Below are 115,343 nucleotides of genomic sequence, written 5' to 3'. Positions count from 1 at the left end.
CGCAGCCATAGACCGGTCTGTCGCACGGGCCGATGTGACCGCAGATTTTGTCGTTCTGTCCGACACCCGCGATGATGGGCTTGCGGGTAAAGAACAATTCGCCTTTGCCCGATTGCTGCGGGAAACGGATGGTGCGGGGCGCATTTTCTACCGCAGGCGGCGCGACAATTCGGGCCGCAAGGCTGGCAATATCGAAGAGTTCATCCGCACTTCGGGCGGGGCCTATGAACTTGCCGTGATCCTTGATGCAGACAGTCTGATGGAGGGCGACACAGTCCGGGCGATGATTGCCCGTATGCAGTCCGATCCGCAGCTTGGCTTGTTACAGACCCTTCCCAAAATCATCGGCGCGCGGTCCTTTTTTGGCCGCGCTCTGCAGTTTGCCTCATGGTTTCATGGCCCGATCTTCACCCGTGGCCTCGCGCGCATGCAGGGGCCGACGGGGCCGTTCTGGGGCCATAACGCAATTATTCGGGTACAGGCTTTCGCGGAAAGTTGCGCCCTCCCTGAGCTTTCCGGCCCGCCCCCATTGGGCGGCCATATCCTAAGTCATGACTATGTAGAGGCCGCGCTTCTCGCCCGTGCAGGCTGGAAGGTTGAGGTTGATGAAACCTTAGGCGGCTCATTCGAGGAAGGTCCGGAAAACGTGCTTTCTTTCGCCAGAAGAGAGCGTCGCTGGTGCCAAGGTAACCTGCAACATTCCCGGTTGATCTTTGCCCCCGGACTTGCGGGTTGGAGCCGGTTTGTGTTCCTCCAGAATGTGACCGCCTATGTTGTCTCTCTCCTCTGGGCGGCGTTTTTGGTCACCTCGGCCATCAGCACGCTTTACGCGCCGCCGCCGGAGTATTTCCCCGGGCCGTACCAACTCTTCCCCGTATTCCCTGACACCAGCACACGCGAAATCACGTTGCTGGCCTTGGGCGTTCTGGGCCTGCTGGTGGTGCCAAAAATGCTGATCCTTCTGCATGCCATCTTGCTTGATCGCGCACGAGATTTTGGCCGCAGCCTGCGCATGGCGCTTTCCGTGCTGACCGAGATCATTCTGACCACGCTTTTAGCCCCGTTGATGCTGCTTTATCATAGCCGTGCCGTGGTGCAGGTTCTATCGGGGCAAGACGGCGGCTGGCCTGCCAATCAGCGCAACGAAGGGCAACTCAGCCTATGTGACGGTTGGGCGGCTGGGTATTGGATCGTTTTGGTCGGTGCGGCGATCATCGCTGCGGTGCAGTGGCTGGCACCTGACCTGACAATCTGGCTGCTGCCAGTGGCTGTCCCGATGCTGTTTGCCCCCTTTCTCATCGCCTGGACCTCCCTTCCGCTGAACCGTGTCCTGTTCGCTGTGCCTGAAGATGCGGCCCCCCTAGATGTTGTGACAGAGTACGATAGCATCTGCGATGTCTGGCGCCTGACATGGAATGATGAACACTTGATGCCCAAAGCCACTTCGCCGGACCTGACACATGCAACAGCATAATCCCGGCCTACCCCCTGCGGCCGCGGCCGTCGGGACCGTGCGCGTGGGCAAAGCCCCCCGCGATCCGCGCATTGATGTGTTTCGCGGCATCGCGCTGGTAATGATTTTTATCAATCACGTGCCAGGGAACCCCTATGAGTATTTGACCATCCGCAACCTTGGCTTTGCCGATGCTGCAGAGGCGTTTTTCCTCATGTCCGGTATCGCCGCAGGTCTGGCCTATACGCCTAGGTTTATCGAAAAAGACCGCATGAGCCATGGTCTTTGGCGTGCAATTGCGCCGTTGTGGAAACGCGCGTGGTCGCTCTACGTCGTGCAGATCGCGCTTTCTGCCGTGGCATTGGGCATCTTTGCGGCAGCGTTTCAGATCACCACGCAGGCTGAGTTCCTGACCAAGATCAACATGCGACAGGTATTTCAAAACCCGACCCAAGCTCTGATCGGCATCCCGCTTTTGACGCATCAGTTCGGCTATGTGAACATTTTGCCCGCCTATTCGGTTCTGCTCGTTTGCGCCCCGGCGGCGATCATGCTTGGGCTACGTCGGCCCCGGCTGCTGTTGGCCCTGTCGCTTACCCTATGGCTCGTGACCGGAATTTACCGCCTGAACCTTCCAAACTATCCCAATCCGGGCGGCTGGTTTTTCAATCCCTTCGCATGGCAGGCGATTTTTATCTGCGGGCTGCTCGTGGGGCTCAGCCAACGCCAAGGCTATCGGTTCTTTCCCCAGTCCAGGGCGCTGTTCTGGCTGTCAGTCACAGTGCTGCTGGGGATACTTGCATGGAAATACGTGCCAGGATTGGGTCAGTTCTTGAACCTTCAGATGCATCATTTGCGAGAGGCTGGCGTGCCTTTCAACTTAACGTCGCATGACAAAACCTATCTCTCGGCCCCTCGGTTCATTCATATTCTGGCTTTGGGGTATTTCTTGTCGCAACTTCCCACAGTGACCCGCATGGCAGCGCATCGGATGGCCAGCCCCTTCCGCCTGATTGGGCAGCATGGGCTTCTTATCTTTGCAAGTGGGACCGTTCTGGCACTGTTTTGTCAGACTTTGATGCTCGCCAAACCGGAAGCCGTGTGGATGGTTTGGGTTCTACCCGTACTCGGAACAGGCGCGCTTTTGGGCATCGCGTGGATTGCCGAAGCATCACGGCGGGTGCTGTCTGCCCCACCGACAGCAGCGGAACGACAGCCCGCCTTAACCGGAACAGGCTTTGAAAAACCGCTTACAGTGCAATCAAAACTTTGACTTGAAGGGGCGATGCTAATCCCGGCGCCCCCATTTGCGCCATGCCATCCAAGCAACACCCAAGCCGCCCGCAATCAACGCCAAATGGCGCGGGCGGATACCGCGCCCGGTCGAGGTATCCTCTCCGGGATGATAGCGCGGGTCGAGCAGGCGGGTATTGGCAAGAAAGCCTCCCATCACTGTCTCTGTGTCTCGAAAGACGGCGCGAAGCCCTCGGCCTTTCTTGCCGTTGAGAGTCTCAATCATTCCGATCATTGATCCAGTTCGGGCCATTACCTCGGCCACGCGCTCTGGCGTTTGGCCCAGATGTTCACCGATCAGGCGGTTCCTAAACCCTTCGATCACCTGCGCGGGCTGCTCAATCGCGACATCGCATTCCGTGTCAAACCCCATTGAGCGGTTATTGAGGTTGCTCGACCCCAATCGCAAAAGGTGGTCGTCGATAATCATAATCTTCGCATGTACATAGATCGGCTCCCCTGCTTCGGTGACAGGGAAACAAATGCGGAAACGGTTTTGATGGTCGGCGCGCTTAAGCTCTTCGACCAACCGTTCCCGCAGGACATGCATGGCGTCATCTTCCAACTGCGATTCCGCATCGCGCGGGTTGATGATAACAATCTCCGGGCCGTCCTTTTCAGCCAACCGGGCCTTCAACGCCTCGCAAACCGTTTCTGCGGCCAGATACTGAGATTCAATATAGATATATTCGCGCGCAGACTTGATTCCTGAGAGGTAGAGTTGCTCAATCTCGTTGACCAAGGGGGCGTCATCGAATGGCGGCTCGGTCCGTGCGATCCCCACATCAATGCCTTCGGCATCAACGGGCAGGCGGTCGGGCCATTCTGACTGCGACATATCGCTGGGCTGTTCAATCTCATCCCCCGTGGCCCGCAGCCATCGACGACGAGAGAGTTCACCGAACGCCGCGGCGGCAGGGCCAGACATGGCCGAAGTTGCGTCATGCCATGGGTCGGATGGTGTGCCATCTTTACGAATTCGGCGCGGATCGTTCGGCAGGTGCTCAGGCGTATCCCAGCGATCTTCGGTCGCGTCGATCCCGCCGCAAAAGGCCAGCGCATCATCGGCCACGACGATCTTTTGATGGTGGCAGGCGCCAAAGGGGTGGTGTCCGTCCAACGCGAAATGAATCCGATCACCCCCGAATAGGCTCAGCGCAAGCGACGGTACCAGACGCCCCGGCGCGGCCAACACCGCCCCATTCCATTTCAGCAGATAGACATTCAGTTCCGGCGTATGCTCAACCACCGCTTCGACAAAGGCCCCAAGTTGATTGGGAAAGCCATCCGGCGCATTGCCGTTTTCGTCGCTTTCGCCCGGCAGCATCTCAAGCTCAAAATCAAAATCCCAGCCGATCAACATCAACTGCTGCCGCGCCCCAAAGAAAATCTCACGCAAAACCCGGAAGTAATCCGCCGCATCCACGATGAGACCAAAACGGTCAGCCCGCGCGACGCGCCATGTGGTGCTGTCGTTGAAAAGGCTTTGGCTGCTTGCCGCATCAGTCGGACGCCCTTGGCCCGCCTGTGCCAAACTCAAATCGCCGCGCACAGTTATGTCCCTCTCGGTTCGGTCCTACATGGCTAAACGCCTACCGCAGGGGGAAGTTGCATGTGTCACAAAATATCACCCGAAAGGCCCGTTCAGACAGGCTGTGCTTCAGACAGTTCGCGTTGCAGCCGGGCTTCTTCAGCGGCTTTTGGCGTGGTGAACCGCGCCAGTAGGAAGTAGGCGATCGGCGTGAGATATAGGGTGGAAAGCGTGGCCATGCCCAAACCACCGACGATCACCCAACCCAATGCCTCGCGCGCCTCGGCCCCCGCGCCCGAAGACAAGATCAGCGGCACGCCCCCCAGCACGGTCGAGGTCATCGTCATCATGACCGGGCGCAGCCGGATCGTCGAGGCGCCAAAAATTGCCTCATGAATATCGGCACCCTGATCGCGTAACTGATTGGCAAATTCAACGATCAAAATCCCATTTTTTGCCATAATCCCGATCAGCATCACCAAACCAATCTGGCTATAGACGTTCAAGCTTTGCCCCGTCATCAGCAGTGCAAAGATCGCACAGGCCAACCCCAATGGCACTGTCGCCATCACCACAACAGCCGAGATGAAGCTTTCAAACTGTGCGGCAAGCACGAGGAAAACCACAAGGATCGCAAAGCCGAATGTCACAAAAAGCCCCGAGCTGGTCTGATCCAATGCGGCCGCCTCGGCCAAGGGCACGATGAGGTTTTCATCGGCGAGCACTTCATCGCCGATTGCCCGCACTTGCACCAACGCATCACCCAACGACAGGCCCGGTGTCAGCCCGGCAGAGATCTCGACTGAGCGGTTCTGATCTTCGCGGTCCAACTCGGGTGCCACGGCGCGTTCCTCTAGCGTGACGAAACTGGCCAGCGAAATCATCTGCCCGGTGCCGGATTGCACAAAGACATTTTCAAGGTCACGCGGGTCGTTCACGGGGTCTGAGGTCGACAGCATCTGCACCCCATAGCTGGTATCATCGATAAACACCGACGCGACCTCTCGCCCGTCGAGCATGGCCTGCAAAGCCTGACCCAAACCGGTGATATCAACGCCTAAATCGGCGGCCAATGTCCGGTCAATCTGCACGAACAACTGCGGCTGTGTGCGCTCATACTCCAACCGAACCTGCCCCATAGCGGGGTCTGTGCTCAGTCGGTCAACCATCGCCTGTGCAACCTCGGACAGTTGCTCATAGTTGTTCCCAGTGATCGCAAAAGACAGCCCGCGCCCTGCACCGCGAATACCAAGAGAGTTGGGCTGGATCGCAAAAGCCCGCACCCCGACGATGCCGCGCAGCTTGCCGTTCATTTCGCCCACGATCTCATCCTGCGCGCGTTCGCGGTCTGCCCAACCGGCAAGGGTGAACACCATGAACCCCCGATTATCCGCGCCAAATCCGGTGATGGAGAAGATGTTCGTTACCTCTCCGGTTTGCTGTAGCGGAGTGATAAGGTCTTCGATCTCGCGCATTTTACCTTGGGTATACTCAAGCGAGACACCCTGCGGGGCCGTGACGCTGAGCAAAGCAACGGCCCGGTCTTCACGCGGTGTCAGCTCTTGGCGAATTTCGCCTGAGACCAACGCCGCCGTCAGCGCCACGAAAGCGGCGATCAGCACCACAACATAGGGCATTGCCAGCGCCCAGCGAAGCGTCGCGGCGTAAAGTCGATAAAGCCCGTTGCCAAGCGCCACCACCGGCCCACGCGGATTTTCGACCGCAGGTCGGGTCAACAGTCGACTGGCCAACACCGGACAAAGGCTGAGCGCCACGACGGATGACAGCATTACCGCGATGGCCAGCGTAAAGCCGAATTCACGGAACAACCCACCCGCTTGGCCCGGCAGGAAAGACAGCGGAATGAAAACCGCCGCCAGCGTCGCCGTAGTTGTGACCACGGCAAAGAACACTTGTGATGTGCCCAAAACCGCTGCCGCCCGTGGCCCCATGCCTGCCGAACGCTGGCGCACGATGTTTTCCAACACCACAATCGCATCATCCACCACCATGCCCGTGGCCAGAACCAAGGCGAGAAGTGTCAGGATATTGATCGAAAAACCAACAAGGTAGATCGCCGCCAACGTGCCGATCAAGGCGACAGGAAGGGTAAGTGCCGGGATTAACGTGGCGCGGAAATCGCGCAAAAAGATGAAAATCACCGCGACTACGATGCCGACGGCAAAGGCCAGCGTGGACAGCACTTCGCGGATCGAACCCGAGATAAAGGTCGCGTCATCAGAGGTTACAAAGATCCGCACATCATCGGGCAAGGTGTCGTTCAATTCCGCAACCACGGCGCGCACGTCGTTTGAGATTTCTAACGTGTTCGAGGTTGCCTGCCGAATAATTCCGATGCCCAACCCCAATTGCCCGTTCGCGCGTAAGATCGTCTCTCCCTCGGCGGGACCGAGTGTCACCTGAGCAACATCGCCAAGCCGGACATTCTCCTTGATTTCCATCGCCTCGAACGCCTGCGTGGTCGCGACGCTGGCTGTTGTCCGCACGTTGATCGACTGGCGGTCCCCCGCCAGATCGCCCGCAGGTGCGTCATAAGCGACATCCGCCAAAGCGCCTTGGATATCACCCAAGGTTAAGCCTCGGCTGGCCAGCTCCAACTGATCAATATCGACGCGAAAAAACGGTTCTCGGTCGCCGTAAACTTGCAAATCCGCAACCCCGTTGACCGAGATTAGGCGGTCTTCGACCCTTTCCTGCACCAGTTTGGTCAGTTCCTCGGGCGAACGGCCCGTTGACGTCACAGCGATCCGCATTACCGGTTGCGCATTTGCGTCAGCCTTGACGATCTGCGGCTGTTCGGCTCCATCAGGGAGTTGGTTCACGATCCGCGCGACAGCGTCACGCACATCGGTGGCGGCCACGTCGATATCGGTGCTGTCGTTGAACTCCAGCGTGACCCGACTGCGTCCGAAGCGTGAGTTCGATGATATTGCCCGCACACCGGAAACACGGCCCACCGCGCCTTCAATCCGCCCCGTCAGCTCTTGATCCACAGATTCAGGCGACGCGCCTGAGAATGTCGTGGTGACGGTTACGACGGGCCTGTCGACATTGGGCAATTCGCGAATTTCCGCTCCAAAAAGCGCGGCAATGCCCGCCAGCACGATCAGCGCATTCAACACAAAAGCAAGGATTGGGCGCCGGACAAACAGCGCGGTGCCAGCGCCGGTAGAAGGCGGTGGCGCGCCTTCGCCAGATGCCTCGGCGCTCATAGGGTTTTCTTTTCTGCGGGGGCTGCGTCTGACTGCACGCTGCCAGATCGATTGACCTCTCGGACATCGCCGCCTTCGCGCAGGGTTTGCACGCCCTCGGTTACAACGACATCAGCCGCGGTCAGCCCCTCCGACAGGACCAACACGGAGTCGCTGTTGCGCTGCGCGATTTCAACCGTGACTTGGTGTGTCTTGCCCTCTCGAACCGTCCAAACAAACGGCCCATCAGAAGACCACTGCACCGCCAACGGTGGGATCGCCAAAAGCGCCTCTCCGACAAATGTGAGGCTAACGGAAAAAGCCATACCTGCACGCAGCTGGTCATCTTCGTTGGGCACCCGGCCCTGCACCAAAAGGGTACGGCTGGCGCGGTCGATCACGCTGTCGATCGCGCTGACTTCGCCCTTAAGCGTTAGATCCCGCATACCAAGAGGGGTAACCGTAATCTCTTTGCCCAAGGCCAATTTGCTGACCACCCGTTCCGGCACGCGAAAATCAATCAGAATTTCGCTGCGGTCGGTGATTGTGGCAAGCTCGTCTTGGGCATTGACGCGGTCACCTTCCTCAATGTCGGTGATCCCAACCCAGCCCGAGATCGGCGCGAGGATCCGGCGTTGGGACAGATCAAACTGCGCTTGGCTCAGAGCGAGTTCGGCGCTCTCCAAGGCCAGCTCAGTCTCGCGCAGGCGCACTTCGCTGACCGCGCCGGTGTTTTGCAACCGCTCAACGCGCACTTGTTCGGTGCGGGCATTCTCTAGTTGCAACTCGGCCTGTTTCTGCGCAATCCGCTCGGCTTCATTCTCCAACAGAGCGATCACCGTGCCCGCCTCAATCAATTGCCCGGCGGGCAGATTGAGTTCGGTGATGACCCCCACAGCGTTGGACCGCACGGTCACTGACCGGCGTGCACGCCCGTCGCCGATTGCGGTGATGCGGTCGGCCAATGTCTCTTCACCCACCTCTGCGGTTACCACCAGAGACGGCCCGCCGCCGCCCCAGCCAGCACCGCCACCGTCCGCTTCCTCCGGTGCGGGATCAATTCCCAAGAGTTCAAGCAAACCGGTATCGGCCACAAAGGGGCGCGACGCGGGCACATAGGTTAACATCACATAGAGCCCAGCCACGAGAACCAGCAAAAATACGATAAATTGGCGCAAAGATTTCACAAGAGTGCGCTTTCAAATGGCGTTACAAGGCGCATAATTGAGCATTCCCCCAAAAAAGGCACGTCAAATCTGCTTGATCGATGGCCAAGCATTCCACGAAGGAGCCGCAGGCTGATACGACTATGACGCGCAACCAAGTCTGGTGGAAGAGCGTCAGGGTTGAATACTAGAAATTACAGATCAGCCGCACATATTTTGGGATCACCGGGCCAAGATGGCCTATGCCGAGGCCGTATTTAAGACCAAGGGGACATTATGCGCGCTACCGTTATGCCACTGGTGACATTGCTATTGGGCTTTTCGCTTTTACAGATGAGCAATGGGTTGCAAGGTACGCTTTTGGCCATCCGAGCGGGGCTTGAAGGCTTTGGCGGGGTCACCACGGGCCTAATCATGTCGGGCTTTTTCGCCGGGCTAAGCGTCGGCTCATTCGTCGCTCCGCGCCTAATCAGCGGCGTGGGCCATATCCGCACCTTTGCCGCGCTCGCCTCTGTTGCCTCGGCGGCGGCGCTGATGCATCTGGCCTTTATCGATCCGTGGGTCTGGATCGCGGTGCGCTGCCTGACGGGCTTTGCCTTTGCCGGGTTGATCATCGTGACGGAAAGCTGGCTTAACGCGTCGGTCAGTTCGGCACAGCGCGGCAAGTTGTTGGCGGTTTACGGGATGGTCGGCATGGCATCGGGCGCTGCGGGGCAGTTTCTGCTCAACCTCGGGGATCCAGCTGAATTTATCCTCTTCGTGCTTGTCTCGATCGTGATGTCGCTGTCGCTCGTGCCGATCTCGCTCACCCGTGTCGAAGGGCCGCGTGCCGAAGGCGCGCAAGAGCCCCCCTCCCTGCGCCGCCTTTGGGGCCTGTCGCCCTATGGCGCGGTGGCCGCCGGACTGGTCGGGGCCTCCATCGGGACATTCTACGGGCTGGCACCGCTCTTTGCTCAGGAAATGGGATACACGCAGTCCCGCATCGCCCTACTGATCGCGGCCTTTACCATCGGCGGCTTGGTGCTTCAGTTTCCGCTGGGCTGGATGTCCGACCGGATGAGCCGTCGCGGTCTTGGCGTGGGGCTGGCCGCCGCAGGCAGCGCGCTAATGTTGCTGACCCTGCCGATCCCGGCGCCGACGGGGACGATGCTGCTGGTTCTGGGGTTCGCCATCGGCGGACTAGTCCTACCCGCCCAGTCCATCGTCATCGCCCATGTGAACGACCGCGCGCCGGGGTCGGCGGTGATCGCCGTCTCGGGCGGCTTGGTGCTGATGCAAGGCATCGGCGCGGCAATCGGACCGCTGCTGGCCGGTGTGTTGCTCGATACGCTAGGGCCGCGGGGCCTGCCGCTGGCCCTTGGGGCGTTTCAACTTGCGATTGTCGCATGGGGCCTACTGCGCATGACCCTGCGCAGTGATCCTGAAACCCAAGAGCGTCACGCCGCGCCGCCGCTAACCCCGAACTTTGTCGAAGGCGAGTTGAGCCGCGAGGAATAGCGCGGCTTAGCCTTTCGGCCAGCTTTCCGGCACGTTGCTGCGCAACTCCTCCAACCACGGGGTTGCCACACTATCCGAAGGCGCGCGCCAGTCACCGCGCGGCGACAACGCGCCCCCGGCGCTGACCTTGGGCCCATTCGGCAAGGCCGAGCGTTTGAACTGGCTGGTGGCAAAGAACCGGTGCAGGAATTTCTCGAGCCAATGGCGGATGGTTTCGAGGTCATAGGCATTGCGTTTGGCCTGCGGGAAACCATCCGGCCAGCGCCCCTGTTCGGTATCATGCCAAGCGTGCCACGCCAGAAAGGCCACCTTTGATGGCGTGAGCCCGTAGCGCATCGTGTGAAAGAGGAAGAAGTCATTTAACTCATAGGGGCCGATCATCGCCTCGGTGCTTTGAATCTCCTCACCCTCTCCGGCCGGGACCAGTTCGGGGGAGATTTCGGTCTCCAGAATGGCGTCGAGCACTTTATCGGTCTCAGCGTCGAACTGCCCCGAACGGGTGGCCCAACGGATGAGATATTGGATCAATGTCTTCGGCACGCCGGTGTTCACGGCATAATGGCTCATCTGATCGCCAACGCCGTAGGTGCACCAGCCAAGGGCCAGCTCACTCAGATCGCCCGTGCCGATGACGAAGCCCTGCCGCTGGTTGGCCAGCCGGAAGAGGTAATCCGTGCGCAGCCCGGCCTGCACGTTTTCAAAGGTGATGTCGTAAACCGGCTCCCCGTCTGAGAAGGGGTGATCCATATCCTCCAGCATCTGCCGTGCGGCGGGGCGGATGTCGATCTCATCAGCGCTGATGCCCATGGCGCGCATCAGCTTCCATGCGTTCGACTTCGTGCCCTCAGACGTGGCAAAGCCGGGCATTGTGAACCCCAAAATACGGTCGCGCGGGATGCCCATCCGGTCACAGGCTTTGGCCGCCACGATCAACGCATGGGTGGAATCGAGCCCGCCAGAAATGCCGATAACCATGGTCTTGCTCTTGGTCGCCTCGAACCGGCGGCGCAGGCCTTCGACCTGAATGTTGAACGCTTCATAGCAATCTTGATCCAGATGGCTTTCGCGGTTCGGCACATAGGGGAAACGGCGCACCGGACGTACGAGGCCTGCGTTATCATAATGCGGCTGATGGGTGAACGTCACGCGGCGGAATGACGATGCACGGTGCCGGGCGGCGTCATGGAAACTGCCCGTCCGCATCCGCTCTGATTGAATCCGCCCGCAGTCCACATCGGCGATGGTTAGTTCCGGCTCCAACGGAAAGCGGGTGGATTCCGCCAGCAGATCGCCCAGTTCGTGGATCATCCCCTGCCCGTCCCACGCGAGATCAGTCGTGCTCTCACCCGGACCGGCGGCGGAATAAACGTAAGCGGCAAAGGCCCGCATGGATTGCGACCGGCACAGAAGGTGGCGGTCAAAGGATTTGCCGATGACGATATTGGAGGCCGAAAGGTTGGCAAGGATCAACGCCCCCCCAAGTGCGGCATCCGACGAGGGCGGCGCGGGGGTCCAAAGGTCTTCGCAGATCTCGGCATGGAAGATAAGGCCGGGCAGATCCGTCGCTTCAAAAATCAGATCGTCGCCAAAGGGAACGCGACGCCCCGCCACGGTGATTTCACCGCTGGTGTCACGGCCGTGGGCAAACCAGCGCTTCTCATAGAACTCGCGGTAGTTTGGCAGGTAGGATTTCGGCACCACGCCCAACACCACCCCGCGCGAGATAGCGATGGCACAGTTGTAAAGCCGCCCCTCGCGGCGCAACGGCGCCCCAAGTAGGATCACCGGCGTCATCTCGGCGCTGGCCTCAATCAAAAAGCCAAGCGCCTCTTCAACAGCATTCAGCAGCGCGTCCTGCATATGCAGATCGTCAATTGCATAGGAGGAAAGCGACAGTTCCGGGCAAACCAATAGATCGACGCGCGCCGCATCTGCTCGGCGCATTTCCTCCAGCAGGCTATCACGGTTAAACGTCACATCGGCAGGCCGCACCCGCGGTGTGCAGGTGGCCACGCGGACAAAGCCATGACTGTGGTAGGCGGTAAAGGCGTCGGCTTGGCTCGTGCTCACGTCAGAGTTTCCTTCAATATCGTCATTTGGCAGCGTTCTGGGGTCATGGCGCGGCAGATTGACCCGATGAACCTTGTTACACCCTTCGCGTGCAAGCGCAAAATGCATGGGTTTCTCTTCGGCCTTCACGCCGGGCGTCTGATAGGACTGTACATTGACCCAACCTTGCCTGCCTGCTTAACATTGCAAGAAATCAATCCGCGCGCATCCATAGACAGGACCAAAAGCGATGATCGACCTTTATACATGGACCACCCCAAACGGCCGCAAGGTCTCAATCCTACTCGAAGAATTAGGGATCGACTACAACGTGCATGCCATAAATATTGGCAAAGATGAACAACACGCCCCCGAGTTTCTAAAGATCAGCCCCAACAACAAAATCCCCGCCATCGTCGATCATGAGGCCGGGATCAGCTTGATGGAATCCGGCGCGATCATGTGGTATCTGGCCGAGAAGCATGGCCGCTTCTTGCCCGAAGGTCAGGCGGAGCGAGCTGAGGTGATGCAATGGCTGATGTGGCAGATGGGCGGTTTCGGCCCCATGGCCGGGCAAGCGCATCATTTCTTGCATTTCAACCCCGGCAAAGCCGCCTATGCCGAAGAGCGGTTTGGCGCTGAGGTCAAACGCCTCTACTCCGTGCTCGACAAACAACTTGAAGGGCGCGACCATATCTGCGGCGAATATTCGATCGCCGATATGGCCTGCTGGCCTTGGGTTTCGCGCTATGAATGGCAGCAGATTGACCTTGCCGATTATCCTAATGTGCGTGCGTGGTACCAACGCCTGCGGGCGCGGGACGCGGTGCAAAAAGGCTACCATGTCCCCAAAGTGATGGGCGACATCCCCGAAGGATAAACGCGCCCACTCCGCGCGCCTTGCAAGACTGCAACGTGGGCGGGAACCATCTCATAAGTTGAACTGTTGCACTCGCATGGGAAGTGCTGCCGTTCGCGCAAGCTTCCCGTTCCATAAATAGGGAGTGAATTGTGACGCCTGATTTGATGGTTTTTCATATTGCCAGTTGTAGGGCCCTGCCATGAACAGTGCGCCGCGTTTCGATCCATTCCCGCCCGCATCCCAATTTAACGTTTTGAAAGATGCCGCCAGACATGCATTGCGCACGGCAGCACGGAAAGAAGAAACCGGCGAAAGGCCGATCGGCACATCCATCGACATTCTTCGCGACGCCGGACTGATGCTGGAGGACGGCGCGACCACGCCGCTACGCACCGTTCACGCGCTGATGCAGATTGGCGCGGCCAATCTTAGCGTCGGGCGGTTGTGGGAGGGCCATGTGAACGCGCTGCGGCTCATCCATCTGTACGGCAATACCGCGCAGGCAAGCCACGCAAAAGAACTGACCCGGCAAGGTGGCCTTTTGGGGGTATGGGGCGCAGATGGTCAAAACCCTGCTACGATTAGCGACGGTGCATTGCAGGGTGAAAAGGTTTTTGCCTCAGGCCTTGGCACTGTCACCCATGCACTCATTTCGGTGAATTCTGGCCCCAAAGTACAACTTGCGCTGATTGACGTGACCGACCCACAACGCGGCGATGCTTTGCAATGGGATATGTTGGGCATGCAGGCCACTGCCTCGGGCAAGTTCGATCTTTCCGGCATAGCCGTGACTAATGAAAACCTTATCGGCGTCCCCGGCGACTATCTGAAAGAGCCGCATTTCGTGGGTGGGGTCTGGCGGATCGCCGCACTTCAAGCCGGTGCGGCGGCAGGGCTGATCGATGCGGCGGCAACCGCTCTTCGCGACATGGACCGGTTAGAGGCTGACGCCCAATTGGCACGACTTATGCAGGTACTGATGCGTGTCTGGGCCGGGATGGCATTGGCGGAACGCGCGGCGCTTGCCAGTTTGGATAACGCCCCAGAAAAGACCATCGTTAGCACCTCAATCGCCGCACGGATTTATACCGAAGAAGTCGCCTTGGAGGCGATCAAAGCGGTGGAGCAAAGCCTCGGACTGCGACACTTCGCGGCGGCATCCGAAACTGGACGCATGGCGCGTGACTTGTCGGTCTACCTGCGCCAAGCCGCACGGGATGCGTTTTTGCAGCGCGCCGCACGCCATGCCCTTTCCAGTGAAGGAACAATCTGGGGGGTCTTTAAATGAGTGGAAACTCAGCCCTCCACCAAGCCCTCTCGGGCCACGAGAAGATTGTGATTCTGGCTCCTCATCCTGATGACGAAACCCTTGCATGTGGAGGCTTGCTCGCCCGCGCCTTCGCGGATGCAGGCGCACATGTGATCTGCCTGACCGACGGGAGCGCCAGCCACCCGTCCTCCGTTAACTGGCCGTCAGCGCGATTGGCCGCTGAACGCCACATCGAGTTGATCAAAGCAGTTGAAATCTTGGGCGGCACGGCTGACGACGTGACATGGCTCGGCTTGCCCGACAGCCGCCTGCATGTGGTCGCTGAAACCGAAGTTTTGGCAGCGCTCACCGAAGTGATCGACAGACACAAAGCAAAGCACGTCTTTGTGCCGGCCCGCGAAGACAAGCATTGCGACCATCAAACAACGGCGCAGCATGCCGAAACCCTGCGGGAAAAACGGCCCGACCTGCATTTCCACAGCTACCCGGTCTGGAGCCGTTGGGACGATCCAGGGTTTGCACAGAATACCGCGCGATATGACCCTGTCCGCCTTAATACCTCTGCGGTGCGCAAGACCAAAATCGCCGGGATCCGGGCGCATCGTAGCCAGCTTGGACAGATCGTGCAGGACGCCCCCGACGGCTTTGTCTTGCCCGAAGCCATGGTCGACCTCTTCGCCCTGAACGACGAAATTTTCTGGAGGATGCCGTGATGGGTGTGGGGTTGGATCACCTGCAAGGGCTTTATGCAGAAACCAGCGATCCTTGGGGGTTTGAAGATAGCGCGTATGAGCAAGCCAAATTTGCAGCAACCCGTGCGGCGCTGTCACAAAGCGGATACCGCTCGGCCTTTGAGTTGGGTTGCGGCAACGGGCAATTGGCGCGGCATCTAATCGACCTCTGCGCGCGCTACACCGGGATGGACGCGGTAGACACCGCCCTGCGCGCCGCACGGCAGGCGGTTCCCCAAGGCCGGTTCGTTCAGGGCTTCTACCCCGGCCCCTTGCCAGAGGGCGATTTCGATCTGCTGATCCTGTCGGAGGTGCTGTATTTCCTTGATCGTGCGGGACTGGAACAACTGGCAATCGACATTCAGGCCCGATGGCCGCAGGCCGAGATTATCTGTGTGACATGGCTTGGCCCCACCGGAAATCCGCTTCAAGGAGAGGAAGCGTTGAAAGGATTTGCACAGGCACTTGCAGCCCGTGATTTCGCCCGACTGACCCAAACCGACGATTACCGCATCGACCGGGCACTGCCGGGGAGCGGCGAATGAGTTTCGAGCGCTGTAAGGATACCGCGATTATCATCCCCGCCCGCAATGAGGCGGAGCGGATTGGCGATTGCCTCATCGCGCTGGCGCCACAGTGCAACGACCGTGTCCGTGTGATTCTTGTGGTGAACAACACCGACGATGACACCGGCGCAGTAGCACAGGCCATTGCCTTGCAGCAAAGTCTTGATCTGACCGTTCTTGACCTCACCTTCGCCCCCGGCATGGGGGTTGGTGCTGCTAGACAGCGCGGCTGCGCCTTGGCGTTAGAACAGATGCCCCACCTGCGCCACATCCTGACAACCGACGCTGATTGCCGTGTCAGCCCCGATTGGGTCGCGCAGAGCCTTCACCATCTGCAACGGTTTGATGCCATCTGCGGCAAAGTCACGTTGAACCCCAAAGAGGCCGTCTGCTTGGCCGGATTAGACCCGAATTTACACCACTATGAAGTTGCTTACCGCCAATTGGTAATTGAGTTCTACGCCCGCAATGCCCCCAATTGTGCCGATTTGCGCGGCAGCCACGGCGGGGCCCCCGGTGCCAGCCTTTGCTTCACTCGGGACGCTTATCAAGCCGTTGGCGGCTTTGCCCCAATCCCCTGCGGTGAAGACCGTCAAATAATCCGCGCCTTGAGGGCATCGGGCAAATCGGTACTTCATGCGGATGATATTTGGGTCGAAGCCTCATGCCGCCTTGTCGGGCGGGCCGAAGGCGGCATGGCCGATACATTACGCGACAGGCTGGCCGGAGTGGATTATCTGGCCGACGACTGCCTGCCCAATGCGGCACTGCTGCTTGACCAGCTACGCCAAGGTGCGCTGGAATTCTGGCCCCCGCAGGTACCGCCATCTCAGCGTGTGCGCGTAAGGGATCTACCTACACATATCGCGGTTTTGTCGTCGTTTCTGCATGGGCAGGCAGATCAGTTTACACCCACCGATTATCCGGACCCAGACCATTTTCGGCCCAGCAAAAATTTTCGCAATCCGACGGCAAATGTGTCGGAACACTTGGCTCTCGGGGAGGTTGAACTCTCGTAGGGGCAGGCAATTGCTCCCCGTTCTTAAGCGGCCCTTTCGGCCCGCCACATATTAGCAAGAAATCCTCCCGACCATATCCCGGGGGCCCTGTGGAGTAAGATCATGACAGACAAAGAACTTGGCAAAGGCGGCGAGCCCCGTCAGCAAACCACGGACCGCGAAAAGACGATGACAACCGCGCAGGGCGGGCCCATCGCGGATGATCAGAACTCGCTCAAAGCAGGTCCGCGTGGGCCGGTCTTGATGGAAGACCATGTATTCCGCGAAAAGATGTTTCACTTCGATCACGAGCGCATCCCAGAGCGTGTCGTTCACGCCCGCGGCTACGGGGTGCATGGGCACTTCGAACTCAAAGAAGCGATCCCCGAACTCTCTGCCGCCGATATTTTCCAGCGCGTCGGCGAAAAGACCCCGACCTTCACCCGTTTCTCCACAGTGGCAGGCAACAAGGGCTCTTTCGATCTGGCACGCGACGTGCGCGGCTTTGCGACGAAGTTCTACACCAAAGAGGGTAACTGGGATCTGGTTGGCAACAACATCCCCGTGTTCTTTATCCAAGACGCGATCAAATTTCCAGATCTCGTCCACTCCGTCAAAGCCGCCCCCGACCGCGGCTTCCCACAGGCGCAATCGGCCCATGACAACTTCTGGGATTTCGTCTCGCTCTCGCCCGAGGCGATCCATATGACGCTGTGGCAGATGTCCGACCGGGCGATCCCACGTTCCTTCCGCTTCATGGAAGGCTTTGGCGTGCACACCTTCCGGCTGGTCAATGCCGAGGGGAAATCCCATTACGTCAAGTTCCACTGGAAGCCCAAGCAGGGCGTGCAATCGGTGGTCTGGAACGAAGCGCTCAAGATCAACGGCGCGGACCCGGATTTCCACCGCCGCGACATGTGGGATGCCATCGACGCGGGCGACTACCCGCAATGGGATCTGGGCATTCAGGTCTTTGACGACGAATTCGCCGACAACTTTGAGTTCGACATCCTCGACGCGACCAAGCTGATCCCCGAAGAACAGGTGCCGGTGCGCATCATCGGCACGCTGACGCTTGACGCCAATGTCGACAACTTCTTTGCCGAGACCGAGCAAGTGGCCTTTTGCACCCAGAACATCGTGTGCGGGATCGACCACACGAACGACCCGCTGCTTCAGGGCCGGAACTTTTCCTACCTCGACACGCAGATCAAACGCCTCGGCGGGCCGAACTTCACTCATATTCCGATCAACGCGCCGAAATGCCCGTTCCACCATTTCCAGCAAGACGGCCATATGGCGATACACAATCCCAAAGGCCGCGCGAACTATGAGCCGAACAGCTGGGGCGACGATGGCGGCCCGCGTGAAAACCCCGAGATTGGGTTCAAAAGCTACCCCGAAGAGGTCAGCGGCACCAAGCAGCGCGTGCGCTCTGAGACGTTCGCCGACCACTACAGCCAAGCGCGGCAGTTCTACATCAGCCAGACCAAGATAGAACAGCAGCATATCGCGGCGGCCTATACGTTCGAACTGTCGAAATGTCAGGAAGAGCGCATTCGCCTGCGGATGCTGTCGCATCTGATGAACGTGCATGACGATCTGGCGAAACAGGTGGCCGAAGGGCTCGGCGTGACCGAGATGCCGGAACCGGCCAAACCCGCGCGGGAACCGATCACCGATCTGCCGCCGTCAGATGCGCTCAGCATTCTGAAAAACCCGCCGAACACTTTCGCGGGCCGCAAGCTGGGTCTGTTCCTGACGGAGGGCGCCGATGCGTCGATCGTGGAAGCCTTGGAGAAAACATTCGCCGATGAAGGTGCGATGGTCGCCATCGTGACGCCGCATATTCAAGGGGTGACCCTATCGGACTGCAGCACCCGCGCGGCAGATGAGAAAATCGACGGTGGGCCGTCGGTGGTCTTTGATGCGGTGGCCTTGGTCTTTGGCGATGAAAAGGCTGACAAGATCGCCAAGAACAAACCCGCACAGGATTTCGTCTCGGACGCCTTTGCGCATAACAAGTTCATCGCCTGGACCACAGCCGCCGATCCGCTGCTCAATGCCGCCGGCGTTGAGAAGGACGAGGGCACGGTGGAAGTCTCTGCCAAGAATGCGGATGATTTCCTTCAATCCTGCCGCAAGCTGCGGTTTTGGGAACGCGAAGAAAAGCTAAACTGGGAATGAGAAAACACGGGCTGGGGCCGCAATGCCCCGGCCTTTTAACGTCGGTGCACCTGTGACGAGGGCGAGATGGCATTCGCAGTGTCTTGCAGTCGCGGCAGAATCTCGGCCCTGATCCGCTCGCGCGTCCATGTATGGGCCGAAACCGAGCACTGCACCGCCGCAAAGGCGCGCCCGTCGGGGCCGGTGATTGGGCAGGCCACGCCAATCTCAGACAGGATCATCTGATCGCTGGAAATCGCGTGGCCCTGCTGAACCGCCTCATCGATGCTGTTGCGGATCGTCGCGCGGTCCAGAGTGGTGCGCGGGGTGAAGGCTTTAAGCGGCCAAGTCTCAATCGCCTCCTCCCGATCCTCAGGCGAGAAAGTCGAGATTATCGCGCGGCCCCCCGAGGTCGAAAGCGCAGGCAGCCGCCGCCCGATGACCGTGGCCGCGAAATAGGTCCGTTGGCAGGGCAAGCGGCTGACGTAGATGATATGATCCTTGGAAAGCTCGGCCAGATTGACCGTCTCGCCAATCTCTTGGCTAAGGTCGATCAGCTTGGGAATCGCCTGCCCAACCAGTTGATCCGACCAGTAATAGGCATAGGCCAACTCAAGCCACGCATGGGACGGACGAAAACGCCGGGTCACCGGATCTTTGTCAAGCATCCCTTCGATATGCAGCGTATTTGCAAGACGTTGCACCGCGCTTTTGTCCAGCCCGCTGCGCTCTGCCAGCGCCACAAGGGACAATTCCGTATGCGATTCATCAAAGGCGCGGAGCAATCGCAGCCCTTTGGCGAGTGACCCCACATAGAGCGTATTTTGCTTCTTTTCCAATCACCTACCCCGAAAGTTAGCCCAAAACATCAAACCGGGGCTTGACGTATACCGAACGGATTGCGTTTACTAATCGTATAGCGATATCAAGTATTATTATATGATACGCTTCGCAAGTCAAAAAGATACGGAACTGAATTCGTAAACCAACAGGGGAGTTGACCATGAAATCCACGGTCCTGAAATCAACCATCACCGGGCTTATCCTAGCCGCCGCCACGGGCGCGGCCTGGGCGGACAAGGCAGACGACACGCTGAATGTCGCCTTCACCAAAGAGCTTGAGAACGTCGACAGCTACTTCAACTCGTCCCGCGAAGGCGTTGTGCTGCAGCGTGCGGTCTGGGACGGGCTGATCTACCGCGATCCGGTCACCAACGAATACATGGGCAACCTCGCCACCGAATGGGAGTGGATCGACGACACGACCATCGAATTCAAACTGCGCGAAGGCGTGAAATTCCACGACGGGTCGGACTTCACCGCCGATGACGTGGTGTTCACCGTGAACTACGTCGCCGATGAGGCCAATGGCGTGAAAACGCAGCGCAACGTAAACTGGATGAAATCGGCCGAGAAGGTCGACGACTTCACCGTGCGTATCATGCTGAAAGAAAACTTCCCGGCGGCGATTGAATTCCTTTCAGGCCCCGTGTCGATGTATCCCAGCGACTATTACGAAGAAGCCGGCCCCGAAGGCATGGGCCTCAAACCAGTCGGCACCGGCCCCTACAAAGTGACCGAAGTCGTGCCCGGCCAGCACTTCAAACTGGAAGCCTATGAGGGCTACCACGACAGCCCCAAGGGCAAGCCCAGCATCAAAAATGTAGATATCCGCACCATTCCGGATGTGAACACGCAGATGGCCGAACTCTTCAGCGGCTCGCTTGATCTGATCTGGCAGGTGCCGTCGGATCAGGCCGAGAAGTTGGCGGAGCGGGACGAGTTCCAAGTCTCCAACGAATCCACCATGCGTGTGGGTTATCTGACGCTGGATGCGGCGGGCCGGTCCGAGGACAGCCCCTTCACCGACGTGCGCGTACGTAAGGCCGTGAACTATGCGATCAACCGTCAGGAACTGGTCGACGCGCTGCTCAAGGGCAAGTCCAAAGTCGTCTACACCCCCTGCTTCCCCAGCCAGTTCGGCTGCGACGAAGAGGCGGCGGTCGAATATGAGTACAACCCCGAGAAAGCCAAGGAACTCCTGGCCGAAGCAGGCTATGAAGACGGTCTGACCATCGACTTCTACGCCTACCGCGACCGTGAATATGCCGAGGCAATCACCAGCTATCTGAACGCCGTGGGCATCGATACCAACTTCAAGATGTTGCAGTATTCCGCCCTGCGTGAGCAGAACATGAAGGGCGAGACAGCCGTGTCGTTCCAGACATGGGGCAGCTATTCGATCAACGACGCCTCCGCCATGGTCAGCCAGTTCTTCAAGCACGGCTCGCTCGACTACGCGATGGACGATGAGACGCTGGAATACCTCAACATCGCCGACAGCTCGACCGATGAGGCGGTGCGCAAAGAGAACTACACCAAGGCGATCGAACGCATCACCGAAGAAGCCTATTGGGCGCCGATGTTCTCCTACAACACCAACTACGTTACCACCAACGAGGTGGAATACACCCCCACAGCCGACGAAGTTCTGCGCTTCACCACGGTTAGCTGGAAGTAAACCTAACGGCAGGGGCGCCGTGATCGGCGCCCCTGCCCCTCCCCCCTTCCGCACCCAACCCAGACCCACGCGGCAGGCCCCCGCCTGCGGCGCAGCCTCAAGGTAGTTGCACCCGTGCTTCAATTCATTCTCAAACGATTGGGACTGGCCCTTCTCGTGGCCTTCACCGTGTCGTTTATCAGCTTTAGCCTGCTGTTCCTGTCGGGCGACCCCGCCGCAGCACTTGCGGGCGAAACCGCCAGTGGCGAAGACATCGAGGCGCTGCGCCGTCTCTACGGGTTCGACCGGCCCATGCTGGTGCAATACGGCGAATGGCTGTTCTCGGCCCTTCAGGGCGATTTCGGCGAAAGCTACTATTTCCGCCTGCCCGTCGCCTCGTTGATCGCTGACCGACTGAGCGTCACCATGACGCTGGGTGTCTGCGGCATCATCTTTGCGCTGCTGACCGCCGTGCCGCTTGGCGTGATCGCTGCGATCCGCCCCAACTCGATCATTGACCGTGTGGCACTGTTCATCTCGGTCGCGGGGCAAGCAATGCCGAGCTTTTGGTTCGGCCTGATCCTGATCGTGGTCTTTGCGATCCAACTGGGTTGGCTACCGCCTTCGGGCACCGAGACTTGGCGTCATTTCATCCTGCCGACCATCGTGCTGGGCTATTACGCCATGCCCGCGATCATGCGCCTGACCCGTGCAGGCATGCTGGATGTTCTGAACTCTGACTATATCCGCACCGCACGGGCCAAGGGCGCAAACGAGACCCGCGTGCTGTTCCGTCATGCGCTGCGCAATGCGATCATCCCCGTGGTGAGCCTTGCCGCCGTGCAGATGGGCTTCATGCTGGGCGGCTCCATCGTGGTCGAGTCTATCTTTGCGCTGCATGGTGCGGGCTATCTGGCGTGGGAGAGCATTGCGCGCAACGACCTGCCCACCGTGCAGGCGCTGATCCTGATCTTCTCGATGTTCTACATCGTTTTCACTTTCCTCGCAGACGTGCTGAACGCATGGCTCGACCCCCGCATGAGGAGCAGCTGACATGATCACCGCTGGTACACATGACAGCCTTTTGGACGAAATCACCGGCCCGACCCCCGGCCAGATGCTGCGCAAGCGCGTCTTTGGGCACCAAGGTCTGCTGATCGGGGCGGTCGTTCTGATCATCCTCACGATCATCGCGATCCTCGCGCCGTGGATAGCCCCGCATGATCCCTATGCCCAAAGCCTGATGACCCGGATGGAGCCGCCCGTTTTCATGGGTGGCACTTGGGAGCATCCCTTGGGCACCGACCATCTGGGCCGCGATTACCTGTCGCGCCTCATCTATGGTGCGCGGATTTCGCTGCTGATCGGGGCCGTGGCCGCGTTGATCTCGGGCGTGATCGGCACAGCCATGGGCATCGCTGCGGGCTATTTCGGTGGCAAGGTCGATGCGGTTGTCACCTTCCTTATCAACGTGCGTCTGGCGATGCCGGTGGTGTTGGTGGCCCTCGCGGTTGTGGCGATCCTCGGCGGGTCACTGCAAGTCGTGATCATGGTGCTGGGCCTGCTGCTCTGGGACCGTTTCGCGGTGGTCATGCGCGCCTCGACCATGCAGGTGCGGCGGCGCGAATACGTGGCCGCGGCTCAGGTCATCGGCGCCTCCACCCCGCGCATCCTCTTGTCCGAGATCATGCCGAACATCGCCAACAACCTGATCGTCGTCGTGACGCTGGAGATGGCCCATGCAATCCTTCTGGAAGCGGCATTGTCGTTCCTTGGGCTCGGGGTGCAGCCGCCGACGCCAAGCTGGGGTCTGATGGTCTCCGAAGGCAAGAATATGATGCTGTTCGAGCCGTGGCTCGTCCTGATCCCCGGCGCTGTCCTTTTCGTGCTGGTGCTGGCGATCAACCTGATGGGTGACGGTCTGCGTGACGTGACCGCCCCCGAAAACCGGAGCTGACCCATGACAGAACCACTTCTGAGCGTCCGCAACCTGCGGCTCGACATTCCCACGGGCAGCGGCACCCTGCATGCGGTGCGTGGGATCGACTTTGACCTTAACCGTGGCGAAACCCTGTGTATCGTTGGCGAAAGCGGGTCGGGCAAATCGCTAACCTCGCTCGCGCTGATGGGGCTCTTGGGCAAATCCATTAAGCGAAACGCGGATCGGATGACCTTTGATGGCACCGAGTTGACCACCGCCAGCCAAGGCCAGATGCGCAAGCTGCGCGGCGCGCGGATGGCAATGATCTTTCAAGAGCCGATGACCTCGCTCAACCCCGCCTATACGATCGGCGACCAACTGGCCGAGGCGCTGTTGCTGCACCGCAAGGTCAGCCGCCAACAGGCCCGCGCACGGGCGATTGAACTGCTGGAGAAAGTCGGGATCACCGCCGCCGAGAGCCGCCTGTCGCAGTATCCGCACCAGCTGTCAGGCGGTCTGCGCCAGCGTGTGATGATCGCGATGGCGCTGATGTGCGAGCCGGAACTGATCATCGCGGATGAGCCGACAACCGCGCTTGATGTGACGATCCAAGCGCAGATCCTGCGGCTGCTGCATGATCTGGGGCGCGAGATGAACATGGCCGTGATCCTCATCACCCACGACCTCGGCGTCGTGGCGCGGGTCGCTGACAAGGTCGCGGTGATGTACGCGGGCGAGTTGGTCGAGACCGGCCCGGTGGGCGATATCTTTGGCGCACCCTCGCATCCCTACACCCGCGGCTTGCTGCGCTGCATCCCCCTGCCCGGCAAGACGGACCGCGGCGCGAAACTGGGCACCATCCCGGGCATCGTGCCCTCGCTGGTGGGCGAGGTTGAGGGCTGCGTCTTCCGCACCCGCTGCCCCTATGCCGTCGCCGAATGCCGCGGCGAGATCCCCAAGCGCGAGGACGGCAGCCACGCCTTCCGCTGCATTTTCCCCGATGGCAAACGCCATTCCGAGAAGGAGCTGACCGTATGAAGGACAGCGTAAACACCCCCCCGGTGCTGGAGCTTTCCGGCGTCAGCAAGACCTACCGGGTGAAACAGGGCATGTTCGGCAAGGTCAAACCGCTGACGGCCGTGAACGACGTATCGCTGCAACTGGGCAAAGGCGAAGTGCTGGGCCTCGTCGGTGAATCCGGTTGCGGTAAATCCACCCTCGCCAAGATCCTTTTGGGGCTGGAGCAGCCAACCGCAGGTCATGTCAAGATTGACGGCGAAGAGATCACGCAGCAGGGCCGGTTGGCGCTGGCGCGGCGGATCCAGCCGATCTTTCAAGACCCCTATTCCTCGCTCAACCCACGCAAGAGCATCTATGACGTGATCTCTCTGCCGCTGCGGGTGCACAACATCGGTGATGAGGAAAGCCGGAAGAAAAAGGTCAAAGAGATCCTCGACGTTGTGGGCCTGCCGCAACGGGTGATCAACACCTACCCCAGCCAGATGTCCGGCGGCCAGCGCCAGCGTGTGGCCATCGCCCGGGCGCTCATCATGAAGCCCGAGGTGGTGATCTGCGATGAGCCGACCTCGGCGCTGGATGTGTCGGTGCAGAGCCAGATCCTCAACCTGCTGGGCGAGCTGCGCGAAGAGTTTGGCCTTACCTATCTCTTCATTAGCCATGACCTCGCCGTGGTCGAACACCTCGCGACCCGCGTGGCGGTGATGTATCTGGGCGAGATCGTCGAGCAGAACTCGGTCGCCGGGCTCTTTGACGCCCCGCGTCATCCCTACACCAAGGCGCTGTTGAAATCCGTGCTGACGCCCGAGCCGGGCTTGGGCGTGCCGGACACGCAGCTTGGCATGGCCTACCCGAACCCGATCGCGCCGCCGCCCGGTTGTCATTTCCACCCGCGCTGCCCGCGCGCGACGGATCTGTGCAAGCAAAAGGCACCGCGTCACACCCCGATCCCGCAGGGGCATGTCGCCTGCCATCTGCACGATCCGGAAACCCCCATGTACGAACAAGAGTAATCCCATGTCATCGAACCTGTCGCACAGCAGTCAAACCCGCAAAACCGTCATCGAAACCGAACATGGCGTCGTCGCCGCGCAGCATCGGTTGGCAGCAATCGCGGGGGCCGAGGTGCTTGCGGCAGGGGGCGATGCGGTGGATGCGGCTGTGGCCACCTCTTTCGTCATCGGCGTGTTGGAACCTTGGATGAGCGGCCCTGCGGGCGGCGGGGCGATGATGCTCTGGCGCGCCGAAGAAGGCCAAGCCCATGCACTGAACCACGGCATGCGCAGCCCGGGCGCACTCGACCCGGCGAATTATCCGCTGAGCGGGCGGGGCAAGGCGGGTGATCTCTTCCCGTGGGAGCATGTGGAGGGGGACCGCAACGTCCAAGGCGCCACTGCCATCGCCGTGCCCGGCGTGGTCGACGGGCTGGGCCAAGCCCATGAACGTTTCGGCAAAATGCCTTGGGCCGAGCTGCTTGCCCCGGCGGTTGAACATGCCCGCAAGGGTCTGTTGGTGGATTGGTATGCCGCGTTGGTCATCGCCTCTTGCACGCGCGCCCTTGCGCAGGATGCGGATGCGGCGGACCTCTTTCTGGAAGACGGGCAGTGGCCGACGATCAGCGGCTGGACCGCGCTGGCCGAAAAACGGCTGGACCAGTCGCGCATGGCCGACAGCCTTGACCAGATAGCGCGGCACGGGGCGCGCGCCCTCTATGATGGTGACCTCGGCGCCGCGATGGCGCGGGATGTGCAGGACAAGGGCGGTTGCCTCAGCCACGACGACCTGCAAGCCTACCGCGCCGAATTCAGCGCGCCGCTCGACTTCGCCTACCGCGATGCGCGCTTCCACGTGGTGCCGGGGCTGACCGCCGGGCCAACCTTCCGCGATACTTTCGCCTCTCTCGCGACCGAAGACCTCGGGAACGTCCCCGGCCCCGACAGCTATGCCGCCATGGCCGAGGCCCTCAAAGGCGCCTATGCCCGCCGTCTGGGCTCCATGGGCGATACCGGCGAAAGCCCCGAGGCCCCGGGCTGCACCACGCATTTCTCGGTCGTCGACCGTCACGGGAATATGGTGGCGCAGACCCAGACGCTTTTGTCGATCTTCGGCTCCCGCGTCGTCTCACCCTCCACGGGCTTTTTGATGAACAACGGCATCATGTGGTTCGACCCGGTTCAGGGCCGCCCGAATTCGCTGGGGCCGAACAAGCGCTGCCTGATGAACGTCTGCCCGGTGATCGGCGAACAGGGCGACAAACGCTTTGCTTTCGGGGCTTCCGGCGGGCGCAAGATTCTGGGCGCGGTGGCGCAACTGTCCTCCTTCGTCACCGATTTCGACATGTCGCTCGAAGACAGTTTCCACGCGCCGCGCATCGACGCCTCGGACGCAAACCATCTTATTGCCGATGAAAGCCTGCCGCGCGAAGTGCTCGACCGGCTGCGCGAGAACAATGAGGTCGCCGAGACCAAACGCACGATCTTTCCCTACGCTTTCGCCTGTCCCGCAGGCGTGATGCGCGCAAACGGGCAGAATTCCGGCTGCACCGAGATCATGTCGCCTTGGGGCGACGCCATTTCCGAAGATATGACAAAGGACATTCAAGCATGACCCGCGACAGCGCGATCGAAGCGATCTCGACCTATTTCGATGAGGGGACGTTCCAAGCCGAACTGGCCAACCTCGTCTCCTACGAGACCGAAAGCCAGAACCCCGACCAAGCCCCCGAACTCAAACGCTATCTGGTCGAGGCGATGGAGCCGCGGCTGACGGCAATGGGCTTTGCCTGTCGCTTTCACGACAATCCCGACCCACGCGGCGGCCCCTTTCTGGTGGGCGAGCGCCGCGAGGGCGACGACCTGCCGACCGTGCTGACCTATGGCCACGGCGACGTGATCCGCGCCCAGACCGACCAGTGGCGCGAGGGGTTGCATCCTTTCAAACTGGTCGAAGAAGGCGACAAGCTTTATGGCCGCGGCACCGCCGACAACAAGGGCCAGCACCTGATCAACATCGCCGCCATCGAAGCGGTGCTGAAAACCCGTGGCAAGCTGGGTTTCAACTGCCGCATCGTGATCGAGATGAGCGAGGAGACCGGCAGCGCGGGTCTGCCCGAGTTCTTCGCCGAACACCGTGAGGAACTGACCGCCGATGTGCTCATCGCCTCGGACGGGCCGCGGCTGCAACCCGAAGTGCCGACCATGTTCATGGGGTCGCGCGGGGGCGTGTCGTTTGATCTGATCGTCGACAAACGCGAAGGCGCGCATCACTCAGGCAACTGGGGCGGCTTGCTGGCCGATCCGGCGATGATCTTGGCGCAGGCCCTGTCGACCATCACCGACAAACGCGGGCAAATTCAGATCCCCGAGTGGCGGCCCGACAGCCTGACCCCCTCGGTCCGCGCGGCGTTGAAAGACCTGCCGATCGAAAGCGACGATGGCCCCGCCATCGACAGCGACTGGGGCGAAGAGGACCTGACCCCAGTCGAGCGCGCCTATGGCTGGAACAGCTTTGCAATTCTCGCAATGAAAAGCGGCGTGCCCGAAGCGCCGGTCAACGCGATCTCGGCCCATGCCACAGCCACTTGCCAATTGCGCTATGTGGTCGGCACCGATCCCGAAGACATCCTACCCGCGCTGCGGCGTCACCTTGATAAACACGGGTTCGAGGATGTCCGGATCGAGCCGCATGACCGCGGCTTCTTCCGCGCGACCCGGCTGGATGCGGATCACCCTTGGGTGAAGTTCGTGGCGGCCTCCCTCACGAAAAGTGCGGGAAAAGCGCCGCATATCCTGCCCAACCTCGCAGGCTCGCTGCCTAACGACAGTTTCAGCGATATTCTGGGCCTGCCGACGGTCTGGGTCCCGCATTCCTACCGCAGCTGCTCGCAGCACGCGCCCGACGAACATGTGCTGAAACCCGTCTGCCGCGACGCGCTTCGGGTAATGGCGGGCGTGTTCTGGGATTTGGGCGAGGGCAACACGCCGCCGCGCGCCGCCTAAAACTGCCGGGCGGGGGCCGTGGCCCCTGCTCGTTACATTGCCGCGCGGATGCAGGCTTCGAGAGTTTTGGCCTCAAGCGCGCAAGGATTAGCGCGCATCGAGGAAGAGGCTGCCGCCTCGCGGGCGGTCTCAGTCAGATCCGCATCTTCGCGGATCCAACGGTTCAGCCGGTCCAGCCCCCAATCGTCGAGCATGGCGGTGAGCGCTTTGAACGTGCCGTCCTCTGGCAGGTCGAACCCGTCGGAGAGCCACCTCTGAACTTCCGTGAAGCGGGCCGAGACCCCGAGCACATCCGCGTTCGCGGCCAGCACCGGCCCCAGCAGACGCCCACAGATCAGCCCATGCGGCGCGCCAAACTGCCCGCCGATCACGCCGGCCAGCCCATGCACCGCCCCGAGCCCGGCATTCGCCAGCGCCAAACCGCCCGACAGGCTGACATAGGCCATCGCATCCCGCGCGGCAGGGACTTCGCCCGCCGCCAGACGTTTGAGCGCGGCGATCCCCTGCGGAATCGCGGCGCGGCAGAGCGCATCGCTGAGCGGGTTGGCTTTGCTTGAAAGATAGGGCTCAATCACCTGCACCAAGGCATCAAGGCCCGACCCCAACGTGACGCCGCGCGGCGCGCCATCGGTCAGCGCCGGGTCGACCAAGGCCAGACGCGGCAGCATGCGGTCGTCGCGCAGGCTGACTTTTCGCGCGGCGTCTGGCACGGCTAAGACGGCGTTTTTGGTGACCTCGGCCCCGGTGCCTGCGGTGGTGGGGATCGCGATCATCGGCAGCGGATCGGCCTGCAAGGGCCTGCCCGCGCCAACGACTTCGAGATGCTCCATCACGTCGCAATCCGACGGGATCAGCGCCGCTGCGGCCTTGGCAAGGTCGATCACCGCGCCGCCGCCCACGCCCAGCACCACATCCGCGCCGCGCCCCGCCGCCACGGCAGCGCGCACGTCTTCAACCGATGGCTCACCGCTGCTGCGCAACTGGGTCACCTCGCAGCCCGCCGCCGCCAAATCCCGCGCCAGTTCATCGACCCAAGCGACCGAGCCGCCGCGCAGCAAAAGCACCTGCCGTCCATAGGCCCGCGCAGCGGTCACCGCTTCACCCGCCACACCGCGACCAAAACGGATGCGTCCGGCGGTGGCGAAACCGAAAGGAGAGGTCCTCTGCATCAGAACTGCAACGTCGCCTGAACAGCCCGCAGCCATGCGCCGTATTTCTCATCCCGCGTCGCCGCATCCATCTGCATTTCAAACCGCCGGTCGAGCGCCCATTCGCGGGCGAAACCCGCCATATCGGGGTAGATGCCCGCCCGCTGCCCGGCGAGCCATGCCGCGCCAAGTGCTGTGGTTTCCAGCACATCGGGGCGGTCCACCGAGGCCCCGATCACGTCAGACAGGAACTGCATCGCCCAGTCACTAGCGCTCATCCCGCCGTCGACGCGCAGGGTCGCAATCTCGCCCGGCTGGCCTTGGGCGGCCCAGTCCGCCTGCATGGCTTCCAAGAGGTCGCGGGTCTGGTAGCCCACGCTTTCGAGTGCAGCACGCGCGAGTTCCGCAGGGCCGGAGTTGCGCGTCAGCCCGTAGATCGCGCCACGGCATTCGGCGTTCCAGTAAGGCGCACCGAGGCCTACGAAAGCAGGTACCAGAACCACGTTCTGATGCGGATCCGCCTGCTCGGCCAGCGCTTGGGTCTCGCTCGCCTCGCGGATCATCTTGAGCCCGTCGCGCAGCCATTGCACCACGGCACCAGCGACGAAAATTGACCCTTCGAGCGCATAGGTCGGCTTGCCGTCGAGTTGATAGGCAATGGTGGTGAGCAGCCGGTTGGTCGAGGTCACCGCCGTCTCGCCCGTATTCAGGAGGGCGAAACAGCCCGTCCCATAGGTCGATTTCATCATGCCGGGCTGGAAACAAGCCTGCCCGATGGTCGCCGCCTGCTGGTCGCCTGCCACACCAAGGATCGGAATCTCGCGACCAAACAGATCGGGACGGGTCATGCCGAAATCGGCGGCGCAATCCTGCACCTCGGGCAGCATCTCGACGGGAATGTCGAACATTTTGCAGATCGTCGTGCTCCAACGGCCTTTGTGGATGTCGTAGAGCATGGTGCGCGCGGCGTTGGTGGCGTCGGTCACATGGCGTGCGCCGCCGGTGAGTTTCCAGATCAGGTAGCTGTCGACGGTGCCGAAGAGCAGCTCGCCGCGCCGCGCCTGTTCGCGCGCGCCTTCGACGTTATCGAGGATCCATTTCAGTTTCGTGCCCGAAAAATACGGATCGGCCAACAGGCCCGTGCGTTCGGTGATGATCTTGTCGTCGCCACTCTCGCGCAGTTCGCGGCAGAAATCGCTGGTGCGGCGGTCTTGCCAGACGATGGCGTTGTGGACCGGTCTGCCGGTTTTCGCGTCCCAGACCAGCGTCGTCTCGCGTTGGTTCGTGATGCCGATGGCGGTGATGTCATCGGGACGCAGACCGGCCTTTTCGATCACCGCGCGGCAGGTGCCCGCGGTGGTCGACCACAGATCGCCCGGATCATGCTCTACCCAGCCGGAGCGCGGGAAATGCTGCGGGAATTCTTCTTGGGCTGTGGCCGTCACCGACATGTTGCCGTCAAAGATGATCGCCCGCGAAGAGGTGGTTCCCTGATCAATGGCGAGAATATGGGTCATGGCGCGGCCCCCGGTTGTTGGATGAAACGAAAAAGGGGCCGGAACGCTGCTGCGTCCCGGCCCCCGAAAGTTTGGCTTACTGCCAGGACTTGATCAACTCTTCATAGCTGATGGTCTCGGGCTCCGGGTCTTCGTTGTCGAGCTTGGCAACGGGCGAACCTTCCTGCTCAAGCCAGTAGGAGGCTTCACGCTCCTCGTTCATTTTCGGACCCAGATCACCTTGGACGCCTGCGCGCTCAAGACGTTCCATGACTTTTTCCTGCTCGGCACAAAGGCTGTCGAGGGCTTCCTGAGGTGTTTTCGCACCGGACATCGCATCGCCGATGTTCTGCCACCACAGCTGCGCCAGCTTGGGGTAATCCGGCACGTTCGTCCCGGTGGGCGACCATGCGGTACGCGCGGGCGAGCGGTAGAATTCCACCAGACCACCGAGTTTCGGCGCACGCTCGGTGAAGCTTTCGTGCTGGATGGTCGACTCGCGGATGAAGGTCAGACCGGCATGGGCCTTTTCCACGTCCACGGTTTTCGAGGTCACGAACTGCGCATAGAGCCATGCGGCCTTGGCGCGGTCGACGGGGGTGCTTTCCATCAGCGTCCAGCTGCCCACGTCCTGATAGCCCACCTTCTGGCCATCTTTCCAGTAGGCGCCATGCGGGCTGGGGGCCATGCGCCACTTGGGCGTGCCATCGTCGTTCAGCACGGCAGTGGCATTCTCGTTCACCATGTCCGCGGTGAAGGCCGTGTACCAGAACATCTGCTGGGCAATCGCACCCTGCGCAGGAACCGGACCGGCTTCGCCAAATGTCATGCCAGCGGCTGCGGGGGGCGTGTACTTTTCAAGCCATTCGATGGATTTGGAGATCGCATAGACCGCCGCCGCATCGTTGGTCGCACCGCCACGGGTCACACAGGAACCGACCGGCTGCGAGTTTTCGTTGACGCGGATGCCCCATTCGTCGACCGGCAGGCCGTTGGGCTCACCCACGTCGCCGCCGCCCGCCATGGAAAGCCACGCATCGGTGTAGCGCCAGCCAAGGCTCGGGTCTTTCTTGCCGTAGTCCATGTTGCCGTAGACTTCGACGCCGTCGATGGTACGGCCGGTGAAGAATTCGGCGATGTCTTCGTAGGCGGACCAGTTGACCGGAACGCCCAGTTCATAGCCGTACTTCTCTTTGAACTCGGCCATCAACTCAGGATCGGTGAACCAGTCCTGACGGAACCAGTAAAGGTTCGCGAACTGCTGGTCGGGCAGTTGGTACAGCTCGCCATCGGGCGAGGTGGTGAAATCAAGGCCGATGTAATCGTCCAGATCGAGACCGGGGTTGGTCACGTCCTTGCCTTCGTTCGCCATCCAATCGGTCAGGCTGCGCGCCTGCTTGTAGCGCCAGTGGGTGCCGATCAGGTCAGAGTCGTTGATATAGGCGTCATAGATGTTCTCGCCCGACTGCATCTGCGTTTGCAGCTTTTCAACCACGTCGCCCTCGCCGATCAGGTCGTGGGTGATATTGATGCCGGTGATCGCGCTGAAGGCCGGGGCCAGCACGTTGGCTTCGTATTCGTGGGTGGTGATGGTCTCGGACACGACTTTGATGTCCATGCCTTTGAATGCTTCACCAGCGTCGATGAAGAATTGCATCTCCGCTTCCTGCTCTTCGCGGCTCAGCGCGGAGCGTTCGATTTCCTCGTCGAGGAATTTCTTCGCGGCATCCATATCCGCGAATGCTGGCCCGGCGAGCAGACCGAGCGTGACCGCAAGTGCGGTACTCGATTTCATGACAGATCGTTTCATTATGTCCTCCCTAGACATTTGGTCGTGTCGTATGGCTGCCCCGATTAACCGGGATCAGCCGTGATAGCGCCTAGACCCAGCGAAATACGGCTGCGGCATAGGCAAGGCAGACCAGCAGCGCATAGGGCTGAGGACCCGCCTCGAAACCCAGCCAGATCAAATTGATAAAGGCTGAGCCGAGAAGCGTGATGAACAGACGGTCACCACGGGTTGTTTCGATCCTGAGGATGCCGGTGCGGGGCGTCTCAGGAAATTTGATCGCGAGGATCGTGAAGGTCACGAGTAACAGCGCGATGACACCGAAGAAGATCGCGGTGGGCATGGTCCAAGCCATCCAAGACATGAGCGGTCTCCCTTTATACGCGCCCGAGGGCAAAGCCCTTGGCGATGTAGTTGCGGACGAAATAGATCACCAATGCGCCCGGCACGATTGTGAGCACCCCGGCGGCGGCCAGCACGCCCCAGTCGAGGCCCGAGGCCGAAACAGTACGGGTCATGGTGGCGGCGATGGGTTTGGCATCGACCGAGGTCAGCGTGCGCGACAGCAGCAGTTCCACCCATGAGAACATGAAGCAGAAGAAGGCCGCGACGCCGATGCCGGAGGCGATCAGGGGGGTGAAGATACGGATGAAGAAGCGCGGGAAAGAGTAACCATCAAGGTAAGCCGTCTCGTCGATCTCCTTGGGCACGCCGCGCATGAAACCTTCGAGGATCCAGACCGCCAGCGGCACGTTGAACAGGCAATGCGCCAGCGCCACGGCGATATGCGTGTCGAACAGCCCGACCGAGGAATAAAGCTGGAAGAACGGCAGCGCGAAGACCGCCGGAGGGGCCATGCGGTTGGTCAGCAGCCAGAAGAACAGGTGCTTGTCGCCCATAAAGCTGTAGCGCGAGAAGGCATAGGCCGCAGGCAGCGCCACAGCGAGCGAGATCACGGTGTTCAAGACCACATAGATCAGGCTGTTGACATAGCCCATGTACCAGCTCGGATCGGTGAGGATCTTGGCGTAGTTCGCCAGCGTCAAATCACGCGGGTAGAGCGAGAAGCTCCCCAGGATCTCTGCGTTGGTCTTCAGGCTCATGTTGATCAGCCAGTAGATCGGCAGCAGCAGGAACAGCAGGTAGAGCGTCATCACCACCACAGACCCTTTGGGCCGAAAGCGGCTGCGCCGGGCGCGTTTGTCGGTGGTCACCTCGCCCGGAATGGGCGCGGCACCGGGGGCTTGCACGGTTGTGTCGGTCATCACACACCATCCCTTTTGTCGAGGTTGACCATCACAGTGTAGAACACCCATGAGATCAACAGGATAACGAGGAAATACATCAGGCTGAAGGCTGCCGCGGGGCCGAGGTCAAACTGACCGATGGCCATTTTCACCAAGTCGATGCTGAGGAAGGTCGTGGCATTGCCCGGCCCGCCACCCGTCACGACAAACGGCTCTGTATAGATCATGAAGCTGTCCATGAAGCGCAGCAGGATCGCGATCATCAGCACGCCTGCCATCTTGGGCAGTTCGATATAGCGGAACACGGCCCAACGGCTGGCTTGGTCGATCTTGGCAGCCTGATAATAGGCGTCCGGAATGGATTGCAGACCGGCATAGGCCAAGAGCGCCACCAGAGAGGTCCAGTGCCAAACATCCATAACCACGACGGTAATCCAAGCGGCGGTGATGTCTTGGGTGTAGTTATAGGTGATTCCCAGCTTGTCGAGCGTGTAGCCCAAAAGGCCAATGTCGACGCGGCCAAAGATTTGCCAGATGGTGCCGACCACGTTCCACGGGATCAGCAGCGGCAGGGACATGAGCACCAGACAGAAGCTCGCCCAGAACCCGTTTTTCGGCATGTTCAGCGCAACAAAGATGCCGAGCGGAATTTCGATCGCCAGAATGACACCCGAGAAGATCAACTGACGGCCAAGCGCATCCCACATCCGGTCGCTGTCGAGCATGTCGGAGAACCACTCCAGCCCGGCCCAGAAGAACTCATTTCGGCCAAAGGTGTCTTGCACCGAGTAGTTGACCACGGTCATCAGCGGGATCACGGCCGAAAAGGCCACGAGGATCAGCACCGGCAGGACAAGAAACCATGCCTTTTGGTTGACGGTCTTGTTCATGCGGCTTCTCCCTCTGCGCTGATGCGCCAATCGTCGTCATAGACGTTGATGCCCGCCGGATCGAAACTGATCGCGGTGTTTTCGCTTGGCACCGTGGCGCCTTCCTCGGCGATGGCGCTGACCGGCTGGCCTGCCACATCAAGGCGGATGATCTTGTGACGGCCCACGTCTTCGACGCGGGTTACCTTGGCAGGCAGGCCCAGCCCTTCGCAGTTAAGGCGGATAAACTCGGGCCGGACGCCCAGCTGGGTTTTACCGCCCTTGGGGGCGTAAGTTTTATTCAAGTTGATGCTCGTGCCCGCGACCTGCGCGGCATTGCCCGAAATCTGCGCATCGAAAAGGTTCATCCCCGGCGAGCCGATGAAATAACCCACGAAAGTATGCGCGGGCCGTTCGAACAATTCTTGCGGTGTCCCGATCTGCACCACACGGCCATCATACATCACCACAACCTTATCGGCGAAGGTCAGTGCCTCGGTCTGGTCGTGGGTCACGTAGATCATCGTGTGACCAAACTCGTGGTGCAGCGATTTGAGCTGCGTGCGCAGCTCCCACTTCATATGTGGGTCGATCACCGTCAGCGGCTCGTCGAACAGCAGCGCGTTCACGTCTTCGCGCACCATGCCGCGGCCCAGCGAAATCTTTTGCTTGGCATCCGCCGTGAGGCCCCGCGCCTTGCGGTTCAACTCGTCTTCCATGCCGATCATCTGCGCGATTTGCTGCACGCGCTCTGCGACATAAGAGGCATCCGCGCCCCGGTTGCGCAGCGGAAAGGCGAGGTTATCGCGCACCGTCATCGTGTCGTAGACAACCGGGAACTGGAACACCTGCGCGATGTTGCGCTCCGCCGTGGGGGCATGGGTCACGTCGCGGTCATTGAACAGGATGCGCCCCTGCGAAGGCTGCAACAGGCCCGAGATGATGTTGAGCAGCGTAGACTTGCCACAGCCCGACGCGCCCAGAAGGGCGTAGGCTTCGCCGTCGATCCAGTCGTGGTTCAATTCCTTGAGGGCGAAATCATCCTCATGGCCGGGGTTCGGCAGATAGGAATGCGCAAGGTTATCAAGCGTGATCTTGGCCATTATGCCGCCTCCGCATAGGGCGCGGCAGAGACGAGGGCCCCGTTCGCGTCAAACAGGTAAATATGCGCCGGATCCAGATAAACCGGCAGCGGCTGACCCGGTTGCAGATGCTGGATGCCATGCACCAGCCCGACCCATTTCGCGCCGTGATAATCGAGGTGGATGAAGGTCTCCGACCCGGTGATCTCGGTCACGTTCAGCTTCGCGTCAAAACCAATCGCGCCGGGGGTCTGCGCTGCGAGTGTCAGGTGGTTGGGGCGGAAACCGGCGGTGTATTCGCCATCCTTCAGGCTCGCCATACTGGCAGGCGCGGGCATCTCGCCCCGGTCAAAACGCAAGGTGCTGCCCGCCTTTGTCATGCTCAGGAAGTTCATCGGCGGGTCGGAGAAGACCCGCGCCGTCGTGGCATTCTCGGGCCGGCGGTAGACGCTTGGCGTCAGGCCAAACTGTGTCACGCGGCCCTCCCAAAGCGTCGCGGTGTTGCCGCCCAAAAGCAGCGCCTCTTCCGGCTCGGTCGTGGCATAGACAAAGATCGACCCGGCGCGTTCAAAGATACGCGGAATCTCGGCGCGAAGCTCTTCGCGCAGTTTATAATCGAGGTTCGCCAGCGGCTCATCCAGCAGCACGAGGCCTGCGTTTTTCACCAGCGCCCGCGCCAAGGCGCAGCGCTGTTGCTGACCGCCCGAAAGCTCCAACGGTTTACGGTCGAGCATCGGGGTCAACTGCATCAGTTCAGCCGTCTCGCGCACCGCGCGGTCGATCTCATCTTTCGACTTGCCCACCAACTTCATCGGCGAGGCGATGTTGTCATAGACGGTCATCGAGGGGTAGTTGATGAACTGCTGATAGACCATCGCCACTTTGCGGTCTTGCACCCGCATGCCGGTCACATCCTCGCCGTTCCAGATCACATGACCGGTGTTTGGAACATCCAGCCCGGCCATCAGCCGCATCAACGACGTCTTGCCCGCAGATGTTGGCCCCAAGAGCACGTTCATCGTGCCCTTTTCCAAGGTCAGGTCGGTCGGGTGGATATGCGTTTGACCGCCCACCGTTTTCGACACGTTTTTTAGGATCAAACTCACGTTCGTCCTCCCCTCATTCCGCCGCAGAGGCGGCTTGTTTCGCCGCGCGCATCTGCATCCATTCATCAAGACGCGCGATCTGCGCCTCATCCATTCGCAGGCCCAGCTTGCTGCGGCGCCAGACGACGTCCTCTGCGCTGAGAGCATACTCTTTGTTCATCAGCCAAGCGACCTCACGCGCCGTGAGGACCGCGCCAAAATGCTCCCCCATGTCCGCGAGCGTCTTGGACTCACCCAGCAGCGCCCATGCATCTGTACCATAGGCCCGGATCAGCCGCGCTGCCCAGCTTTCATCTAGAAAGTCGTAATCCGCATTCAGCCGCGCGATCAGTTGCGCTACCCCATCCACCGGAAAATCACCGCCCGGCAAGGCGACGCCAGCGGTCCAATGGCCCGACAACTTGTCGAAATGCGGGGCGATTAATTCCAGCGCGTCTTCGGCCAGTTTGCGGTATGTGGTGATCTTGCCGCCAAAGACATTGAGGATCGGCGCGCCGCCAGTTTCGTCCACTTTAAGCGTATAGTCTCGCGTGGCCGCCGTGGCGCTGCTGGCCCCGTCATCATAGAGCGGGCGCACGCCGGAGTAGGTCCAGACGATGTCTTTTCGGGTGATGTCTTGCTTGAGGTAGCCATTCACGAAGTTGATCAGGTAATCTTGTTCCTCGGGGGTACATTCCGGGGTGACCGAAGGATCAGGGTGATCCGCATCCGTGGTGCCGATTAGCGTAAAATCCTGCTCATAGGGGATCGTGAAGATGATCCGCCCATCGGTGCCTTGGAAGAAATAGCATTTGTCGTGATCGTAAAGCCGCTTGGTCACGATATGGCTGCCACGCACCAGCCGGACCCCCTCGGAAGAGTTCAGCCGCGCAGTGTTGTGGATGATGTCGCCGACCCATGGGCCGCCTGCGTTGACCAGCATCTTGGCGTGGATCACCTCGCGCTGGCCATCCGCGCCATGCTCTACGGTGACCGCCCAACCGTCGGCGCTGCGGTCGGCAGAGACGACTTTGGTCCGGGTCATGATACGCGCGCCGCGCAGTTCCGCATCGCGGGCGTTCAGCACCACGAGGCGGGAGTCTTCGATCCAGCAATCGGAATACTCAAAGGCTTTTTCGAACCGATCCTCCAGCGGTGCCCCCTCGGGCGTGCCGCGCAGCGACAGGCTGCGGGTGGCGGGCAGGATCTCGCGACCGCCGAGGTTGTCATAGAGAAACAGGCCCAAGCGGATCAGCCACGCCGGGCGGCGGCCCCGCATCCAAGGCATGAACAGCCGCAGCAATTTGGAAGTCGGCGTGTCCCCCTCGAACCGCATGTCGCGGTGATAAGGCAGCACGAAACGCATCGGCCAAGAGATATGCGGCATCGCTTTCAGCAGCACTTCGCGTTCGGTCAGCGCGTGACGCACAAGGCCGATCTCAAAATACTCAAGATAACGCAGTCCGCCGTGGAAAAGCTTGGTGGAGGCCGAAGAGGTCGCCGAGGCCAGATCGTTCATCTCGGCCAAAGTCACGCTCAGACCCCGCCCCGCGGCGTCCCGGGCGATACCGGCACCGTTAATTCCGCCGCCGATGACGAAAAGATCGACCGGAGCCGTGGCCACATGACTATCGGGCTGTTGGTTCACGATCCGGCCCTCCCCCAGCACAGATTGGTGTAATTCGCGGCCAGTGTTACGAAACGACTCTCAACTGCACAAGATTTATTTTCGTTTATGTTCGTTTTAACGATATACCGAACATGTTAAGCGCAACAAGGCGCGCGATTGCTTGCGTTAGTCGAAACACTGGAGATAATGCACCGACAGCAGGCAGGAGCTACGCCATCTCACAGACATTCCGCCATCCAGACATACTTGAAATCGCCCGGCGCGAGGGCAAGGTCACCGTAGACGGGCTGGCCGAACATTTCGGCGTCACCCATCAAACCATCAGACGCGACCTCACCGAACTGGCCGATAGCGGCAAGTTAGAGCGGGTGCACGGCGGCGCGGTACTGCCTTCGGGTGCAAGCAACATCGGCTATGCCGAGCGGCGCAACCTGCATGAAGACGCCAAGAACCGCATCGCCCGCGCCTGCGCCGAACATATTCCGGACGGCTGCTCGGTTTTCTTGAATATCGGGACAAGTACCGAGGCCGTGGCTCGTGCTCTGTTGCATCACCGCGATCTGATGGTGGTGACGAACAACATGAATGTGGCGAACATCCTTGTCGATAATCCCGAGTGTCGCATCGTATTGACGGGCGGTGCACTGCGCCGCGTCGACGGCGGATTGGTCGGCAACCTGACGATTGAAACGATCCGACAGTTTAAATTCGATATCGCGGTAATCGGCTGTTCGGCGATGGATGCAGATGGAGATTTGCTCGACTTTGACATTGAAGAAGTGGGCGTAAGCCAATGCATCATCGCGCAGTCGCGCAATACGTTTTTGGTGACCGATCATTCAAAATTCAAACGCTCTGCGCCTGCGCGCATCGCCTCTGCCCGAGAGGTCGATATGTTTTTCACCGACCTTCCCCTGCCCACGGGACTAATCGACAAATGCAGAAGTTGGGAGACTGAGGTGATCTATGCGCCGGAGATGTGATACGGTTCGCTACGCCTCAGACCACTCTCGTACCGGAGGTTTCACGACCAGCATCGGTGCGCAGTTTTTCAACGCCTGAACATAGGTCTGGCTCCAGCGGTTCACATCCGTGGCGCGCACTTGCGCCATGCAACTGGCATGACGACGTTTGCGTTCCTCCAGTGGAAGGGCCAGCGCCGTCTTTAGCGCCTCGCTCATATCTTCGATGTCATAGGGGTTGACCAAGATCGCATCGGTTAGATCTTCGGCGGCACCGGCCATATGCGAAAGGATCAACACGCCGGGGTCTTCGGGGTCTTGCGCAGCGATATATTCCTTCGCCACAAGGTTCATCCCGTCGGCAAAAGGGGTGACGATCCCCACACGCGCGCGGCGGTAAAGCCGCGCCAGCAGGTCGCGATCAAGGTTCCGGTGAATATAGCGCAACGGGGTCCAGTCGATCTCTCCATGTTCGCCATTCACGCGGCCAACCAACTCTTCCAATTCGTAACGAAGCTCACGATACGCAGCGACTTCTTCGCGGCTCGGTGGGGCGATCTGCACCATGCTCACGCGGCGTTCACGTTCATCACGGGTTTCCAGATAGCGGCCGAAGGCACGGAACCGGTTGGGCAAGCCTTTGGAATAATCCAGCCGGTCAACGCCGATGACGATGTCACCCGCCATATCGTCGGCCAACCGATCTTGTTCGCTACCGCCCTGCGCTGCGTGAACAAAGGTTTCCACGTCGATCCCGATGGGGAAAGACCGCACCGCCACTGCCCGCGCGCCGCATTTGATCGTGCCGTTCATCAGGAATTCGGAATCCGTCTCGGCGCGGAACATCTCAAGACAGCGCGCCACGTCAGCGCGGGTTTGCAGACCGACAAGATCGTAATCCGCCAACCAATGCGCCAAATTGGCCTCACGCGGGAGGGCGCCCATATCACCCAAGGCGGGGAAGGGAATATGCAGGAAAAACCCGATCTTGCCAGTAAAACCAAGCTTGCGCAGTTCAGTCGCCAAAGGGAAAAAATGATAGTCATGGACCCAGATCATATCTTCCGGTCCGGCGATCTTTATCACCTGCTGCGCAAGGCGCGCATTAACGGCGCTATATCCCCGTTCAAACCCACGGTCGAGCTCGACCAGATCACCGCGGCGGTGGCAGACCGGCCAAAGTACGGAATTGGAAAAACCAAGGTAGAAGTTTTGGTAATCTTCTGGACTGAGGCTGAAGCTCAATCGAGCGTACTCGCTTTGGTCGCCATATTTCGTCAGGTTTTCTGCTGGATTATCTGTCGTCTCAGGGTGCGATCCAATCCAGACGCCGCCGATCTTGCGCAGGGTTTCGTGAAGCGCAAAGACCAATCCACCAGAAGGGGCGGCCTCTGAAGGGATGCGATTTGAGATTACAATTAATCTGCCAGCCATTTTTTGTGCCTCGGGAACAATCAATTTCGGCCGCCGAGCCTGAATAGACGGAACGCCGACCACCACTAACGGGTTAATGGTTCAGTTCGCTAAAGGTTCCCAGCTTGGGCTGAGATGGTCAAACATTTTGCAGGTGCAGCATCGCAATGAGGCGTGTTTATTTTTTCAGCGCCCAATAAAGAACCATGCAACACCCACAGGCAGCAGAGACATCAGGACCATTGCCAAGATCACCACCCTACCGTCACGCATAAGATAGCCCGCGGCGAATATGGCGATCATGGCCGACGCAATGGAACCCGACGTGGGGACGATCTCCATGAACGGCATGAACATGGTGAGCAACAGGACCATGATCAGTGGCAGGTAAATCCATGGTCGGTGGAGCAGAAATGTCGTACGCTCGTGCAAAAACCGGTCAACAAATCTCACCGGACGGCGTAGCCATTTAACACCTTCGCGGAGCTTATCAGCCGCGATATCACGGCGCATGATGAACCCCGGCAGCCACAAACTATCGCGGCCCACGATCATCTGCACCACCAAGAACATGACCACCAGACCAACGAAAGCCGTAACCCCAGGAATGCCACTGGCGGGCGATGTAGAGATCAGGCTGAACGCGAGAATGGTCGAAGCAAAAGAATGTTTGCCGAGGCAGTTAATAATCTCTTCCACCGTGATCTGCCGATCATCGCCGCCGGAAAGATTTTCCATCTGGTCAAGCACACCGTCAAGAGTAGGCCCATCTGTGTCGCTCATGAAATTCTATTCCTTATGATACCGGGCCGCAGCACTGTTCATGTTAACAATGCGCGAACGCGGCGAAAGTTCGAGCGCATCATGAATTGCACTCAGTCCCCCGCGCGCAGGAATGCCAGTAATCCGCGTTCGGCCTGAGTCATATCATCTATATCGGGTGGCTCAGGCAAGTCTTGAGGGTGCTGGCAGAGATCAATCACCTGCGGATGGATATAGCTGTTACGCGCAATGGTGGGGGTGTTGTGCAATCTCTCTGCTGCCGCTTCGGCCATGCTCTTGATGGTAGGCTTTTCTTGGGCCTGCGCTACGCCGAATGCCGCGACCGTTCCTGCCCATGTGCGAAAGGTCTTGGCCGAGAACCCTTCTATGCCAGCGGCATCGGCGATGTAATCATTTAGGGCCGAGGAGGACAAACTGCGCGACTCCCCCTCCTCATCAAGCCATGTCAGTAGATCAGCGCCCGGCAAGTCGCGGATCTTTTCCAACGCGCGCATGAGGGTTCGGTGGGCAATCTGTCGGCGCACCCGCTTGCCGCCCTTTGCGATGAAAGACGCTTGCAACTTACCGTCCCGTAGCACCAGATGTCGCCGTTTCAGCGTTAACGTGCCATAAGTGCGGTTGGTTTTGGCATAGACCTGATTGCCCACCCGAAGCGACAGACGGTCTATCATCGCCACGGCGGCGGCCAGCGCGAATGCACGCTCCCCCAGCTCGCCATTCAGATCACGCCGCACGCGTCGGCGCAGGCGGGGCAGCGTTTCGGCGAAATCGGGCAGGCTAGCGTATTTCTCTTGTGCCTGTGCCTCTGACCAGAGCGGATGATAGCGGTACTGCTTACGTCCTCGTGCATCGAAACCTGTGGCCTGTAGATGGCCATTCACATGCGGGCTGATCCACACCTTTTCATAGGCCGGGGGCACTGCCAATTGGGTCAATCGATCGCGTTCAGCCTTGTCTTTGATGCAACGCCCATCGACCGCGTGGTAGGAAAACCCCCGTCCACACCGCCGACGGGCGATGCCGGGCTTGCTGTCGGGGTAATACATTAGCGTGGATGGTGCGTTCATTTGCATTTCCGGGGACGCGACATGTGTCGGTTAATGTGCAGCAAAGAGATCGGCGGCCCGAGCCGCTGTGCAGATTAACGCCCCTGCTTTACATGGGTTCCCAAGGCGTGCTGCGCACATCTCTGCGCAGTTGCAGCATAAATGTTTTGATTTCGCTGCGGTGACGCATAAGTTTCCTAATGAAATGCCCGTATAATGAGACGGATAGACCAGACCCTATGGAAAGCACCACCTTGCCGCACCGCAGTCTGCCGCCGTTGATCCCGGCCCGGCGCTACGCGTTTTTTCTGGACCTCGACGGCACCTTGGCCCCCATTGTCGACAACCCCGAAGATGCCTGCCTGCCCGAACGCACCCGGCACCTCTTAACCCGCCTTATGGCCGCGACCGATGGCGCTGTTGCGGTGATCTCAGGCCGGGCGATGGCGGATGTGGACCGCATCTTGGGCGCGCTGCAACTTCCGGTTTCAGGATCGCACGGGCTGGAACTGCGCGTTGGTTCCGCGGCTGGAGAAACCTCACAAGACATTCAAGGCATCCCCGCCGCTGTAATAGACCGCGTTGAGGAATTCGCGGTGCTGCATGGCGTCACCTCAGAGCGCAAGCCGGGCGCGATTGCCCTGCATTATCGCAAATCCCCTGATCAAGAGGGCGTGTGCCGCGCCTTTGTGGATACGCTTACGGGTGAAGACCCAAGCCTGCGGGGCTTGCACGGCAAGATGGTCAGCGAAGTGGCGCTGAACGGGGTCGACAAAGGCGGGGCAGTCGAACGTTTCATGGCGTCCCCCGCTTTTGCAGACAGATTGCCCGTAATGGTGGGCGACGATGTGACAGACGAAGACGGCTTTCGCGCGGCACAGGCGCAGGGCGGCTTTGGCATCAAGATCGGCCAAGGGCCGACGGAAGCACAGCATCGCATCGCAGATGTGGCAGGTTTTGCCGATTGGCTAGAAGAGATTATGCGCTGAGCTGGCCCGCCCGGCAGGTGCAATAGAAATAGGAAAGAGGGACGTATGGATCTGGGTGTCATCGGGAACTGCGCAGTCGCGGCTTTGGTCAGTCGCGAAGGAGCGATCAACTGGTTTTGCCTGCCACGGTTTGACGGCGATCCGGTCTTTCACAGCCTGATGGGTCATGGCGCAGGCGAAGAGGGCGACGGGGAGTTTGCCGTTGAACTCGAAGACATGACGGAAAGCGAACAAAGCTATCTGCCCAATACCGCGATCCTGCGCACGGTCCTGCGCAGCGCCAAGGGCGCGGTTGAGATTGTCGATTTCTGTCCCCGTTTCACCGCCTATGGCCGCAGCTTTCGCCCCCAGATGCTGGTGCGGCAAGTGCGACGCATTGAGGGTTCGCCTCGCGTGAGGATGCGCCTGAAACCGCGCTTTCAATGGGGAGAGGTGGCCCCCACGCTTACCCGCGGGTCGAACCATGTGCGCTTTGTCGGGCCTGAGCAGAACATGCGCCTGACCACCGACGCGCCGATTGACCATGTGCTGGACGCGCGTTTGATAAATCTTGAAGGCGAGATGACATTCATCCTTGGCCCCGACGAGACGCTGTCAGACAGTGCCGAGCAGATCGGCACCACCTTTCGCACCAAAACCACCCGCTATTGGCAGCGATGGACCCAGCGTTTGGCGATCCCTTTCGAATGGCAAGAGGCCGTCATTCGCGCCGCGATCACGCTGAAACTTTGCAGCTATGAGGCCACGGGCGGGGTGATTGCCGCGATCACTACCTCGCTGCCCGAAGCGCCGGATTCTGGGCGCAACTGGGATTACCGCTATTGCTGGGTCCGCGATGCGTTTTTCACCGTCCGCGCGCTCAACAGCCTCGCCGCGACCCGCACCTTGGAGCATTATTTCCAATGGCTGATGAATGCCGTGGCGGATGCCGAAGGCGGGCATATCCAACCGGTGCTGGGGCTGGGGCTTGAGACGGCGCTGACCGAACGTATCTCGCCCAGCTTGCAGGGGTTCCGCGGCATGGGGCCGGTGCGGATCGGCAATCAGGCGCATGAGCATTTCCAACACGACACCTATGGCAATATCATCCTTGGCGCAGCGCCCGCGTTTTTTGATCACCGCCTGCCGATGAACACCGGGCGCACAGCGTTTGAGCAGCTTGAGCCCTTGGGCGAGCAGGCATGGGAACTGCACGACCAGCCTGATGCGGGCATCTGGGAATTGCGCAGCCGTGCCCGCATTCACACGTCTTCGTCACTTATGTGCTGGGCTGCCTGCGACCGTTTGGGCAAGATCGCGCGCCATTTGAAATTGGACGACCGCGCCGCCCTTTGGGCCGAGCGCGCCGAGGTGATCCGCGACAAGATCCTCGACAACGCTTGGTCAGAAGAACGCGGCGCCTTTGTCGAAAGCTTTGGCGGCAGCACCTTGGATGCCAGTGTCTTGCTGATGGGGGAGGTCGGTTTCCTACCACCGAAAGACCCGCGGTTCATCGCCACGGTCGAGCGTCTTTCCGAAGTGCTGGGCCGTGGCCCCTTCATGCTGCGTTACGAAGAGGCGGATGATTTCGGTGTGCCCGAGGTCGGCTTTAACGTCTGCGCTTTCTGGCGGATTGATGCGCTGGCGCGGATTGGCCGCGAAGAGGAAGCCCGCAAACTGTTCGAAGAACTGTTGGAAGCCCGCAATCACCTTGGCCTCATGTCCGAAGACACCGCATTCGCCACCGGCGAGGGCTGGGGCAACTTCCCGCAGACCTATTCCATGGTTGGCATCATCAACGGCGCGATGCGCCTGTCGCGGCGGTGGGAGGCCGAGCTTTAACGCACGAACAGCAGACGCAGGCCCAAAAGCCCCAGCACCGCTGAGGCCACCCGGTCAAAGTAAACCTTCGCGCGCAGGTAGCCTTGGCTCACTGCCGGGCGGCTCATGCCGAAGGCTAAAGTGGTGTAAAAAGCGACTTCGATGATCAGGTGATTGGCGACGATCAAAAGGTTCTCGCTCAGCCGCATCCCCTCGGGGAAGATGACCACCAGAACCGCCGCGGCGAAAAGTACCGATTTAGGGTTCAGGATATTGATCATCAGCCCCTGCCGGAACGCATGGCGGGCGGGGGTCACCGTGCTTGTCACCGGCGCCCGCGCCCCGCGCCACATGCCATAGGCCACGTAGAGCAGGTAGGCTGCGCCCACGGTTTTCACGATGGCATAGGCCCATGGGAAAGCGAGGAACACCGCCTCCAACCCCAAGAGCGCGGCAAGGGTCCAGAAGGAGGCAACGAGGCCGAGCCCAAGCCCCACGGCAACGCCCGCCTGCCGCCCTGAACTCAGCGTCGTTTTCAGCGCGATCAGAAAAGCCGGGCCGGGGCTGAGGATCGACGCGATGAGCGCGATGTTAAAGGCGATGAGATGCGAAAGTTCCATGGCAATGACCCCGGTTGTTCAGCATCAGCTATGCGCGGCTTTCTCATCTGGTCAACTGGGATACGAGCAACCTGCGCGTCCTGTCAAAAGTCACGCCGGATTTGCACAGAAAATAGGCATGCTCCTAAACGAAAGAACGCACTGTTGCGATGGCCCCCTCAAGCGCCTTGCCTTCGGCATCTTGCAAGGCCGCCTCCCGCAGGCGCGCGATCCACTGCGCGGCATCATCGCGCCCGCGCAGCAAGCCAGCGGCATCTATCACCTTGTCGAACTTGCCCAGTCCCCGCGCATGGGTGTCGGAATAGCCTTTGATAAGCCGGCGGCATTTCACCAGCTCGACCGCGACGTCATAATCGGCCTCAACCTCGGCCAGACAGCGCGACAGCCAATTGTCAAGATGGGCCACTTCGATGGCATGGCGGTGGGTCTTCAAACGGTATCCTTTAAGCCCCCCCAGCACATGCAGCATCAAGAACGCGGGCAAGCGATCCGTGCGCAGGCGACGACCCTTATCGAACCAACGGTTCAGCCGGGTCATCCATTTGTCGCTCGCTTCCACTTTGGCGCCAAGACGCGCGGGCATCAGGCCTGCGATCTCCTCGGCGCGGGGGTGGAAGTATTCGGTCAACTGCATCAGATTCGCATCGCCTGCGCGCATTTCCTGCCGGATATGGGTAAAACGCGGGGCGCGTGTTTTCAGGTCTGCGACACGGATGATGTCGTCATAGGCCATGGCGTTGGCAATATATTTCGCCGCTTCCGCCGAAAGCCGCCAGTCCTGCGCGGCGCTGTCGCGGGCCAGCATGGTATCGAGCCGATCCAGATAGAGCGTACCGTAGGCGCAGTCTTGGAAGTTCACCACTTTAGACAGGCCCGCGAATGCCAAATCATGCACCGCTTCGGGCAGCGCGTCGGCGCGGGCGACGAGGGCGTCCCATTGGCTTTGCAACGCCTCTGGTCCGGCGAGGCGGAAGGGAGTTTCCGGCTCGTCTATCGCGACGGGCGCGCTGGTGGGCAAACGGCCCTGCGCAGCGTCGTACCCCACGGCAAAGGCGCGCAATGACGGCTTGACCCCCTTGCCGCCCGCGCGGATCGCGTCCTCATAGGCCTCCCGCTGGAACGGCAGCGCCCCGGACCCGGCCAAAGCGCCAAAGAGCGAAGCGGAAATGACAGAGCCTGCGCCGACGGCCAGCCCTTCCATATCCTCCAACACCAGTTTTTGCGCGGCGATTTCGGCAGCCGCGCGAACCTCATCCGCATCGGCAATGCCGTCACCCGGCGCCATCTTCTCGCTCACCGCAAGGGCGCGGTGGGTCGAGCCGATCAGCGTGGTGCGGTCTGGCGTCACGAAACCGCGCATCACGGCGCGGCCAACCTCCATCATCTCAGCCGCGATCAACACGTCGACATCGCCCGCCGCAGGGGCGAGGGCAAAGACCGGCTCCAACGCGCTTTTGCGGGCCATCTCAACATAATAGATCGTGGCCCCCGTGCGCTGCGCCACCCCCGCGACCGAGGTCGCCTGACAGACATAGCCTTCGGCCCGGGCCATGGATTCAATCCAGCCGGTCAAGACGCCGCCGCCCTGCCCGCCCACGGCCATGACCGCGAGCTTGATGATTTCACCGACACGCGCATCGGGTGTCTTTTGGGGCAGAACCAGGTTCACGTCGTCACTCCTTCGCTGCGCAGCCGCTTTGCGTCGCGCCGTCTTTGTAGCCAAGAGATGATCTGGCTGGTTTTCTCGGCACGCCACCGCTCGAAACGGGTGGGGTTATGCACCACATCGGCCTGATAGAAGGACGGGCAGAGCACCGCCGTATCGGCCACTTCACCGCAGTTACCGCAGCCCACACAGGTCTGGTCGATATGCGCCACCGGATCATCCCGCAAAGGATCGTCGAGCCGTTTGAGCGACAGCGACGGGCAGCCCGAGAGCCGGATGCAGGCATGATCCCCGGTGCAGACATCGGCATCGACGCCAAAACGCGGCACCTCCATGCGGCGGCCTTCTTTGATCGCTTTGTTGCGGAGCGGCTTCTCGCGGCGCTGCTTGTTCAGCATACACTCTGAGGAGGCGACGATGACCTTCGGCCCTTTGTAATCCGTGGTCAGCGCCTCGCGCAGCACTTCGCGCAGTTTACCCACGTCATAGGTCCGGTCGATCTGGCGCACCCATTCCACGCCGACGCCCTTAAGCGCCTTGGAGATCGGATTGTTGGTGCTCTTGGTGTCGTTATGCGCCCGCGAGGACATCACGTCCTGCCCGCCCGTGGCGGCGGAATAGTAGTTGTCGACGATCACCGCGACGCTGTCGGACTTGTTGAACACCATGTTCCCGATCGAGGTCGACAGCCCGTTGTGCCAGAACCCGCCATCCCCAAGAATCGAGATCACCCGTTTGTCGCCGCCCCCGTCGAAGGCCGCGTTGGAGGCGGGGCCGAGGCCATAGCCCATGGTCGAGCCGCCGATCTCAAAGGGGGGCAGCACGCCGAAAAGGTGACAGCCGATGTCGCCGGTGATCTGGTGCTTGCCCAGTTCTTGTTCGGTCAGTTTCATCGCGGCAAAGATCGGGCGTTCCGGGCAGCCGGTGCAGAAACCCGGCGGGCGGATCGGCACGGTGTCGGACAAATCGGGGATTGCGGGCGCTTCGGCGTTGGGGGCGCGTACTTTGCCGGGCAGCATCTCGGGCGCGGCGACTTTGAGGAAATCCGTCACCCCGTCGAGCAGCACCTGACCGGTGTACTCGCCTGCCATCGGGAGCACATCTTTGCCGTGCAGCTTTACCTTCCGTTCGAGTTTGTAGAGGTAGGAGCCGAGCTGCTGTTCGATATGGTCCGGCTGGCCCTCTTCGACCACCAGCACGTGATCCTTACCTTTGCAGAAGTCGTCGAACTCATCGCGCAGCAGCGGATAGGTGACGTTCAGCACATAGAGCGGCACCTCGGTCTGACCGTGGATATCCGCAAGGCCAAGCCGTTGCAGGGCACGGATGACGGAGTTGTACATGCCGCCTTGGACGACAATACCAAGCGGGGCTTCCTTGGGGCCGAAGAACTCGTTCAGCTTATTTTCGCGGATGAATTTCTCTGCCGCAGGCCAGCGGTTCTCGATCTTGTCCTTCTCATGCAGATAGGACATTGGCGGCAGCACAACGCGATTGAAATCTGAGCGTGGGTTGGCGGCGGCTTCGGCCACAGTGAGTGGCGGACGCTGGTTGTCACGGGTCTCAAAGCTGCCCGTCACATGGCAAGACCGGATGCGGACCATCAGCATGACGGGCGTATTGCTGGCCTCCGAAAGCTCAAACCCATCCTTCACCGCCTTGGTGATGCAGGGCAGGTTCGGGCGCGGGTCGAGCATCCAAAACTGCGACTTCATCGCAAAGCCGTGGCTGCGTTCCTGCATGATCGACGAGCCTTCGCCGTAATCCTCGCCCACGATTACCAGCGCGCCGCCGGTCACACCGGAGGAACTGAGGTTCGCCAACGCATCAGAGGCGACGTTGACGCCCACCGGCCCTTTGAAGGTCACGGCCCCGCGAATGGGGTAATGCACACTCGCCGCCAGCATTGCCGCCGCCGCCGCCTCAGACGCATTCGCCTCAAACCGTACGCCCAACTCGCCCATCAATTCCTCAGCGTCGGCCAGCACGTCCATCAGATGCGAGATCGGTGCACCCTGATAGCCGCCCACATAGCCGACCCCGTTTTCCAGAAGGGCTTTGGTAATCGCGAGGATACCCTCACCTGTGAAGACGTCACCGTCTCCTTTACGCAGGTGTTCCACCTCAGCTTTGAACGAACGCTCGGCCATGAGACCCTCTTAAAAATCGTGTTTTCGGATGTTGCGCAGCATGGTGCGCAAAGTGCCTACAAAGGCCTCTTTCTCGGCGGCGTCGATGCCCTTGAACATCGCGCCATAGGCCTCGGCCATATGCGGCCAGAGCCTTGCATAGGCCTCTCGCCCCTTGTCGGTCAGGTAGACGCGGGTCGCGCGGCTGTCGGTCGCGTCAGTCTCACGCCGCACCAGACCGTCGCGCACCAGCGCATCCAATGCCCGGCTCAGCGTGGATTGCTGAACCACCGCATAGACGGCCAATTCACGGATCAAGATACCGTCGATCACAGACAGAACGGCGAGAGAGCGCATCTGGGGCGTGGTCAGCCCGAGGGCCGCCATTTCCGTGGACAGGGCGGCATTATACCGCCCCATGATCCGGTTCATCAGATAAGGCGCAAAGTTTTCGAGCCCAAGCTGGTCCAACGGCGCGCTATCCGCGTCTGAGAGAGGTGTTTTCGCCACCGATCAGCCCTTTGGCACCAGTGCCAGCGCCCGAATGGGGCTGCCGGTGCCATTCTTGATCTTCAGCGGCGCGGCAATCAGGATTGCCCCCTTGGGCGGCAGTTTGTCGAGATTGGCAAGGCTTGCCAGACCAAAGCAGTTATTCTTGTGCAGCAGGTTATGCGCCGGGTACGGCGGTTCCATCCCACCGGCTTGGCCGGCGTCGGTGCCGATGCATTGCGTGCCCCAACCCACAATCTTTTTGCTCATCAGATATTCGATCGCATCCGGGGTCGGTCCGGGGCTGTGGGGCCCGGTTTCATCCGCGTTGAGGAAGCGCGCCTCGTCATTCACGCGAGCATCCCAATCGGTGCGCATGACGACCCACTCGCCCTCGCCAATCTCGCCATACTCGGCTTCCCATTCCTTGATGCCTTTGGCGTCGAGCAGAAAGTCGGGGTCTTCTTGTGATTGCTGCGAACAGTCGATGACATTCACCGGTGCGACAAGGCGCTGGACATCAAGGCTATCGGTGAAACCGTCTTCGTAATCCTTGCCCGTGATCCAGTGATGCGGCGCGTCGAAATGCGTGCCGGAATGTTCGCCCAGCACCATCCAGTTCCATGCGAAAAACGGACCATCTTGGTCATATTCACTGATCTTATGGATCTCAACTTTGGGTGTCGGCTTTGCAAAGTCCGCAGGCAGTTGCAGGATCGGCGTATCTGGCCCCAGAACGCCGGAACAATCGACCACTTCGACCCCGCCCGAGGCCAGCATCGCCCCGAATTCGCGCATTACATCTGTCGCACTCATCTGTCTTTTTCTCCCTTGATGGACGCACCCTCTCCCGGTGCAATGATCCCTGGGAAGACGCTAGCCAAATTTATATGCGTTTGCAATTATCTTCTTCCAAAAAGGTCGCCTCACAACGCAAACGGCCCGCCGCAGAAGCGACGGGCCATCACGACAAGAAACGTTTGGGTATGGTTTAGGCGGCGTATTTGGCGACCGCGCCACCCTGTTTGCACCAATCGGCGTACCAGGCACGGAAAAGGTTGTACTGCGCTTCGGCATAGCCGCGCTGGCTGTCCGACAGCACGTCAGACTCATTAAAATGCAGCGCGTATTCGGCATGGCCTTCAAGCACCATGAGGTGCTTATAATAAAGCACCAGATCGGGCCCCTCATCAAAGGAGGACAGAACACCAAGTGCCGCGTCGAGTTCTTGCGCCCGCTGACGTGCCTCTGCATCGCCCGCCGCTGCGGCCTGACTTAGCGCGACAAGATGCAGCACTTCGCGGGGCAGCACATTGCCAATCCCTGTAATCGCACCGGTCGCACCACAGTTGACGAAACCGTGGAAAACTGTGGTATCCACGCCAATCATCAATGTGACGTCATCGTCACGGCTGGTGATGTTTTCCGCCGCATAGCGCAGGTCATCGGCGCCGCCGAACTCTTTGAAGCCAACGAGATTTGCATGCTCTGCCCGCAGCGCAAAGAACAGGTCTGCACGGGTGGCGAACCCATAATAGGGGCTGTTGTAGATCACGGCAGGAAGCTCGGGCGCGGCGGAAAGAACTTCTTTGAAATGCGCTTTCTGCGCGGCAACCGATGTCCCACGCGACAGGATGCGGGGAATCAACATCAGGCCTTTAGCGCCAACTTTCTGGGCATGGGCGGCGTGTTCGGCGGCCAGCTTGGTGTTTACCGCACCTGTGCCAACGACCACCGGAACGCCAGCGTCGACAAGGCGCTCAACGCCCTCCATCCGCTCAGCATCTGTCAGCAATGGCCAATCGCCCATCGAGCCGCAGTAAACAACCGCGCTCATTCCATCGGAAATGAGTTTTTTGCCCATACGCACCAGTGCGTCGAAGTCGGGTTTGCGGTCTTCGGTGCAGGGGGTCATCAAAGCCGGAATGCAGCCGGAAAAGATCGTCGGGGTCATTGGGTTCTCCATCATAGAAACCGGCTGCAATCTGCCGGGCTTGGCTATATTTTGCATATTGTATTTTGTTTGTCGACAATAAATCTACGCGCAAAAACATCTGTAGTTTCTGCAATTACTTTTTTGCGATTTATAGTTCGATATGCTGTCGACGATCGCGCGAAATCAGCGCTTGGATCTGTTGCACGATCTGGTCAGCGTGCGTCCCGGCAAGGGAATCTGCACGGGCCACGTCGCGCGCTTCAATGGTGGCGACTAGGTCTTCGTGTTCTTGCACATATTCATTCGGAAGCTGATCATCGAAGGATTGATAATACATCCGCAGCAACCGCCGCCCCTCATCCAAAAGCCGTAGGCACAGCGATTCGTAGTAGGGGTTCCGACCCGCGCGGGCGATCTCGGCATGGAACTCCCGGTTGGTGGCGATCATCGACAGCGCGTCTTGTGCAGCAACCGCTTTGGCGAACTCGGCCTGTCGGGCGCGGATAGCTGCCATATCTGCGGGTGTATGAAACTGCGCCGCGAGCCGTGTGGTGACGCGGTACATCAAGGTCATCGCATCAAAGAAGGTGTGCAGGTTCATGAAATCGATATTCGATACCACGGTCGAGCGATTGGGTAACGTGGTCACCAGCCCTTCACTGGCCAGCCGCACCAAAGCCTCGCGGATCGGGGTGCGGGACATCGACAGACGCTCAGACAGGCGAATCTCATCAATTGGGCTGCCCGGCAGCAGTGTAAGATCGAGAATCTCATCGCGCAGGATCGAATAGACAAATTGCGCCCCTGACCCGCGCTTGCGCTCTGCTGATTTAGGTTTGTTGGTCATGGGGCGGTATCGTCCTGCTCAAAGGTCTCTAGTTCATTGTTGGTAAAGCAATATTCTCAGAATGCTACAATAGCGCCATAGCGTGCAAAGGCGAGGGTCAGCGTGAACACGCACCAAGAGCAGCAAATATCGCATTTCGATGTCGCACAAATTTTACGCAACTCCGATTAGATATCTGGCAGGAATTGCCGCAACCCGGTGATCTGAAATGCCTATTTCAGAAACTCCAATCGCCGGATTGACAGTCGGAAACATGCAACCGCATACTCGACCAATCTTATATTGGTTCAAGAAAGCGATCCATTGCCCAGCCCTGACACCGGTTCCGACAAGGTTTTGCTCGAAGTACGCGACTTCAGCCTGCGCTTTCGCGGCGCGCCGAGCGACCAAATCAATCACGTCAATTTCTCGGTCAGCCCGGGCAAAACCCTTTGCGTTGTCGGCGAAAGCGGATGCGGTAAAAGCGTGACGTCTTTGGCGATGATGGGGCTGTTGCCTGCGGGCGCCGCGACGATCGGGTCGGGCGAGATGATTTTTGAGGGGCAAAAGCTCGACCTCGCTGATCACACTGCAATGCGCAAATTGCGCGGCAGCCGGATGACCATGATCTTTCAAGAGCCGATGACCTCGCTTAACCCCGCCTTTCGCATCGGCGATCAGATCGTCGAAGCCGTGCTAGCCCATAGCGATGCCAGCAAATCCGAGGCCGAGGATAAGGCACTGGCGATCCTCAAGCGGGTCGGCATTCCGGCGGCAGAGAAGCGGATGCGGGATTACCCGCACCAACTGTCAGGCGGTATGCGCCAGCGGGTGATGATTGCGATGGCGCTGGTCAACGATCCGTCCCTGCTGATCGCGGACGAGCCGACCACCGCGCTCGACGTGACAATTCAGGCGCAAATCCTTGAGCTGATCCGCGACCTTCAGGCCGAAACTGACATGGGCACGATCATGATCACCCATGATTTGGGTGTCGTGGCCGAAATCGCCGATACCGTGGCCGTAATGTATGCGGGCACCATTGTCGAGACTGGTCCGGCGGAGCGGATTTTTAACGACCCGCAGCATCCCTACACGATCGGCCTCATGTCTTCGATCCCGCAGCTGAGCGGCCCGCGCGGACGTTTGGCCACCGTGCCGGGCATGGTGCCGACGACGCAGAACATGCCCGAAGGCTGCCGCTTTGCCACGCGCTGCCCCTTTGCTCAGCCGATCTGCGCCAAGGAGCCGCCGCTCGCCCCGCTTGAGGGCGGGCACGCCGTGGCCTGTCACTTCGCCCCGCTGGAAACACATCTGGAGCAGAGCGCATGAGCGATCACATCCTCAAAGCGCGTGCGCTTAAAAAGCACTTCAAGACTGGCGGCGGCATGCTGGCTGCAAGTGGCACGGTGAAGGCCGTTGACGGCGTGTCTTTCAACGTGCGGCGTGGTGAGACATTTGCCATCGTTGGTGAGTCCGGCTGCGGTAAATCCACCCTCGCGCGGCTTTTGATGCGGCTGCTGACACCGACGGAAGGTGATGTACAGTTTGACGGCGCTGATGTGCGCAGCCTTGCCGGGCGTGACCTCACGGCGCTTCGCCGCGACATGCAGTTCATTTTTCAGGACCCCTTTTCGTCGCTGAACCCGCGCATGAGTGTTGGCAAGCTGGTCGGCGAACCGCTGGAGACGCATTTCCCGAAAATGTCCGCCACCGAGCGGCGCGGCAAAGTGGCCGAACTGCTGGCAAAGGTCGGCCTGCGCCCCGAACATGCCGAACGCTACCCGCATGAGTTTTCAGGCGGCCAGCGCCAGCGCATCGGCATTGCGCGGGCGCTCGCCTCGGCCCCGAAACTGGTGATCGGGGATGAACCGGTCTCGGCGCTCGATGTTTCGGTGCAGGCGCAGGTGATTAACCTGCTTGGCGATCTGCGCGATGAATTGGGGCTCACACTGGTCATCATCGCCCATGATCTCGCCGTGATCCGCCATATGAGCGACCGCGTGGCGGTGATGTATCTGGGGCAGATCGTCGAACAGGGCGATGTCGATACGGTCTACAACCACCCGCGCCACCCCTATACCCGCGCGCTCCTCTCGGCCATTCCGGTGGCCGCCCATGGTGCGCGCACGCCGCAGACCGCGCTTGAGGGAGAGATGCCGAGCCCTGCGAACCCGCCCTCGGGTTGCCGGTTCCACACCCGCTGCCCCTATGCCAAAGAGCGCTGCGCAAGCGAGCCGCCTGCCTTGCGCCAAACCGATGCCGGCGACGGCCATATCGCCGCCTGCCACTATTTCGAAGAGATCGCCGCCGCCACACCGGACCTCGGCCTTGCCGATGCGCCCGAACGTGCCCCCGGCGCGGCGGCACGCTTTGCGCTTTACCAAGACGCCATGCGGGATCGGACAACGCTCCGCCCCCGCCAAGACCAAGAATAATAGGCTAAAACAGACTTAATGAAACGACAGGAGAGTTCGATATGACACTGACCAAAATGACCCTCGCCGCCGCGCTGCTGGGGGCCACGACCCTCGGCGCTCAGGCGGCTGACCTGCGCATCGCGCTGCAATCTGACGCCGATGTGCTGGACCCCGACCAGTCGCGCACCTTTGTGGGGCGGATCGTCTATACGTCTTTGTGCGACAAGCTGGTGGACATCACGCCTGATCTGGAAATCATCCCGCAACTGGCGACCGAATGGTCCTTTTCTGAGGACGGCAAGCAACTGACCATGAAGCTCCGCGATGATGCGGTTTTCCATGACGGCACGCCGTTTGATGCCGAGGCCGTGGCCGCCAACATCGACCGCAGCCAGAACCTTGAGACCTCGCGCCGCAAATCCGAACTTTCCTCCATCACCGGCGTCGAAGTACTGGGCAGCCACGAAATCCGCTTTGATCTGGCCGATGCCGACGCCACGCTGATGGCCCAGTTCGCCGACCGCGCGGGCATGATGGTTTCCCCCACCGCTGCCGAAGCGGCGGGCGATGACTTTGGCCTGAACCCGGTCTGCTCGGGCCCCTACCAGTTCAAAGAGCGCGTGGCCCAAGACCGTATCGTGCTTGAAAAGTTTGCCGACTATTACAACGCCGACGACTTCCACTTTGACACGGTAACCTATTTGCCCATTCCAGATACAACTGTGCGTCTGGCAAACCTCCAATCTGGCGACGTGGACATGATCGAACGCCTCGCAGCGACCGACCTTGCCCAAGCCGAAGGTGACGACGGCATCAATGTCGAAAGCGCCGTGTCGCTAGGCTATCAGGGCATCACGATCAACGTGGCCAATGGCGAAAAGGGTGATAACCCTTGGGGCAACGATAAACGTCTGCGTCAAGCGTTGAGCTATGCGATTGACCGCGAAGCGATCAATCAGGTGGTCTTCAACGGTGCTTTTGCGGCCGGTAACCAGCCCTTCCCGCCGAACTCGCCTTGGTACAGCACCGACTTCCCCGTGCCGGAGCGTGACGTAGAAAAGGCCAAGGAACTGCTCGCCGAAGCGGGCTTTGCCGATGGGATCGACCTTGAAGTACAAGTGCCCAACACCACGATCCCGCTACAACTGATGCAGGTCGTTCAGTCCATGGCGGCTGAGGCGGGGATCAACATCTCGATCACCTCCAAGGAATTCGCGACGCTGCTGGCCGACCAATCGGCGGGGGACTATCAGGCGAGCCAGATCGGCTGGTCGGGCCGTGTGGACCCCGATGGCAACATCCACCAGTTCATGACCTCCGATGGCGGCATCAACGATTCCAAGTTCTCGAACCCGGAAGTGGATGAGCTGCTGAACAAAGCGCGCAAATCCAACGATCAAGACGTGCGTCGCGAAAGCTATACCGCGGCCCGTGCGATCCTGAACGAAGAGTTGCCGATCGTGTATCTTTATCACCAGACATGGATCTGGGCACTGGACGCCGGCCTGACCGGCTTCACCGCCTATCCTGATGGCATGATCCGTCTCGACGGTGTGATGAAAGCAGAAGGCTAAGCCTTTTAAAAAGAACACCGCCGGGCCAGTCCCGGCGGTGCCTCCCCTCTGAGCGAGACATACCCCCATGCTGTCCTTCATCCTGCGCCGTCTGGTGATCGCGATCCCAACGATCATCCTGATCTCGGTCTTTGTCTTTACCCTACAAAAGCTGCTGCCGGGCGACCCGGTGCTGGCCATGGCTGGTGAAGAACGCGACCCGCAGGTGCTGGAGTTCCTGCGTGAGAAATACCGGCTCAACGATCCTATCCCGGTTCAATATTTCACTTGGATCGGCAATGCGCTGACCGGTGATCTGGGCATTTCTCTTCGTACCAACCAACCGGTGCTGGAGCTGATTGGAGAGAAGCTTCCCGTGACCATCCAACTGGCGACGATGGCAATGATATTCGCCATGGTGATCGGTATCCCTGCGGGCATTTTCTCGGCCGTGAAAAAGGGCACAGTGACGGATTACGTCGCCAATGTTGTGGCGCTCTCGGGCCTGTCGATCCCGAACTTCTGGCTGGGGATCATGTTGATCCTGCTGGTCTCGGTGAAATGGAAGCTGCTGCCCGCCTCGGGTTATGTGCCACTAAGCGAAGACCCCCTGCGCTCCATTACCGTCATGCTGATGCCCGCCTTCGTGCTCGGCACGGCGCTTGCTGCGACGCTGATGCGTCACACCCGTTCCGCCATGCTGAGCGTGATGAGCAGCGATTACGTCCGCACCGCCCGCGCCAAAGGTCTGGTCGAGCGGAAAGTCATCCTTAAACACGCCTTCCGCAACGCGCTGACCCCGATCGTCACCCTGACCGCGCTGCTCTTTGGTGAGTTGATCGCAGGCGCGGTGCTGACAGAACAGATTTTCACCATTCCCGGCTTTGGCAAGCTTGTGGTCGATGCGGTGTTCAACCGAGATTACGCCGTGGTGCAGGGGATCGTTCTGGTCACCGCTGTCGGCTTTATCTTCATGAACCTGCTGGCCGATGTCGCCTATGTGCTGCTGAACCCCCGCTTGAGGAAGCAATAATGGCTCAACCTGCCACACCCATCACCATAGACGCCGAAAGCGCCGCCGATCCCGTTCTCTCGGCACGCCCTGAAAACCGGGTCTGGAAGAAATTTCGCCACCACCGCAGCGCCATGCTGGGCGGGGTGCTGGTGGTCTTTTTCTGCGCTATCGCATTGCTGGCGCCTATTCTCCCGATCCCCGACCCGGCTGCGACCGATTGGGGTGCGGTACGCAAAGCGCCCTCGGCGGCGCATTGGTTGGGCACCGATGAATTGGGCCGCGATGTGTTGTCGCGGCTGATCTGGGGGGCGCAGGCATCCCTACTCGCGGGGGTCGTTTCGGTCGCTATCGCGCTTGGCCTTGGCGTGCCGTTGGGCATCGTCGCGGGGTATTTCGGCGGCTGGACCGATGCGGTGATTTCACGCTGCACCGAGGCGCTGCTGGCCGCACCCTTCTTGATCCTTGCCATCGCGCTGGCGGCCTTTCTAGGGCCAAGCCTGACCAACGCCATGATCGCCATCGGCATCTCGGCCACGCCCGTCTTTATCCGCCTGACGCGCGGTCAGGTGCTAAGTGTCGCCGCCGAAGATTACGTCGAAAGCGCGCGCGCCATCGGTCTCAGCACGCCACGCATCTTACGCCGCTATATCTTTCCCAACGTCCTGCCGCCCGTGCTGGTGCAGGCCACGCTAACAGTGGCGACAGCGATCATCGCCGAAGCGTCGCTGTCATTCCTTGGCCTTGGTCAACAGCCGCCGTCGCCTTCTTGGGGGTCGATGCTGAACACGGCGAAAAACTTCCTCAACCAAGCGCCGTGGATGGCGCTTTGGCCGGGCATCGCGATCTTCTTGGTTGTGCTTGGCTTTAACCTTCTTGGCGATGGGCTGCGCGATGCGCTGGACCCGCGCGAACACTGACCGGAGACGACATGACCACCTTCACCACCCGCCCCGAGATCCGCGGCTCCTTTGGTGTCACCACCTCGACCCATTGGATCGCCTCGACCGTCGGTTTCGGCATTCTGGAAAAAGGCGGCAATGCTTTTGACGCCGCTGCGGCTACCGGTTTCGTTCTGCAGGTGGTTGAGCCGCATCTGAACGGCCCGGCGGGCGATCTGCCGATCATCTTTCACGACGCAGAAAAGAAAGAGACCAAGGTCGTCTGTGCCCAAGGCGTCAGCCCCGCAGGCGCCACGTTGGAGCATTTTGAGAAACTCGGTCTGAAATTGATCCCAGGTTCTGGTCTTTTGTCGACCGTGGTTCCCGGTGCATTCGACGGCTGGATGCTGATGCTGCGGGATCATGGCACCATGGGCCTGCGGGACGTGCTGCAACCGGCAATCGATTATGCCCGCGACGGCCATCCGGTGCTGCCGCGCGTGTCGAACACGATCAAAGGGCTGGCTGACTATTTCGCCGCCGAATGGCCAACCTCTGCCGCCGTATGGACACCGGGCGGCAAGGCACCAGAGCCGAACGCCAATTTCAAAAACCCCGATCTGGCCGCTACCTATGAACGATTGGTGAGCGAGGCCGAAGCCGCCGGAACTGACCGGGTGGCGCAGATTGATGCTGCGCGCCAGATTTGGGCCGATGGATTTGTGGCCGACGCGATCTTTGACTACCTCAAAGACGCCCGCGTGCATGATGTATCCGAGCAGAAAAATAGTGCCGTGCTGGCGCGCGAAGACATGGCCAAATGGCAGGCGACCTATGAGGACACGCTAAGTTACGAGTATCACGGCTGGACGGTTCACAAAACTCAGGCATGGTCGCAAGGGCCAGTATTCCTGCAGACGCTGGCAATCCTGAAGCATTTCGACCTCGCCGCGATGGACCCGATGGGGGTTTCCTTTACCCATACGGTGATTGAGGCGATGAAGCTCGCCTTTGCCGACCGCGAGGCTTATTATGGTGATCCCGACCACAGCATCATCCCGATGGATCAACTGCTGTCGAACGACTACAACGCCGAACGCGCCAAGCTGATCAATGGGCAAGCCTCCCTTGATCAACGCCCCGGTGTTATTGCGGGACTGGAGCATCTGCCTGAGCGCTATATCGAACGCGCCGCCCGTGATTTCGGCGTCCAGAATGCCGCACCACAAGAGCCCACCATGGCCCATCTGACCGAAAAACGCGGCGATACGGTGCATCTAGATGTGGTCGATCGCTTGGGCAATATGGTTTCGGCCACGCCCTCGGGCGGTTGGTTGCAGAGCAATCCGGTCGTGCCGGGACTTGGCTTTCCGCTGAATTCCCGCGCGCAGATGTTCTGGCTTGAGCGGGGCTTGCCCACCTCCCTCGCCCCTGGGCGGCGTCCGCGCACCACATTGACCCCCTCCTTTGCCGAACATTCGGACGGGCGGCAGTTGGTTTTTGGTACACCGGGCGGCGACCAGCAGGACCAGTGGCAGTTGATCTGGTTCTTGCGGTTTGTGCATCACGGGATCGACTTGCAACAAGGCATGGACGCGCCGCTGTTCCACACGCTTCACTTCCAAAGCAGCTTCTTCCCCCGGGAGGCCCTGCCCGGTGAGATGATGATCGAGCCCAATGTGGGGCCAGCCGTAATCGATGGACTGCGCGCGCGCGGTCATATCGTGACCGTGGCCGATCCGTGGTCGGTGGGTCGCCTCACGGCCGCGCTACGCAACCCTGATGGCAGCCTTCAAGCCGCCGCGACCCCCCGCCTGATGCAGGCCTATGCCGTAGGACGCTGACCCATGACCTATTCCATCATCGCCCGTGACCCCGAAAGCAACGAAATCGGCATCGCCGTCGCCAGCCGCTTTTTCGCTTGCGGTGCTGCTGTGCCCTATATCGGCCGCCGGGTCGCGGTCGCAACGCAGGCCTTCGTCAATCCACTATGGGGAACAGAGGGCCGCCGCATGTTGGAAAGCGGCGACCTTGCCGAGGCGTTGTTAAAGGAATTCGCCTCACGCGACGCAGGCCGCGATATCCGCCAATGTCACATGCTTGATGCGGCAGGAAATTTCGCCGCACATACCGGTGCGGATTGCGTCGATTGGGCCGGGCACCGGGTGGGCGATATCCATTCGGTTGCAGGCAATATGCTGACTGGACCCGAGGTGGTTGAGGCGACATTCGATACCTATGCCGCACGCGGTGATCTGCCGATGGCCGAACGTCTACTTGCCGCCATGCGCGCGGGCGAAGAAGCAGGCGGCGACAAACGGGGCCGTCAGGCCGCAGGTCTGGTCATTCACCGCGGACAGGACCATGCCTATCTTGATCTGCGCGTTGATGATCACCACGATCCGCTAAGCGAACTTGATCGCCTGCTTGAAGTAGCGGGGGAACGTTACCTTCACGTGGCCGAGGCAATGCCGAGCCTTGATAATTTCTCAGGCACCTCTGACCGCGCGCCGATCGACGCGGCCATCACGCGGGCCGAAGAGGCGCGCAAAGCGGCAGGTAAAACCAGTCGCTCACAAGCGACCGTTACAGTGACAGAGAAGGATTGACCTGATGAACGCGCTAGACCTTGGCCAACTTCTGCCGCTTCTTGCCATTGCAATCACCGCAGGTGTCTTTGGTGGCATCCTTGCCGGACTGTTGGGCGTCGGCGGCGGTATCGTCATTGTGCCCGCGCTGTACCTTGCCCTGTCAACGGCGGGCATGGATTCTGCAATCACCATGCAGGTGGCCGTGGGCACATCGTTGGCGACCATCGTCTTCACCTCACTTTCGTCGGGCTATGGTCATTTTAAACGCGGCGCCATTGATATGAATTTGCTCAAACTCTGGGCGCCATCGCTGTTGGTCGGAGTGGTCATCGGGGCACTTTTGGGTGGCTATGTCTCGGGCCTGATTTTAGTCGCGGTTTTCGCTACGGTCGCGGCCCTTGTGGCCATAGACATGATCTTTCGGAAAACCAAAGACGAGCCGACGCCGCGCAGCTTTGCCAAACCGGTCTGGGCGATGCTGGGCGTTGTCACAGGCGGGCTATCGGCCATGATGGGCATTGGCGGGGGCACCATCGGCGTGCCGCTGCTGAACTTCCTTGGCTATGACATCCGCCGCGCCGTTGGCACCTCGGCGGCGATTGGGTTCATCATCGGGCTGCCCGGCGCTGTGGTCTATGCGCTGACCGGGCTTGGCGCCGAGGGGCTGCCGCCCTTCTCGCTTGGTTATGTGAACTTTGCCGCTGCGGCCATCATCATTCCGCTGACCAGCAGCTTTGCCCACGTCGGGGTGAAATTGGCACATAGCATCCCGCGGCGCGCGCTTAGGTTTGCCTTTGGAATCTTCCTGATGATAACCTCTCTACGCATGTTTTTTGATTTATTTGAAGCGTTTTCCAACTCATGACACAGTCCCCCCAGCCCGCCCCAAGCGAAGATGAATTGGCCGAGCGTCTGCGCAGCTCGATCCGGCAGGGGGACATCCTAAACGATGGGCGCATGCCACCCGAACGGACATTGGCCGAGCATTTCGGCGTGAGCCGCGCGCGGCTGCGGCTGGCGCTTGGCCTGCTGCAAGAAGACGGCACGATCTACCGCCGCCACGGCCAAGGCACCTTTGCCACGCCGCCGCCCGCCACCAATGCCGACAGCCTGCGCCACCTTGCCCGGCAGGTGACACCAAGCGACGTGATGGAAGTGCGGCTTGAGGTCGAGCCCGCCCTTGCCGCCCTCGCTGCCGACCGCGCCCGCCCGCAAGAGATCGAACGGTTGGATCAGTTGATGCGCGCCACGTTGAACCTCAGCGACCCGGACGCCTATGAGGCAGCGGATGACATGTTTCACTATAAAATTGCTGAAATGGCGCGGAATCCGTTGTTCCTCACGGTCTACGAATCCATCCGCGCTGTGAGGCGCGAAGTGGCTTGGACCTCCCGCCGCCGCAGTTCTCATGCGCCCGAAACGCTGCAGATCCTGGGCGAACAGCACATGACCCTGAACGACGCCATCGCCCGGCGCGACTCATTGGGCGCGGCTTCGGCGATGGAGCAGCATTTGCTGACCGTTTCTAAGACACTGCTACGGGACCGGGTGCGCAAGATCGAGCTAAACCTCTAAACGCCGAACCGGCCCCTTCCTCACAATCCGACATCGGTGCCGCCCTTGCCCCCTTTGGGCGGGTATTGTTACAGTTATGTGACAAACGTGTTTGCCAGCGCGCCAGAACTGCTTGCAAACGAAACTGTTCGATGTTCGTATCTGTGCATTATTGTATTTCGCGCCAAATGCGCGGATTCTCAGGGAGGAGAACGCAATGTCTCATAAGAACCTATTCGCCGCTGGTCTTACCGCGGCCTTCACACTCACGGGCGGCCTTGCCTTCGCACAAGAAGACTGCGAGCGCGGCGCTTTGGACAAGATGTTCTGTGACGCCAATGGAGATCTGGTTGCAGATGCGCCCACTGATCCCGAAATGCTGAAAGACCCTTCGACACTGGTCTTTGCCTATACCCCCGTCGAAGACCCGGCAATCTACGAAGACATCTGGACCCCCTTCATTGACCATCTCGAAGAGGTAACCGGCAAGGATGTGCAGTTCTTCGCTGTGCAGTCGAACTCTGCCGAGGTCGAAGCCATGCGCTCGGGCCGTCTGCACATCGCGGGCTTTTCCACCGGGCCCACCCCTTTCGCGGTGAACCTCGCGGGCGTTGAGCCCTTCGCGATCATGGGCGCGGATGACGGCCAGTTTGGCTACAAGCTTCAGGTCTACACGCAGGCCGACAGCGACATCAAAGAGATGAAAGACCTCGCCGGCAAGCGCATCGCGCATACCTCGCCCACGTCGAACTCCGGCAACCAAGCGCCGCGCGCGCTGTTCCCCGATCTGGGCGTTGTGCCGGATGAGGACTACGAAGTGACCTATTCGGGCAGCCACGACCAGTCGATGCTGGGCGTTGTCGCGGGCGACTATGACGCGGCGCCTGTGGCCTCCGAAGTGGTCGACCGCATGGCCGAGCGTGGTCTCTATGATCCTGAAGACGTGCGCATCGTCTGGGAAAGCGATCCCTTCCCGACAACCTCTTACGGTGTCGCGCATGACCTCGCGCCCGAGCTGAAGGACAAGATCAAGGAAGCCTTCTTCTCCTTCGACTTCGAAGGCACCGCATTGGGTGAGGAATTCGCGGGCGTGAGCAAATTCATCCCGATCACCTACAAGGACCAATGGGCGGTTATCCGTCAGATCCAAAAGGCGAACGGCGTCGAGTACACGCCCCAAGGTCTCGCTGCCGAATAATCGTTTAACGTCGGGGCCGGCGAATACGTCGGCCCTGCACACAAGGTATCCTACATGTTGAAAATTACCGACCTCGTGAAGCGCTATGGCAGCGGTGATCCGGTGCTGAAAAACCTCGACCTGACCATCGAGGGAGAAAGCGTCGTTTCGATCATCGGTTCCTCCGGCGCGGGCAAATCGACGCTGCTGCGCTGCATCAACCGATTGGTGGAGCCGACCTCGGGGTCGATCAACCTCAACGGCACCGAACTCACCAGCCTGCGCGGCAAAAACCTGCGCGCTGCGCGGCGCAAGATCGGGATGGTATTTCAGGGGTTCAACCTCGTTGACCGTCTCACGGTGATGGAGAACGTACAATCGGGCCGTTTGGGCTATATCTCGACATGGTCCGCCGTCACCCGCCGCTATCCCAAGGCCGACATCCGCCGCGCCTATGAGTTGATGGAGCGTGTCGGCATCGCGCAATATGCCAACACCCGCGCCGACCAGCTTTCGGGCGGCGAACGCCAGCGTGTCGGCGTGGTTCGCGCCCTGATGCAAGACCCCGACATTCTGCTGGCGGACGAGCCGACCGCCTCACTCGACCCCAAGACCTCCGAACAGATCATGGGGCTGCTGCGTGACCTCGCCGGTGAGCTGAAACTGCCGGTGCTGATCAACATCCACAATGTAACCGAGGCCAAGGAATATACCGACCGCATCGTCGGCATGCGTTATGGCCGGATCATCTTTGATGATGTCCCCGCCAAGCTGGACCAAGAGGCGATGGACCAAATTTACGCGGGCAGTCCCCATGCCGACCGCGCAAAAGACGGGGCCGCGGCATGAGCGCGCCGCGGGACACTTGGAAAAAGCCGCCCTTTATCGCCAACCCGTTGCTTCGCTGGGCGGTGATCCTGGGCGCCGTCGCCTATTTCGGCTGGGTCGGTCTGACCATGCCCATCGACTGGAACCGCGTCTCAGAAGGATTAGGCCGCGCGGGCCGCATCTTTAGCGGGGCCTTTCCGCCCAGCTTTGAACGCTCTGGCCTGTTGATCGACGGCTTTCTCGAAAGCCTGAAGATCGCCATCCTTGCCACCGCGGGCGGCGTGCTATTGTCGATCCCCATCGCATTTATGTCGGCGCGCAATGTGGCCCCCAAACCGATCTTCTACCTCGGCCGCGCCATCATCATTGTCGCGCGCAGTTTTCACCCGGTCATCGTTGCGATCCTTTTCGTCAAAGCCGTGGGCTTTGGACCCTTCGCCGGGGTGCTGACGCTGATTGTCTATTCCGTGGGCTTTGTCGCCAAGATGCTGGCCGAGCGGATTGAAGAGATCGACTTCGGCCAAGTCGAGGCCATGCGTGCCGCCGGTGCGCCTTACTTCTCGACACTGACCTATGCGATCTTTCCGCAAATTATGCCGCGCCAGATCGGTCTGACAATCTATCAACTCGACAGCAACCTGCGGGCTTCAGCCGTGGTCGGCATCGTCGGTGCGGGCGGCATTGGGGCGACGCTCGCCAATGCCTTTGGGCGCTATGACTATGACTTCGCCCTCGCCATCACCATGGTCATCGTCGGTGTGATCCTTGTCTCAGAAGCCATCAGCGGCGTGATCAGAAAGCGCATCCAATGACGACCCTTGCAGAGAAATTCGGTCGCGACGACTGGACCCGCTTCACCCTGCGCCAGCGTATGACGCGCTACGGCGTGATCTTTGGCTGCGCGCTTGCCATTGCTTGGGCGCTGACCTCGATCGAGGTCATCTGGGCCTGGGTCTGGGGCGCGCCCGAGCAGATCGGCGACCTCTTTGGCCGCATGTATCCGCCTGACCCTACCAACCTTGAAACAATCCTTAAGGTGCTTTGGGATACGGTAAACATCGCCACCTTCGCCACCACCTTTGCGGTGCTGCTGTCGCTGCCTGTCGCCTATATCGCCGCGCAAAACACCACGCCCAACCGCGCAACGCTCTGGCTCGGGCGGCTGATCCTTGTGACCTCACGGTCGGTCAACACGATCATCTGGGCGCTGCTCTTCGTGGCTATCTTTGGCCCCGGCGTCGTGGCGGGCATTTTGGCGATTATGTTCCGCTCCATCGGCTTTGTCGGCAAATTGCTGGGCGAGGCGATTGAGGAGATCGACCGCCGCCCCGTCGAGGCACTGGAGGCCACGGGCGCCTCGCGGTTCAAGGTCATCGCCTATGCGATCGTGCCACAGGTCATGCCGACCTTCTGGGCGGTTTCGATCCTGCGGTGGGACATCAACCTGCGTGAATCCACCGTTCTGGGCCTTGTCGGCGCGGGGGGTATCGGGATCATCCTGCAGGGGGCCATCGACACATTCAACTGGCCCGAGGTCGCCACGATCCTCATCGCGATCATCGTGCTGGTGATTATTGGCGAGGTCATCTCGGCCTATCTGCGCCGTCGCATCCTGTGAGGCCCGGGATCGACCCTGCGCAGGCGCTGGCCGAATACCAGCGCCTGCGGCCCCGCCTGCCCGCCTGCGATCGGCAAGGTGCCGCGGCGGAGGCGGCGTGTTTTCTGGATATCGTCGCCCCCTATGATCTGATCCTATTTGATGCTTACGGCGTGCTGAACGTGGGCGAAACGGCTATTGAAGGCGCAGCACAGACCATCGCCACCCTGCGCGAAATGGGCAAAGCGGTATCGGTCGTGTCGAACTCTGCCGCCTACCCAAAAGCGCATATGATGCAACGCTACGCCCGACTGGGGTTTAATTTTAGCGTGGATGAGGTCATCACCAGCCGCGACGCACTGCTTGCTCGCGTGGCCCAAGAACCCGCGCGGCAGTGGGGCGTGATGCTGAACCCCGACAAGGATATGGGTGAAATTTCCGACCTTGGCGCGATCGTTTTGGCGGATGATCCGAATATCTATGACAACGTGGCAGGTTTTCTGCTTGTCGGTGCGGATGGTTGGACCGACGCGCGGCAGGCCCTGCTCGAAGCCAGCCTCGCGCGCCATGCTCGCCCTGTCTTTGTCGGCAACCCCGATCTCGTGGCCCCGCGCGAAGACGGGCTATCGCTTGAACCCGGTTGGTTCGCACATCGGCTGATCGACGCGACCGGGGTTTCCGTACATTTCTGCGGCAAGCCCTTTCCAGACATCTTTGAACTGGCGCTTGCACGCCGTGCGCCAATCGCCCCCGCCCGTGTGTTGATGGTGGGCGATACGCTCCACACCGATATTTTGGGCGGGGCGCAGGCGGGGTTCTCCACGGCCTTGGTCACTGGGCACGGCTCCCTTTTGGGGCTGGATGTGGCGGCGGCGATCAAGGGTTCGGACATAGCCCCCGATTATATCGTTGCGGAAATCTAATCCGAAACGCTGTGGAAACATTGTCCACAAAGCCCCGTCACCCCATTGCCAATCCGTGCATCGCCCGCTAGCAGTTTTCGTGACCTTGTTAATAAGATCGCTGGAGGATACGAAATGTTCAAAATCACCAAGCCCACGGCAATTATCGCCACTCTTGCCGCGCTCACCGGAGGAGCCCTGAGCGCGGAAACCGAAGTCAAGATCGGCTACGCCCTTGCCCCCGACAGCCACTACGGCGTCGCGGCGCAGAAGTGGCAAGAAGTCGTTGAGGCCGAAACCGACGGCAAATTCAGCTTCCGGCACTTTCCTTCCTCCGGTCTGGGTGGGGAACGCGAAGTGGTCGAAGGCCTACAGCTTGGCACCGTTGAAGCGACCATCGTTTCCACCGGCACGCTTAGCAACTTTGTCCCCGCCACCGGCGTGACCGACGTCCCCTTCCTGTTCCGTAGCCTTGACCATGCGCGCCGCGTATTGGACGGCCCAATCGGTCAAGACATCCTTGCTGAATTCGACAGCGCGGGCATGGTGGCACTGGCTTGGGGTGAGCAGGGTTTCCGCCACATCACCAACAACCGCAACGCGATCGAGACCCCAGAAGACATCGCGGGCATGAAACTGCGCACCATGGAAAACCCGGTGCACCTAGATGCCTTCAACGCCGCCGGTGCCGCGCCCACGCCAATGGCATGGCCCGAGGTGATCAGCTCGCTCCAGCAGGGCACCATCGACGGGCAGGAAAACCCGCTCTCGGTGATCGTGTCGGTGAAACTCGACGAAGTGCAGAAGTACCTGACACTCTCCGGCCACGTCTATTCGCCCGCCATGCTGTTGGTTTCCAAACCCTTCTGGGAAGGTCTGTCTGACGAAGACAAAGCCGCCTTTGAGAAGGGCGCGACCGAGGCCGTCACCGCCATGCGCGCCTTTGTGGATGACGTTGAGCAGAGCGGCGTCGCGACGCTGAAAGAGCGTGGCATGGAAGTGAATGAGCTGACCGAAGAGCAAAAAGCCACCTTCCGCGCCTCGATCGAGAGCGCCTATGAAGGCTACTACGAGACCTATGGTAAAGAGCTGATCGATCAGATCGCCGCGACCGAGTAAGCGCGTCGACGCAAAGACAGACGGCCGGGAGCAGCGCTTCCGGCCGTTTTGCACGGGAGGGAAACCATGCGCAGATTGGAACAGCTATTCGTCAAGGTGAACGCCGCCGTGGTGATCGCCTGCCTGGCGGGGATGGTCTTGGTCGTGGGGGCCAATGTCGCTTTGCGGTTCAGCACCAATCACTCGCTGTCATGGTCCGATGAATCCGCCCGTTACCTGATGATCTGGATGGCCTTTCTGGGTGCTGGCCTTGCCCTCCGGCAGGGCGGCCATGTGGCCATCACCAATCTGCACGACGTGATGAACACCCGGATGCAGCGCATCCTGCGCGGGGTCATCGTATTGATCCTGTTGTTCTTTTTCGCTTTCATGGTCAAAGTCGGCTGGGACTATATGCAGCGCGCGCAGTACCAGATGACCCCGGCGATGCGGCTGTCGTTTCGCTATGTCTATGCCGCCATGCCGGTCGGGTTCTCGCTGTTGATCGTGCATCTGCTGCTGATCGCGCGGCCTTTCATCATGGCGGGGCACTACCACCGGCCCGATGGCCAGACCGAAAACATGCCGGGAGCCGCCAATGGCTGAGATCCTCTTTATCTCGCTTTTCGTGCTTATGGTGCTGGGGCTGCCCGTTGCCTTTGCCATGGCCATTTCGGTTTTTGCGGCAATTGGTTTGGGAAGTTCCTATCCGCAGATCGTCGTGGTCAAAGAAATGTTTTCCGGCCTCGACAGTTTCCCGCTTTTGGCTGTGCCCTTCTTCATCCTCGCCGCCGAGATCATGACCGGCGGCGCGATCACCCACACGCTTTTGCGCTTTGCGGCACAATTCGTGGGCCATCTGCGCGGGGGGCTGGGCTATGCCAATGTGATCTCCTCCACCATGTTCGCAGGGATCTCCGGCTCGGCGCTGGCCGATGCGGCGGGACCGGGGGCGATGATGATCCGCATGATGGAAAAAGGCGGCTATGACCGCTCCTACGCCGGGGCGCTGACGATTTCCTCGGCGGTGGTGGGGCCGATCATTCCGCCGTCGATCGTGATGATCATCTATGCGCTGCAGGATCAGGAGGTCTCGGTCGGGTCGCTGTTTATGGCCGGTGTTATTCCGGGGCTTTTGCTGGCCTGTGGCAGTCTTGCCGCCAACGGTTGGGTCAGTTGGAAACGCGACTATCGCAGCGCGGATGCACGCCCCGAGCGGGCGCAGATGTGGCGCAATACATTCATGGCGCTGCCAGCGCTTGGGTTGATCGTGCTGATTGTCGGCGGCATCCGGGGCGGTATTTTCACGCCCACCGAAGCGTCGGTCATCGCAGTGTTCTATGCCCTCTTCTGCGGGTTTTTCGTCTACCGCGCGCTGCGCTTGCGTGACCTGCCCGGCCTGATCCTGCGCGCCGCGCTGATCTCTTCGGCGGTGCTTTTGATCCTTGGCGCTGCGCGGGCCTTTGCATGGGTTTTGGTGATCGAAGGCGTGCCGCAATTTCTGGCCGAGACGATCATCGCATGGGAGCTGTCGCCGATCCTGTTTCTCTTGGCGGTCAACGTGTTGCTGCTGCTCTTTGGCCTGTTCATGGATCCGCTGCCTGGCGTGATGATCTTGGTGCCGATCTTGGCGCCGATCAGCCATGCGCTTGGCATCGCGCCGGACCATTTTGCGATTGTGGTGATCGTGAACCTGACGCTCGGCCTCACGACGCCGCCGGTGGGGAGCCTGATCTTCGTGGTGTCTTCGGCGGTGAACCTGCGCCCTGCGGCGCTGATCCGTGAGATGCCGCCGTTCTTTCTGGCGAACTTTGTCGTGTTGATGCTGCTGACCTTCGTGCCGGCGATTTCGACATGGCTGCCGAAGGTCAGCGGTTTTTAGCAATTTACCGCCCGGCATCAGACCGGGCGGCGCCGCGCTGAGCTTGTCCTTACTCGGTCTGGATCCAAACCGCCTTGGTATCCAAATACGCCTGCAGGTGCTCCACGCCACCTTCCTTGCCATAGCCCGACATCTTGAGCCCGCCGAACGGCACCGCCGGGTCAATCGCGTGGTACATGTTTACCCAGACCGATCCCGCCTTTAGGCGCTTCACCGTGCGATGCGCTGTGCTGAGGTCGCGCGTAAAGATGCCTGCCGCCAGACCGTAGGGCGTGGCATTGGCGCGCGCGATGACCTCTTCCATCGTGTCGAAGGGCAGGACAGAGATCACAGGCCCGAAAATCTCCTCCCGCGCGATGGTCATGTCGTCGGTCACATCGGCAAAGATCACCGGCTCAAGAAAGTTGCCGCCTTCATAGCCCGCGCCCTCGGGCCGCGCCCCACCGGTGACCAGCCGCGCGCCTTCGGCCTTGCCCGCAGCGATATAGCCCTCGACCTTTTCGGCCTGCACGCGGTTGATCAGGGGGCCAAGGTCCGTGCCCTCATCCAACCCGTGCCCAATCTTCAATCCGCGCGCGAAGGCGGCGAGCTTCTCGATAAACTCATCCTGAATTTCGCGTGCCACGAACAGCCGCGACCCCGCGATACAAATCTGACCTGAATGCGCGTAGACCGCCATCGCCGCCACCGGCACAGCCTTATCAATATCCGCGTCCTTGCAGATAATCAGCGGAGATTTTCCGCCCAACTCCAACGTGATCCGCTTGAGGTTTTCAACGCCAGCGCGGGCAATCGTCTTGCCCGTGGCAGTCGAACCGGTGAAGACCACTTTGTTCACGTCCTCATGTTCGGCCAGACGCGCGCCCGCTTCGCGGCCCGTGCCGGTGACCACGTTGACCACCCCATCGGGCACGCCTGCCTCTTGCATCAGGCGCGCGATCATCAAGGGCGTCAGCGGCGCGTCTTCGGAGGGTTTCAATACCACGGTGCAGCCCGTCGCCAAGGCAGGGGCAATTTTCCAGATCGAGGCGGCGGTCGGGGCGTTCCAAGGGATAATCGCCCCCACCACGCCCACCGGCTCGCGCGTAGTGAAAGAGAACATCGATTGCGAGACCGAGTTTTCGATCACATCGCCATGCAACGCGACCGCCTGCCCCGCATAGAACCGCAGCATCCCGATCACCCGGCGTTTGTTGCCCATGGTCCGCGCCAGTGGCAGACCCATGTCGGCGGTGTCAGAGACGCAGAGTTTTTCCCAATCGCGCTCCATCACATCGGCAATGCGCAAAAGCACCTCTTGCCGGTCATAGGGCGTGAATTTCGACCACGCCCCCTCAAAGGCCCGGCGCGCGGCGGCGACGGCGGCATCGACATCCTCGGCCCCGCCACGCGGCACCGTCGCCAGCGCCCGGTTTGAGGCGGGATCGACCACGTTCAGCACCTCACCCGAACGCGCGGGCACATCCTTGCCGTCGATGAACATTGGGCAGAACTGCCCGTGATAAAGGGTCTCGGCGATCTGGTGGGGGTCGAAGGTCAAAGTCATATTAGCCTCATTCAATCAATGCGCCATTCCTATCAAGCGCCGTGTCGGTTTCAAATATACAAAGCCCTGTTTGGCCGAGAAAATCAGCCCCGCCCGCGTTGCGCCGTGGCGGGCGACGGGGTAGACCTTTCCCCAAGGGAACCGCGCAGAGGTGGCGGTGGCAAGCGAAGGAAAACCCATGAAAATCGGTATGATCGGTGTCGGCCTGATGGGCCACGGAATTGCACGCAACGTGATGCGGCGCGGGGGTTTTGCGCTTGGCTATTTCGACCACCCCGGCAACCAGCCGACCGATGAATTGGACGGGCTGGGGGCCACAGCCTTTGACAGTCTTAGCGATCTGGCCGCCGCGTCGGACGTGATCATTCTTTGCGTGACCGGCTCTCCGCAGGTCGAAGGCATTCTGACCCGTGCGGGCGGCGTGATTGCCGGGCTGAAGCCCGGTGCGGTTGTGGTCGATTGCTCTACCTCCCTGCCCGCCTCGACGGTGAAGATGGCCGAGGCGGTCAAAGCGGCGGGGGGCGAATTCGTTGACGCGCCAATGACCCGGACCGCGCAGTTTGCCCATGAGGGGAAGTTGAACCTGCTCGTCGGCGGTGACGCGGCCACGGTCGAAAAGGTCTCTCCGGTGCTCGCCGCCTTCACGGAGGAGGTCAAACATGTGGGCGAGGTCAGCGCAGGCCACCGTTTGAAACTGCTGCACAATTACGTCTCGGTCGGGTTCATGTCGCTCCTCGCCGAGGCTGCGGCGCAATCGGCGGACGCAGGGATCGATCCCCAGAGCTTTGTCGATGTCTTGGCGGGTGGCGGCGGTGCCAGTGTCGCGCTTGATCGGCTGTCGCCCTTCATCACTAGCGGCGACCGCGAGGCGCTGCCCTTTGCGATCAGCAACGCGCTTAAGGATTTCGACTATTACCGCCAGATGTCCGCGCAAGCCGGCGCACAGGTCGAGATTGCCGATGGGGTCTATCGCGCCCTTTCCAACGTCGTCGAAAAGGGCGCGGGCGATGCCTATGTCCCTGAATTGGTGCAGCATTTCCGCAAGGGTTAAGGGTCGGCGTCAGAGCGTCAGCGTCCCGATGCTCGACCCGCCGCAGACGAAAAGCGTCTGGCCAGTGACGAAACTATTGGCCGGATCGCAGAAGAAGAGGAAGGCATTGGTCACGTCCTCCACCTGCCCCAACCGCCCCACGGGGATGCGTTTGGCCAATTCCGCCTCGCGTTCGCTTTCTTTGGGGATGATGCCCCAGAAGTTGTCAGTCTGCACCGGGCCGGGGGCCACGACGTTGACGGTGATCCCATGCGGCGCAAGCTCTAGCGCCCAAGTGCGCGCCATGCCGATCATCCCCGCTTTCGAAGCTGAATAGGCCGTCCGCGTGGGCGTGCCCAAGGCGGCGCGGGAGGCGTTGAACATCACCCGGCCAAAGCCGCGTTCTTTCATGGCGGGCAGGAAGGCTTGCAGCAGCGTCAGGGCCGAACCGAGGTGCAGTTGCGCAAGGCCGGTGATGTCTTCGGGCTTGGCGTCTTCGATGAGATTAGGCCAGATCAACCCGGCGTTATGCACCAGATGGGTCACGTCATAACGCGCGGCGATGTCGGCGGCCACGGCGGCGACGGAGGCGGGATCGAGCAGGTCGGCTTCGATATGCTCAACGCCCTCGGCCTCCCATTCCGGTTTGCCGCGCGCGATGGAAACCACCCGATAGCCGCGCTCCAGCAGACGCTGCGCCAAATCGGCACCGATGCCCTTGCTGCCCCCGGTGATGACGGCGGTGTAATGGCTCATGGTCTCTCTCCCGGTATCAGCGCCAGCACCCGCAAGGGGCTGCCGGTCCCGCCTTTGATCTTGAGCGGCGGTGCGATCAGCATGGCCCCCGTGGGCGGCAGTTGGTCGAGGTTGCACAGACATTGCAGCCCGTATTTGCCCGCCCCATGCAGCAGGTAATGCGCCGGAAAGGGCGGGTCGTAATGCATCCCCTGCCCCGCATCGGTGCCGACAGTCTCGGTGCCAAAGCCACGAATGCCGCGCTCCAACAGAAGGGCGATCGCGGCGGGTGTGGGACCGGGCGAATGGGCGCCATCCTCGCGCATGTTGAGGTAATCCGCGCCGCTGCGCTTCGACCAATCGGTGCGCATCAAGACCCAAGCGTCTGCGGGGATCGGCCCGTTCTGGGCCTCCCAATCGCGGATGATCTCGGGCGTCAGTTCAAAGTCGTCGTCCTGACCTGCGCCGTCGGAGCAATCGATCACCACGACCGGGCCGATGAAGGCTTCGGGCGGGATTTCATCCACCGCGCCATGGGCCACGTCCTTGCCCGAGACCCAGTGAATGGGCGCGTCGAAATGGGTGCCGGTGTGTTCGTTCAGGGTCAAGTTATGCCACTTCCACGCCGGGCCGCGGTGATCATAGGCCGAGACCTCCTCCATCCGGAACCGCGCGCATTGGCCGAACTCCGGCGGCAGCACGATGACCGGAAAGTCCGGGTCGAGCCTATGGGTCAGATCGACGACTTTTGCAGCACCGCTTGCCAGTGCTTCGGCCAGTGTCGTGATTACATCGCTCATGCGCCGCCCCCCCGCGTTTCGCGTTCCATCAAAGCCGGATCGTCCAGCCAGCGGGCCAGCGCATCTTTGGCCACGTCACCGCAGGCGACCTCTTCCAACCCGTCGACCAGCCCGCGCACCACCGTCCGCGCCAGCGCGCGGGGGGCGACTTTGGGCGGTGGCAGAGGTTGGCGCCATTCGTCATCGACGGGGCCGGTGTAGACATTCATCACCCGCAGCCCCGATCCGGCAAACTCCGCCCGCATCGTCTGGCTGAGCGACCGCGCCGCTGCCTGCGAGGCATCGAAGCCGCCAAACCCTGCCTCGGGCGCCAAGGCCCCCGCCGACAGGATGTTCACCCACGCCACTGCCGAATTCACACCATCCGCCGTGCGTGACGCCATTGCCGGGCCAAAGCCCTGCGCCAGTCGCATCAGGCCGAGCACATTGGTCTCCATCCCCTCGCGGGCAAAGATCGTATCACTGCCCAGCACCCCGCCGGGGCGGATGAACTGTGCAGAGTTGATCAGAATATCGACCCTGCCGCCAATCTCTGCCGCGAGGCGCGAGACCGAGGCGGTTACGGTCACGTCGAGCGGCATGAGGCTGACGTTCTCCATCCCCTCGAAGGCTGCGCGGCCTTCCCACCGGCGCCAATGCTCCGGCTCGCCCAGAAAGACCTGCGCCGCGCCAGCTTTCAAAAGCGCTTGGGTCAGCGGCAGGGCCAGCGGCGATCGTGCATCGGTGATCAGCACCCTCCGGTGTTTCGGGTCGCTCGACATTGCGCGCAGCATTGGATCGTCTTGCATAAACTCGCTTCCCTCTCGCGGCAGGGCCACCATGACCCCCTGCCCGGCCCGGTCCAATTTGAGCGCCAGACAGACGTGATCCCCACGCCCGACATCGCCGTGCAGATGGCACACTGCAACGGGCCCCGCAGTGAGTTGCACCGTGCCGATGCGCCACGGCAGCCGCTCGCGGAAATAGGGATCGGGCGAGACCCGGATCGTGGTTTCGGCCAGCACCTCGCCCGCCGGTTCAGTCTCGCGCCACTTAAGCGCCACGGACAGGCATTTGCCGCAGGCATCACGCGGTGGATATTGCACCGCGCCGCAATCCGCGCAGTGCTGCAGGGCGAACTGCCCCCGCCCTGCGGCAATCGCTAGCCCAAGCGCCGCGCGGGAGCGTTGGGCAGGTGGCAGGGTCGGCACCGTGCTGCGCTTTTGCGGGTTCTTCTTTTGCGGCGGCATCAATGGTTCGGTCATGCTTCGCCCCCTTCGATAATCGCCGCCGCGGAACAGACGCCCCGGTCGTAGTTGATCATGCCAAAGCCGGAAACCAGCGCCCGCCGGGCGTTCGCCACCTGCGTGCCTTCAGCCTGCCCCGTCACCTGCCGGATCGCCTCAACCAGTCCCAGATAGCCGCCCGCGGCACCGGCTTGGCCAACCGACAGCTGCCCGCCAGAGGTGTTATGCGGGAAGTCCCCGGTGATGGTCAGATCGCGCTGGTGGACAAATCCCGCCCCCTCCCCCTTCGCGCAAAATCCAAGGTCTTCGAACTGCATCATCGAGATCACCGGATAGTCGTCATAGGTTTGCAGCAGGTCGACATCTTCCGGCCCATGACCCGCCATGTCGTAGAGTTCACTGATATCCACGCCCCAGCCGCCGCGCAGTTGCATCGGGTCTTCGGGATAGGCGTTGTGCCGCTCGATTGTGCCGCTGATCCGCGCAAAGGGCAGGTCGCGGCGCAGGGCTTCGTCTTCGCGCATGACCAGAAACGCCTCGGCCCCGGCGCAGGGCATCACACAGTCGAAAAGAGCGATAGGGTCAGAGATCATCCGCGCGTCAAGGTATTGGTCGAGGGTGAGCGGGGTCTTCATCAGTGCATTGGGGTAGTGCAGCGCATTGGCCCGTTGGGCCACGGCGATGCGGCCAAAGTCATCTCGCGTGGCGCCGTATTCCTGCATGTAGCGGTCCATCAGCAGGGCGAAACTCGCGTTGGGGCCGCCGAAGCCATAGGGAAAGGTCGCATCCATCGAAAAGCGCGAGAAGCCGCTGAGCAGGGTGCGAAAACTGTCGATCCGGTTCGCGTCGCCCGCGACGCAGGCGACCACGTCCACGTCGCCTGCCTGCACCGCCCGCGCGGCGCGGCGCAGGGCGACCACCCCGCTGGCCCCGCCCGTGGGCACGGTATCAAGCCAACGTGGACTAAGCCCCAGATGCTGGGTCAGCCCGACCGGCGTGTCGGGCGCGAGCGAGAAGCTGGAGACCGAGAAACCGTCTAGCTCGCCCGGCGCGATCCCGGCCTTGCCCAGCATCGCGCGCAGCGCGCGGGCGATCCACCAATGGGCGGTCTCATTGCTATAGCGGGCGTAGGGCACCGAGGTCGGCACCGCGAGGACGACGCGGTCGTAGCCCCTGCGCCTCATGCCGCCGTCCGTTTCTTCATCCCGCGCAGGTCCTGCGTGGCGGGATCGTTTAGCAGGTCGGCGGCCAGCGTTTTCAGCACCCCGCGTTGAAGTTTCTGCGTCGCGGTCAGCGGCAGCGCTTCGACAAAAGCAATGAAGCCGGGGGCTTTGTAATAGGCAAGTTGGGTGAGGCACCAGCGGGTGATGTCCTGCGCAAGGGCTGCCGGGTCAGCGCCTGCGTCCTTCGGCACGATACAGGCAAAGACCTCATCCCCCCGCACCGCATCGGGCACAGCGGCGACAGCGGCGCCGGCCACGGCGGGGTGGCGCATCAGGGTCGATTCCACCTCGACCGCCGCGATGTTTTCGCCCGAGCGGCGGATCACGTTTTTCTTGCGGTCGACGAAAAACATCGCGCCATCCGGAGCACGGCGGACGATGTCGCCGGTGTGGAACCAACCGTCCGCCCAAGCCTCATCCGTGGCTTCGGCATTCTTGAAGTAGCCCGCGAAGAAGCCGCGCCGCGGGTCGGCACCGGCGCGGCGCACCTGAACCTCGCCTTGATCGGCCTCTTGCCCGACATCGTCGAGCAGCCGGACCTCCAGCCCCCCTTCGGGCGCGCCGAGACAGCTTTCCCCCACGCGGCGCGGTTCGCGGTTGGCGCAGATCACGGCACCCGCGCCGGTTTCGGTCATGGCCCAAGCCTCGACCAGCGGAAAACCGAAACGCGCCTCGAAGGCGGCGTGCAGTTTCGGGTCCACCCCCGCGCCGAAGCCAAAGCGCACGGCATGGTCGCGGTCGGCTTTGCTTTCCTCGGCCCCCATCAGCATGGATGGCATGACACCAAGATAGTGCAGGCAGGTCGCCCCCGAGGCGCGGACCGAGGCCCACCAGCTGCGAGGATGGAAGCGGTCGAGCGCAGTCAGGCAGCCGCCCACGGCGATCATCGCCATGAAGGAATAAGCCATCGCGTTCATGTGGAAGATCGGCAGGGGCGTGATCATCCGCTCGCCGTCTTGCGACAGGGCGCAGAGTCCGCCCGTCTCCGCGTACCAGCGTCCGGCGTCGAGAAAATAGGTATTGGTCAGGATGCAGCCCTTGGGCTGGCCGGTGGTGCCCGAGGTGTAGAGCAATGCGGCCTCTGCCCCGCCCTGCCGTGCCGCGATGGTCTCACGCGTCGGGGGTGCGGGCAGGGGATCCCCCGGTGCGACCACCGGCATGCAGCGCCCCGCTTGCCGTGCCGCCGCGCGCAAGTCTTCGCCACGCGCGGGGATCGCCACGGCCAAGACAGGCTCGGCATGGTCGATCATATATCTTAGCTCAGCCGCGCGCAGATCGGGGTTCACCGGCACGACCGACAGGCCCAGACCATTCAGCGCCAGCCACCAGAGGAAGAAGCCCGGGCGGTTTTCCATCAGTAGCATGACCCGCTGGCCGGGGAGGTAGCCCGCCGCCGAAATGCGCTTGCGCAGGGCCGCAACCTCGCGCGCGGCTTCGGCATAGGTCACCTCCCCCGCCGCAATGCCGTAGATTTCCGCCGTTTCCGGCAGGACATTCAGAAAACCCCGTTCGGGGTGCCGCGCGGCGGTGTCCCGAAAGGCCGCGTAAACCGTTGCGATCTCTGGCGCGATCATGGCAGCAACTGAATGTTGCGAAAGGCCGCGTCGCAATTGACGATATCGACCCGTTTGTTGGCGATGCGCAGACGCCCCTCGACCAGCGCCAACTCATGCCGCGCGGTGACGGCGAGCAATTGCTGCTCGTCCAGCCGCGTCTCGACGTAGTGCATAAAGGTGGTCGTAACGAAACGCCCCGCCTCCGTATCCATCTCATCCACAAAAGGCCGTTGGATTACATGATGGCAGCGGCTTTTGGGCTTTTGGCTGAAGGTTCGTGCGCCGTTGAGCCGTTCGACGCGCAATTTGAGCATGAACATATCTTCATACATCAACGATGTTTCGTTGATCGGATCGGTCTGCTGATAGTCCAGCGGCATCCAGTAATGCCCATCCGGCAGCCAGAGGTCGAGCCATTCAGTATAGCGCCCCTCGTCCAACATGCGCACTTCGTCATAAATGAAGTCGATCAGGGTGTCGCGCGTCACGCTCATTCCGCAGCCTCCGCCGTTTGGCCCATGGTCATGAACTTGACCCAAGCGTGGAATTGGTTGCGCATCTGGCGTTCGGTGGTGCCGTTTTCGACCGCTTCGACCTCGAAATCCTCGTCGTCTTCAATCAGGCGTTGGATGTTCACCCATTCCAAACCGTCGACCATCAGCCCTTCCTGTGCGCGCTCGTACATTTCCAGATCGTCATGGCCGACGATGGAAGTGGGCGCGTTGATCATGCGGTTGTACATCGCGGTGCGGGCGGTCAGCTCATCCGGCGCGTCGACGAGGCGGTAGATGTAGCTTTCCACCACGGTCCGGTCGGCGGCGATGGGGATGAAGACCCGCAATTGCTGGATCGGCCCCTTGATCATGATGTTGGGGAAATAGACCGTGTTGTGGCGGTTCTCGTCGAGGATCGCCTTGGCCTTCTCCTCACCGTAGCTGTCACAGAGCGCTTCAAAATAGCCGGGGATAGCGGAATAGTCCGAATGAATAGAGTGTTTTACGCCCGTGTGCCCGTGGCCATTGGGCCAAGTGCGGATGCCCATGCCTTCGAAAAAATCGTAGGGCGACATGAAGGGGGCGATGATCTCCATCGCGGGGGGTTTGGGCGCGTCCTCGGGCAGGCCCAGTTCTTCGTAGAGCTTCACCGCCGTCCCGGCAGAGCTTTCGTGGGCCACCATCGGGTGGCAGGTGTCGGTCTGATTTTCGACCAACATCTTCCAGTTGCAATGGTGCATGTAGCGCAGCGGTGGGCCGACCACTTCGAGACGTCCGGCGGGGGAGCGGTCCACCATATTGTCGAGCGAGGTCAGGCTTTCGCCAAAGAATTCTTCGAAGCTGATGCCCTCTTCCGCGAGGCGGGCAAAGATAAAGCCGCGGTAGTTCTTCACGTCGCCAACGCTGCGCATGCCCTTGCCGCTGTCGGTCTCTTCCAGCCCGGTATCTTGGTAGCCCTTCTTGAGCGGGATCGCCAAGAGGCAGCCATCAGTCTTGAAGCTCCATGCATGATAGGGGCAGCGGAAGAATTTGCCGGTGTTACCTTGCCGGTCGATGACGATTTTCGTGCCTTTGTGGGGGCAGCGGTTCAACAGCACATGGATGTCGCCCGTCGAATGGCGCACCTGAATGACGGGCTGGGTGCCGATATGGGTGCTGAAATAATCGCCCTTGTTCGGGGTCTGGCTCTCATGGCCGACAAAAACCCAAGCATTGGCGAAAAGATGCTTCATCTCTTGTTGGAACACCTCCGGGTCGGTGTAGATATCGCGGTGCACCTGATGTGGCTGCACGAGGGCGGCCAGTGCCGCCGGGCTGTCGTAACGTGCCATGTGTTCCTCCCTCAGATGTCGAGTACAAGGCGCGGTGATTTGGCGCGGCTGACGCAGATTTGCATGACATTGCCTGCCGCGCGCTCGGCCTCGGACAGAACCACGTCGCGGTGATCGGGCGTGCCGCTGAGTACATCGCATTGGCAGATGCCGCAGTCGCCGCGCTGGCAGTCGTACATGACATCCACGCCGCCGGCCTCCAGCACGTCGATGATGGATTGGCCGGGGGGGATGGTGAAGACTTCCCCGCTTGAGGCCAACTCGACCTCAAAGGCGCTGTCGCCCTCTTGCTCCTGCGGCGCGTCGAAGAGTTCGAAATGGATGCGCTCGGCGGCGATGCCCGCGGCTTCGGCCTGTGCCTTGGTCGCGTCGATCAACCCTTTGGGGCCGCAGACATAGAGATGGGCATGGGCTCCGAGGCTGGCGATCACCGCGCCGAGGTCCAGCGCCGTGGCGTCATCATCGCAATGCAGATGCAGCGCATCGCCGAAACTGTCGCGCAGGGTATCGCGATAGGCCATGAGCGGCGCGCTGCGGCCAGAGTAGTGAAAGTCGAACGCCTGACCAGCCGCCTTAAGCGTCGTCGCCATTGAGATCATCGGCGTGATGCCAATCCCCCCGGCCAGCAGCACCGCTGGCGCGCCTTGGGTCAGGGGGAAATCGTTCTTCGGTCCGGCGCAGGTGATTTCTGCCCCCGGTTTCAGCCCGTGCATATGGGTGGAACCGCCCTTGCCCTTAGGCTCACGCTGGACTGCGATGCGGTAGCTTTCGGGGGCTTCGGGGATCGGGTCGAAGGAGATTAGAGAATAGGCGCGGGTGTCGCCGTCGGGCAGATCGAAAAGCACATGGGCCCCCGCCTCCCACTGCGGCATTGCGCTGCCATCTGCGGCTGCGATCTGGAACTCACTGATGCGATCGGTCAGCGCTGTAACCTCGCGCACAATAGCGTTGATCTTCGACATGTGACATCCTCCCGTGGCAAACAATATGATTTTTCATATAGTTTTGGTCAAGGGTTTTCTTGCCAAGTGCGAATTTGCCCGCCATTTAGGAAAGCCGAGGTGCAAAGAGCCCTCTTTCCGTCAAAGGGTTAACAGGTGTGACGCAACAAAAGACCGACGCAACCTCTGACAAAGACACGGGCCCTGAGGGGGGATTCGTCTCCGATTATCTGCTCTACTTGTTGGCGGCGGCCAGCGACGTGGCGAGCGCACAGTTCCACGCGCAGGTGCGCAAGGCGGGGCTGCGGGTGCCGGAATGGCGCGTATTGGCCTGTCTTTCAGACACCGATGGCGCGATGATCACGCAGTTGGCTCGGCAAGCGCTGGCCGAGCAATCACGGCTTACACGAATCATCGCCCAGATGGAGGAGCGCGGCCTCTTGATCCGCCGCAGTGATCCCGCCGATGGCCGCCGCGTGCGGGTCTATCTGACAGATGCGGGCCGCGCGCTGGCCGCTGAACTGGTGCCCCAAGCGCGGCGTCATGAGGCCGCTTTGATCGAAATGCTCAAGGGCAATGAGGGCGCGCATTTGAAACCGGCACTGAAATCCCTGCTCGCGGCACTGGATGGCTCGGCGGATACACAGGGCTGAATGCCCCCCTTGCTCTGGCCATAAAAAACGGTTCCAATCGTGCTCTAAATGTGAATACATGAAAAAACATATACTTGGCGACACGGGTTTGGGAGAACCCCGCCAAGGCATATCGAACGATATGGGGAGGAGCCCAAAATGACCAAATTCACCAAGTTTCTCACGACCAGTGCGCTTGCGCTCTGCACCGCGACCGGCGCTTTTGCTGCCGAGACGCTGACCATTTCCACATGGCTGCCGCCCAGCCACCCGGTCAACACCGGCATGTTCACCCAACTAACCGACATGATGGCCGAGGCCAGCGATGGGCTGATCGAGACCGAGTTGAAAAACGGCCTCGCCCCGCCACCCGCGCAGATGGATCTGCTGCTGGACGGAGCCGCCGATATCGCGATCCTATTTCATGGCTACACGCCCGGTCGTTTCGTCGGCACGAAACTGGTGGAAATCCCCGGATACGAAGGCAACGCCGAGGCTGCATCGGTCGCCCATTGGCGTGTGCATGAGGCGATGCTGTCTGAATTGGACGAGCACCGCGGCGTGAAGGTCATCGCGCTCACAACCCACGGCCCGGGGCAAATCCACTCCAACAAAGAGGTGAACAACCTCGACGATCTGCAAGGGCTGAAAACCCGTCTCGGGGGCGGTGTTTCGGCGGATGTGGGGGCGGAGCTTGGCCTCGTCGGCATTCAAGTGCCCGCGCCCAAGGTTTACGAAACACTCGATTCCGGGGCCGCCGATGCGGTGGCCATGAACATGGGCGAGCGGATCAGCTTCAAGCTCAACGAAGTGGCCAAGAACGTCTATGAAATGCCCGGTGGTTTCTACCGCGGGTCCTTCTCGGTCATCATGAGCCAAGAGACCTTCGACAGCCTGCCCGAAGACGTGCAGCAAAAGCTCGACAGCGAAGTCTTTGGCGAAACTGCAAGCCGCATGATGGGTGCCGTCTGGGATCAAAGCGACGTGGACGCGCGTGAGGCGACCGAGGCCGCGGGCGACAACAAGATCGTCACGGCCTCGGAAGAGGATCAGGCCCGCTTTGCCGAAATGGCCGCCAAGGTGCGTGACAAGGTGATTGCCGAACTCGACGCGGCAGGCGTGGATGGTCAGGCCGCCTATGAGATGATGCGTGAGGAAATGGCGAAGGCCAGCCAGTAACCCCCACCGCCAAAAGGGGCCGGTTGCCACTGCAATCGGCCCTCAGCCAGGGAACCGCCATGCGCAGTTTAATCCGACTAACCACCAGCCTCGCCGCGTTGCCGATGACAATGGCCTCGCTTGCGCTGTTTGCGCTGATGGTCCTCACTTTTGCCGACGTTATCATGCGCTCGGTCTTTAATGCCCCGATCGAAGCCGCGACCGAGTTGATCCGCATCGGGATTGCGCTGATCGTTTTCTCTGCTTTGCCTGTCCTGTCTGGTCGCGAAGGCCATATCGCCGCAGACCTGCTGGATGGCCCGTTTGAAAGCTGGGGCCTGCAACGTTGGCGCGACGGGCTGATTACGCTGGCCTGCGGGGCGATGCTGTGGTTTCCTGCGGGTCGGGTCATTGATCTGGCCTACCGCGCGCTGAGCTATGGCGACGTGACCGAATACCTTCAAATTCCGACCTTTTACATCGGCATGTTTATCGCGGTGATGACCTACCTCACCGCTGTTGTGCTGATCCTGCGCGGGCTTTTGCGCCTCTTTGCGCCGCAACTTTTGGACTCTGCCACATGATCGCATCTGCCATCGGCTTTGCCGCCGTTTTCGTCCTCGTCTTGCTGCGCCTGCCGATTGCCTTTGCCATGGGTCTCGTCGGGATGATCGGGCTGGTCTATGAAACCAGCTACCGCGCATCGATCTCCATGGTGTCGCGGCTGATCATCGACACCAGCCAAGACTACGGGCTATCGGTGATCCCGCTCTTCATCCTGATGGGGCTTTTCGTCAACAAAGGCGGCATCAGCCGTGAGCTTTACCAAGTCTCCAACGCATTTTTGGGCCACTTCCGGGGCGGCTTGGCCATGGCCACCATCGTCGCTTGCGGGGGCTTTGCGGCGATCTGTGGCTCTTCCTTGGCCACGGCGGCGACCATGTCCAAGGTCGCCATGCCAGAGATGCGCAAATACGGTTATGCTGACAGCCTTTCGACCGCATCCATTGCCGCTGGCGGCACGCTCGGCATCCTGATCCCGCCGTCGGTGATCCTTGTGATCTATGGGCTGCTGACTGAGACATCGATTGGCGCGCTGTTTATCGCGGGCATCGTACCCGGCGCGCTTGGCATCCTGCTCTATCTCTGCGCGGTGCGCTTTTCCGTCGCCATGAACCCCGAGGCAGGCCCCGCTGGCCCCCGCGCCACATGGGGTGAGCGGCTGCGCGCGCTTAACCACGTCTGGTCGGTGCTGGCGCTTTTTGCGCTGGTCATCGGCGGGCTCTATGGGGTCTTGGACTTCTGGCCGATCCACCTCGCCTTCTCCCCGACCGAGGCCGCGGGTATGGGGGCTGCAGGTGCGTTCCTGATCGCTTGGGCACGTGGCGGGCTCAGTTGGGCCGGACTGCGTGAGGTGCTGGAGGAAACCACGCTCACCTCCGCCTCGCTTTTCTCGGTGCTGATCGGCGCGTGGATTTTCTCAAACTTCGTGAACCTCGCGGGCCTGCCCGAAGGGCTGCTGGCAACCGTCACAGCGCTCGATCTCGGGCCTTGGGTGGTCATGGGGTTGATCCTCGTGATCTACATCGCGCTTGGCTGTATTTTCGAGAGCATGTCGATGCTGCTGCTGACGGTGCCGATCTTCTTCCCGCTGGTCACGAGCCTTGGCTTCGATCCGGTGTGGTTTGGCATCATCGTCGTCGTGGTGACTGAGATCAGCCTAATCACACCGCCCGTGGGCCTGAACGTTTTTGTCCTCAAAGGCGTCGTCGGTGATGTTTCCACCGGCACGATCTTTCGCGGCGTCACGCCGTTTTGGCTGGTCGATATCCTGCGGCTGATCCTGCTGCTGATCTTCCCCGCGCTGGTGCTTTTTCTACCGGGGCAAATGTAACCCCCCTACCCTACCGCCGCGCCTGTTTGCACTTCGGCAGGCGCGGCGCGATAGTGCGGCCAAATCACCAAGGATGAGGCCAGCATGAACATCGACCTACTGAAAGACCTTTGCGAAACCCCCGGCGTGCCGGGGCGCGAGCACCGCGTGCGCGATCTGATCACCCGCGAGATCGAAGGGTTGTTCGACCACGTAGAGACCGACGCAATGGGCTCCCTGCTCTGCCGTCGTGATGCGGATGCGAATGCCGACAAAGCCCCGCGCATCATGCTGCTGTGCCATATGGACGAGATCGGCTTTCTGGTCAGCCATGTGTCGAAAGACGGGTTCCTTTATCTTCAACCCGTCGGCGGGTTCGATCCGCGCAACCTCTTCTCGCGCCGTGTGTTGGTCTGTACCGATCAGGGCGATCTGAAAGGCGTGATGAACCCCGGCGGTAAGCCCATTCACATCTCTTCTGCCGAAGACCGCAAGAAAATTCCCGAAGTGTCGGAGTTCTTCGTCGATCTGGGACTGGGCGAAAAGGCCAAGGATATCGTGAAGGTCGGTGACTTCGTGGTGATGGATGAGCCCTTCCTAGAGATGGGCGATCAGTTCGTGTCCAAAGCGCTCGACAACCGGGTGGCTTGCTGGCTCGGGATCGAAGCGATCCGCAAACTGGCCGACAAAGGTCGCGGAGCGGAAATTCACGTGGCCTTCACCTGTCAGGAGGAAGTCGGCCTGCGTGGCGCGCGTACAGCGGCCTATAAGGTGCAGCCTGATATCGGGCTGGGCATCGACACAACACTCGCCTGCGATACGCCCGGTGTGCCGGATCACATGGCAACCACACGCCTTGGCAAAGGGTTTGGCCTGCACGTGCGCGACAGCAGCTTTATCGCCGATGTGGGCCTTGTCAGCGAGATTGAGAAACTCGCGCAAACGCGCAACATCCCCTTCCAGCGCACCATGCTCGCCGCCGGTGGACAAGACGGCGCTGCGGCTCAGCAGGCCGCCGCAGGCGCGCGGGCTGTAGGGATCGTGGTCGGCACCCGTTACATCCACACGGTGACCGAGATGGTCTCGAAAAGCGATCTACAGGCGGCGCTGGATATCCTTGTGGCCTATCTCGAAGGGTTCGACGGCAAGGCCGCCTGAAGCCCCTCCCCCCTGAGCGCTATGCTGCGCTCAGGGCTCCACCCCGTCCTCCGAAGCCTGCGGCAGCCAGACGGTAAAAGCCGCGCCCCCCTCGGCCCGATTGCGGACCGTGATGATCCCCCCAGCCCGCTGAATCAGCGTCTGAGAAATCGACAGGCCCAAGCCCGTCCCCTCCCCCGGTTTGGTGGTAAAGAATGGATCAAAGAGCGAGGGCAGCAACGCTTCCGGCACCCCGGGCCCGCTGTCATGAACCGAAAGCGCCACGCCGTCGCGATCCGCAGGTGCCAGATACAACTCCAACCGCCCAGCCCCCTGCATTGCCTGCACGGCGTTGACCACGAGGTTCACCACGACCTGCTGTATCTCGCCCGAGTCCGCCCGCACCGGCGGTACCTCTTCAAAGTCGCAATGCACCTCAATCCCGCCCCGGCTGATAAGGTGATCGACGAGCACGAGGCAGTCCTGCACCAAGGGTCGCAAGGCGATATTATGTTCACAGTCAGAAAATTCGGACGGGGCTGCGAACTTTAGCAGCTTGCCGACGATCACCTCAATCCGCGACACCTGCCGGTCGATCAACGCCAGTTCCGTCGCCACCGGCTCGGCATCATGGCCCAAGATTTGACGGATGACATCGACATTGCCCATGATCACCGCAACCGGGTTGTTGATCTCATGGGCGACCCCGGCGGTGATCTCCCCGATGGAGGCGAGCTTCTCGCTCATCACCAACTGCCGGAATGTCTGCTCCAACTTCTCGTTCGCCTCGCGCAGCTCGGCGGTGCGCTGATCCACCCGCTGGTTCAACTCATCATTCCAACTGCGCAACTGCCGGTCGCGTTCTTGGACCTGCTCCAGCAACCAATCTAGGTGATGCGCCACGGCGCCGATCTCGTCTCGCGCGGGCACCGGCCCGATCCGCGCCGAAAGCTCTCCCTTGCCGACGCGATGCATGACCTTTGTCATCCGTTCAAGCGGCGAAAAGATTCCCCGCGCCAGCCACAGGAACACCGGCGCCGAGAGGGCCAGCACGGCAAAGAAGGCCGCCAGCATCCACCAGAAAGCCTCGCGCTTCGCCTGCGCAAAGGGCGCTTCAAGAAAGCCCACATAGAGCATCCCTACCCGCTCCCCGAAACTGTCAGTGATGGGCTGGTAGCCAGAGATATACCAATCGTTCACCACAAACGCGCGATCAAGCCACGTCCGCCCGTCGATCAAAACGGCCTCGCGCACCTCTGCCGAAACACGGGTGCCAAGGGCGCGCACATCCTCGAAAAGGCGCACGTTGGTAGAGATACGTAGATCATCGAGGAAAAGCGTGGCGGTGCCCTGTCGGTCCCCCCCGGTCACGGCATTGAGGTAAACAAGATCGTTAATGGTATCGATGAAATCGAGGTTGCGGTTTAAGAGCATCCCACCCACCAATACGCCCTGCGTACCGGACAGATTAACCGGGCTTGCTGCGTGAACCACCATTCCGCGATCCTCAATCTCGCGATTTGTGGGCTCGGCTGCCGGTGTGTCGATTAGGGGTACTTTGGCGCGAACCGCCAAAGCGTCTTCCAAAGTTGCCAGCCGTGCATTGCTGAATACGTCAATCTCTGCGCCGCTGATCCCACGCGTGGCCTGCGCGATCACTGGCCAATTTTCCCCGGCTTCTACCGCTGTTTCCATTGGAAGAAACTCCAAGAAATCCAAACCTAGCCGTTCGCGGGTGTCTGTAAAAAACGCGACTTGGTCTGCACCGGGGCGGTTCAACCAGCGGCTAAATTCGACTGATCTTGCAACGGCATCCAATTCATTCCCCGTCCGCCCAAGTAACCGCGAGAGGTATTGGCTTGCGATCTTCAGCTCGCTTTCGACATTCGCGATGAGCACTTTGTCGTAATCCGCCGTCCAGCGCGACATACCCAAGATAAGCAGCAGGGGCATCAACACGATGAGCGGCGTCAGAGCAAGAATCAGCAAGCGCAGGCGAACGGAGGTCATGGGCTATCCCGAGAAACTCTGAGCAACTTAGCTGCGGATCCTTCGATGGTGAAGTATAAGGGCTGGATTCTCCTAGAGAACTACGCCAAAATCCCGCATTGTCGGCCGTAGGTTAGCTTAACCACATGATATAAAACCATTTTTCAGATTGTCAGCTGACAATCGCGTCGGTTTTTCAGCGCTGATAGCATTGGAACAAGGGAAAATGTTCCATTTCGGGCCATTTGTGTCAGTCGCCGCAAATAGGCACCAGGACTTCTGATCGTCGCGGCCTTCTCCAACAGGCAGAGAACTGTCACCGCAGCGCTTTCAGCGCCCATATCTCGTTTTGCCTCATTTAGGACGGGCGGGTCAATCCCCAGCATCGGAGCAATCTGATCTCCGATGCGTACAAGGTCTGCCCAATTGCGTAAAGCCTCAGGGAAAAAGCTCCGGACTTCAGTGCAGGCAACCATTACCTCAGCCAATGTAACTCCCTTGTTCTTAGCGATCTTCGTTTCCTCATTGTCAGCCGTATGCGTTTGATGGGCTTGCACTGGGTCGTGCTCTTCAGAGTCAAAATAGGGTTTAATTGAATCCTGTATGTGCCGCTCATTTTGGCTGTCATTGGCGATCATTTGCGGTGTCGATAGGGCAGGGGGGGCTGGTTCACAACCGATGGCCGCTTCGTCATCGGCATTATTTTGAAGCGCTTCTTGCAATGCGATCTCTACCGAAGTTAGCGCCGCTTCATCGGGCTTGCGCCGTAATACCCGGCCGACTTCCTCCGTAATCCCATCTGCGCCACCTTGACGGATCAGAGCGTGCCTTAGGACTAAAATTCTGTCACGCAAAGCCAGAAGCCTCTCATGTTCAGCCTCAGTCTCTCGTGCCGCCAGCTCAATCATTTCGGCTTGGATCACAAGCGGGGAGAGGTCAAAGCCAAAAGCGAGGGCAATCGCCCCGCCTCTATTCCGGGCGAAACGCTTCCGGTTGGGGCTGTCCTGCCGCGCAATTAGGCCAAGCCGCACGAGTTGAGCAAGATGACGCCTTAACGTGCTCTCAGGCATCCCATGCAACCGTTCAGAAAGCCGAGCGTTGGACGCAAAGACAATACCCGCAGCGCCATCGGGAATATCCCGGCGCGGCAGAAATGTAAGCAAGGCTTTCAATACGGTGAGGGTACGGTGAGACAACTCAAAACGATCGGCCGCAATTGTCAGCCGGTCAAGCAGTGCCCATTTATCCGGCCCCTCGCATGACAGTTGGGTAGCCTTTTCGGGCCGCCCGAACGCAGTTCGGAACGTGTTTTCCATGTAAAAATCACGAAAGACAACAAAATACCGGCCCTATCCCATCGGGTAGAGTTGACATCGATAAATCTTTGGGGCTATCTCGAAGGTGCAAAGTTTGAGAAGGGCCTTCCGGGATTTATCCTGGGGGGCTTTTCTTTTGTGGTCCTGATGTGCCTCCTGTTGCTACTTCCTCAATGTCTCACGCGCGGGTCTTCTGCCAGCGGTCGTGAATCTCTCGCATAAGCTCTTCTGCGTGGGCATCGAGCCATGTATCGAACCCCTCAGCCGCCCGCGAGGGCACGGTGACGGTAACGCCCCGTTTGCCGCTGCGGATATCCGCCAATGCCTTGCCGTCACGGTTCCGCAAGGTGCGTGGCTTGGCCGACAGGGCAGGGGGGGTGGATTTCTTTTGTGGCTGGGTCGCAGCTTCGGCAAAGATCGCCTCAAACCGCTCATCAGATGTTAACCCGCCCCAATCGGAGTGTTCCAAACGGGTAGTGGCGCGCGTCCTTGCCTCCGGTAAGGCAAAAAGTTTGACCAGCGCCATCCAGCGGTCACGGCCAATTGAAGGCGCTGATCCCACTTGCCGCAAGAAGGGCAGGTCAAAAGCATGACCAACCTTAAGCATCCGACTGACCATAGGCAGGTCAATTGACAGGGCATCTGCGATTGTTTGCCGTTCATGTCCGCCTGTGTCCAGCTGCGCCGCGAAGCTTGCCTTTTCAATGAAAGACAGGTCTTGGCGCGCGGTGTTCTCCTGACCCTGAGCCATGACAAGCGCGTGGTCATCAAGCTGACGCACCATCGCCTTCACGGGCAAACCCAGAGATTTCAACGCCTGCAATCGCCGGCGCCCATACACGATTTCAAAACGACCAGCGGTTTTGGGATGAGGCCGGACAAGAACGGGCACCTGTTGCCCGTAAGTTTTGAGGCTGTCCAAAAGCTGCTTTTGAGCCTGTATATCAGTCCCTAGCCGGTCCTCGACCCCGGCCATATCGATCAGGGATCCATCCAACTCTTGGACTGCATTCTCCTGCATCCGGTTCAAGGACGATTGAAGCGCCCCAACAGCACCGCGAGGCATCAAGCGTGCCTTCGTATTCGATTGTGTAGGCTCTATAGCAGGAGACTTGGGTCTAGTATCAGCCTTCTGATTGCTATCTGGGCCAGAAGACAAAATGCCTTTACGTGCCATTAGCGCCCCCATGCTTTCTGGATCATGGTTTCGATTTCATCATTGACAAGATTAAGGGAATCTACCGCGCGATCGTATGTCGTGCGGTGAAATTGGGACCGGTCTACTTCATAGATTGTCTGGTGGGTTAGGCCTGCGTCGGAAATTGCAGTAGATTTCAACATTGGCGCCACCATGACTTCTTCGTCGAAGAGCTGACGTAGGAACGATAGAACCTGCTGTTGCGGCCCGTCATTCGGCTCATAGCGGTTGATCAAGAAGCGTAGAAAATCAAATTCCATGCTTGCACCCGCGTTAGAGACGACATCGAGCAAATCCGCACTCATCTGGAGAAACTGCGACATCGATGCGACATCAAGCATATTGGGTACAACAGTGATCAAGACGCCTGTAGAGGCGCAGAGTGCCGACATGGTCAGATACCCCAATTGCGGTGGGCAATCGAAGATGACCACGTCATAGTCCTGCTCAACGTCTTGCAGTGAGGTAGCAAGGCGCGCAAAAAAAGCAGGTTGCGTGTTGTTTAGCAGTGCTTGGGGCGTTTCGTGTTCGAATTCCTGAAGCATCAGCCCACCGGGAGCCAGATCAATACCGGTGAAATAAGTCTTCTGAATCACGTCGGCCAAAGGCACCGGATCGTCATACTGAATAGCATCGTAGATCGTGCCGGAATTCAGAAAATCATACTCTGGCCGATAGCCGAACAGTGTTGTCAGAGACGCTTGAGGGTCGATATCGACGCAGAGGACACGGTACCCTTTAAGAGCCAAACGCTGCGCTGCGTGGATCGCACTCGTCGTCTTCCCGCTGCCGCCTTTGAAGTTCAGAAACGACAATACTTGCAGCTTATCACCTTCACGGCGGCCACGCTGATAGGCACCTCGGGATTTAGCCGTGGCCTCCAACGTTCGTCGGATATTGAGCAAATCATCCGCACTATAGTGCCGACGCCCACCGGGGCTGGTTTGCACCTCAACAATCTTATCATCAAAATGCAGCTTGCGAAGGAAACTAGTGGAAATTCCAAGCAATTCAGCAGCTTCACCCGCGGAAAAGCGGCGCAGCTCTTTGCGTGCGTCGGGCGCAAAGACCTTTAGCATGTGACTTTCCAACGCCTCGGAAAGCGTTTCCGCATTCCGACGGATCCGTGTATTGATGTGTACTATATCCGTCACATCTGCCCTCGCTCTCAGTAACGCTATTATTCGGTAGCGCTTTTGTTTCCGTTACTTAAAGCCATTGAAGTATCGCTTGCAACAGATTCTTGCGTAATCCGTATGGCGACAGGCAACAATAACCGCGTTAAGCAAGCGAAGCCGAGAAGGATCGATGTGGCAGGTATTTGATTTTGCTGAATCTTTTGTGCATGAGAAGTATTTATCCTTGCTCGAGGAACGGAACAATTCGAGAGAGCCCAACTTACGCTTACTTAGAGCCGCATCTCGTAGATCAGCAGAATCACAGCTGGTCATCCTGACCCGCAGCCATATTAGACGTCGTAATTCTTTGGACAGCTTGTCTCATGCTCAAATTTCAGAACTTCCGGGTCTAGCTTCCCAAGAATACTCCTGACAGGGTGCGCGAAGAGGGGCTATGCCTCATTGCGGGGGAGGCCAGCGCGCGATGGTCGATATTTGGAGTGGCATTGCTCAAGCTTTCTGGCTCGTCTTCACACTTGACGCTGAGCTGCTGGAAATTGCAGGCCGATCGCTGCGTGTGACCTTGTCCGCTTTGCTGGTTGCCTGCCTAATTGCTCTCCCACTGGCGGCCTTGGTCGCGGTTAAGCGGTTTCGGGCGCGGCGGTTGGTCATAGCGGTGCTGAACGCGTTGATGGGGCTGCCCCCGGTGGTGGTTGGGCTAATCGTCTATGTGGTGCTCTCTCGCTCAGGGCCGCTTGGCGTTATGGGTTTGTTGTTCACACCGACGGCTATGATTATCGCGCAGGTTATCATCATCGTGCCGCTTATCGCCTCGATAGCACATCAGTCGATCCGAGACCTTTGGGAGGAGTATCACGACCTGCTCATTTCAATGAACGTCACGCAGGGGCAGAAAATACAGACCCTACTGTGGGACTCGCGCCGCGCTTTGTTGACTGCCGCCCTCGCGGGCTTTGGTCGGGCGATCGGTGAAGTGGGGGCGATCATGATTGTCGGGGGCAATATCGATCACGCGACGCGGGTACTGACGACTGCCATCGCGCTAGAGACGGGTAAGGGCGAATTTGCCTTGGCCTTAGCACTTGGTTTCGTGCTGATTGGGCTCGCAGTTGCGGTAAACTTAGCGATCCATTGGTTGGGCCGAACTGAACGAGAGGGGCGGTGGTGATGCAGCTCTTCCCGATGCAAGCTATCGCAATCGAGAGCCGCAGGCGCGGGCAGCGCTTGGTTGGGCCAATAGATTTGACGCTAGGGGGACAGGGCGCCACGGTTGTGATCGGGCCGAATGGGGCGGGCAAGACCACTCTGTTGCAGCTGTTGCACGGCACCGCACGGCTTTCAGCCGGGCAGATTGATTGGGCTTGCCCGACGGAAGAGGCACGACATCATCAGGCATTCGTCTTCCAGCGCCCGGTGATGTTGCGGCGTACCGTTTTGGAAAACCTTACCTACCCGCTACGCCTGCGCGGTGTCGGCAAAGTAAGGGCGCGTCAGATGGCAGAGGAATGGGCCACGCGCGTCGGATTAGAGCCACTTTTGGGCCGCGCCGCTCCAGTGCTGTCAGGCGGCGAACAGCAAAAACTGGCGCTCGCGCGGGCATTGATTTGCCAGCCGACACTGTTGTTTCTTGATGAACCTTGTGCCGCGTTGGACGGGCGCGCCACGCGTGAGATCGAAGCGATTTTACAGGCTGCGAAATCACAAGGTACCCGGCTTATCCTTTCGACCCACGATCTTGGCCAAGCACGGCGCTTGGCCGATGACGTCTTATTCCTGCTTGGCGGGCGACTGCATGAAGCAGGGCCAGCAGATACGTTTTTCAACCAACCTGAGACCGAGGAGGCTCAGGCATTTCTAAGAGGAGATATCGTAGAATGAAACATTGGATTATGGGCGCCATTTCGGCATTGGCCATCGGCAGCGCGGCGCAGGCCGCGGATGTGATGAAGATGGCTGTCACCACGTCGTTCAACAATTCCGGACTAGCTGACGTGCTACTGCCAGAGATCGCGGCAGATCTTGATCTTGAAGTGCAGTTGCTGGTCGTGGGTACTGGCCAAGCGCTCAAGCTTGGCGAAGCGGGGGATGTCGATGCGATCCTCGTACATTCGCGCAAGGCAGAAGAGGCTTTCGTTGCGGGCGGGTTTGGCAGCCACCGGACTGAGATTATGTATAATGATTTCGTCTTCATCGGGCCCAAGGCTGATCCGGCGGCAATTGCCGGGTCCGATGCGGCCACCGCAGCGCTTGCGGCAATTGCTGACGCGGGCTCAAACTTCGTTAGCCGCGGGGACGATAGCGGCACGCATAAAAAGGAACTGTCGCTTTGGGCCGAAGCAGGGCTAGATCCGGTTCAGTTTGGTGATTGGTATAACGCTGTCGGCGCAGGTATGGGCGCGGCGCTTAATACCGCGTCGGGGATGCCTGCCTATGTAATGTCAGACCGGGCAAGCTGGCTGAACTTTGGCAACAAGGGCGATCTGGCGCTGCTGTACGCAGGCGATCCGGTGCTATTCAACCAATACGCCTATCTGCCAGTGAACCCTGAGATGCACGCCCACGTGAAGAATGATTTGGCCTTGAAGCTGGAAGAATGGCTGATCTCTGATCGCGCGAAGGCTTTGATCAACGATTACAAGATCAATGGTGAAACGCTGTTCGTGTTCAACGCAAAAACGGCGGAATGACCTGAGTTAGAGACCACCCGCGCCGTATTGCGGCGCGGGTGGTCTATTCGGGCAGATCGCCGTGGATTGCAAACTGCTCTAGTCCCGCGTCTTGCGGTTGGATCATCCGAAAGCTTTCGCGCACGCCTGCTTCTGTCAGTTCGCGCGCCACTGTCAGCAAGCAGTTCGGCGCGTGGTCGGCGCACAGTTCAACCATCTGCGCGAGTTCTTCCGCTGCCACAGGCCGCGCGGCTTCGACTGAGGGTGCGCCGTAGTAGGTTACGAAGTGCTGTGCGAGCATATCCGTGAGCGTGGTGATCTCGGTCTCTTCGATCTGAGTTATCGCGACGAACGTGACCCGACCAAAGGTCTCCAGTCCCAGCCATCCGTTTGCAAACGCCTGACGTGCCTTGCCGGTCAGATCTCCTTCGGTCCAGTCCGAAAACTCGAAGCCGCCAGAGATGCACCATTCACCGGTTCGAGCCGGGGAAGCAAAGACGTTGCGGTCGCTTTCGTCGAAGTGGATCGCACGGGCGAGTTTTAGGGTCATGGGGCAGGCTCCAATAAGGTTGTCAGCGGGATCAGATGCGTGGTGTCCCCATCGCGCAGTAGCATACCGAAATATTCGTCGACACCGATGAAACTGCCAGTCTCGCCCCGAAACGATACTTCGCGATCGATGTCAAAGACCAACCCGCGCCATTCACTATGGAGGCTCAAAGGACCAAGGTCTTCCCAGCGGTTGATCCAATGCAGCGTATGCCGGGCCCAAGATTCGATCAGGGCAGGCGGCTGAACCTCTGCGCAGCCTTCGGCAAAAAGCGCGGTTTGATCTGGATTGAGGCCTGTTTTGTCCATGTCAGGGTCTTCGGCCGGGTAGAGCGGTAGAGTGAAGCCCACGATAAGCCAGTCGGGGATAGCGTCGGGATCGGTGGTTGATGCGAACATGCGGAAAGCTCCGCAGGCGGCGCCATTAAGGCGAATGCCGCCGCCCCATTCCAACTGCACAGCCACCTCGGGCGGGGACAGTGCGCCGAGGGCGTTCTGAAATCCGACCCCGCAAAGCGGGAGCATGGCCACCGCCTCCGCCAATGGCACTTCGGGCGCAAAGACCAATGCACCCTGCATCTCGGCCCCGTCCAACCGGTACGTTATGAGACCTGCATCGCAGCCGCGTGCGGCGCGCGTGCAGGCGGCACGGAGGGCGTCATCGGTCACAGCCTCGCCCGACATCAAAGGAGGGAATGAAAGCCCTTCGCTCATGCTGCGCCGGCGTCGATCAACTGTTTCGCAATCGCGTGGAAAGCCGCGGCTTGTTTGCTGTCCGGTTGACTGACCGTAATCGGCGCGCCGCCATCCGACGCAAGCCGGATTTGCAAATCAAGCGGCACTTCGGCCAAGAGCGGCACGCCCCATTTTTCGGCCTCAGACGCGACACCGCCGTGGCCAAAGACATGTTCTTCGTGACCGCATTTGGTGCAGATATGGGTCGACATGTTTTCGATCATCCCAAGGATTGGCACCTTGAGTTGATTAAACATATCGATCCCCTTGCGGGCGTCGATCAGAGCCACATCCTGCGGTGTAGAGACGATTACCGCCCCGTCCACATGGGCCTTTTGCGCCAATGTCATCTGCACGTCGCCGGTGCCTGGTGGCAGGTCCACGATCAGTACGTCAAGCGCACCCCATTGCACCTGCGTCATCATCTGTTGCAAGGCGCCCATAAGCATCGGACCACGCCAGACGACGGCTTGATCTTCGTTGGTCATCAGGCCAATCGACATCATGGTGACGCCGTGGTTGCGCATCGGCAGGATGGTCTTGCCATCGGGCGAGGCGGGGCGGCCCGATACGCCGAGCATACGAGGCTGGCTAGGGCCGTAGACATCGGCATCCAGCAGACCAACGCGGCGGCCTTGCGCGGCGAGCGCGCAGGCGAGGTTTGCCGATACGGTGGATTTTCCGACGCCGCCTTTTCCCGAGGCGACGGCGATGATCCGGTCGACGCCGGGAATCTTCTGCGGGCCGGTTGGCTCCGGTTTACGCTGCGGCTTGAGGTCGGGCGGCGGGGCTTTCTCACTATGCCCAGTCAGCACGATGGAAACTTTTGAGACTCCGTCGACCTGCGCCAGTGCTGCTTCGGCTAGCGCTTTGGCTTCCTCATAGGCTTTGGCTTGGGCGGGAGGGATTTCCATCACGAAACGTACCGCGCCCGCGTCGTCCACATTCAGTGCACGCATCACGCCACTGGCCACGATGTCAGTCCCCGTGGCCGGATCCGTCACGGTCTTCAAGGCGGTTAGAACCGCTTCCCTGCTGGCTGTCACGTCGCTTATGCCTCGCCCTTATCCGCGCCGGCGATGGTGCCGTCGATTTCATGCTCCAGCCCAAGCTCGGGGATGGAGATCACGGCCTTAACCGGGAATGTTTTACCGCTGGTGTCACCTTCGCGCATGGCCTTTTCGATGGCCTGCTGCGAGGTCACGCCGACCTGTTTGAGAAACTTGCGCATCGACATGTTGAAGTCTTCGCTCATGGGAGGCTCCTTTTTCTGGGGGCGGCGACCTAGTGGTCGCGCCGTTTGGAGAGGTAATCGTCGGTGGTGCGGGTGCGCGGGCGCTCATTGCCCGTCATCGGGTTGTTGGTGCTATGATATTGCGCATTGATCCGGCAGTCATCGCACATCTGGATCATCCGCAGTTTTGCGTCATCGGCAAACATCGAATGGCTGCGCAGCTTGTCGGTGATCTTCTCGACAGTGGATTTTACCCCAAAGAGAGTGCCGCATTCGACACAAGGAAATGGCTCTTCTTCGTTCAGCACCCGTTGGCTCAATGCGGCATCGGTCAGATCAAGCTGCGGCGTGAGGCTTATGGCGTCTTCGGGGCAGATGTGCTCGCACAGACCGCATTGCAGGCAGGCGTCCTCCTGAAAGCGCAGCTGGGGCAAATCAGGGTTATCGCCAAGCGCACCCGACGGGCAGAGCGAGACACAAGACAAACACAGCGTGCAGGCACCTTTGTCCACCAGCACCGCTCCATAAGGTGCACCTTGGGGCAAGGGTAGAACTTGGGCTTCTGGTTGCAACGCGCGGGCAGCCTGCCGGGCAATCTGGCGGCGGCTGCCCATCGGGCGCACGGGCTGCGCGACCGGCGTGGGGGCTGTGCCGTCATAAAGCAGATCGGTCAGCGCGTCCGGATCAGGGGTATCGATCAACGTCATCCGTGCGTCGCCTGCAATGGCACGGGCGAGGGCGATCTGGGTCTCAATTGCATCGCGGTCGGCCTTGGGGCCAAGCAGTAGGGAGACATCGGCGAAACCAGCCGCCAGTGCGGCCAGCGCTTCGGCGTGACCAAAGGCCGCGAGTGCGGGCAGGTGCATGGGGATCACATCGGCAGGCAAGCCGCGCCCGTGACGCGCGGCAAGGCGGATCATCTCAGCACCGTGGTCGTCATGCACCAAAAGACGTGGCGCTTCGCCATCTGCCTCAAGATAGGCGCGCACAAGGGTCTGGACTCGCCGCATCGTGAAATCCACAGGTGGCGCGTCATAGCTGATCGCCCCCGAAGGGCAGGCAGAGGAACACGCCCCACAGCCCGCGCAAATCATCGGGTCCACGGTCACATGATCGCCGTCCGGTGTGATCGCCCCGGTGGGACATAGATCGAGACAGGCCTTACAACCTGTCTGCCCGGCGCGGCTGTGCGCACAAAGCAATGGCTCGGTGCGCACATAAAGCGGCTGCTCGAACGTGCCGACCAAATGCGATGCGGCCAGTACGGCGGCGGCGACAGCGGGCGGATGCGCAGGATCGGCGCGGAGATAGCCTTCGCGTTTCTCATGGGCCGGGAACAGCGGCGTGTCGCCGCGCAGGTCAAGGATCAGGTCACATTGGCTGCGTGCGCCGTCGCGCGGATCGGTCCACGTCAGGGGGCCACGACCCCGCGGGTCAACCTGCCGCAATGCGTCGATCACCACTTCGAATTGGCCAAGCGCTCCTTTGGCGCGGCGCAACTTGCCAGAGATCAGATCATAGCCGCGCAGTTCGGGGAGGTTGTCGTCGGCCTCGGTCATGCTGTCTTCGATCAGCAGGGTTACGCTGAGGTGGTCTTTAAGCTGGGCTGCGGCCTCCAACGCTGCCGGTCCACGTCCAAGGATCAGGCAAAGCCCTTCGGATCCAACATCGATGGTTTTCTCGGCGGGCGCCTCTAACAGCGCCTCTGTAGCGAGCGCGGACATTTTGGGCAGTTTATCGCGGGGGTCATCTGACCATCCGGCCCGGTCGCGCAGGTCCAAGAGGGGGGCAGAGGGCTGTCCCAGTTCTTCGGCCAATTCGGTAAAGACACGCTCTTCTTGGGTGCAGCATAAAATCGCATCCCCCGTGTTCAGTGCCTTGGCCGCGCGGTCGATCTGGCTGGTGCAGAGGGCCGAACAGGGCTGCATGACCGTCAAACCGGTGCTTTCGGCCAGCGCATCGGAATCGATACGCTGCGACCCTGCGCAATCGCATGTTATCAATGTCTTGGCCATGAATTTTCCCTTGTTTCGCGCGCCAATCCGCCGCCCCTGAGGGCGCGGTTGAGGCCCCAAGCTAGACGGGATTTGGCACCGCCCACAACCGGAATCGGGCAACTCAGAGCCACGACCCGCCAAGGCGACGCAGTTCGTAAAGCGCGCGGCGCGGCGCAGTGATTCGAAATCGGCCAACCCCGCAAATTCCTAGTGAAATACTCAAGTTAGACAAAACGTCCAAAGCATCATTGACGGCGCAAGGTCGCGGGTCATCTTGTCTGAATAGCCCGGTTTTTCAGGGGATCACGCGGTTTTACGCTTCCCCCTAGAGGGGGTTTGGGGCGAAGGTCTAAGCAACGGAGGAGCCAGTTGATTCATAACCCGAAAATGTACCGGACGATGCCCTTGGGTATTGTGCTGCGGCGCGCGCCGGGTGTGACCCGGTGGGCCAAGTGGAGCTGGAAAGCGACCGCTGTGCTGCCCGGTGCCGGGGAGGCGGTTTGGCGCGAGCTGCGCCGCGAGGGCGATATCGTCGAATACCACGCCGCCACACTTCAGATTGAATTACACGGTGCCGAAACGGAAGCCTACGTTCACGGGCTGGGGGCTGACGTGCCCTGCGTCTATGTGGTGATGCGCCCCATTCCTGGCGCGACCGATAGACCGTTCAAATTGGCGCTGGTCACTGCCTCTCCCTATGAGGCGCAGGATTATTGCGACAGTGCCGAAGAAGTGGTCGAAAAAATCGCGATGACGCCCGGTTTGCTGGCATGGGTGCAAGAGTTTGTTGAAGAGTTTCACCAAGAGGAGGAGTTCGTAAAGCGGCGCCGTGACCGCCTGCGAACAGACCGCCAGCAAGACGGCATCGGTGATCCGCGTGTCAAGAAACCAGCAGACGTCTACGCCTCGCCTACATTGAAACGAAAGCGTCTGGTATGAGCAGCTTTTGGCAAAAACGCCGTGCCGCCGTGGCAGCAGAGGCCAGGGCCGAAGTCCGTGTGCATGAAGCCCGCGTGGCAGAGGCCGAAGAAGCGGCATTGGCCGAGCGCAGCGATGACGATTTGCTGGCCGAGTTCGATCTGCCCGCGCCGGAGGATCTGGTCAGCGGCGAACAACTCCGGGCTTTCCTCAAGGCGCAACTGCCGCAACGGCTCAAGACCCGTGCGCTGCGCAGCTTCTGGCGGACCAACCCGGTGCTTGCCTGTCTTGACGGGTTGAATGACTACGACGACGATTACACAGCCGCCGCGACTGCTGGCAAACCTGTGAATACGATCTATCAAGTGGGTCGCGGCATGGTGACCAAGGTCGAGGAAATATGGACGGCTGAGACCGATGCGCCTGAGGCGGTTGCGGAAGATGCGCCCGTTTTTGCATCGACCCATGATGTGGTTGTGCCTGCCCCGCGCCGAACAGAGACAGCACTGGCGCAAACAGCCCCTCAGCAGACCTATAGCGTACCTGTAGATCATGCCGAGGAAGAGGCCGAGCAACCCGCGCCGACCCACCGCCGGATGCGGTTCCAATTTGCCAGCGATCTGGCCGATGACATAGAAGGTAGCAGCGCATGACCCAATTGGCCGCGACACCCCTACTCGAAGAGGACCGCCTGCGTGCGGACCTCTATAACTTCATGGGGCTTATCCTTTCCGGCCCCCCGGATCAGATGCTACTGGATCAATGTGCGGGACTTTCCGGCGACGACAGTGATCTGGGGCAGGGGTTCAAAGCCTTGTCGCGGCTGGCATCCAGAACCAAACCGACGGGGGCAGAGAGCGAGTTCAATCGGCTTTTCATCGGTCTGGGTCGGGGCGAATTGCTGCCCTATGCAAGCTTTTACCTTACTGGCTTCCTGAACGAAAAGCCGCTGGCTGCTTTGCGTCAAGACATGATCGCACGCGGACTCGAGCGGGCGCCGAATGTGTTCGAGCCTGAGGATAACATCGCCTCACTGATGGAAATGATGGGCGCAATGATCGCGGGCCGCTTCTCGGCTCCGGCCACGCTGGCGCAGCAAAAGACATTCTTTAATCGGCACATTGCCCCATGGGCCGGGCATTTCTTTGCTGACCTCGAAGGCGCGAAAAATTCGGTCTTCTACGCCCCCGTGGGCAAAATTGGCCGCGCTTTTATGCAAATCGAAGCCGAGGCGTTTCGCCTTAGCAAAGACAATTAACACATGACGAGACCGCTGGGGCGCCCCGCCCTTGAACAAGAGACGTAACAGGAGAGACAACATGACACGCAAGCCAGAGGGTTCCACCGAAGCACCCGTTCGCAAAGATCGGCGCGATTTCCTGAAGTTCGCGGGTACCGCCGCGCCATTGGCCGCCGTGGCCGTGGCAACCACCGGGACTGAAGCCGAGGCGGCCAAAGCGCCTGACCTGTCGTCGGACCGCATTCAAGATACCGAGCATACGCGCGCTTATTACGCCTCTGCTCGGTTCTAATCAGATACCAAGGGGCGCTGCCTCTTAAACTTGGCCGGGCGGGAAACGCCCGCCGTTCAATAGCCACCTCAGGCGGGGACCAGCCCGCGCACAGGGAGTGAAGATATGTTGAGGAAAAAGACCAATGGGGTCGCGCGGTCTGCGCAGCGGACAGGCATCATGTCCGACGTGGCGCGCAGCGGTATTGACCGTCGCGCATTTCTGCGCGGCTCGGGCCTTGCCATCGGCGGGTTGACTGCCATCGCCGCAACCGCAGGCAGCGTGCAACAGGCATCTGCCGCCACTGCCGCCGTCAGCGGAAAGATGGAGATCAAGAAATCCGTCTGCACCCATTGTTCGGTCGGTTGTACGGTCATCGCGGAAGTGTCCGACGGTGTGTGGCTGGGGCAGGAGCCCGGATGGGACAGCCCGTTCAACCTTGGTGCTCACTGTGCCAAAGGCGCGTCGGTCCGCGAACACGCCCACGGCGAACGCCGCCTGAAGTACCCGATGAAGAAAGTCGGCGGCGAATGGCAGCGGATTTCTTGGGAACAAGCGATCAATGAGATCGGCGATAAGATGACCGCCATTCGCGACACCTCCGGCCCGGATTCGGTCTACTGGCTCGGCTCGGCAAAGCATTCCAACGAACAGGCCTATCTGTTCCGCAAGTTTGCCGCTTATTGGGGCACCAACAACGTCGACCACCAAGCGCGGATTTGTCACTCCACCACCGTGGCAGGGGTCGCGAACACATGGGGCTACGGCGCCATGACCAACAGCTACAATGACATCCATAAATCCAAGGCGATCTTTATCATCGGTGGCAACCCCGCCGAGGCGCACCCGGTGTCGCTTCAGCACTTGTTGAAATCGAAAGAAGAGAACAACGCGCCGCTGATCGTTTGTGATCCGCGTTTTACCCGCACGGCGGCCCATGCCGATGAATATGTGCGGATGCGTCCCGGTTCTGACGTGGCGCTGGTTTGGGGCATTCTCTACCACATCTTCGAAAACGGTTGGGAAGACGAAGAATTCATCCGCACCCGTGTTTGGGGCATGGATGAGATCCGCAAAGAAGTCGCCAACTGGACACCAGATGAGGTTGAGCGCGTCACCGGCGTACCGGGCGAGCAGCTTCAGCGCGTGGCGCGGACCTTGGCCAACAACCGTCCGGGCACTGTGATCTGGTGCATGGGTGGCACACAGCACACCAACGGCAACAACAACACCCGCGCCTACTGCATCTTGCAACTGGCTTTGGGCAACATGGGCACCGCCGGCGGCGGCACCAATATTTTCCGTGGCCATGACAACGTGCAGGGCGCGACTGACCTTGGCGTTCTTGCCGATACGTTGCCGGGCTACTATGGCCTGTCCGATGGTTCTTGGGCGCATTGGGCGCGGGTCTGGGATGAAGAACTGGAATGGCTTCAAAGCCGTTTCGCCTCTTGGACCGATGGCGCAGGCGAAGAGCAGAAAATGATCAACCTTACCGGCATTCCGGTATCGCGTTGGATCGACGGTGTGCTTGAGGACCGTGAGAACCTAGAACAGCCCGACAACACCAAGGCGATGGTGCTGTGGGGCCACGCGCCGAACTCGCAGACCCGCCAAAAGGAAATGAAGACGGCGATGGAGAAGCTGGACCTGCTGGTCGTGGTCGATCCTTATCCAACCGTCTCCGCAGTTCTGCATGACCGGACCGAAGATACCTATCTGCTTCCGGCCTGTACGCAGTTCGAAACTTCCGGCTCTGTCACTGCATCGAACCGGTCGCTTCAGTGGCGCGAAAAGGTTGTCGAGCCGCTGTTCGAAAGCCTGCCGGATCACACGATCCTTTATAAGTTCGCCAAGAAGTTCGGCTTTGAAGATCGCATGTTCCGCAATATCGAAGTGAATGGTGAAGAGCCGTTGGTCGAAGACCTAACGCGCGAGTTCAACAAGGGCATGTGGACCATCGGCTATACCGGGCAGTCGCCCGAGCGGATGAAAATGCACATGCAGAACCAGCATACCTTCGACAAGACCACTCTGCGGGCCGTCGGCGGCCCGGCAGATGGGGATTACTACGGGATGCCGTGGCCTTGCTGGGGCACGCCTGAAATGAACCACCCCGGCACCGCGAACCTTTACGATATGTCGCTGCCGGTCGCCGAAGGCGGCCTGACTTTCCGCGCCCGTTTCGGGGTTGAGCGTGATGGTGAGAACCTGCTGGCCGAAGGCGTCTATTCCAAAGGATCCGAGATCAAGGACGGCTATCCTGAGTTCACCATGCAAATGCTAATGGACCTCGGCTGGGACGGTGATCTGACGGCAGAGGAACGGCAGAGTATCGAAGCCGTCGCGGGCTATGAAGCGCCTGAGAATGCGGACGATGGCCAAGAGGAAGTCGGCGAAACCTCGCAACAGGGCGAGATGGATTCGGATTACGTGGCCCAAGTTGGCGGCATCAACTGGAAGACCGACCTCTCGGGCGGCATCCAGCGGGTGGCGATTGAACACGGCTGCGCGCCCTTCGGCAACGCCAAGGCCCGCTGCGTGGTCTGGACCTTCCCCGATCCCGTGCCAAAACACCGCGAGCCCCTCTATTCCAACCGGCGCGATCTGGTGGCGGATTATCCGACCTATGACGACAAGACCTTCTGGCGGGTGCCGACGCTCTATGCCTCGATCCAAAAGAACGACTTCTCGCAGGAATTCCCGATCATCCTCACCTCTGGCCGCTTGGTCGAATATGAGGGCGGCGGGGACGAGACCCGGTCGAACCCATGGCTTGCTGAGTTGCAGCAGAACATGTTCATCGAGATCAACACCCGTGACGCCAACAATCTGGGCGTACGTGACGGGGCTGACGTTTGGGTCGAAGGCCCGGAGGGTGGCAAGATCAAGGTGATGGCCATGGTCACCGAACGGGTGGGCGAGGGCGTGGCCTTCATGCCCTTCCACTTCGGCGGGCACATGGAAGGCGAAAGCCTGCGGGGCAAATACCCCGACGGGGCCGACCCGATCGTACTGGGCGAAAGCACCAACACGGTTCAAACCTACGGTTACGATTCAGTCACGCAAATGCAGGAGACCAAAGCGACTCTCTGCAAGATCATGCCAGCGTAAGGAGACAAGAGAATGGCAAGAGCAAAGTTTCTCTGCGATGCCGAGCGCTGCATTGAATGCAACGCATGTGTAACGGCTTGTAAGAACGAACACGAAGTCCCTTGGGGCATCAACCGCCGCCGCGTGGTGACCATTCAAGACGGCCAGCCGGGCGAACGCTCGATCTCGGTTGCATGTATGCACTGCTCGGACGCGCCCTGTATGGCGGTCTGCCCGGTGGATTGTTTCTATCAGACCGACGACGGCATCGTGCTGCACTCCAAGGACCTCTGCATTGGTTGCGGTTACTGCTTCTACGCCTGCCCCTTTGGCGCGCCGCAGTATCCGCAGGCTGGCAACTTCGGCAGCCGCGGCAAGATGGACAAATGCACCTTCTGCGCCGGGGGCCCCGAGGAAAACCACAGCCAAGCCGAATTCCAGAAGTACGGCCGCAACCGGATCGCGGAAGGCAAACTGCCGATCTGCGCCGAGATGTGTTCGACCAAGGCGCTGCTAGCCGGCGATGGCGACATGGTCTCTGACATCTACCGCGAGCGCGTCGTTGCGCGCGGCTTTGGCTCCGGCGCTTGGGGCTGGGGCACGGCTTACGAGCAAAAAGGCCAGTAACGGCTTTCGGGGCGGCCTGACCGGGCCGTCCCTTTTCTCCATATCTGTCTAGCCGGGGGATTTCCCATGCTGCGCCACCTGATGGCTCTTTTCATTCTCGCCTTGGCCGCGCTGCCGGTCAGCGCCACGGCGCAGGACGTGCGCCTGCCCGATAACGCGACCCCCTCGGCTATTGACCGCGCCAACACCGGCGGCGCGCAGAACTTGGCCGACATCGAACGCCGCCAAAACGGGGCCGAGATTGACGACGGGTTCCGGCGCAACAATCTGGGGGGCGACGCCGCAACGGTGCCAAGCCTTGGCCCGCTTGGCGGGCGGTCGGACCCGGACCTGTGGCGTGGCATCCGCTATAACGAATTGCCCGTGCGCGTGAGCACGATGAACAAGACAGGCCGCGTCCTCGTACAGGACAACGGGATGTGGTGGCAGCAATTCCGCCAAGGCCCGCTGGCAACCTACGGCGCTTGGCTTCTTGCCGGGACGCTGGCCGTGCTGCTGCTCTTTTACCTTCTGCGAGGCCGGATCCGCATCGAAGGCGGCAAGGTCGGGCGCACCGTCACTCGCTTCAAAGCGATCGAACGGTTTGCCCATTGGATGCTGGCCGGGTCTTTCATCCTGCTTGCCCTGACAGGCTTGGCCACGCTCTTTGGCCGTAAGGTGGTCATTCCGCTCTTGGGGCATGAGTTCAACTCGGTCCTGCTGACCGGGTCCAAGTTCATCCACAACAATGTCTCATGGGCCTTTATGATCGCGCTCGTCATGGTCTTTGTGATGTGGATTTGGCACAATATCCCGAACAAGACTGACTGGGTTTGGATCAAGCAAGGCGGCGGTTTCATCGGCGACAAACACCCGCCCGCGAAGAAGTTTAACTTCGGCCAAAAGATTGTCTTCTGGGCCGTGATCCTCTTGGGCTTCTCTGTATCGCTTTCGGGCCTGTCGCTGTTGTTCCCCTTTGAGATCCAGCTTTTTGGCCATACCTTCGGCCTTATCAACGACATCGGCGTGGCAGACGCGGCGGGCCTTGGTCCCTTGCAGGACGATCTGACCCCGCATGCCGAAATGCAATATGCACAGCTCTGGCATGCGATCATCGGCTTTCTGATGATGGCAGTGATCTTGGGCCACATCTATATCGGGACACTCGGTATGGAGGGCGCCTTTGACGCCATGGGCAACGGCGAGGTTGATGAACGTTGGGCAGAGCAGCACCATTCGCTCTGGCTCGATGAGGTCAAGCATGACAAACGGACCCCCGCAGAATAATGGGCGGCGTTCAGGTAAAAGGATACGCGCAATGAAGGCCATGCTGGCAGGGTTTCTGGGCGTCGCGGTGATCGGCGTAGTGGCCTATTTCGGACTGCATGAGATGGGCTTTTCGTCGGCCGAGGTCTATTCAGGTGAAAACGTCCGGCTGGACTGACACCGAAGAGGCATATCATGGCGGCAGGCGATGAATACGGCGGCACGCTCGAAGGCGCGTCGGTCCTAGTGATCGACGATGAACCGGGGATGCGCCATTTCCTCACCAAGATTTTGGAGCCGCGCGTCAAGCGCGTGGCACAGGCCGCGTCGCCTGCAGAGGCCACCAAACTCTTGGACGAGGCGCATTTTGATGTGGTCGTTCTGGACAATGTCATGCCCGGCAAAACCGGTCTCGAATGGGTGGTGGAGCAGCGCCGCAAGGGGTTCTACGCCGATACGATCCTGATCACCGCCTATGCCGATCTCGAAACCGCCATTGCCGCGCTGCGGGCAGGGGTCAGTGATTTCGTGCTGAAACCTTTTCGGGCGAACCAAATCCTCGGCGCGGTGTCCCGCACGCTGGACCGCAAGAACCTGCGCCGCGACAATACGCTGCTTCGCCGCGAGTTGCATGGCGGCGCTGCGGTTCAAATGCTCGGCAAGTCCGAAGCGCTGGCAAAGGTGCGCGGCATGCTGAGCCGCCTTGCCCCGGTCCCGACGCCGGTGCTTTTCACCGGGGCCAGCGGCACGGGCAAAGAGTTGGCAGCGCGGCAACTGCACCAGATGTCTGACCGCGCCGACCATCCTTTCGTTGCAGTCAACTGCGCCGCCATTACGCCAGATCGGATCGTGCCGGAACTCTTCGGTGCGGTAGAGGGGAACGAAACCCTGCAGCCGGGGCTGTTCCTCTTGGCCGATGGCGGCACGCTGTTCCTTGATGAAGTGGCGCAGATGCCGGAGCAGTTGCAGGCGGCTTTGTTGCGGGTATTGGAAGATCAGCGCATCCGGCCCGAAGGGGCCGAGCGGGAAATTCCGCTGAACCTGCGGTTCCTTTTCGCCACAAATGCCGATCTGCCCAAAGCGGTGGAGGAGGGGCGTTTCCGCGCAGACCTTTATCACCGCATGAATGTTGTCGAAGTCGCGATGCCGCCGCTTAAGGATCGCTCGGATGATATTGTCGAACTGGCGGCGATGTTCATGCAGCAGTTTTCAACCGCGCTTGGCATGTCCGCGCTGCGGTTGGATGCAGAGACATTGCTGAAGCTGCGGCGCTACGATTGGCCAGGCAATGTGCGAGAATTGCGAAATCTGATCGAACGGTCGGTCATCCTCGGCAGCCTGCCCGAAGCCTTTGCGGGCCATGGCACCGTCGATGGGCCAAGGGCGATTGAGGATCTCGAACTGGTCACGCAGCGCCATATGCTGCACATTCTTGATCTTTCGGGCGGCAACCGGGCCGAGGCCGCGCGGCGTTTGGGCGTCTCTCGCAAAACCGTCGACCGCAAGCTTGCCGCTTGGGCCGCCGAGGGGCTGGATATCGACGCCCTTTGAGGGGTGCAAAGCTATGTGATTTGCGCATATCCGTTCCGCGGGCGCGGAATCCATCGTGCCTTTCGGGAATTCTTTTCTGCCTGAGAAGGCCTCAGCAGGAAATTCGGCCCGCGCGCATCCGACTGCCAAAGCTTCCATTCCTTCTGAACCGATCCCGCCCGTCAAACGTTCCTGTTTCAGCAACGGTGTTGAAGCGGGCGGCGCCCGGTGACATCTGATGCTCAAGCGTTACAGGAGTAAATTCAATGCTGAAACAGATCGTTACCGCCACCGCGCTCGCCGCGGTTTCTGGCACCGCAGCCTTCGCCCAAGACAATGAAACGCTCCGCGTGGGCATGTCGGGCGGCTATTTTCCGTTCACCTTTGTGAAACTCGACGAGCTTCAGGGGTTTGAAGTCGACGTGATGAACGCCGTTGGCGAAGAGGCCGGGCTTGAGGTTGAGTTCGAAACTATGGCCTTTTCCGGTCTGATCGGTGCGCTAGATGCAGGGCGCATCGACACGATCGCCAACCAAATCACCATCACACCAGAGCGCGAAGAAAAGTTCGCCTTCACCGCGCCCTACGTTTTTGACGGCGCGCAGGTCGTCATCAAAGAGGGCAACGAAGAGATCGGCAGCGTTGAAGATCTGCGCGGCAAAACCGTTGCGGTAAACCTCGGCTCGAACTTTGAGCAACTGCTTAACGAACTTGATTTCGCTGATGAGATTGAGATCAAGACTTACGAATCCAACATCGCCCAAGATACCGCGCTTGGCCGTGTGGATGCATTTGTCATGGACCGCGTCTCGTCTGCACAACTGATTCAGGAAAGCCCCTTGCCGCTGGAACTTGCTGGCAAGCCTTTCTCTGAGATTCGCAATGCGCTGCCGTTCCAAGACAACGACGAAGGTCGCGCCCTGCGCGACCGCGTAGACACCGCACTGGAATCGCTGCGCGAAGACGGTACACTGGCCGAAATCTCGGACAAGTGGTTCGGCACAGACATCACCAAAGCGGAGTAACCCATGCGGGCGCTAGACCTTGACTACATGCTGGGGCTGGTGCCCGTCATATTGGGCTATGTACCACTGACACTGTTAATGGCGGCGGCGGGGATGGTGTGCGCACTCATCCTCGCCTCGCTTTTGGCGGTAGAGCGGGTGGCGAAGGTGCCGGTGCTCGATTGGTTCGTAGTGCTTTTCATCAGCTTTTTTCGCGGTACGCCGCTGCTGGTGCAACTGTTCCTCTTTTACTACGGCCTACCCCAAGCGCTTTCGTTCTTAACCAAGATCGACGGAGTGACCGCGACGATCATGGGGCTGACGCTGCATTTCGCGGCCTATATGGCCGAGAGCATCCGCGCCGCCATTGCGGGTGTGGACCGCAGTCAATGGGAGGCCGCGCAGTCTATCGGCATGACCCAAGGCCAGATGATGTTGCGTATCATCTTGCCGCAGGCCGCCCGGATCGCTGCGCCAACTTTGGTGAATTACTTCATTGATATGGTCAAAGGCACTTCGCTGGCTTTTACGCTTGGCGTGACCGAGATGATGGGTGCCGCGCAGAAAGAGGCGGCAGGCAGCTTTCTTTATTTCGAAGCCTATCTTGTTGTCGCGATGGTCTATTGGGTCATCGTCGAAGCGTTAAGCCAAGGCCAGAAACGACTTGAAACCTATCTGAACAAGGCGTTCGTACGATGATTGATATTTCTGGCCTGACCAAGCATTTCGGCGGCACGCCTGTGTTGGATGGCATCGACTTGCAGATCGCGGATGGGGAGCGGGTCGTGGTGATCGGCCCTTCGGGAACGGGCAAATCGACCCTGCTGCGCTGTCTTAACTTTCTCGACGTGCCGCAGGCGGGGCAGATTACCATTGGTGATGTGACCGTTGATGCTGCAAAGGCGCGCAAGTCGGATATATTGGCGCTGCGCCGCCGCACTGCAATGGTGTTCCAGAACTACGCGCTTTTTGCGAATAAAACTGCCAAGCAGAACATCATGGAAGCACTGGTGACGGTGCACAAGCGCCCGGTTGAAGAGGCTGAGAAACGAGCAATGGCGGTGCTAGCCGAAACCGGTTTGGCGGACAAAGGGGATAGCTTTCCTTCCGCCCTGTCGGGGGGGCAACAACAGCGGGTTGGCATTGGCCGCGCCATGGCGCTTGAGGCGGAGCTGATGCTGTTTGACGAGCCAACTTCGGCGCTTGATCCTGAATGGGTAGGGGAGGTGCTTGATCTGATGCGTGCAGTGGCGGAGCGCAAGCAAACGATGCTGATCGTCACCCATGAGATGCAATTCGCGCGTGAAATCGCAGATCGGGTCATCTTCATGGATGGTGGCAAGATCGTGGAAAGTGGCTCCCCATCGGAGATTTTCGGTGCCCCAAAAGATGCAAGGTTACAGAAGTTTCTTAAGCGGGTTGGGGAATAGCCGGGGACGGAGTGAAGCCGGAACTGCCGGTTCTACAGACGAAAAAAGGCCCGCCAATTGGCGGGCCTTTTCGTAAGATTTTTTGGGCTCAACTCATTCCGCGCAGGCGCGGATTTTTTCGATGTCCGGACCGTTGGGCGTGCGGCCCAAGTTGAACGGGGCCGAAGCATCACGCCATTTGGCGTAGTCGTTCAGATACTCCAACTGGCTCAGGTAAACCTTTGCGGAATCGGGGTTCTCACAGGCGGTCTCTTCGATGGTCTCATTGGCCATTTCCTGAACGGTCGCCAGCGTTTCATCGTCGTAGCGGTTGATCTCGATGCCCGCGTCGAGGAACTGCTGATAGGCTTCGGTCGCGCGCTTTTCGGTGAAGGAGAGCGACCAGACGAGGTTGGCCTGCGCCGCGATTTCAAGCGCTTCGCGGGTTTCGTCCGGCAGCGCGTCCCATGCGCCTTTGTTGATCATCACGCCGAAGATCGACGCCGACTGGTGCCAGCCCGGTGTCGCCCAGTATTTGGTGACCTGCTGGAAACCGCCCGAGAAGTCGACGTTGGGGGTCGAGAATTCCGCGCCATCAATAACGCCGCGCTCAAGCGACTGGTAGATTTCACCACCGGCCATGGAAACCTGCGAACCGCCCAGTTTTTCCAACAGACGGCCCTGCTCCAGACCCGACAGACGCAGACGCTTGCCCTTGAGGTCTTCCAGCGTGACGATCTGCTCGTTGGTGCGGAAACCGGATTCGTTGTTGGTCACGCCGTAGGGCAGGTAGACCATGCCGAACTTGCCGTAGATCTCGTTGTAGAGCTCTTTGCCGCCCCATTGTTCGATCCAGTTGACGTAATCAACTGCGTTGAACAGGCTCGCCGTGGTCGCCAGTGGCGAGAAGGCAGAGTTGCGGCCAGCCCAGTAGCCGGGCCAGTCTGCGCCAGCCTGCACGGTGTTCGATTCAACCGCGCCGAAAACTTCGCCTGCGGGCACGAGGGAGCCGCCTTCGAAGAATTCGATGGTCAGGTCTTCGCCGGTCAGCTTGTTGGCCAGATCAACGAAGTGTTTGTCGATTTCGATCAGTTCCAGCGAAGTGGGCCATGTGGTGGTCATGGTCCAGTTGTCTTGGGCCGCGGCCTGCGTGCCAAAGCCTGCGCAGAGTGCCAGACCGGCAAGTGTTGATTTCAATTTCATGATATTCTCTCCTCCGTTGATTTATTTTGTATAGAGCGTTTCCGGCAGCCAGGTGACAAGCTGCGGGAACAGGGCGATGGCCACGCACATCATCAGGATCAACCCGATGAACGGCAGCACACCGACGATGATATGCGACGTCTTGACCTCACGCGGGGCGATGGCGCGCAGATAGAACAGCGCATATCCAAAGGGCGGGGTCAGGAACGACGTCTGCAGGACCACGGACATCAGGACGACGAACCACAACAGGCTCACGTCCATCTCCTGAACGATTGGCAGGAAGATTGGGAAGGACAGCAGCACGATGCCGGTCCAGTCGAGGAAAGCACCGAGGATGAAGACGATGAACATCATCATCGCGATCAGCAGCCAAGGCGCCATGTCGAGGTTGCGGATGATCTCTTGGGTGGCGCGCAGACCCCCCGTGATGTTGAACACCCCGGTAAAGGCCGTGGCACCAACAACAATGAACAGGATCATCGCCGAGGTACGCCCGGTTTCGAGCATCGCGCCATAAAAACTCGCCCAAGTGAATTTGCGCCGCATAATGACGATCACCAGCGCGAGTGCGGCACCAATGGCCGAGGCTTCGGTCGCCGTGGCGATGCCCGCCAGCAGCGAGCCAAGGATACCAAGGATCAGCACCAGTGGCGGCACCGCTTCGATCAGCAACATGCGGAGCAGAGCGGGCTTGGAGATTTTCTCATCCGGCTCGACCGCGGGGGCCATATCAGGGCGTACAACGGCAACGATAAAGACCCAGACCGCATAAAGTAGGCCCAGAACCACGCCCGGCACCATCGCACCGGCGAACAGTTCACCCACCGACAGCGGCGAATAGGAGGCCATAAGGATCAACATGATCGACGGCGGGATCAGAATGCCAAGGCAGCCTGAAGCCGCGATGACACCGGTAGTAAGCGTCGGACTATAACCATATTGCAGCATCGGGCGTAGCGCCATGACACCCATCACGGTGATCGATGCGCCAATGATGCCCGTGGTCGCCGCCAGTAGGATCGAAATGAAGACCACGGCCAAGGCCAGACCGCCGCGGATGTTCGACATCAAAAGCCGCAATGATTCGAACATCTTATCCGTCACGCCCGAATCAGAGAGAAATCTGGCCATCAAGATGAACAGCGGAATCGCGATTAGGGTGAAGTTATCCAGCACATCGCCAAAGATGCGGTTGATGACGATGCCCAGCACCATCGGCTTGCCAGCAATAACAGCGCCCAGAACAGCGGTGCCGCCCAGAACAAAGGCCAGAGGGTGACCCATGAAAAGGCCCAGCAACAGCAGGCCAAACATGGTGAGTGCAATAAGTTCAGGCGTCACGGGGCAGTTCCTGACGGTTAAGTACGAGTTTCAAAAATTCCGCCACGCCTTGCAGCAACAGCAAACAAGCGGCGAGCGCCATGGCCATCTTTAGCGGGTAGACCGGCAGTTGGACTGAGCCATAGGTCGTCTCGCCCTGAGCATAAGAGCGCATGGCGAATTCATAAGAGCGGGTGGTGAAGACCCAAGCAAAGGGGAAGAAAAAGATCACATAGCCCGCCGCTTCGACCCAACGTCGCAGGGTGGGGGCAAGGGTTTCGGTGATCAGGTCAACCCGCACATGGGCTTGATGACGCAGCGCATAGCCGCCCAGCATGACGAAATAAAAGCCATATAGCTGTTTAGTCACATCAAAGGCCCAGCGTGTCGGATCGTTCAGCGCATAGCGCATGAACACGTCATAGATGATGATCGCAGCAAAGATGACGGCAACGACCGACACAATACGCCCGACGAATTCGTTCATCTGGTCGATGAATTTTAACAAGATCTGAGCCCTCCCTGGCAGCTCGCACATTATTCACCTTTCTGCCGAAAACAAGGCGAAAGACTAATAATACTACCGCTTTACGTAGCACTACGTATGCGGCTTCGGGGGAGATTGTCTAGCAAGAGGCAGGTTCAATTCGTGTAGACCATGGACATTTGCGAAAACCGACGATTATCTGCTGAACATAGCCCTCTGCGCCGACGTCGGAGGATGCTTAACAATTATCCTTTGGGAGGAAAAACATGGATCGTCGTTCATTTATTCGCAAAGCCGGTGTGATGGGAGCAGGTGCTGCCGCTACGACGCTTGCAGCGCCCGCAATTGCGCAGGGCAACATCACGTGGCGTATGGTTACCACATGGCCCAAGAACTTCCCCGGTCTGGGTGTCGGCGCACAGCGTCTGGCCGACCGGATCACTGCCGCTTCGGGCGGCGAGCTGACCATTCAAGTCTTCTCGGCTGGTGAGATGGTTCCGCCGCTGCAATCGCTGGACGCGGTGATCGACGGCACCGCCGAGATGAGCCACGGTGCGGCTTACTACTGGCAGAACAAATCGCCTGCGCTGTCCTTCTTTACCGGCGTTCCCTATGGCATGACCACGCCTGAGCTGACAGCTTGGATGCGCTACATGGGCGGTCAGGAAATCTGGGACGAGATTTATGACCAGTTCGGCGTTCAGGGTTTCCTGTCCGGCAACACCGGCACCCAAACGGGTGGTTGGTTCCGCGATGAGCTGAAGAGCCTCGACGATGTCAAAGGGGTGCGCTTCCGTACGCCGGGCCTTGGTGGCCGCGTGTGGGAAAAACTGGGCGCGACCGTGACAAACATGGCGGCGGGCGAGATTTTCCAAGCGCTGCAATCTGGCACGCTGGATGCCGCTGAATTCGTTGGCCCTTACAACGATCTGGCGCTCGGCTTCCATCAGGTGGCCAAGAACTACTACATGCCATCCTTCGTGGAATCGGGTCTGGCGACCGAGCTTGTCGTCGACAAGAAGAAGTATCAGGAACTTCCAGAGAACCTGCAGGCGATCATCCGCGATGTGAGCCAAGCGGAATACGACCAAGTCGCCGCCGACTTCTATGCCAATGACCCGCGCGCGCTGAAGACGCTGGTGGATGAGCATGGCGTGACCGTGCGCAACTTCCCCGACGACATTATGGAAGCCGGTGCCAAAGCCTCGGTCGAAGTGGTCGAAGAACTGCGCAACAGCGACGACCCGCTGGTCAAGAAAACCGCCGAGAGCTTCGTCGAAGCGCTGAACCTTGTCCGTACCCGGACTGAGAACATTGATAGCCCCTATGTTCAGGCACGTCAGAAGTTCCTGAAGTACTGAGCTTTGCAGTAAGAGATGAGGAAAGGCCCGGTGGAGACACCGGGCCTTTTTCTATTGGGGTAGGGGCCTAGTCTCTGTCCCGTCCGGTTGCACAACGGGCATCGCCCTCCCTCCCCCCGGAGGGCAATTTTGCAACGCTTCGCCAGCCGGATCGGTCAGCGGTTGATGCACCGGGGCAGCTACTTTCAAACGTGCGGATCGCCCCCCCAAGGGAGGGCGATACCCTTAGCGCGTCAAAAGACACGGAGGCTTTTAGCCCGAGATCACTTTCGGCAACCATGTCACGATCTGCGGGAAGGCAAACAAGATCGCAATCGCCACCACCTGCAAGGCCACGAAGGGCAAAATGCCTTTGTAAATCGCACTGGTCGGCAGATCCTCTGGGGCCACCCCGCGC

Annotated in this window: 104 protein-coding genes (2 of these 104 cut by a window edge); 58 read left to right on the top strand and 46 right to left on the bottom strand. The window is 60.3% G+C overall.

Features of this window, described 5'->3' with window-relative positions:
- Both mdoH and BM229_RS16945 read left to right on the top strand, forming a co-directional pair.
- Positions 1-1,474 carry the 3' portion of a glucans biosynthesis glucosyltransferase MdoH gene (gene mdoH, locus BM229_RS16950; RefSeq protein WP_093928818.1) on the top strand. It extends 332 nt beyond the left edge of the window, so the window shows 1,474 of its 1,806 coding nt (coding positions 333-1,806); its start codon lies beyond the left edge, outside the window; the stop codon is at positions 1,472-1,474.
- A complete protein-coding gene (locus BM229_RS16945) occupies positions 1,461-2,726 on the top strand; it encodes an OpgC family protein (protein WP_093928817.1) in 1,266 nt (421 codons plus the stop codon). Before mdoH ends, BM229_RS16945 begins: the two co-directional genes overlap by 14 nt.
- Before the next feature lie 15 nt (positions 2,727-2,741).
- Here BM229_RS16945 and BM229_RS16940 read toward each other — a convergent pair whose 3' ends face one another.
- The 3 genes from BM229_RS16940 to BM229_RS16930 all read right to left on the bottom strand — a co-directional run bounded on the left by BM229_RS16940 (position 2,742) and on the right by BM229_RS16930 (position 8,676).
- Positions 2,742-4,298 (bottom strand): phospholipase D-like domain-containing protein, encoded by a 1,557-nt coding sequence (locus BM229_RS16940; protein WP_093928816.1) that lies wholly within the window; start codon positions 4,296-4,298, stop codon positions 2,742-2,744.
- A gap of 92 nt (positions 4,299-4,390) precedes the next feature.
- Positions 4,391-7,510 carry an efflux RND transporter permease subunit gene (locus BM229_RS16935; RefSeq protein WP_093928815.1) on the bottom strand — a complete coding sequence of 1,040 codons (3,120 nt, stop codon included), beginning with the start codon at positions 7,508-7,510 and terminating at the stop codon, positions 4,391-4,393.
- Positions 7,507-8,676, bottom strand: a complete 1,170-nt coding sequence (locus BM229_RS16930) for an efflux RND transporter periplasmic adaptor subunit (protein WP_093928814.1) — start codon at positions 8,674-8,676, stop codon at positions 7,507-7,509. Before BM229_RS16930 ends, BM229_RS16935 begins: the two co-directional genes overlap by 4 nt.
- Positions 8,677-8,931: 255 nt before the next feature.
- Here BM229_RS16930 and BM229_RS16925 point away from each other — a divergent pair, with 255 nt between their 5' ends.
- The gene (locus BM229_RS16925) at positions 8,932-10,152 is read left to right on the top strand and encodes an MFS transporter (protein ID WP_093928813.1); all 1,221 of its coding nucleotides are present in this window, start codon (positions 8,932-8,934) and stop codon (positions 10,150-10,152) included.
- Positions 10,153-10,158: 6 nt separating this feature from the next.
- On the opposite strand, the gene BM229_RS16920 is transcribed toward BM229_RS16925, so the two are convergent.
- Positions 10,159-12,222 carry an NAD(+) synthase gene (locus BM229_RS16920; protein WP_093928850.1) on the bottom strand — a complete coding sequence of 688 codons (2,064 nt, stop codon included), beginning with the start codon at positions 12,220-12,222 and terminating at the stop codon, positions 10,159-10,161.
- Between the two features lie 229 nt (positions 12,223-12,451).
- Between BM229_RS16920 and BM229_RS16915 the strand changes: the two genes are divergently transcribed.
- The 6 genes from BM229_RS16915 to BM229_RS16890 all read left to right on the top strand — a co-directional run bounded on the left by BM229_RS16915 (position 12,452) and on the right by BM229_RS16890 (position 18,815).
- Positions 12,452-13,081, top strand: coding sequence for a glutathione S-transferase family protein (locus BM229_RS16915; RefSeq protein WP_093928812.1), 630 nt, complete (start codon positions 12,452-12,454; stop codon positions 13,079-13,081).
- A 259-nt stretch (positions 13,082-13,340) separates the two neighbouring features.
- Positions 13,341-14,351 carry an acyl-CoA dehydrogenase family protein gene (locus BM229_RS16910; protein WP_139226301.1) on the top strand — a complete coding sequence of 337 codons (1,011 nt, stop codon included), beginning with the start codon at positions 13,341-13,343 and terminating at the stop codon, positions 14,349-14,351.
- Positions 14,348-15,046: a PIG-L deacetylase family protein gene (locus BM229_RS16905; RefSeq protein ID WP_093928810.1), complete on the top strand. Its 699-nt coding sequence runs from the start codon at positions 14,348-14,350 to the stop codon at positions 15,044-15,046. The genes BM229_RS16910 and BM229_RS16905 overlap by 4 nt, the downstream gene beginning before the upstream one ends.
- The gene (locus tag BM229_RS16900) at positions 15,046-15,609 is read left to right on the top strand and encodes a class I SAM-dependent methyltransferase (RefSeq protein ID WP_093928809.1); all 564 of its coding nucleotides are present in this window, start codon (positions 15,046-15,048) and stop codon (positions 15,607-15,609) included. The genes BM229_RS16905 and BM229_RS16900 overlap by 1 nt, the downstream gene beginning before the upstream one ends.
- Positions 15,606-16,649: a glycosyltransferase family 2 protein gene (locus BM229_RS16895; RefSeq protein ID WP_093928808.1), complete on the top strand. Its 1,044-nt coding sequence runs from the start codon at positions 15,606-15,608 to the stop codon at positions 16,647-16,649. The genes BM229_RS16900 and BM229_RS16895 overlap by 4 nt, the downstream gene beginning before the upstream one ends.
- A 102-nt stretch (positions 16,650-16,751) precedes the next feature.
- Complete coding sequence (locus BM229_RS16890; protein ID WP_093928807.1) at positions 16,752-18,815, top strand: catalase; 2,064 nt, start codon at positions 16,752-16,754, stop codon at positions 18,813-18,815.
- A 35-nt stretch (positions 18,816-18,850) separates the two neighbouring features.
- Here BM229_RS16890 and BM229_RS16885 read toward each other — a convergent pair whose 3' ends face one another.
- Positions 18,851-19,633, bottom strand: a complete 783-nt coding sequence (locus tag BM229_RS16885; protein ID WP_093928806.1) for an IclR family transcriptional regulator — start codon at positions 19,631-19,633, stop codon at positions 18,851-18,853.
- A 164-nt stretch (positions 19,634-19,797) separates the two neighbouring features.
- On the opposite strand from BM229_RS16885, the gene BM229_RS16880 reads away from it, so the two are divergent.
- From BM229_RS16880 to BM229_RS16850, 7 genes are all read left to right on the top strand, one after another.
- Positions 19,798-21,315 (top strand): ABC transporter substrate-binding protein, encoded by a 1,518-nt coding sequence (locus tag BM229_RS16880; RefSeq protein ID WP_093928805.1) that lies wholly within the window; start codon positions 19,798-19,800, stop codon positions 21,313-21,315.
- 114 nt (positions 21,316-21,429) lie between these two features.
- Positions 21,430-22,347 (top strand): ABC transporter permease, encoded by a 918-nt coding sequence (locus BM229_RS16875; RefSeq protein WP_093928804.1) that lies wholly within the window; start codon positions 21,430-21,432, stop codon positions 22,345-22,347.
- Between the two features lies 1 nt (position 22,348).
- Positions 22,349-23,251 (top strand): ABC transporter permease, encoded by a 903-nt coding sequence (locus BM229_RS16870; protein ID WP_093928803.1) that lies wholly within the window; start codon positions 22,349-22,351, stop codon positions 23,249-23,251.
- Between the two features lie 3 nt (positions 23,252-23,254).
- Entirely contained in the window at positions 23,255-24,253 is a 999-nt protein-coding gene (locus BM229_RS16865; RefSeq protein WP_093928802.1) for an ABC transporter ATP-binding protein, read from the top strand.
- Positions 24,250-25,245, top strand: a complete 996-nt coding sequence (locus BM229_RS16860) for an ABC transporter ATP-binding protein (RefSeq protein WP_067268447.1) — start codon at positions 24,250-24,252, stop codon at positions 25,243-25,245. The genes BM229_RS16865 and BM229_RS16860 overlap by 4 nt, the downstream gene beginning before the upstream one ends.
- A gap of 4 nt (positions 25,246-25,249) precedes the next feature.
- Complete coding sequence (locus BM229_RS16855) at positions 25,250-26,839, top strand: gamma-glutamyltransferase (protein ID WP_093928801.1); 1,590 nt, start codon at positions 25,250-25,252, stop codon at positions 26,837-26,839.
- A complete protein-coding gene (locus BM229_RS16850; protein WP_093928800.1) occupies positions 26,836-28,230 on the top strand; it encodes a M20 family metallopeptidase in 1,395 nt (464 codons plus the stop codon). The genes BM229_RS16855 and BM229_RS16850 overlap by 4 nt, the downstream gene beginning before the upstream one ends.
- A gap of 32 nt (positions 28,231-28,262) precedes the next feature.
- On the opposite strand, the gene BM229_RS16845 is transcribed toward BM229_RS16850, so the two are convergent.
- The 9 genes from BM229_RS16845 to glpD all read right to left on the bottom strand — a co-directional run bounded on the left by BM229_RS16845 (position 28,263) and on the right by glpD (position 38,594).
- Entirely contained in the window at positions 28,263-29,399 is a 1,137-nt protein-coding gene (locus BM229_RS16845; protein WP_167360285.1) for an iron-containing alcohol dehydrogenase, read from the bottom strand.
- The gene (gene glpK, locus BM229_RS16840; RefSeq protein WP_093928798.1) at positions 29,399-30,895 is read right to left on the bottom strand and encodes a glycerol kinase GlpK; all 1,497 of its coding nucleotides are present in this window, start codon (positions 30,893-30,895) and stop codon (positions 29,399-29,401) included. Before glpK ends, BM229_RS16845 begins: the two co-directional genes overlap by 1 nt.
- A gap of 76 nt (positions 30,896-30,971) precedes the next feature.
- On the bottom strand, positions 30,972-32,684 hold the full coding sequence (locus BM229_RS16835; RefSeq protein WP_208604113.1) for an ABC transporter substrate-binding protein: 1,713 nt from the start codon (positions 32,682-32,684) through the stop codon (positions 30,972-30,974).
- Between the two features lie 70 nt (positions 32,685-32,754).
- Positions 32,755-33,027, bottom strand: a complete 273-nt coding sequence (locus BM229_RS16830; protein ID WP_007121386.1) for a DUF2160 domain-containing protein — start codon at positions 33,025-33,027, stop codon at positions 32,755-32,757.
- A gap of 13 nt (positions 33,028-33,040) precedes the next feature.
- On the bottom strand, positions 33,041-33,928 hold the full coding sequence (locus BM229_RS16825) for a carbohydrate ABC transporter permease (protein WP_093928796.1): 888 nt from the start codon (positions 33,926-33,928) through the stop codon (positions 33,041-33,043).
- The gene (locus BM229_RS16820; protein WP_067628794.1) at positions 33,928-34,800 is read right to left on the bottom strand and encodes a carbohydrate ABC transporter permease; all 873 of its coding nucleotides are present in this window, start codon (positions 34,798-34,800) and stop codon (positions 33,928-33,930) included. The genes BM229_RS16825 and BM229_RS16820 overlap by 1 nt, the downstream gene beginning before the upstream one ends.
- Positions 34,797-35,882 (bottom strand): ABC transporter ATP-binding protein, encoded by a 1,086-nt coding sequence (locus BM229_RS16815; protein ID WP_093928795.1) that lies wholly within the window; start codon positions 35,880-35,882, stop codon positions 34,797-34,799. Before BM229_RS16815 ends, BM229_RS16820 begins: the two co-directional genes overlap by 4 nt.
- Complete coding sequence (locus BM229_RS16810; RefSeq protein ID WP_093928794.1) at positions 35,882-36,967, bottom strand: ABC transporter ATP-binding protein; 1,086 nt, start codon at positions 36,965-36,967, stop codon at positions 35,882-35,884. Before BM229_RS16810 ends, BM229_RS16815 begins: the two co-directional genes overlap by 1 nt.
- Before the next feature lie 13 nt (positions 36,968-36,980).
- Positions 36,981-38,594, bottom strand: a complete 1,614-nt coding sequence (glpD, locus tag BM229_RS16805; RefSeq protein ID WP_244152252.1) for a glycerol-3-phosphate dehydrogenase — start codon at positions 38,592-38,594, stop codon at positions 36,981-36,983.
- Positions 38,595-38,791: 197 nt separating this feature from the next.
- On the opposite strand from glpD, the gene BM229_RS16800 reads away from it, so the two are divergent.
- Positions 38,792-39,559 carry a DeoR/GlpR family DNA-binding transcription regulator gene (locus BM229_RS16800; RefSeq protein WP_093928848.1) on the top strand — a complete coding sequence of 256 codons (768 nt, stop codon included), beginning with the start codon at positions 38,792-38,794 and terminating at the stop codon, positions 39,557-39,559.
- 9 nt (positions 39,560-39,568) lie between these two features.
- Here the strand turns inward: BM229_RS16800 and BM229_RS16795 are convergent, their stop codons facing one another.
- The 3 genes from BM229_RS16795 to BM229_RS16785 form a co-directional block, all read right to left on the bottom strand.
- Positions 39,569-40,972, bottom strand: a complete 1,404-nt coding sequence (locus BM229_RS16795) for an alpha,alpha-trehalose-phosphate synthase (UDP-forming) (RefSeq protein WP_244152250.1) — start codon at positions 40,970-40,972, stop codon at positions 39,569-39,571.
- 165 nt (positions 40,973-41,137) lie between these two features.
- Positions 41,138-41,734, bottom strand: a complete 597-nt coding sequence (locus tag BM229_RS16790) for an exopolysaccharide biosynthesis protein (RefSeq protein WP_093928793.1) — start codon at positions 41,732-41,734, stop codon at positions 41,138-41,140.
- 92 nt (positions 41,735-41,826) lie between these two features.
- Entirely contained in the window at positions 41,827-42,801 is a 975-nt protein-coding gene (locus BM229_RS16785; protein ID WP_093928792.1) for a DNA topoisomerase IB, read from the bottom strand.
- Between the two features lie 218 nt (positions 42,802-43,019).
- Between BM229_RS16785 and otsB the strand changes: the two genes are divergently transcribed.
- Positions 43,020-43,769 carry a trehalose-phosphatase gene (gene otsB / locus BM229_RS16780; protein ID WP_167360284.1) on the top strand — a complete coding sequence of 250 codons (750 nt, stop codon included), beginning with the start codon at positions 43,020-43,022 and terminating at the stop codon, positions 43,767-43,769.
- A 45-nt stretch (positions 43,770-43,814) separates the two neighbouring features.
- Positions 43,815-45,590 (top strand): glycoside hydrolase family 15 protein, encoded by a 1,776-nt coding sequence (locus BM229_RS16775; protein ID WP_093928790.1) that lies wholly within the window; start codon positions 43,815-43,817, stop codon positions 45,588-45,590.
- On the opposite strand, the gene BM229_RS16770 is transcribed toward BM229_RS16775, so the two are convergent.
- The 7 genes from BM229_RS16770 to BM229_RS16740 form a co-directional block, all read right to left on the bottom strand.
- The gene (locus BM229_RS16770) at positions 45,587-46,189 is read right to left on the bottom strand and encodes a LysE family translocator (RefSeq protein ID WP_093928789.1); all 603 of its coding nucleotides are present in this window, start codon (positions 46,187-46,189) and stop codon (positions 45,587-45,589) included. The two genes, BM229_RS16775 and BM229_RS16770, sit on opposite strands and share 4 nt — an antisense overlap.
- A 124-nt stretch (positions 46,190-46,313) precedes the next feature.
- A complete protein-coding gene (locus BM229_RS16765; RefSeq protein ID WP_093928788.1) occupies positions 46,314-47,858 on the bottom strand; it encodes an indolepyruvate oxidoreductase subunit beta family protein in 1,545 nt (514 codons plus the stop codon).
- Positions 47,855-50,005 carry a thiamine pyrophosphate-dependent enzyme gene (locus BM229_RS16760; RefSeq protein WP_093928787.1) on the bottom strand — a complete coding sequence of 717 codons (2,151 nt, stop codon included), beginning with the start codon at positions 50,003-50,005 and terminating at the stop codon, positions 47,855-47,857. Before BM229_RS16760 ends, BM229_RS16765 begins: the two co-directional genes overlap by 4 nt.
- Before the next feature lie 9 nt (positions 50,006-50,014).
- A complete protein-coding gene (locus tag BM229_RS16755; protein ID WP_243263686.1) occupies positions 50,015-50,494 on the bottom strand; it encodes a MarR family winged helix-turn-helix transcriptional regulator in 480 nt (159 codons plus the stop codon).
- Positions 50,495-50,497: 3 nt separating this feature from the next.
- Complete coding sequence (locus tag BM229_RS16750) at positions 50,498-51,289, bottom strand: cyclase family protein (protein WP_093928786.1); 792 nt, start codon at positions 51,287-51,289, stop codon at positions 50,498-50,500.
- Positions 51,290-51,464: 175 nt separating this feature from the next.
- Entirely contained in the window at positions 51,465-52,427 is a 963-nt protein-coding gene (locus tag BM229_RS16745) for a dihydrodipicolinate synthase family protein (RefSeq protein WP_093928785.1), read from the bottom strand.
- Between the two features lie 130 nt (positions 52,428-52,557).
- Entirely contained in the window at positions 52,558-53,256 is a 699-nt protein-coding gene (locus BM229_RS16740; protein WP_093928784.1) for a GntR family transcriptional regulator, read from the bottom strand.
- A 303-nt stretch (positions 53,257-53,559) separates the two neighbouring features.
- Between BM229_RS16740 and BM229_RS16735 the strand changes: the two genes are divergently transcribed.
- The 17 genes from BM229_RS16735 (at position 53,560) to BM229_RS16655 (ending at position 70,730) form a co-directional block, all read left to right on the top strand.
- Entirely contained in the window at positions 53,560-54,567 is a 1,008-nt protein-coding gene (locus BM229_RS16735) for an ABC transporter ATP-binding protein (RefSeq protein ID WP_093928845.1), read from the top strand.
- The gene (locus BM229_RS16730; protein WP_093928783.1) at positions 54,564-55,673 is read left to right on the top strand and encodes an ABC transporter ATP-binding protein; all 1,110 of its coding nucleotides are present in this window, start codon (positions 54,564-54,566) and stop codon (positions 55,671-55,673) included. The genes BM229_RS16735 and BM229_RS16730 overlap by 4 nt, the downstream gene beginning before the upstream one ends.
- 41 nt (positions 55,674-55,714) lie before the next feature.
- Entirely contained in the window at positions 55,715-57,229 is a 1,515-nt protein-coding gene (locus tag BM229_RS16725; protein ID WP_093928782.1) for an ABC transporter substrate-binding protein, read from the top strand.
- A gap of 67 nt (positions 57,230-57,296) precedes the next feature.
- Positions 57,297-58,241, top strand: coding sequence for an ABC transporter permease (locus BM229_RS16720; protein WP_093928781.1), 945 nt, complete (start codon positions 57,297-57,299; stop codon positions 58,239-58,241).
- Positions 58,241-59,140: an ABC transporter permease gene (locus BM229_RS16715; protein WP_208604112.1), complete on the top strand. Its 900-nt coding sequence runs from the start codon at positions 58,241-58,243 to the stop codon at positions 59,138-59,140. The genes BM229_RS16720 and BM229_RS16715 overlap by 1 nt, the downstream gene beginning before the upstream one ends.
- An 11-nt stretch (positions 59,141-59,151) precedes the next feature.
- Positions 59,152-60,945: a gamma-glutamyltransferase family protein gene (locus BM229_RS16710; RefSeq protein ID WP_093928780.1), complete on the top strand. Its 1,794-nt coding sequence runs from the start codon at positions 59,152-59,154 to the stop codon at positions 60,943-60,945.
- A gap of 3 nt (positions 60,946-60,948) precedes the next feature.
- Entirely contained in the window at positions 60,949-61,710 is a 762-nt protein-coding gene (locus tag BM229_RS16705) for a DUF1028 domain-containing protein (RefSeq protein WP_093928779.1), read from the top strand.
- A 4-nt stretch (positions 61,711-61,714) separates the two neighbouring features.
- Entirely contained in the window at positions 61,715-62,557 is an 843-nt protein-coding gene (locus BM229_RS16700; RefSeq protein ID WP_093928778.1) for a sulfite exporter TauE/SafE family protein, read from the top strand.
- Entirely contained in the window at positions 62,554-63,267 is a 714-nt protein-coding gene (locus tag BM229_RS16695) for a FadR/GntR family transcriptional regulator (RefSeq protein WP_093928777.1), read from the top strand. The genes BM229_RS16700 and BM229_RS16695 overlap by 4 nt, the downstream gene beginning before the upstream one ends.
- 196 nt (positions 63,268-63,463) lie before the next feature.
- A complete protein-coding gene (phnD, locus tag BM229_RS16690) occupies positions 63,464-64,444 on the top strand; it encodes a phosphate/phosphite/phosphonate ABC transporter substrate-binding protein (RefSeq protein WP_093928776.1) in 981 nt (326 codons plus the stop codon).
- Between the two features lie 54 nt (positions 64,445-64,498).
- Positions 64,499-65,272 carry a phosphonate ABC transporter ATP-binding protein gene (gene phnC, locus BM229_RS16685; protein ID WP_093928775.1) on the top strand — a complete coding sequence of 258 codons (774 nt, stop codon included), beginning with the start codon at positions 64,499-64,501 and terminating at the stop codon, positions 65,270-65,272.
- The gene (phnE, locus tag BM229_RS16680; protein WP_093928774.1) at positions 65,269-66,063 is read left to right on the top strand and encodes a phosphonate ABC transporter, permease protein PhnE; all 795 of its coding nucleotides are present in this window, start codon (positions 65,269-65,271) and stop codon (positions 66,061-66,063) included. The genes phnC and phnE (BM229_RS16680) overlap by 4 nt, the downstream gene beginning before the upstream one ends.
- Entirely contained in the window at positions 66,060-66,869 is an 810-nt protein-coding gene (gene phnE / locus BM229_RS16675; RefSeq protein WP_093928773.1) for a phosphonate ABC transporter, permease protein PhnE, read from the top strand. Before phnE (BM229_RS16680) ends, phnE (BM229_RS16675) begins: the two co-directional genes overlap by 4 nt.
- Positions 66,866-67,771, top strand: coding sequence for an HAD-IIA family hydrolase (locus tag BM229_RS16670; protein WP_093928772.1), 906 nt, complete (start codon positions 66,866-66,868; stop codon positions 67,769-67,771). The genes phnE (BM229_RS16675) and BM229_RS16670 overlap by 4 nt, the downstream gene beginning before the upstream one ends.
- Positions 67,772-67,885: 114 nt before the next feature.
- Positions 67,886-68,869, top strand: coding sequence for a TRAP transporter substrate-binding protein (locus BM229_RS16665; protein WP_093928771.1), 984 nt, complete (start codon positions 67,886-67,888; stop codon positions 68,867-68,869).
- A gap of 66 nt (positions 68,870-68,935) precedes the next feature.
- Positions 68,936-69,454, top strand: a complete 519-nt coding sequence (locus BM229_RS16660) for a TRAP transporter small permease (RefSeq protein ID WP_093928770.1) — start codon at positions 68,936-68,938, stop codon at positions 69,452-69,454.
- Positions 69,447-70,730, top strand: coding sequence for a TRAP transporter large permease (locus tag BM229_RS16655; RefSeq protein WP_067628756.1), 1,284 nt, complete (start codon positions 69,447-69,449; stop codon positions 70,728-70,730). Before BM229_RS16660 ends, BM229_RS16655 begins: the two co-directional genes overlap by 8 nt.
- A gap of 49 nt (positions 70,731-70,779) precedes the next feature.
- Here the strand turns inward: BM229_RS16655 and BM229_RS16650 are convergent, their stop codons facing one another.
- Positions 70,780-72,276: an aldehyde dehydrogenase family protein gene (locus tag BM229_RS16650; RefSeq protein WP_093928769.1), complete on the bottom strand. Its 1,497-nt coding sequence runs from the start codon at positions 72,274-72,276 to the stop codon at positions 70,780-70,782.
- Positions 72,277-72,433: 157 nt separating this feature from the next.
- On the opposite strand from BM229_RS16650, the gene BM229_RS16645 reads away from it, so the two are divergent.
- A complete protein-coding gene (locus BM229_RS16645; RefSeq protein ID WP_476755915.1) occupies positions 72,434-73,327 on the top strand; it encodes an NAD(P)-dependent oxidoreductase in 894 nt (297 codons plus the stop codon).
- Between the two features lie 9 nt (positions 73,328-73,336).
- Here the strand turns inward: BM229_RS16645 and BM229_RS16640 are convergent, their stop codons facing one another.
- The 8 genes from BM229_RS16640 to BM229_RS16605 are packed head-to-tail and all read right to left on the bottom strand — an operon-like array spanning position 73,337 to position 81,633.
- Positions 73,337-74,062, bottom strand: a complete 726-nt coding sequence (locus tag BM229_RS16640; protein WP_093928767.1) for an SDR family NAD(P)-dependent oxidoreductase — start codon at positions 74,060-74,062, stop codon at positions 73,337-73,339.
- Complete coding sequence (locus BM229_RS16635; protein ID WP_093928766.1) at positions 74,059-74,841, bottom strand: cyclase family protein; 783 nt, start codon at positions 74,839-74,841, stop codon at positions 74,059-74,061. Before BM229_RS16635 ends, BM229_RS16640 begins: the two co-directional genes overlap by 4 nt.
- Positions 74,838-76,085: an SDR family NAD(P)-dependent oxidoreductase gene (locus tag BM229_RS16630; RefSeq protein ID WP_093928765.1), complete on the bottom strand. Its 1,248-nt coding sequence runs from the start codon at positions 76,083-76,085 to the stop codon at positions 74,838-74,840. Before BM229_RS16630 ends, BM229_RS16635 begins: the two co-directional genes overlap by 4 nt.
- On the bottom strand, positions 76,082-77,251 hold the full coding sequence (locus BM229_RS16625; protein WP_093928764.1) for a thiolase family protein: 1,170 nt from the start codon (positions 77,249-77,251) through the stop codon (positions 76,082-76,084). The genes BM229_RS16630 and BM229_RS16625 overlap by 4 nt, the downstream gene beginning before the upstream one ends.
- Positions 77,248-78,864, bottom strand: a complete 1,617-nt coding sequence (locus tag BM229_RS16620) for an AMP-binding protein (RefSeq protein ID WP_093928763.1) — start codon at positions 78,862-78,864, stop codon at positions 77,248-77,250. The genes BM229_RS16625 and BM229_RS16620 overlap by 4 nt, the downstream gene beginning before the upstream one ends.
- Positions 78,861-79,340, bottom strand: coding sequence for an aromatic-ring-hydroxylating dioxygenase subunit beta (locus BM229_RS16615; protein WP_093928762.1), 480 nt, complete (start codon positions 79,338-79,340; stop codon positions 78,861-78,863). Before BM229_RS16615 ends, BM229_RS16620 begins: the two co-directional genes overlap by 4 nt.
- Entirely contained in the window at positions 79,337-80,671 is a 1,335-nt protein-coding gene (locus tag BM229_RS16610) for an aromatic ring-hydroxylating dioxygenase subunit alpha (protein ID WP_093928761.1), read from the bottom strand. Before BM229_RS16610 ends, BM229_RS16615 begins: the two co-directional genes overlap by 4 nt.
- Before the next feature lie 11 nt (positions 80,672-80,682).
- Positions 80,683-81,633 carry a PDR/VanB family oxidoreductase gene (locus BM229_RS16605; RefSeq protein ID WP_093928760.1) on the bottom strand — a complete coding sequence of 317 codons (951 nt, stop codon included), beginning with the start codon at positions 81,631-81,633 and terminating at the stop codon, positions 80,683-80,685.
- 137 nt (positions 81,634-81,770) lie between these two features.
- Here BM229_RS16605 and BM229_RS16600 point away from each other — a divergent pair, with 137 nt between their 5' ends.
- From BM229_RS16600 to BM229_RS16580, 5 genes are all read left to right on the top strand, one after another.
- Positions 81,771-82,265: a MarR family winged helix-turn-helix transcriptional regulator gene (locus BM229_RS16600; RefSeq protein ID WP_093928759.1), complete on the top strand. Its 495-nt coding sequence runs from the start codon at positions 81,771-81,773 to the stop codon at positions 82,263-82,265.
- 138 nt (positions 82,266-82,403) lie between these two features.
- Positions 82,404-83,423: a TRAP transporter substrate-binding protein gene (locus tag BM229_RS16595; protein ID WP_093928758.1), complete on the top strand. Its 1,020-nt coding sequence runs from the start codon at positions 82,404-82,406 to the stop codon at positions 83,421-83,423.
- A gap of 59 nt (positions 83,424-83,482) precedes the next feature.
- Positions 83,483-83,986, top strand: coding sequence for a TRAP transporter small permease (locus tag BM229_RS16590; protein ID WP_093928757.1), 504 nt, complete (start codon positions 83,483-83,485; stop codon positions 83,984-83,986).
- Positions 83,983-85,296 carry a TRAP transporter large permease gene (locus tag BM229_RS16585; protein ID WP_093928756.1) on the top strand — a complete coding sequence of 438 codons (1,314 nt, stop codon included), beginning with the start codon at positions 83,983-83,985 and terminating at the stop codon, positions 85,294-85,296. The genes BM229_RS16590 and BM229_RS16585 overlap by 4 nt, the downstream gene beginning before the upstream one ends.
- A gap of 84 nt (positions 85,297-85,380) precedes the next feature.
- Positions 85,381-86,433, top strand: coding sequence for a M42 family metallopeptidase (locus BM229_RS16580; RefSeq protein ID WP_093928755.1), 1,053 nt, complete (start codon positions 85,381-85,383; stop codon positions 86,431-86,433).
- A 30-nt stretch (positions 86,434-86,463) separates the two neighbouring features.
- Here BM229_RS16580 and BM229_RS16575 read toward each other — a convergent pair whose 3' ends face one another.
- From BM229_RS16575 to repA, 4 genes are all read right to left on the bottom strand, one after another.
- A complete protein-coding gene (locus BM229_RS16575; RefSeq protein WP_093928754.1) occupies positions 86,464-88,422 on the bottom strand; it encodes a sensor histidine kinase in 1,959 nt (652 codons plus the stop codon).
- 143 nt (positions 88,423-88,565) lie between these two features.
- Entirely contained in the window at positions 88,566-89,717 is a 1,152-nt protein-coding gene (repC, locus tag BM229_RS16570; protein WP_093928753.1) for a plasmid replication protein RepC, read from the bottom strand.
- 178 nt (positions 89,718-89,895) lie between these two features.
- Complete coding sequence (gene repB / locus BM229_RS16565; protein ID WP_093928843.1) at positions 89,896-90,894, bottom strand: plasmid partitioning protein RepB; 999 nt, start codon at positions 90,892-90,894, stop codon at positions 89,896-89,898.
- Positions 90,894-92,069 (bottom strand): plasmid partitioning protein RepA, encoded by a 1,176-nt coding sequence (gene repA, locus BM229_RS16560; protein ID WP_093928752.1) that lies wholly within the window; start codon positions 92,067-92,069, stop codon positions 90,894-90,896. The genes repB and repA overlap by 1 nt, the downstream gene beginning before the upstream one ends.
- A gap of 448 nt (positions 92,070-92,517) precedes the next feature.
- On the opposite strand from repA, the gene BM229_RS16555 reads away from it, so the two are divergent.
- From BM229_RS16555 to BM229_RS16545, 3 genes are read left to right on the top strand one after another with little or no spacing between them, the layout of a single operon-like run.
- Positions 92,518-93,222: an ABC transporter permease gene (locus tag BM229_RS16555; protein ID WP_093928751.1), complete on the top strand. Its 705-nt coding sequence runs from the start codon at positions 92,518-92,520 to the stop codon at positions 93,220-93,222.
- A gap of 14 nt (positions 93,223-93,236) precedes the next feature.
- Positions 93,237-93,932, top strand: a complete 696-nt coding sequence (locus BM229_RS16550) for an ATP-binding cassette domain-containing protein (RefSeq protein WP_244152249.1) — start codon at positions 93,237-93,239, stop codon at positions 93,930-93,932.
- Positions 93,929-94,741 (top strand): ABC transporter substrate-binding protein, encoded by an 813-nt coding sequence (locus tag BM229_RS16545; RefSeq protein WP_093928749.1) that lies wholly within the window; start codon positions 93,929-93,931, stop codon positions 94,739-94,741. The genes BM229_RS16550 and BM229_RS16545 overlap by 4 nt, the downstream gene beginning before the upstream one ends.
- A 43-nt stretch (positions 94,742-94,784) precedes the next feature.
- Here the strand turns inward: BM229_RS16545 and BM229_RS16540 are convergent, their stop codons facing one another.
- The 5 genes from BM229_RS16540 to BM229_RS16520 are packed head-to-tail and all read right to left on the bottom strand — an operon-like array spanning position 94,785 to position 99,253.
- A complete protein-coding gene (locus BM229_RS16540; protein WP_093928748.1) occupies positions 94,785-95,270 on the bottom strand; it encodes a DUF6505 family protein in 486 nt (161 codons plus the stop codon).
- On the bottom strand, positions 95,267-95,983 hold the full coding sequence (locus tag BM229_RS16535; RefSeq protein ID WP_167360283.1) for a biotin/lipoate--protein ligase family protein: 717 nt from the start codon (positions 95,981-95,983) through the stop codon (positions 95,267-95,269). The genes BM229_RS16540 and BM229_RS16535 overlap by 4 nt, the downstream gene beginning before the upstream one ends.
- The gene (locus BM229_RS16530; RefSeq protein WP_093928746.1) at positions 95,980-97,050 is read right to left on the bottom strand and encodes an Mrp/NBP35 family ATP-binding protein; all 1,071 of its coding nucleotides are present in this window, start codon (positions 97,048-97,050) and stop codon (positions 95,980-95,982) included. Before BM229_RS16530 ends, BM229_RS16535 begins: the two co-directional genes overlap by 4 nt.
- 5 nt (positions 97,051-97,055) lie before the next feature.
- Positions 97,056-97,259, bottom strand: a complete 204-nt coding sequence (locus BM229_RS16525) for a DUF6494 family protein (protein ID WP_093928745.1) — start codon at positions 97,257-97,259, stop codon at positions 97,056-97,058.
- Positions 97,260-97,288: 29 nt separating this feature from the next.
- A complete protein-coding gene (locus BM229_RS16520; protein WP_093928744.1) occupies positions 97,289-99,253 on the bottom strand; it encodes a 4Fe-4S binding protein in 1,965 nt (654 codons plus the stop codon).
- A gap of 381 nt (positions 99,254-99,634) precedes the next feature.
- Between BM229_RS16520 and BM229_RS16515 the strand changes: the two genes are divergently transcribed.
- The 12 genes from BM229_RS16515 to BM229_RS16465 all read left to right on the top strand — a co-directional run bounded on the left by BM229_RS16515 (position 99,635) and on the right by BM229_RS16465 (position 110,593).
- Positions 99,635-100,174, top strand: coding sequence for a DUF3305 domain-containing protein (locus BM229_RS16515; RefSeq protein ID WP_093928842.1), 540 nt, complete (start codon positions 99,635-99,637; stop codon positions 100,172-100,174).
- Positions 100,171-100,806: a DUF3306 domain-containing protein gene (locus BM229_RS16510; RefSeq protein WP_093928743.1), complete on the top strand. Its 636-nt coding sequence runs from the start codon at positions 100,171-100,173 to the stop codon at positions 100,804-100,806. Before BM229_RS16515 ends, BM229_RS16510 begins: the two co-directional genes overlap by 4 nt.
- Positions 100,803-101,411 carry a TorD/DmsD family molecular chaperone gene (locus BM229_RS16505; protein ID WP_093928742.1) on the top strand — a complete coding sequence of 203 codons (609 nt, stop codon included), beginning with the start codon at positions 100,803-100,805 and terminating at the stop codon, positions 101,409-101,411. The genes BM229_RS16510 and BM229_RS16505 overlap by 4 nt, the downstream gene beginning before the upstream one ends.
- Before the next feature lie 61 nt (positions 101,412-101,472).
- The gene (locus BM229_RS16500) at positions 101,473-101,685 is read left to right on the top strand and encodes a twin-arginine translocation pathway signal protein (RefSeq protein WP_093928741.1); all 213 of its coding nucleotides are present in this window, start codon (positions 101,473-101,475) and stop codon (positions 101,683-101,685) included.
- 105 nt (positions 101,686-101,790) lie between these two features.
- The gene (locus tag BM229_RS16495) at positions 101,791-104,778 is read left to right on the top strand and encodes a formate dehydrogenase subunit alpha (RefSeq protein ID WP_093928740.1); all 2,988 of its coding nucleotides are present in this window, start codon (positions 101,791-101,793) and stop codon (positions 104,776-104,778) included.
- 12 nt (positions 104,779-104,790) lie between these two features.
- Positions 104,791-105,384, top strand: coding sequence for a formate dehydrogenase FDH3 subunit beta (gene fdh3B / locus BM229_RS16490; protein ID WP_067266580.1), 594 nt, complete (start codon positions 104,791-104,793; stop codon positions 105,382-105,384).
- A gap of 66 nt (positions 105,385-105,450) precedes the next feature.
- Positions 105,451-106,650, top strand: coding sequence for a formate dehydrogenase subunit gamma (locus BM229_RS16485; RefSeq protein ID WP_093928739.1), 1,200 nt, complete (start codon positions 105,451-105,453; stop codon positions 106,648-106,650).
- A gap of 31 nt (positions 106,651-106,681) precedes the next feature.
- Positions 106,682-106,807 carry a hypothetical protein gene (locus tag BM229_RS18455; protein WP_269343110.1) on the top strand — a complete coding sequence of 42 codons (126 nt, stop codon included), beginning with the start codon at positions 106,682-106,684 and terminating at the stop codon, positions 106,805-106,807.
- Positions 106,808-106,824: 17 nt separating this feature from the next.
- Complete coding sequence (locus BM229_RS16480; RefSeq protein WP_093928738.1) at positions 106,825-108,180, top strand: sigma-54-dependent transcriptional regulator; 1,356 nt, start codon at positions 106,825-106,827, stop codon at positions 108,178-108,180.
- Positions 108,181-108,425: 245 nt separating this feature from the next.
- On the top strand, positions 108,426-109,184 hold the full coding sequence (locus BM229_RS16475) for an amino acid ABC transporter substrate-binding protein (protein ID WP_093928737.1): 759 nt from the start codon (positions 108,426-108,428) through the stop codon (positions 109,182-109,184).
- Between the two features lie 3 nt (positions 109,185-109,187).
- Entirely contained in the window at positions 109,188-109,862 is a 675-nt protein-coding gene (locus BM229_RS16470) for an amino acid ABC transporter permease (RefSeq protein ID WP_093928736.1), read from the top strand.
- Positions 109,859-110,593 (top strand): amino acid ABC transporter ATP-binding protein, encoded by a 735-nt coding sequence (locus BM229_RS16465; protein WP_093928735.1) that lies wholly within the window; start codon positions 109,859-109,861, stop codon positions 110,591-110,593. The genes BM229_RS16470 and BM229_RS16465 overlap by 4 nt, the downstream gene beginning before the upstream one ends.
- A 93-nt stretch (positions 110,594-110,686) precedes the next feature.
- Here BM229_RS16465 and dctP read toward each other — a convergent pair whose 3' ends face one another.
- The 3 genes from dctP to BM229_RS16450 are packed head-to-tail and all read right to left on the bottom strand — an operon-like array spanning position 110,687 to position 113,636.
- Positions 110,687-111,775, bottom strand: a complete 1,089-nt coding sequence (gene dctP, locus BM229_RS16460; protein ID WP_093928734.1) for a TRAP transporter substrate-binding protein DctP — start codon at positions 111,773-111,775, stop codon at positions 110,687-110,689.
- A 21-nt stretch (positions 111,776-111,796) separates the two neighbouring features.
- Positions 111,797-113,092, bottom strand: coding sequence for a TRAP transporter large permease (locus tag BM229_RS16455; RefSeq protein ID WP_093928840.1), 1,296 nt, complete (start codon positions 113,090-113,092; stop codon positions 111,797-111,799).
- A gap of 16 nt (positions 113,093-113,108) precedes the next feature.
- Positions 113,109-113,636: a TRAP transporter small permease subunit gene (locus BM229_RS16450; RefSeq protein WP_208604109.1), complete on the bottom strand. Its 528-nt coding sequence runs from the start codon at positions 113,634-113,636 to the stop codon at positions 113,109-113,111.
- A 215-nt stretch (positions 113,637-113,851) separates the two neighbouring features.
- Between BM229_RS16450 and BM229_RS16445 the strand changes: the two genes are divergently transcribed.
- On the top strand, positions 113,852-114,946 hold the full coding sequence (locus BM229_RS16445; protein WP_093928733.1) for a TRAP transporter substrate-binding protein: 1,095 nt from the start codon (positions 113,852-113,854) through the stop codon (positions 114,944-114,946).
- A 252-nt stretch (positions 114,947-115,198) separates the two neighbouring features.
- Here the strand turns inward: BM229_RS16445 and BM229_RS16440 are convergent, their stop codons facing one another.
- Positions 115,199-115,343: the 3' portion of a TRAP transporter large permease gene (locus BM229_RS16440; protein WP_093928732.1), read on the bottom strand. The gene runs 1,247 nt beyond the window's last position; only the last 145 of its 1,392 coding nucleotides appear in the window; its start codon lies off the right edge, out of view; the stop codon is at positions 115,199-115,201.

Origin of the sequence: Sulfitobacter dubius, assembly GCF_900113435.1 — a bacterium.
Classification (GTDB): Bacteria; Pseudomonadota; Alphaproteobacteria; order Rhodobacterales; family Rhodobacteraceae; genus Sulfitobacter; species Sulfitobacter dubius.
The sequence above is the reverse complement of the archived record's forward strand: the minus strand, read 5'-3'. Positions and strand labels throughout refer to the sequence as shown.

Bases quoted from the DNA above. Each gene is read 5' to 3' on its own strand.
- BM229_RS16945 (WP_093928817.1), top strand. From the start codon at position 1,461: ATGCAACAGCATAATCCCGGCCTACCCCCTGCGGCCGCGGCCGTCGGG.
- BM229_RS16935 (WP_093928815.1), bottom strand. From the start codon at position 7,510: ATGAGCGCCGAGGCATCTGGCGAAGGCGCGCCACCGCCTTCTACCGGC.
- BM229_RS16925 (WP_093928813.1), top strand. From the start codon at position 8,932: ATGCGCGCTACCGTTATGCCACTGGTGACATTGCTATTGGGCTTTTCG.
- BM229_RS16915 (WP_093928812.1), top strand. From the start codon at position 12,452: ATGATCGACCTTTATACATGGACCACCCCAAACGGCCGCAAGGTCTCA.
- BM229_RS16905 (WP_093928810.1), top strand. From the start codon at position 14,348: ATGAGTGGAAACTCAGCCCTCCACCAAGCCCTCTCGGGCCACGAGAAG.
- BM229_RS16900 (WP_093928809.1), top strand. From the start codon at position 15,046: ATGGGTGTGGGGTTGGATCACCTGCAAGGGCTTTATGCAGAAACCAGC.
- BM229_RS16895 (WP_093928808.1), top strand. From the start codon at position 15,606: ATGAGTTTCGAGCGCTGTAAGGATACCGCGATTATCATCCCCGCCCGC.
- BM229_RS16890 (WP_093928807.1), top strand. From the start codon at position 16,752: ATGACAGACAAAGAACTTGGCAAAGGCGGCGAGCCCCGTCAGCAAACC.
- BM229_RS16880 (WP_093928805.1), top strand. From the start codon at position 19,798: ATGAAATCCACGGTCCTGAAATCAACCATCACCGGGCTTATCCTAGCC.
- BM229_RS16870 (WP_093928803.1), top strand. From the start codon at position 22,349: ATGATCACCGCTGGTACACATGACAGCCTTTTGGACGAAATCACCGGC.
- BM229_RS16865 (WP_093928802.1), top strand. From the start codon at position 23,255: ATGACAGAACCACTTCTGAGCGTCCGCAACCTGCGGCTCGACATTCCC.
- BM229_RS16860 (WP_067268447.1), top strand. From the start codon at position 24,250: ATGAAGGACAGCGTAAACACCCCCCCGGTGCTGGAGCTTTCCGGCGTC.
- BM229_RS16855 (WP_093928801.1), top strand. From the start codon at position 25,250: ATGTCATCGAACCTGTCGCACAGCAGTCAAACCCGCAAAACCGTCATC.
- BM229_RS16850 (WP_093928800.1), top strand. From the start codon at position 26,836: ATGACCCGCGACAGCGCGATCGAAGCGATCTCGACCTATTTCGATGAG.
- BM229_RS16845 (WP_167360285.1), bottom strand. From the start codon at position 29,399: ATGCAGAGGACCTCTCCTTTCGGTTTCGCCACCGCCGGACGCATCCGT.
- glpK (WP_093928798.1), bottom strand. From the start codon at position 30,895: ATGACCCATATTCTCGCCATTGATCAGGGAACCACCTCTTCGCGGGCG.
- BM229_RS16835 (WP_208604113.1), bottom strand. From the start codon at position 32,684: ATGAAACGATCTGTCATGAAATCGAGTACCGCACTTGCGGTCACGCTC.
- BM229_RS16830 (WP_007121386.1), bottom strand. From the start codon at position 33,027: ATGTCTTGGATGGCTTGGACCATGCCCACCGCGATCTTCTTCGGTGTC.
- BM229_RS16825 (WP_093928796.1), bottom strand. From the start codon at position 33,928: ATGACCGACACAACCGTGCAAGCCCCCGGTGCCGCGCCCATTCCGGGC.
- BM229_RS16820 (WP_067628794.1), bottom strand. From the start codon at position 34,800: ATGAACAAGACCGTCAACCAAAAGGCATGGTTTCTTGTCCTGCCGGTG.
- BM229_RS16815 (WP_093928795.1), bottom strand. From the start codon at position 35,882: ATGGCCAAGATCACGCTTGATAACCTTGCGCATTCCTATCTGCCGAAC.
- BM229_RS16795 (WP_244152250.1), bottom strand. From the start codon at position 40,972: ATGGCTGGCAGATTAATTGTAATCTCAAATCGCATCCCTTCAGAGGCC.
- BM229_RS16790 (WP_093928793.1), bottom strand. From the start codon at position 41,734: ATGAGCGACACAGATGGGCCTACTCTTGACGGTGTGCTTGACCAGATG.
- BM229_RS16785 (WP_093928792.1), bottom strand. From the start codon at position 42,801: ATGAACGCACCATCCACGCTAATGTATTACCCCGACAGCAAGCCCGGC.
- otsB (WP_167360284.1), top strand. From the start codon at position 43,020: ATGGAAAGCACCACCTTGCCGCACCGCAGTCTGCCGCCGTTGATCCCG.
- BM229_RS16775 (WP_093928790.1), top strand. From the start codon at position 43,815: ATGGATCTGGGTGTCATCGGGAACTGCGCAGTCGCGGCTTTGGTCAGT.
- BM229_RS16770 (WP_093928789.1), bottom strand. From the start codon at position 46,189: ATGGAACTTTCGCATCTCATCGCCTTTAACATCGCGCTCATCGCGTCG.
- BM229_RS16760 (WP_093928787.1), bottom strand. From the start codon at position 50,005: ATGGCCGAGCGTTCGTTCAAAGCTGAGGTGGAACACCTGCGTAAAGGA.
- BM229_RS16750 (WP_093928786.1), bottom strand. From the start codon at position 51,289: ATGAGTGCGACAGATGTAATGCGCGAATTCGGGGCGATGCTGGCCTCG.
- BM229_RS16745 (WP_093928785.1), bottom strand. From the start codon at position 52,427: ATGACCCCGACGATCTTTTCCGGCTGCATTCCGGCTTTGATGACCCCC.
- BM229_RS16740 (WP_093928784.1), bottom strand. From the start codon at position 53,256: ATGACCAACAAACCTAAATCAGCAGAGCGCAAGCGCGGGTCAGGGGCG.
- BM229_RS16730 (WP_093928783.1), top strand. From the start codon at position 54,564: ATGAGCGATCACATCCTCAAAGCGCGTGCGCTTAAAAAGCACTTCAAG.
- BM229_RS16725 (WP_093928782.1), top strand. From the start codon at position 55,715: ATGACACTGACCAAAATGACCCTCGCCGCCGCGCTGCTGGGGGCCACG.
- BM229_RS16720 (WP_093928781.1), top strand. From the start codon at position 57,297: ATGCTGTCCTTCATCCTGCGCCGTCTGGTGATCGCGATCCCAACGATC.
- BM229_RS16715 (WP_208604112.1), top strand. From the start codon at position 58,241: ATGGCTCAACCTGCCACACCCATCACCATAGACGCCGAAAGCGCCGCC.
- BM229_RS16710 (WP_093928780.1), top strand. From the start codon at position 59,152: ATGACCACCTTCACCACCCGCCCCGAGATCCGCGGCTCCTTTGGTGTC.
- BM229_RS16705 (WP_093928779.1), top strand. From the start codon at position 60,949: ATGACCTATTCCATCATCGCCCGTGACCCCGAAAGCAACGAAATCGGC.
- BM229_RS16700 (WP_093928778.1), top strand. From the start codon at position 61,715: ATGAACGCGCTAGACCTTGGCCAACTTCTGCCGCTTCTTGCCATTGCA.
- BM229_RS16695 (WP_093928777.1), top strand. From the start codon at position 62,554: ATGACACAGTCCCCCCAGCCCGCCCCAAGCGAAGATGAATTGGCCGAG.
- phnD (WP_093928776.1), top strand. From the start codon at position 63,464: ATGTCTCATAAGAACCTATTCGCCGCTGGTCTTACCGCGGCCTTCACA.
- phnC (WP_093928775.1), top strand. From the start codon at position 64,499: ATGTTGAAAATTACCGACCTCGTGAAGCGCTATGGCAGCGGTGATCCG.
- phnE (WP_093928774.1), top strand. From the start codon at position 65,269: ATGAGCGCGCCGCGGGACACTTGGAAAAAGCCGCCCTTTATCGCCAAC.
- phnE (WP_093928773.1), top strand. From the start codon at position 66,060: ATGACGACCCTTGCAGAGAAATTCGGTCGCGACGACTGGACCCGCTTC.
- BM229_RS16665 (WP_093928771.1), top strand. From the start codon at position 67,886: ATGTTCAAAATCACCAAGCCCACGGCAATTATCGCCACTCTTGCCGCG.
- BM229_RS16660 (WP_093928770.1), top strand. From the start codon at position 68,936: ATGCGCAGATTGGAACAGCTATTCGTCAAGGTGAACGCCGCCGTGGTG.
- BM229_RS16655 (WP_067628756.1), top strand. From the start codon at position 69,447: ATGGCTGAGATCCTCTTTATCTCGCTTTTCGTGCTTATGGTGCTGGGG.
- BM229_RS16650 (WP_093928769.1), bottom strand. From the start codon at position 72,276: ATGACTTTGACCTTCGACCCCCACCAGATCGCCGAGACCCTTTATCAC.
- BM229_RS16640 (WP_093928767.1), bottom strand. From the start codon at position 74,062: ATGAGCCATTACACCGCCGTCATCACCGGGGGCAGCAAGGGCATCGGT.
- BM229_RS16635 (WP_093928766.1), bottom strand. From the start codon at position 74,841: ATGAGCGATGTAATCACGACACTGGCCGAAGCACTGGCAAGCGGTGCT.
- BM229_RS16630 (WP_093928765.1), bottom strand. From the start codon at position 76,085: ATGACCGAACCATTGATGCCGCCGCAAAAGAAGAACCCGCAAAAGCGC.
- BM229_RS16625 (WP_093928764.1), bottom strand. From the start codon at position 77,251: ATGAGGCGCAGGGGCTACGACCGCGTCGTCCTCGCGGTGCCGACCTCG.
- BM229_RS16620 (WP_093928763.1), bottom strand. From the start codon at position 78,864: ATGATCGCGCCAGAGATCGCAACGGTTTACGCGGCCTTTCGGGACACC.
- BM229_RS16615 (WP_093928762.1), bottom strand. From the start codon at position 79,340: ATGAGCGTGACGCGCGACACCCTGATCGACTTCATTTATGACGAAGTG.
- BM229_RS16610 (WP_093928761.1), bottom strand. From the start codon at position 80,671: ATGGCACGTTACGACAGCCCGGCGGCACTGGCCGCCCTCGTGCAGCCA.
- BM229_RS16605 (WP_093928760.1), bottom strand. From the start codon at position 81,633: ATGTCGAAGATCAACGCTATTGTGCGCGAGGTTACAGCGCTGACCGAT.
- BM229_RS16595 (WP_093928758.1), top strand. From the start codon at position 82,404: ATGACCAAATTCACCAAGTTTCTCACGACCAGTGCGCTTGCGCTCTGC.
- BM229_RS16590 (WP_093928757.1), top strand. From the start codon at position 83,483: ATGCGCAGTTTAATCCGACTAACCACCAGCCTCGCCGCGTTGCCGATG.
- BM229_RS16585 (WP_093928756.1), top strand. From the start codon at position 83,983: ATGATCGCATCTGCCATCGGCTTTGCCGCCGTTTTCGTCCTCGTCTTG.
- BM229_RS16580 (WP_093928755.1), top strand. From the start codon at position 85,381: ATGAACATCGACCTACTGAAAGACCTTTGCGAAACCCCCGGCGTGCCG.
- BM229_RS16575 (WP_093928754.1), bottom strand. From the start codon at position 88,422: ATGACCTCCGTTCGCCTGCGCTTGCTGATTCTTGCTCTGACGCCGCTC.
- repC (WP_093928753.1), bottom strand. From the start codon at position 89,717: ATGGAAAACACGTTCCGAACTGCGTTCGGGCGGCCCGAAAAGGCTACC.
- repB (WP_093928843.1), bottom strand. From the start codon at position 90,894: ATGGCACGTAAAGGCATTTTGTCTTCTGGCCCAGATAGCAATCAGAAG.
- BM229_RS16555 (WP_093928751.1), top strand. From the start codon at position 92,518: ATGGTCGATATTTGGAGTGGCATTGCTCAAGCTTTCTGGCTCGTCTTC.
- BM229_RS16550 (WP_244152249.1), top strand. From the start codon at position 93,237: ATGCAAGCTATCGCAATCGAGAGCCGCAGGCGCGGGCAGCGCTTGGTT.
- BM229_RS16545 (WP_093928749.1), top strand. From the start codon at position 93,929: ATGAAACATTGGATTATGGGCGCCATTTCGGCATTGGCCATCGGCAGC.
- BM229_RS16540 (WP_093928748.1), bottom strand. From the start codon at position 95,270: ATGACCCTAAAACTCGCCCGTGCGATCCACTTCGACGAAAGCGACCGC.
- BM229_RS16535 (WP_167360283.1), bottom strand. From the start codon at position 95,983: ATGAGCGAAGGGCTTTCATTCCCTCCTTTGATGTCGGGCGAGGCTGTG.
- BM229_RS16525 (WP_093928745.1), bottom strand. From the start codon at position 97,259: ATGAGCGAAGACTTCAACATGTCGATGCGCAAGTTTCTCAAACAGGTC.
- BM229_RS16520 (WP_093928744.1), bottom strand. From the start codon at position 99,253: ATGGCCAAGACATTGATAACATGCGATTGCGCAGGGTCGCAGCGTATC.
- BM229_RS16515 (WP_093928842.1), top strand. From the start codon at position 99,635: ATGCCCTTGGGTATTGTGCTGCGGCGCGCGCCGGGTGTGACCCGGTGG.
- BM229_RS16510 (WP_093928743.1), top strand. From the start codon at position 100,171: ATGAGCAGCTTTTGGCAAAAACGCCGTGCCGCCGTGGCAGCAGAGGCC.
- BM229_RS16505 (WP_093928742.1), top strand. From the start codon at position 100,803: ATGACCCAATTGGCCGCGACACCCCTACTCGAAGAGGACCGCCTGCGT.
- BM229_RS16500 (WP_093928741.1), top strand. From the start codon at position 101,473: ATGACACGCAAGCCAGAGGGTTCCACCGAAGCACCCGTTCGCAAAGAT.
- BM229_RS16495 (WP_093928740.1), top strand. From the start codon at position 101,791: ATGTTGAGGAAAAAGACCAATGGGGTCGCGCGGTCTGCGCAGCGGACA.
- fdh3B (WP_067266580.1), top strand. From the start codon at position 104,791: ATGGCAAGAGCAAAGTTTCTCTGCGATGCCGAGCGCTGCATTGAATGC.
- BM229_RS16485 (WP_093928739.1), top strand. From the start codon at position 105,451: ATGCTGCGCCACCTGATGGCTCTTTTCATTCTCGCCTTGGCCGCGCTG.
- BM229_RS18455 (WP_269343110.1), top strand. From the start codon at position 106,682: ATGAAGGCCATGCTGGCAGGGTTTCTGGGCGTCGCGGTGATCGGCGTA.
- BM229_RS16480 (WP_093928738.1), top strand. From the start codon at position 106,825: ATGGCGGCAGGCGATGAATACGGCGGCACGCTCGAAGGCGCGTCGGTC.
- BM229_RS16475 (WP_093928737.1), top strand. From the start codon at position 108,426: ATGCTGAAACAGATCGTTACCGCCACCGCGCTCGCCGCGGTTTCTGGC.
- BM229_RS16470 (WP_093928736.1), top strand. From the start codon at position 109,188: ATGCGGGCGCTAGACCTTGACTACATGCTGGGGCTGGTGCCCGTCATA.
- BM229_RS16465 (WP_093928735.1), top strand. From the start codon at position 109,859: ATGATTGATATTTCTGGCCTGACCAAGCATTTCGGCGGCACGCCTGTG.
- dctP (WP_093928734.1), bottom strand. From the start codon at position 111,775: ATGAAATTGAAATCAACACTTGCCGGTCTGGCACTCTGCGCAGGCTTT.
- BM229_RS16455 (WP_093928840.1), bottom strand. From the start codon at position 113,092: ATGTTTGGCCTGCTGTTGCTGGGCCTTTTCATGGGTCACCCTCTGGCC.
- BM229_RS16450 (WP_208604109.1), bottom strand. From the start codon at position 113,636: ATGTGCGAGCTGCCAGGGAGGGCTCAGATCTTGTTAAAATTCATCGAC.
- BM229_RS16445 (WP_093928733.1), top strand. From the start codon at position 113,852: ATGGATCGTCGTTCATTTATTCGCAAAGCCGGTGTGATGGGAGCAGGT.